The sequence below is a fragment of the Thalassotalea nanhaiensis genome (genome assembly GCF_031583575.1).
Classification (GTDB): Bacteria; Pseudomonadota; Gammaproteobacteria; order Enterobacterales; family Alteromonadaceae; genus Thalassotalea_A; species Thalassotalea_A nanhaiensis.
In genome coordinates, this window is sequence record NZ_CP134146.1 from 2,768,228 (window position 1) to 2,883,570 (window position 115,343).

Below are 115,343 nucleotides of genomic sequence, written 5' to 3' on the forward strand. Positions count from 1 at the left end.
TCAAAGAACCCATGACCTTCACCTTCAATTGGATACCAGATGTATTCTTTATTTGACTCATCAAGCGCGTCAATTAAACGCTCTGAATGTTCAAACGGCACTTGTTTATCCAGTTCACCATGAGCGATTAACAACGGTATGTTTATTTTATCCACGCCATGAACTGGTGACATTGCTTTTAATACGGTTTCATCTGTACCTAAAGTTTTTTCAAGGTAACTTTTGCCCGAGTAAAGTCGTTTTATATTACCTTCGTCATACATGAACTCTAAATCATATACGCCAGCATAAGCAACGGCGCACTTATATGTATCAGGGTAATTAATAGCGCTTTGAACTGCCGAATAACCACCAAAACTTGCGCCCATTACACAGGCTTTACCTTTCTCAGCTTTGCCGGTGTTAATTGCCCAGTTATAAGCTTCTAAAATATCTTGTTGAATAGCCGAGCCCCAGTTTCTGTAGCCAGCCTCTTCAAACGTAGAACCGTAACCTGATGAGCCTCTAAAGTTTATTTGCAAAACTGAATAGCCATTTAAAGCCAAGTACTGGTTTGTGGCATCAAATCCCCAGTAATCCCTTGCGTGAGGGCCACCGTGAACATAAACGATCAATGGCGCTATTTCGCCTTTTTTAGCTACTTTTCCCTGGGTAAATAAACCGCTGATCTCAAGATTGTCTGAAGTAGTAAATTTAATAGGATCGGTATACACCAACTTGTTGGAGTCAAGGTTAGGGTAGTATTTAAACATTAAGCTTAACGAGTTTTTTTCATTATCGAATAGGTAAAACGTACCTGCTTCAATATCTGATGACGTTCTAACTATCGAAAGCTTACCATCTTCAGTTTGACTGGTAATGTCGATAACATGTCCTGGAAATGATGCCACAAGCTTTTTAAAAACCTTTGCTTCCGGTAACGATTTATTCAACATGTAATAAGCGGGAAATTCATCATCTACTCGCAGCGCATAAACGTTACGTTTATCAACCGTTTTATTAACCGCGCTAATATCAACTTTTTTATCGGTTAATATGTGTTTATAGCTGCCATCAGTTAAGTTTAATTTGAACAAACCAGCAATATCTTGTTCAAAATTATCTATAACATAAAGATGTTCACCTGATTGGTTAACTGTTAATGGTGTAAAGTATTGACCAAAATTTGCCTCAGGAATTTGATGCCATTCATCCCCCTTCTTTAAATAAGCTTGTCGGTTGTAATTTTTATCAATCGCGGTGGCAACTTTTAAATTACCGTCAACATCGGTAATAAAGCGTGCTTTTGGCGCAGGACCTTTACCAAGTTTTTGCTTGATTTTTCCGGTGTAAACATCAATTTTAAAAATAGATGCAATTACATCACTGTGCCTACTTTGAGGAGTAGAGCTTATCAGAATGTGCTTGTCATCCTCAGGTAGAAAATCAATAACTTGAGCCCAACCGATGATTTGTTGGTTCTTTTTAATGTTACTGCCCACCTGCTTACTGCCAGCTCGGTAACCATAAATGAGTTTAGCCTTAGAGCTATCCTTATTTATTGCGTACAACTCACCATAAAAATAGGACTCTTTACTCCAAGGTTCACGCTGGTTTATTTGTATTACCACACGTTCGTTATTTACCCACTCGTAATAGCCTACTTCATTATTCCCTGGCAAAATGGCACTACCAGTAACTTTCATTGTTGCTCTTTCTATAAACGCTAATGCGGGTTTATCATCTTTCAGTATCTTGACAGCAAGATGGTTGCCATCAGGGGATATTTTAACCCCTAAATATTCTGGTCGATCAAACAGGTGGGACCAATTGTTGGCATTGGCACTGAAACAGATACTAAATAGCATCAACAGCAGAAACAGCGGAGATTTTTTGAACACTTTCAACTTCCTTATCATTATTGTTTTTATTAGTTTATTTTATTTTTAATGCTTAAATACCCGAAGGGACATCATATTTGCACATAAAGACAATAAAACTATCATTTCAATACTGTTAATTCAATCTATTTTGTGTTCTAACTATCGCGACATCACACTATTCAGGTGCAGGTTTTAACCACCTTGACCTAACACTTGTGCGGGGTCTATTTTTGTTGCTCGCCAAGCGGGATACAAGGTAGCAATTAAACTTAATATTAGCGCAGCAACAACCGTAAAAATAACATCTCGTATATCTAACTCGGTTGGCAAGAAGTCGATAAAATAAACATCACCAGATAAAAACTTGGTATTTAACATTGACTCAATACTGCGAATAATTTCGGTTAAGTTTTTTGATAAATACACGCCACAAAGCGCGCCTATAAGGGCACCAAGTACGCCATTTACCAAGCCTTGGTAAACAAAACTAAGCATTATAGTTTTAGGTTTAGCCCCCATAGTTTTTAAAATGGCGATATCACCTTTTTTATCATTTACCGCCATAAACAGGCTTGAGACGATATTAAAACTAGCAACGGCAATAACCATAAGCATCACCACAAACATAACCGTGCGCAGTAATTGAATATCGTTAAATACATGCCCTTGGGTTCGAGTCCAATCATTCATATACACATATATATCAAGCTGTTGACCAATGTCTCTAACAATTACAGGCGCTTGAAATACATCATCAACGGCTATTCTAATGCCATGTACATCAGTCCCAATATCTGCAATTTCACTACCAACACTTAATGGCATGTAAGCCAGTGTTTCGTCAATTGCGCCGCCAAAATCGAAAATAGCAGCTATGGTCATATTACGTTTTTTCGGTGCAGCAAACTGACTATTACTATTATTACCATTGAGTCGTGGCAAGATAAGTTGCACGGTATCCCCAACTTTAACGTTCAGCTTTTTAGCAATTCCTTTACCAATAACGAGAGATTGCCCAGTTAAATCGGTCCATTTACCGGCACTAATAAAGTCGGTTATTTTTGACACTTTTGCTTCAAGTGCAATATCTACGGCTCTAACTTCTAATCCTTTAAGTTGCTCGCCCTTTTGCAATAAACCGCCAAGTTTGATCACTGGTGCGGCAGCAAGTACATGCTCAAATGTCTCTAAATGCTCTACCTGTTGTTGCCAGTTTTCTATAGGCTTAGTTACTGCAATATATTCACCATGAGGGACAATTGAAAGTAAGCGTTTGGCTAATTCTCGCTCAAAACCATTCATTGCAGACAGCACGATAATAAGCACCATGACACCTAAACCAATACCTATGGTCGAAGATGCTGATATAAACGAAGCAAACCCTTTGCTTCGATTAGACGATACGTAGCGTAAGCCGATGAAAATACTTAACGGTTTAAACATCAAGTAATTTCCCATGGTCCAGCTTTAATTGCCTGTCCATACGGCCGGCTAGCGTTAAATCGTGGGTAACAACAACAAAGCTGGTGTTTTCGGAGCGATTTAACTCCTGAATTAATTGAAATATTTGCTCTGCAGTATCAAAGTCTAAATTACCGGTTGGTTCATCCGCTAATACTAAAGACGGCTTGGTAACCAAAGCTCTGGCAATCGCTACACGTTGGCGTTCACCACCAGACAGCTCTGATGGGCGATGATGGGTACGGTGACTAAGACCGACTTTAGCGAGCATATTTTGTGCTTCTGCTAACGCTTTTTTTGGTTTGTCACCGCGGATAAGCAGTGGCATAGCTACATTTTCTTCGGCGCTAAACTCCATCATTAAATGATGAAATTGATAAATAAACCCTAAATGTTTATTTCGAAATTCTGCTCTTTTCGATGCAGATAAACCATAAATATCGACATTATCAATTTCAACACTGCCTGATGTAGGTGTATCCAGTGCTCCTGCCAAATGCAAAAAGGTACTTTTACCACAGCCTGAGCTACCAACGATTGCCAGTAACTCCCCTGCTTTAACCGTTAAGTCTAAGCCAGTTAATACTGCAGTTGTTTGTGGCCCTTGCTGATATTCTTTAACCAGTTGCTGGCACACTAACACATTATTCATTTCGTAAAACCTCTGCGGGTTGTGTTTTAGATGCTCTATAAGCTGGGTATAAGGTTGCTGTGAAACTCATCACCAATGCCGATAGAATAATAATTAATACTTGTTGATATTGTAAGTCGATGGGTAAGGTTTGCATGACAAAACCTGAGCCTAATACGTTAACCCCAAACAATGATAGAACGCTATTTATGTTTAAAGTAAAAATCACGCCAATAATAGATCCAAGCGTAACGCCCCATAAGCCGTTCACCATGCCCTGAGTGATAAATATTTGTAAAACCTGCTTGGGCTTTAAACCCAACGTTTGCAAAATACCGATTTCACCTTGTTTGTCGATAACAACCATAACCAGTGCCGATACAATATTAAATGCTGCTACGGCGACAATTAAACTTAACATTAACCACATCATGTTTTTTTCTATGCGCACTGCCGCAAATAGATTTCCCTGAGTTTTATCCCAAGTGGTAAAATTTAACTGGTTAAACTCAGGATTTAAGCTGAGTTGCTCTGCTAAAGGTTGCGCATCAAAGGCATCGTTAAGATATAAACGAATATTCTCAACGCTGTCTTTATCTTTTCGTAATAAACGTGCGGCATCCTGGCCGTGAATAATGACCATATGATCATCTACTTGCGAGCCAACATGAAAAACGCCAACCAAGGTAAACTTGCGTTGTACAGGTACCCTGCCCATTGGAGTGAAAATAGTTTTATTTGGTAAAGCCAATCTGATTTTGTCGCCAATACGAATACCTAGTTTACGCGCTAAAGAAACGCCCATTACCATTTGGTATTTTCCAGGGACTAAGTCTGTTAACTGCCCTACTTGCATTTTTTCGGCTAATAATGAGTACTTTTGTTCATATTCAGGGTAAATCCCCTGCATTAAAACGCCTTCCAATTTACTTGGCGACTGAATAAATGATTCACTTTCTAAATAGGGCGTTGCCCCTTTAATTGATGGGTCAGCTTCAAACTTTGCAATGAGTTCGCGCCAATCATTAATGCTTTGCTGTTCGCTCTGTACCACAACATGAGGAACCAGGCCTAAAATTCGTTGCTTTAACTGACCTTCGAAGCCGTTCATAACGGAGGCCACAGAGATCAATGCAGCCACGCCTAATAAGATACCGGCGATTGAAAAAAAGGTGATAAAAGATACAAAACCAGAGCGGCTTTGACTGCGACTGTAGCGGTATCCGATAAAAAGACTAACCGGTTGAAACATTTATATTTATAATTTTTTTTGAAGATGTCGTTAAATGATAAAAGCTTGCACTGTTTAGTACAAGTAGAACAAGATAATAATATGTAATTTAGTATGACAATGACTGTGTTAACGGCTAAAATCAAACGCTAAATGTAGTCTTTCACTCTAGTAAACTAAACAATGAGCCAAACCAGTAGTATATTTTCGCCTTTATTAGCGTTAAGTAAAGTTGATGCCACTTTAAAAGATAAAAAACAATGGGCTAACTTGCACGGTTCCAGTGCCAGTGTTGCTATTTATTTTGCCGCGGCTAACTCTAACAGTCTTACTTTATTAATTACCGAAGATACAGCAACCGCGCTTAAGCTTGAACATGAATTACTTAGCATTAATGATCAAGACTTGGATATCTGCTTATTTCCCGATTGGGAAACTCTACCGTACGATAGCTTTTCGCCTCATCAAGATATTATTTCACAACGACTACAAACGCTTTATCGCTTATCACGAATGCGTAAAGGCATTGTCATTGTTCCGGCCCATACCTTAGTACATCGCATAGCGCCAAAACAGTATATTGAAGCAAACAGTTTACTGATAAAAACAGGCGATAAAAAAGATTTACATCAAATGCGTACAGAATTAGAGGCCAGTGGTTATAGAGCTGTTGACCAAGTTCTTGAACATGGTGAATTTAGTGCTCGCGGCGCTATTCTAGATCTTTACCCTATGGGTAATAATACGCCCTATCGTTTAGACTTTTTTGATGATGAAATAGACAGCATTCGAACCTTTGATGTTGAAGATCAACGTTCAAAAGATACCATCGCCAACATTGAATTATTGCCAGCTCATGAATTTCCAACTGATAAGGCGGCAATAGAATTATTTAGAAGCCAATATCGTGAAATATTAAAAGCGAATAACGATAAAGATTCGGTATATCATCATGTCAGTAAAAATATTTTACCGGCAGGTATCGAATATTATTTACCGCTATTTTTTGAACAAACAGCAACCTTATTTGAATACTTGCCAATCAATACACAAGTATTAATTCACGGTGATATTGATAAAAACCTTGAACAATTCAACCTGGACGCTCAGTACCGCTATGAAGATAGACGTTACGATCCGTTAAGGCCGTTACTGCCACCAGATAAGTTGTTTTTAACTCGAGAACAATTGTTTGCGACATTAAAGCAACATGATCGAGTGAATATAAAGGTAGCCGATAAAGAAAGCCAAGCAATTAAGCTCAATGATAAAGCTGGGAATGTAAACTATGCCACTGCAGCGTTACCCAGCGTTGCGGTTAACCATCAACTTAAACAGCCTTTACAAAATGTTTGTCAGTTTCTAGAAAGTGCAGCACAAAACAACCAGCAAGTGTTATTTGTCGCTGAAAGCCAAGGCCGAAGAGAGACTCTTTTAGAGTTACTTTCCCGAGAACAAATAACGCCAAAAAATGTTGATGATCTAAGCAGCTTCATTTCATCAGAGTTGCCAATTGCAATTACGGTTAATGCACTTAACCACGGTTTTATTGTTTCTCAAACAGACATCAAAACCGATCTTAATTTTGCCGTAATCACTGAAGATGATTTATTCACTGACCGAGTAAAGCAAGCCAGACGCAGAACTAAACAACAAGAAACCAACAGTGAAGCAATATTTAAAAACCTGACTGAGCTGTCGTTAAATCAACCGGTTGTACATATCGAGCATGGTATTGGCCGCTATCAAGGCTTACAGACCTTTGAAAACCAAGGGATCAGCACTGAATTTTTAATGTTAAGTTATGCTAATGACGCCAAGCTTTATGTGCCAGTTGCCTCATTACATTTAATTTCTCGCTATTCAGGCTCAAACAGCGATACAACACCAATTCATAAATTAGGCACCGACTCTTGGTCAAAAGCGAAGAAAAAAGCCGCAGAGAAAATTAAAGATGTAGCCGCTGACCTACTCGATATTTATGCAAAACGAGCACAAAGTCATGGCTATGCATTTAAACGAAATAAAGAAGAGTACATAAGTTTTTCAGAAAGCTTTGGCTTTGAAGAAACTCTTGATCAACAAAATGCCATTACCAATGTTATAGCTGACATGCTGGATCACAAAACCATGGACCGTCTGGTTTGTGGTGATGTTGGCTTTGGTAAAACTGAAGTTGCCATGCGAGCAGCCTTTGTTGCCGCCAATGACTCAAAACAAGTTGTGGTGTTAGTCCCAACTACCCTGCTGGCACAACAACATTATGAGAATTTTCGTGATCGGTTTGCAAATTGGCCAATAAATATTGAAGTACTGTCACGTTTTAAAACATCTAAGCAGCAAAAGGAAGTGATTAGTGAAATCGCTACCGGTAACATTGATATTCTTATAGGCACTCATAAATTATTGTCTGATGACATTAAATTTAAAGACTTAGGATTACTTATTGTTGATGAAGAGCATCGCTTTGGCGTAAAACAAAAAGAGAAAATCAAAAAACTGCGTGCCAATGTTGATATCTTGACCCTTACCGCAACACCTATTCCTAGAACACTAAATATGGCTATGGGAGGAATGCGAGATTTATCAATAATTGCAACACCTCCGGCAAAGCGATTAGCCGTAAAAACCTTTGTACGTGAACGTGAAAACGGCTTGATCAGAGAGTCTGTATTACGTGAAGTGTTGCGTGGTGGTCAAGTATACTTCCTGCATAACAATGTTCAAACCATTGAAAAAACAGCTCAAGAACTTCAAGACTTGCTGCCAGAAGCAAAAATTATTGTTGCTCACGGTCAAATGCGTGAACGCGAACTAGAACGTATTATGAGTGATTTTTATCATCAACGTTATAATGTATTAGTGTGTACCACTATTATTGAAACGGGCATCGATATTCCTACTGCAAACACCATTATTATGGACAGAGCCGATCATTTAGGTTTAGCACAGTTACACCAATTGCGTGGTCGTGTTGGGCGTTCGCATCATCAAGCGTATGCTTATTTATTAACGCCCCACCCTAAGCGTATGACCAAAGATGCAATTAAGCGCCTAGATGCGATATCACAACTAGAAGATTTAGGTGCAGGTTTTGCGTTGGCGACACATGACTTGGAAATTCGTGGTGCGGGTGAGTTGTTAGGCGAAGACCAGTCAGGGCAAATGGCCAGTATTGGTTTCAGCTTATACATGGAAATGCTTGATCAGGCAGTGGCGGCATTAAAAGAAGGTAAACAACCTTCGCTAGAAGATTTAACCGCTAAGCAAACTGAAATTGAATTGCGTGTACCCGCGTTAATACCTGATGATTACATTTATGATGTCAGCATGCGTTTATCATTTTATAAACGTATCGCCAGCTGTAAAGACAACCAGGAGCTGGATGAAATTCAAATTGAATTAATTGACCGTTTTGGTTTATTACCGCAAGCAACTAAACACATATTTTTTATCGCCAAATTACGCTTAACCGCTGAAGACATCGGAATATCAAGAATTGATGCAGGTATAAATGGTGGTTCAATCGAATTTAATAGCAGCACTAAAATTGATCCTATGCTTATAATAGGCTTAATCCAGCAACAACCATCAATTTATAAAATGGATGGTGCGAATAAACTAAAATTTGCAATTAAAACTGAAGATAATCAAGCCCGCTTTACCTTAATCAACAAGATGCTAGACAGTTTAAACAAAAGTATTGCCTAAGGAATAATGATTAATATGCAAGTAAACAATGCAATGACAACTTTAACATCAATGTGTAATAAACAGATTAAACCTGCGCTTGCGAAACTGGCGCATGTAGGTTTTATGTTTTTGTGCTTGTTTGTTGCTAACGCAAGTGCACAAGATGAACTTCCGGAGGAGGAGCCTGCTGAGCGTTGGTTTGAAATCGAAGTGATATTGCTCGAGCAATTGATCGATAAATCTCGTTACAACGAAGACTTTAACCAACAAGTTGCCTTGAACAATGGTAAAGCTGTAAACAACGTTTCTTTGCTCAACGGTTATTTGCAAAACATTGTAAATTTTAAACAACAATTAGACACGTGTCCCCCAGTTAACACTAGGAATGAGATAAATTCTGCTGACAATATTGATAAAGTAAAGGGTTCTACGAAGAGTAAAGTAAGCCTTGCAGAAGTTGAACAAGAATTAGAAAACCTGTCATTAGCTTGTAAGCAAAATGAGGTAAATATTTTTGAAAATGCAATTGATAAAGAGTTTTATCAAATTCCAAGAGTCATCTCTGCTAATGAAGACTTATATGCCAATGTTCCTTATTTACTTAATAAAGATAGCTTAGAACTAACACATATTAGACAATCTCTAAGCCGGTCAAAACACTTTAAACCTCTATTGCACGTAGCCTGGCGTCAAGCTGTTGTAGATAGACGCGCAGCCAAACCAGTTCGACTTATGGCTGGAGAGAATCAATCTTTAACTAAAGTTACCAACGATGATGTGATTGAACTTGATAAAGATTTGCAAATAACTGAAGAAGAAAAACAAGAAATTATCACAAATCATTTAGGCCAAATCATCGAAGATATTGAACAAAATAATATCCAGTTAGATGTATTGACGAAACAAATTAAAAATCAGCAGATTCAACCATTATTCGATGAACAAACCACAGCGGCAACTGAAAACATTGATAAACAACACAAACAAAATTGGCATATAGACGGCTTGTTTAATGTGCACTTAGACCATTACCTTTATATCAACAGTCAGTTTAATGTCATTACCGAAACAACAAGTAATAACAATGACAAGCCCAGTGATAACTTAGTCCCATTCAAACAGAACCGTAGGGTGATCAGCGGTGAGGTTCATTATTTCGATCACCCATACATGGGCATGATCGTACAAATTCGTCGCCATGAGAAACCCGAAGTGATTGATGAAGAAACCCCAAATGAAACACAAGATAACGAAGAAATAGACGCTAACAGCGATTATTTCTAACAGCCAACTGTAGTCGTCCCGTATTCGTTACGGGACCTAAGCAAACCTTTTAATTAATAGTAGTAAAAATTATGTCAGTAGATAAACAAACACAAATTGAAGCCGCGGTATTTCGCCGTTTATTAGCCCATTTAGATTCTCGTAAAGACGTACAGAATATTGAACTGATGAATCTTGCCGGATTTTGTCGCAATTGTTTTTCAAAATGGACAGTTAGTGAAGCTGAAAAACTAGGTGAAACAATCGATATAGATACGGCGCGAGAGCAAGTTTACGGTATGCCTTACAGCGAATGGAAAGAAAAACACCAACTTCCTGCAACACCTGAACAGTTAGCAAAATTTGAACAATCGTCAAAAAAGTAATAGATTAACCAATCCAATAAAATAATAAGAACGATTTTTGTATGCTAAATAAAGAAGATACAGTATTTGTATTAGTTGATGTGCAAGGTAATCTTGCAGGGTTAATGCAAGACAAACAAACCTTATTTAGCAATTTGCAAAAGCTTATAAAAAGTTTGCAAATCCTTAATATTCCTATTATTTGGGTAGAGCAAACACCTGGTGCCATTGGCGACACTATTGTTCAAATATCAAGTTTACTTCCTAACCAATCACCTATTAGCAAAACTACGTTCAGTGCCGTTAAAAATACTGAGTTTATGACTGCTCTGAAAAACGTCGGTAGAAAGCAAGTGTTAGTTGCAGGTATAGAGTCACATGTTTGTGTGTATCAAACAGCAATGGATTTGCATAAACAGGATTTTTACGTAGAGATAGTTTCCGATGCGGTTTCATCCAGAACCGCAACGAACAAGCAAATAGCCTTATTAAAAATGCAAAATAAAGGCCTAACCCTAACTAATACTGAAATGGCCTTATTTGAACTGTTAGGCGATGCTCAATGCGAAGAGTTTAAGCAGATCATAAAAATAATTAAGTAACGCTCCTAAAGTGCCAATCAGAGTCGTTTAACTTCTAAGTATCTATACGATAATCAGAAACAATTAACCACGTCATCCTGTGCGAGCCTAAGCGAGACATGGGGCCTCCTTCAGTGACGCTGTGGGTCTGCAAAGTGCCAGAAACAGAAGTAGAGAAAATACGCCGTCATCCTCGAGGACTAGTGCATGGATGCACGTAGTTAGAACAATGCAGGAGCAATTGTCGAGCCAAAGCGACATCGGGGACCTCATTAAGCGTATTGTGGATATAAAAAATTCAACCTCCTTAACTTGTTTCAGGATCTATTGAACGTCTCAAAAGTGCCAGGAGCGGTAGTAGAGAAAATACGCCGTCATCCTCGAGGAGCTCAAGCGACATCGGGGACCTCATTAAGCGTATCGTGGCTATAAAAGTTCCTACTTCCTGAACTTGTTTCAGGATCTATTGAACGTCTCAAAAGTGCCAGTAGCTGCCACTCACTTATTTATGTCCCCCTATTATGGGTAATAACTTTTATTTTATAAAATCAGAATAAAGATTAATGGCCAGGACATAAGAAGACCTAAGAAAAACGTCCATCTAGATTGTAAGTTATTTACTCCAGAAAAGTCATGACTTTGGATTGAGCCATCTTTTAGACTGCTTAGTAATGAGCTTTCAGATATTGTGTATTCAACACCATTGCTATCAACAAAAACAGGCCATAATGAAACTCCCATGCTAGGGTGGGATGCACTTACTTTAGTCATACGCAAAGTTAATGGTGCTGTAAATCTACCTTTAATATCAGCGCGTGAATCACTCTCAATAAACTCTCTTTTCCATAGTGATAAATATTCAGAATCATGATATTTAGCGTACCCCCAGGCGGCATCTATTTGGATTTCTGCTCCTATATTCGGGTAATACAAGGTGTTCATTTCTTTAGGGAGTAGAGGGATGCAGACTAGCGCGGTAACAATCAAAATCGCATTCCTAGTTTCTTTTTTATAACTAAGCAAACGAATACAAAATAAAACAACAAAAGGCAATGCGAAAAAGAAACTAGTGAAGCCATTATTTGCAGCACCACTTAATATAAAAATGAAGCAAATTGGCAATAGGAACCTATCTATAAATTTAAGTTCCAAGTACAAATTTTTCCACTTTAATGAATTCATGTCTGCTTAAGAAGCCCTTTTGTGAAGTTCAATAAATGCAATTGTTGCGTTTTTTTCAACGGCTGCTGCTCGCTCTTTATAATCTTTTAGTCCTGAATTAAACCATACTTATTTAGTTCAGGTCATGTGCCTGCTTCATACGAATAACTCGCTCAGAACAACTTGTATGTTTACTCTTTTAGCTTCGATGTTGCAGGTACTACCAAGCTCTATAACGAATACTCAGGGCTCGCTTCAAACAGCTCATTATATTGATTTCGAAGAGCCTTGGTTCTCCTGACTTTACTATGAGGAGATAGCACATGACTACGAAACAAAAACCAATATTACACATTGGTATTGATTGGGCAACCAAGAAACACGATGTGTGTATTCAGCTACCCGATGGAAGTCGTTCATTCGTTGTTGTTGATAGTTCACCAGAATCTGTCGATGAATGGATTTTAAAGCTACATAAGCAATACAAAGGTAATATTCATGCGGCCGTAGAGCTATGTCGAGGACCGATTGTTTATGCATTACAGAAGTATGATTTCATCACCATATTTCCAATCAATCCTGCCATGCTTGCCAAGTACCGTTCAGCATTTTCGCCAAGTGGTGCTAAAGATGATCCCACGGATGCTGAAATTGCATTGGGTTTAATGATCAATTATCCAAAACTGATCACGCCGTTGAAATTGGAAAGTGAGGATATGCGTAAACTCGCATTCTTAGTCGAACAACGTCGTCGGTTTGTTGAAGATAGGCGGCGGTTTGCTAATCGATTAAATAACACGTTAAAACAGTATTACCCTCAACCACTTAGCTGGTTCAGTCATCGTGATACAAAATTATTTGCTGACTTCATATTACGATGGCCAAGTCTTCAAAAATTACGTCGAGCTCACGAATCAACTGTCCGACAGTTCTTCTTGGAGCACGGTGGTAACGCAGTAACATTGCTAGAAAAACGCATAGCCTCAATCAAAGAGTCAACTCAACTGACAGACGATAAAGCCGTCATTGATACTCATGAACTGCTTAGTTCGACGCTAGTTAAACAGCTTCATACCGTCATTAAATCTATTAAAGAATATGATGTTGAGATAGCACTTATTTTCAAAGAGATGCCCGATGCTGATTTGTTTAAATCGTTACCAGGAACAGGCATATGTTTAGCGCCCAGATTACTGGTCGCTATGGGAGAAAATCGATCTCGTTTTGACACAGCATCAGAGATTCAAATGTACGCAGGTATAGCCCCTGTAACAGAACGAAGTGGCAAAAAATGTTGGGTTCACTGGCGTTGGCAATGTTCAAAATTTCTCAGACAATCATTCATTGAATGGGCGGATAGATCTATATATCAGTCATTCTGGGCGAAACTGTATTACGACCAACAAAGAGCCAAAGGAGGCTCTCATCAAGCCGCTGTTCGGAGTTTAGCTTTCAAATGGGTACGTATATTATTTCGCTGTTGGAAGTCGAAAACGCCTTACTCAGAGAGTAGATATTTGCAGGCTTTGAAAGATAGAAACTCACCATTGATTGCGAATATTTAGTTGACTGAAGGACTCAGGGCGTGAAAGAGACCTTAACCTTTTCAATAAGTTGAGGTCAAATTAAAACAAATGCTAACTATTAATAATATTTAAACTTCTACCATTTCCACTAAATACTTAAATTTTTCAAGTGAAGTTGAACCATTATTACTAGGATACTTCTCTCTTGAGACTTCGATATCTTTAATAACACGTTTAATATACTTTTTATGATTTTTAAGTTCTTTGTTAATTATTCCTGATTGTATGGATAAAATTATCAAATTAATCTCACTATCAATTGTAAGGTCAATATTCTCAATCAAAAGAAGTTGAGTTTCATCATTAACGTTGAGTGAGTCTCTTATAACACTTAGAAAATCCATTTCTTCCAGAGATTTTTCAAAAGTGAATTTAGGTTTAAGCAATAAATCTAGTTGACCGCTGTTTAATAAAGTATTTAATTTTTCTTCGGTTACGCACTCTTCTTTGGTTAAAGCTGAGAAACTCAAAAGTATAGCTAGAAAAGTAAATATTTTAATCATTTGTTATCTATTCTTAATCATTAAATTAGTCTGGTTATCGCTCTTTTCAGCCGTTAGGCTTTTGAATACACTACGTTATATTACTCATGGTCTCAAGTATGCAGTCAGTCGTTTTTGTCAATCATTTACTAATGGGTTCTATGTAGCTGCTTTACAAAAAACTCATTTTCAATTTGGTGTAGCGTCAGTCGCCATCGATTATCTCCAATTTTAATTGCTACACTTGCTACGTTCTTATCGGGGTAGTTCATATTTATCGAGCGAATAATAATTGAGTCACTTTTATTGAGTGCGGCAAAGAATTCATCGCACTCATCACAAAACCAAAACTTATAAAAAGGGATATCAATTCTGTCTCTGGCAAAAGCACCACTTTTCTCTAAATCAGATTTAAGTTCTAGTATTTGATTAAAAACGAAATCGTCATCAAAGATTTCTGAGCCATATATCATTGGAACATATAACCCACTTCTATGATTTGGGCAAATACCGTTTACCGCTGGTGCATATGAAGTGTATTTTGATAATGGCTCTATCCTTTCCTCAATTAATGAGCAATTTTTCAAAGGCGTTAACGTTGGAGTTGTCAATTTAAAAGAGATTTTATGTTGCGCTAATTTGCATGTCATTAAAGAGGTATACGGGGGCGATTCAGTTGAGTTTCGGATATGTTTATACGTACAAGGTTCAACATTCATTATAGATGTAGCAACAGCATTATAAGAAAGTAATAACAACAAACCAATGCTTATCCCTTTTGCTACAATCTTCATCTAAACCCTTTTTCATTACTTAAGCATGTCCGTTCATCGCTCTTAGGAGACCATAACCTTTTCAGTAGCTTAAGGTCAAATCAGTGCCAAAAGCAGTTGGTCGATAATGCTGCGTTAACTAGCGGCAAAGCGGTGTCTAATACTGCGCATAAAAAGCATGTTAATTAAGAGTTAAACATCATCTCAGCTCTTTTTTAATATTGGACTAATCGCACATCGGAATATGGCCGCTCCCGAAAGGATATAGAAGGTCAAAAACAAATAAACAAAAGGTGGCAGGTATACTTCTTGTGAATCTTCAGATTTTATTAAAGCTTTGCGTGTCAAAACAAACAACAAAGCAGTCTCACCTAAGTAAGGAGCATCAGACAGATTTGAAAGTAATCTTGGAATCATAAGAGTGCCATTTGGTAAAGGCCATGAAGCAACCAATGCCTCAGTGGAAAGTGCGTATGATTGCTGTATTCTATTATTGACCCTTGCTGCACCAATTCCGAAAGCGCTTGCCGCCACACCATATCCGCCAATGACTGGTCCAGAATCTACATCGGAGAAGGCCATGTTATTGCTATTAATCGCAAACTCATGGAAGCCTGATATGAGTAGGCTTTCTTTCCAGAAGTATTTTTCATACTGCTCATACCAACGACTTGCTGTGTCTGGCCAGAGTTCAGGCGCCCAAATTAGCATATATGAAATTCCGACACCGCGAGCAGGACCATAGCCAACACCAGTTTTTGAATTCGCTACATAAGCAGGCAAGTTAGTTTCGGAATCTAATGCATTGCCTTGGAAGGCTCGTAAAGAGCGTTTTACAAACTCCGAATCATCAACACCAATCAATTCATTTGCTCTTTTTATCGCAGCTATCGCTGGGAGTATATCGACTGGGTAGCACTCGCCTGGATAATCGTCCAGTAGACCGAATGGCGAATGGTCTAATTCATTTGTTAATGAATTCACTTGATCGACTAGTATTTCCTTATATTGATCGTCCCCTGTTAATTTCTGATAACTCGATAGTCCTGAAATTAAAAGCATTCTATAAAAGGCATTCTCTTTGTGTAGGTAATTATCTCCCCAGTGTTGTTTTACCCATGATGCATTATCTGGATCAACTATTAATTGTGCAGCCGCCTCAATGGCATCTTTAGAATATTCTACTGGTGCTTGTTGAGATGCATCGGGATTGAGAGCCCAATTATCCTGGAGTGCTTCAGTCGACCATAGGAAAAACACAGCGCTAAACATAGGCCATTCTGTTCCCGAAATATCATTAATGCTTAGATTGGAACCCATTTCTGCATCAACACGCTCCGCCGACCAGGCTACAATATCTTTTGAAATCCGAGAATGCCAACGATAGGTAAAACTTGGGATATCATTATTTTTCAAGCCTGCATCCTGCAAATCGATCACCAAGATACCTGCGGGAATAAGAAAAATGTAGAATGAAATAAATAATAATACAATTGATTCTGCCCAAGAGCTTAGTTTATTACCCTTTGAATCCATGCTCTAGCTCTTCCATTCTAAGTATCGTTGTTTTCAATTAGCGACTGACAGCAATTCGCTCATTGCTGCCTGTTTGAATAAGGGAATGCAGAAATGGTAAATACAATCGATAAAGATGCCTGAATAACTAACATTTCTATATCGGCCATAAAGTTATTATGCAATACACTCAAAATAGAAAAAGTACCCATTGCACATAGAAAAACTAACGCACTACCCGCAAATTTATTTTCTTTCCAGAAGGTCATAAAATCTTTATTGATGAAGTTAGACATATTATTAAATCCTTTACTATTCAGTCCGCTAATCGCTCTTAGGAGACCTTAACCTTTTCAGTATGTTAAGGTCAAATTTGTGCCATAGATATGCGGTAATAGAAAGTCCATTTCCCTTCGTATCCTATTTTCTCGACACTCACGTAATGTGTCATTCCTTTTATAGACCATTGTTTATTAAAAATGAAAGGCTTAGTTAATTCAGAAGGTATATTTTTAGATAATTGGCTCCCATCAAATGAAGGAGAACCAAACCTTTTAGTTAGCTTTTTAACTGCACGTTCATATTGGCTAACTGCAATATTCTTTTCGATATACCTCTGAAACATAGAAATTTCATTTACAATATTTTCTTCGTTACAAAAGTAGAAATAAATAGAATACTCACCAAAAGCCTCAAGTTCATACATATTGTCATCAAGAAAGTTATGACTAGTCAGAGAAACAATTTCTTTTTGATGAGTGCAACTATTCCCTAGTGACATAAGGTTGCCAGATAAAGCTTGGGCACTTTGGGAAATTAACAAAGATAAAAATAAAAATATGTACTTCATGAGATGAATTTATTTCTCTTATTTTGTCTGCTGCTCGCTCATTCCTGCCCATGACTAGTACAGTCTGCTAAAGCGTGTTCCCAAACTTTAGTTATTGTTTGTTTAGATTTGTACACCAATTTTCCAGCGGAAAACTCATAAACATCAGCACTATATTTATAGCCGATAGGTCTTTCACCACCTATATCATCTAGGCATGTTTGATAATCATTACTGGAAAGACGAAGCTTTATGTCTCCGTTATACCATACGACCTTAACAGGGTATTCTTCTTCACCAAAAAATAACACGGGATCAACTAGTGCAGGCTCTTTTTCACAAGCCCCCTTTACCATGGAGTTAATCCACAATTCATTATCTTTAAGCTCCCATGTAGCTTTGTAATCCCTCCAATTAGCGGTACAGACTCCTTGTGTGCCCAACATGGAATGAATATCTTCAAATTTGTACAAATTTTCTAATGGATACTGAAACTGTCCTAGCTCATATGCTTTACCATCTACAATAAAATCATCTTCTATTTGCTGGGTGGCAAAACAATTAATAGAAAAAAGGATTAAGAAAATTGTTACTAGATTACGCACACATTCTTCCTTGCTGTTATCATAATGCTGACCGTCCGAGAATCGCTCGCAGCGGCCTGTGAGCTTTTGATTACATTACGTTAAATTACTAAACGGTACAAGAGTGCCACTTGTAGTCATAGGCAAAGTTAATTTATACCTGTTTCTAAGTTTAAGATTTTTATTTTTTGTTTTTCAATTTTATACTCTATGAAAAACAAAAAATTAGATTGTTTGAAAGTAGCTTTCTCGACTGAATCATCTGGGGAATCAAGCGGTTTAGAAAAAGATAACAGGCGAAAATCCACATTATTAATGTGCTTGGGAAAGGTTACCCCTATTTCTTTAGCTAACTTCAAAGCTTCATCTAATATTACTTGCTGCTTATTGTATCGGTCTAAAAAAGATTGTTCGGTCATTGGGTATTCGATTTGTACATAATTGCCAGAACGGTAGTCACATTCACCGATTTTATTTTTAAAGTACACTAACGCGGTATAATTAGGCTTCTCATTAATTACCCAGTTATTAGATGTTTTATCAGCAAAGAAATGGATTCTTTCATCTCTACATGTACTGTCATTAATATCAGAGCCTTCAAAATCAAAATGACCGTTAAGCCACCACCTTTTCTCATCTGAAAAATAGCTTTTTCTTCCCCCGACCAATTGGAACTTTCCTATTATAGGAAGTTGCCACTCGCTATTATAAACAACAAATAAATCTGTTAATTGTTGTTTATCCATTTCGGTTAAAAACTCTTCTGCTCTAATAGAGGTCAATGCAGTAAAGTATAGAAAGATGCAGAAAATTTTATTCAAATTATGCTCATGTTTATTATAGAAACTATTAAATGCTTTAGATGTGTCTGTCTCTTAATCGCTCATTACTGCCGTTATAATACCGATATAGCTCCAGCAATAGAAAATATGAAATCGCCGTCATCGTTACTATTATCACTGGATGCTACGGCACCACCAGCCGCAAAACCAGCAGGCCCACCGAAAGCAGTAGCTATCGCAACTCCAAGTCCCATTTTATCAACATTTGAATCGGAAGCTGATTCACCAAATTCCATTCCTGTAAATTGAGGCTTAGTATGAATAATTAAGTATGCAGTGTTTTCAGGTAATTTAAATTCATTTCTTAAAGTGTTTTTTTGAAAATTAAACTCAAATTTAGGAAGCTCTTCAGAAATAATATTTCCATCTTTATCTATTGCAGTTAATACAGGATAAAAAAGATAAAGAGGCTTCTCTTTAGCTTTAACGACATAGCTAGCTACGGTTATATGTTCAGACTTATTCGAGTCATAAGGAAATATAATAGCTGGTGAAACATACTCACCAAAATTTATCAAATGGGATGTCGAAGAATTGATTGCGAATTTGCTGTTTTGTAAAGATTGCACAGTAATTCTTTTAAATGCGGCTTTATCTAATTGGGAGAGCTTTGTAGGCTTTACTTTTGAAAATTCGTACACCAATGTAGACAGTGATTTCTCTTGGTATACTCTAGTTGGTTCAGTTGAAGCACATCCACACAAACAGATTAAAACTAAACTCGAAATTAATATTTTTATTCGGTTAAACACAATGCTTCCTTTACAACTAATGATGTTTCTTATTCGCTCTAAGCGATCAGTCATAATCGCTAAAAACTTGTGTTTAAACAATAACATCATGTATTGTACATTAATACAACTTACTAACATTTTCCTCAGTGAATTTTGAGGAACTGAGGAAATTATAACCCCTCAAAATTACGTAGTTTAAACTTGAATATACAAGGAAAGAAGTTAAATGAAATGTCCAAGAACAGGTACTCAACTTAAAACTATCAAAGTCGGCGGTATGGAAATTGAAATATCTGAAAGCTGCGGAGGTGCATTCTTTGATAACTCTGAATTGGATAAATTTAAAGACCCTAAAAGTGTTCGTGGTTCAGCATTAGTAAAACATTTACGACAATTCAAAAATACTTCTTTGAACGAAAAGGAGAGAATTAAATGCCCTAAGTGTGAAAATACTGTAATGATGAGGCGATATTTTAGTCCATTAAAGGTTTTAGAAATAGATGAATGCCCTGGTTGTGCTGGTATTTGGTTAGATACTGCTGAATTAGATAAACTTCATGAAAATCATTTAACTGAACGTGAACGAGCTTTACTTCGAATTGAAATGATGAACGATATCTATATCCCAAATATTGACGCGCCTTTACATAGAATTATGCGAAATGGTGAGAACCGATTAGCATCAGTATTTGAGATGGCTACTTATATTATTGAATAGCCGCCTTTGAGCGATTAAGAAAAGCTCAGTTAGGGAAGTTTGCAAAGGATTACATTAAATGTCAGGTTATTATATTTTAGGTTGTGCGTTATTTTTTATTTATTTAGGCGTTAAAGAGAAAAGAAAAGCTCTTTCTTCTGAAACATTACAGGCAGATGAAAACAAAGCTCAGCTTACTAAACAATTAACCCGAAGCAAGCTCCTAATTTTTTCTGGCAGTCTTATGCTTTCAGCTCAACTTTTATTCTTATTTACTGAAGTTTAGAGCGATAAACATTCCAACCTTAGCTTATTGAATTAACCTCTGCCTCGGTTAAATAACGCCATTCACCTAAAGAAAGATCTGGGTCTAGTTCGATATCACCTATCTGCTCTCGGTGTAAGCCAATCACTCGGTTACCAATTGCAGCAAACATTCTTTTTACTTGGTGGTATTTTCCTTCAGAAATCGTTAATAACGCTTCTTTTTCGCCTAATACCTCAAGTAAAGCTGGTTTTGTCAGCTTAGGTTCATTTTGTAATTGCACCCCTTCTGCAAAACGCTCTGCTGCATTTTCAGGAATAGGCTTTGATAGTTGCACTCTATAGCGTTTATTACATTCTTTTTTTGGGGACGTAATTTTATGAGACCATTGACCGTCATCGGTAATTAAAACCAAACCTGTTGTATCCGCATCTAATCGGCCGGCAATATGTAAATCAAAAGCACGGTCGACTTCAACTAAATGCAAAACAGACGGGTAAAGCTCATCAACATTCGAGCAAATGCAGTCTGCGGGTTTATACAACATGATATAACGGGCAGCGGCAAACGTTAGTCTATTGCAGTTAAAGGTAACGACAGACTCTTCATACACTTGAAAACCAGGATCTTTAATAACCTCATCAGCCACTTTAACTGCGCCACGTTTCAAATATTTTTTTGCATCACTGCGCGATAATTCAGTACAACGACAAATATACTTATCTAATCTCATGTTTAACTTTTTATTAATGATATTGGAAAAGGAGAAATAACAGAGTAAATACTTTCTATGGTAATTCTAAGTTAACTTATCCCTAAATTAATAAAGGCAAGTTTATCACATACTTTATTAAGTATGGATAAACTTGCCTTTCATAAAGAAATAAATATTTAGACTTAGCTTTACCTTAAACTACTTCACTTTCGACAAAAGTAGTTTGTTAGGGTTGTCTTGAAAATAAAAGTTGTTCACTAAAATTCGCAATAACCGAGACTTTGGAATATTTGTTTTTATCGCTAACTCATTAAGCTGCTCAATAATATCTTCACTTAACGTGAACGTCGCATGTTTAAAGGGTTTATCTGATTGTGGCTCTGCTGCTGGTTCAATTGAATTAGCAATTTTTTGGCTAAGTAATTGCGTTTGCGCCTGAATATCTGCACTAACAATTTGCGGATCGCCAATTGAGTAGTTAGTCGAATCATCAATAAATTCATCAACAGTAAAACTACGTTTGATTTTAGTTGATGATTGCTTTTTCAGATCAGCTAAACTCATAGCTAAGCTCCTGCTTAATTGACATCATTTCAGTTGCTATACTTCTCACCTCATCAGCAGCCTTGCCGTTAGGCTCGGTTTCAAATACTGAGGTGCCTTTTTCTTCACTATCATCGTAAATGTTACGTGCATAGGTGATTGAATCCAGTACATTGATACCATAAGATGCACAAACTTCTTTAGCTTCCATGATTCGAGGAGCTTGATTTGGCAACGATGGACACTGAGTAATTACAAAAGAGGCTATCATTTTAGGGTTAACCATTTTACAAGTACTGAGCATATCTTCCATATGTGGTGCTGTTTTAATATCGCGACGCTTAGGACGCATTGGAATAAGCACATGGTCAGCAACTGACATGGCAGCCCTAAGAGCTAGATTGTCCTGACCACCACAATCGACAATAACATAGTCGTAATGTTCATTTAAGCTGAGTAAGTCATTACGAATTTTACCGTATAATTGAATACAGTTTATTGTCGCTAGTTTGGGGTCGTTATTTCGAGCTTGGATCCAATCAGATGTTGTTCGCTGAGGATCGCAGTCGGCAATTAATACACTGGCATTTTTTTCTTTGGCAAAAAATACGCCTATATTTTGAGCTAAACAGCTTTTACCGCTACCGCCCTTTTCTCCACCTACCAATAATATCATTATTTATTTCCTTGGTTATTATTCTTATGTAAACGTAACAGTATTTCAGCACATGCTACATTTCATGCCATTTGAAAACCTAAACTAAACTTACCGTTTTGCAACTCAATACACCTAACTACCTTAGCGGGTAAAAATCGGCTTTCGGGATGGTCAGCTTGAAATTTAAATTCGACTACAGTATCAATTGCAATAGCAAAATCATGTTCGATACGTAATCCACCTTTAGAGAAGTCTTCACAAGAGCATTGTAATTTATGAGCTTGGCCATCACTGTCATGCCAAGAAATATCGACTAATTCACGCTCCATGTCTATGCGGAAATTTTGACGACGTTCAATGTTGTCTAGTTCATCTAAGTTAGTTTCATTCATTATTATTTTGTTCCCTTGAAATAAGGCAAGCCCCTCTATGCCAAAGACGGAATTTAGCGGGCTTACTTTCAACTTGATATATCCAATATAACAACAAATATCAAAAAAATACAAATTTAGTGCAATTATAATGTTAAATTAAAAAACAAAATAAAGTAAAAGGAAGCAGATATGCTTTACCAAATTTCAAATAAAAAGCCTACTATCAAAGGCGATCACTTTATCGCGCCAACAGCTGTTTTAATTGGTGACGTGGTGTTAGAAAACAATGCCAGCATTTGGTTTAATGTCATTATACGAGCTGATAACGACACCATAACTATTGGGGAAAACTCAAATATCCAAGATGGTAGCATTTTGCATGTCGATACTGATGTCCCGCTTACTGTTGGTCGAAATGTAACTGTTGGTCATAAAGTTATGTTACATGGTTGCACAATTGGCGATGGCAGTTTAATTGGCATGAACGCAGTAGTACTAAATGGCGCTAACATTGGTAAAGAGTGCCTCATAGGGGCAAACACGTTAGTACCCGAAAATATGCAAGTACCAGATGGTTCAATGGTGCTAGGTAGCCCTGGAAAAATAGTAAAGCAGCTTTCTGATGAGCACCGCCAAATGATAGCCTATGGGGCTGAACATTATGTTGAAAACGGCAAACGTTACAACGAAACAGGGAAAGTAATCACTAACAGTGATTAACTCCCTGTGCTCTGGTTACTTTGTGGCGCAAACAAAGGCTAAATAGACCGAATTTTCAGACATCACCATTCGAGTGATGTCGCCTTTACAATTGCTTGAGAAATCCAAAAACGGTTGCCACTTACCTTCTTCATCGAGTTCATTTTTCATTACGATTGCTTTATCAGCCGATAATAACGCGCCACTTTGATGCCAAGCATAATACATATTATTAGCCGGTAAAGTAACAGATGTCTCTACAGTTTTATCTGCAGGATTATAAAGCTTCAGTTGCCACTGTTTGCCATCGGCTTTGGTGTAGCTATAAAGATTTTCATTAGGCACTTTACGTAAAGTTCGACCAATATTAATATCTACCGGCTGAGTTTTTCCTGTACTTAACTGCACTCTCTGTAACGTCATAGGGTCACCGAGTACAAATAATAAAAGCTCATCAGAATTTAGCCAAACATGATAACCAACATCAAATACCGATGGGATCAACGACTCCCCGACAAGTTCATTTTTAGTTTCTTGAGGACTGTAAGGGTATTGCCATAATAATTGCTTGCCATCGTCACCTACCCTTATTACCGAAAAATGTTTACCGTCGGGCGTAATTGTTGGTGAATATTCACTGGCAGCAGAAGAAGTTAAGTTTGATGTTTTTTTGGTTGTTAAATCAAAATGTAAACTGTCAGTTTGTTGAGTTGCTTTACCATCAGCTCCTTTAACTTCATACATAGCAGTAAATAATAAAGAATTGCTGTCAGCCGTAAAATGAGGCTGATTGTCATACCCCTGACGCTGGCTAATATTTTCGATTGAAACTAATTTATTATCTTTAATTTCAGCAACATAGACTTCATCTTCAGCAAATGCAGCGCTACTGAATAGATTAATACTCAGAATAGTGAACAGGCTCTTTAAAAAATGGGATTTTGTATAAGGGGAATTTAATATCATCTAAAACTCGTTATAAATATTGTTTATTAAACGTTATCTCAAAGACGATATTAGTCAAGCTATTTTAATAAACTCGTGGTATCGGTTTAGTGATTCAGGATCAGCCAAACTCCTTTGCTTTACTGAGCGCTGATATTGATAAGTAAATACATCAAACCACAAATCTAAATGCAGAGCATTTTTGTCATCGCCCATAAGCGCTAATACTTTAGCCGCAACTTCTGCCGTAGCTAATTCTCCAGCTTTTGCCGCTTTTCTCACTTGATAACGAGAATCAAAATTACCTGGTATTTTATTATTCTCTTGCTGTTCTTCTTGGCTTGGTTGTGGAATAGATATTATTGGTAATTGACTTAAATAAGGGCTCTTACGAAAGATTTTTTTGGCTTGTCGCCAAGTAGCATCGATTAGAATGAATAACGGTTTTTTATTATTGCTGAAGTCAGTAGTCACTTGCTCCGGCTTACACTCATAAACATCTTGACCTTCATTTGCATAGTCTTTTGGAAACACTAAATAAGGCTGATATTTGTCATTATTAAGTAACGCTAATAACTCTGGATTTGGCTCAGTTCTGCGCCAAAGAAACGCATAAGTATCTTTAACAACATCTGCTATTAGCCGCCCTGTATTGCTAGGTTTAAGCACTTCATTATCATACATTAATAATAAAAAGGCATACTCACTATCGCCCTGTTTAACCAAGTTGCATATACAAAACTCTTTGTCTAAACGGCACACATCACATCGCTTAACCTTCCAACCTCGAGCTTTGAATTCGGTTGTACTTAAGCTTTTACGATATAAATATAGTTTTTGAACGGCGTGCATAATTGACTTAATAGAGTTCCAGTTTACTAATCAATGTCTGCTAACGGCCAAGTTACGATATGTTCTTCGTAATCTTGCATGTCAACTTCATTGTCTTTTATTACCTTGCCACGAACAGACATCCCAGCTTTGTGCATTGCTGATTTTTTTCCTTTATGGAGTAACGGATGCCAGGCTGGTAATCCTCGCCCTTCTTGCAAACGGCGATATGTACAGCTGTCAGGCATAAAGAAAATATCTTCCAGATTATCCTGAGTAAGTTTTACACAATCAGGAACAAGACGAGTTCGCTCTGAATACTTGCTACATTGGCAGGTTTTATCATTTAACAGATAACACACAACATTGGTGTATAGCATCTCTTCGCCTTCACGGATAAAGTCCGTAGGCTGCTGCATACCTTCATCAGCAAGTTCAACATCATCATCGTGCTCTTCTTCAATGATTTTATGTAAGCAACATTTACCACAACCATCACACAAAGACTCCCATTCTGATTCAGTCATTTCACTGAGACTTTTGGTTTGCCAAAATAGCTCTAACGGCTTTTTAGTTGGTGTTTTTGTTTTTTTACTTTTCTTACTCACATAAACCTCAAAGAGGATATTTCAAAATATCCTCTGTTATATCAATTCCACTATTGATCGAACTTAATTCTGTCAGCTAAATGACCAACACTGGTGACAAAATAATAAGATAAGTTCCAGTGCATCAACGATTTGTAATTGTCATACGCTAGATAAGCACGCCCTTCTTCGCCATCAGGAAAAACAAGCGCAGCGGTTATATCTACATGAGGTAAATCATTGCCATTAAATTTGCGTACGCCAGCGGCTTGCCAATCACTTAACTTCATTTCAGTTAAAGACCATTGTTTCAACCACGGCTTACGTCCGCCGGTGTTTTGCGGAATAGCTAATTTATAATCAAAGTTCTCAGGTAATTTTACTTGTCTTGCCCAAGTGATTTCGTTATCCCAACCTACTTTTTTTAGGTAGTTGGCAATAGAGGCAAAAACGTCAGAGGTATTATTCCAAATATCTTTTTTACCATCACCGTCACCATCAGCGGCATAAGCTAAAAATGAACTCGGCATAAACTGATTATGACCCATAGCGCCAGCCCAAGAGCCTTTCATATCAGAAATTTTAATATGCCCTTGTTCTAAAATAGTTAGAGCATCAAATAACTGGCTTTTAAAGAAACTTTCTCTACGGCCATCATAAGCCATAGTAGCTAACGCTGAAACGACGTTAAAATTTCCTGTAATTCTGCCAAAATTAGACTCTAAAGCCCATAAAGACACAATAAACCTAGGTTGCACGCCAAACTGTTTGCCTATTTTAGTAAGCTCGGCTTTATGTTTGCTTAACATATCTTTAGCTTTATTAACTTTCCAATCAGGAACTCGTTTAGGTAAATATGTTTCTAGCGTTTCAACACTCTCAGGTTGGTTTCTATCGGCTTTAACAGCACGCTTATGATAAACAACATCAGCAAAACTCTGTTCTACGAGGGCTTCTGAGAAGCCTTTTTCAAGTGCCTGTTGTTTTAATTGTTCTACGTAATTTTCAAAGCTAATTTTTGGCTCTGGATGAGGCGCAGCTGCAACTTGAGCAGCTGAAGATAAAGAAAGTAACGTTGAGCTGGCAAGGATGAAGGCGGCCAAGCTGTGTTTAATTTTCATGTAATGCTCCGGTAATTATACGTCTTCAACACCGGCATCAATGCGGTGTTGTTTTAATAGATCTTCTGTAGGCGGTGGCAGTTGTAAATAAAAGCCATGCTGGCTTAAATTTGTTTTTAATTTGTCTATATCTGCTATTCCTAATTTGTCACGATTGGCGAGGTTAATCAAGGTTACCAATTGAGGTGTTCCAAAGGTTTTCATTAACGCCTCTGGTACCGATGAAAAATCATCGCGTTTTAACACATATAAGTAAGTTTCAAGTTTTCTCGAGCTTTTATAAACCGCGCACAACATAGCAATTTCACTGTAATTTAATATTATGCAAAATATACCATTAAGGCTGATGAGCTGAAAGTGAAATTACTGTCTGAATAAGGTTTTGACAAGGATTAATGTTATAGGTTTCGAAAATGGGCAAAAACATCACAAAAAGTTTACATTGTTGCCCTTATTTCTCGGTTCTGGTTATTTAGATTTAAAAACCTGAATCGGCAAATTCGTTGAGTTCCTTCGCAAATAAATCCCCACGCCAACCTTTCAGTAATTCAACTTTATCGAGTTGCTGTTCGTTTAACTGCCAATACCAAGATAAAAATTGATTGATTTGCTTTTTACCCGCAACAACTTGTGCATCAAGGTTTTGCTCTTGGGCCAGCTGAGCGATTTTGTTTTTAACTGATTTGAATACTTGTTTATAGCTAGGGTAAGCATCTAAGCGAGTGAGTGCTTTCGGATATACTTCTTCAGGCTCTTTATTAGCTGCGCGTAATACATTAAGCATCGCCTTACCTTTATGACGAACGTCTAAAATCTCAATACCATCATAATTTGCCATGGCTCCGACACTTTGCGGATTTCGTTGTGCGAGCATCATCAAGGTATGATCTTTAGCAACAAAACTTAACGGTAAGTTGCGCTTTACCGCCTGATCATATCGCCACGAAAGTAAATGCTGTAATAACAGTAATTGTTGCGGTGCTAATTTCCAAGCCTGCTTGTTTTCAAGGTAAAGTTTATCGGCATCAATTGCGGTGAACTTTTTCTCAATTTGTTGCTGTGATTCTTGTCTTGCCGCTTGTAAAAAACCAGATTGTTCAATATCGGCAAATAATTTACTACTAATTTGATGAAGATATAATACATCTGCAGCTGCGTAATCTAATTGCTTATCACTTAACGGACGCTTCATCCAATCAGTACGTGATTCACTTTTGTCCACATCCAAATCTAAATAGTGTTTAATCATCGCCGCATACCCCATAGATAGGCCATGCCCTAAAAAGGACATCATTACTTGCGAGTCAATCATATTGGCTGGTTTGCAGTTACCAGAATGCAAAAACACTTCTAAATCTTCTGAGCAAGAATGAATAATCTTTAACAAGGATTCATCTTTAAGTAATTGCCAAAAAGGTTCTAAATCATCTAAGGCAACAGGATCAATTAACGCTAATTCATTGCCGTCATAAGCTTGAATTAAGCCTAAATTAGGGTAAAGGGTACGAGTACGTACAAATTCTGTATCAACGGCAAGTAAATCTGCATCTTTAACCGCAGAGCAATAGTCTAATAAGCTCTGTTGATCTTGAATATAAGTAAATTGCACGCAGACTCCGAAAAAATAGGAAATAGATAAAAATAAAATGAACAGGCAGTGTCAGCGTAAACCATTACGCTGTCAAGCCCTTGATAATGGAATTAGTACTATAAGCTATGCTCTCTTTGCATACGCTCAGCAAACAGTCTTGCAAACAATGGCGCCGAATTTTCATCCATATTAAAGTACAGTGATGGTTCAATTAGCTCAGCTTCCATCATTGCAAACTCATTGCCATGTCGAACAAAATCAACTCTGGCATACATTGGCGTAGTTGATAATTGCGCAACAGCATGCTCCGCTTGCTCTTTCAGTTTTTGCTCTGGCTCTACTAACTTAAGTCTACCACCGTGCTCTTCTTGTACTCTAAAGTCATTATCTTTTGGTGTTTTAAGTATGCTATGGCTGTACTTTCCATCAAAGTAAAAGCATGAATACTCACCTTCTTCAATTACACTTTTCATAAATGGCTGTGCCATAAAGTCGCCATTAGCAAACGCGAGTTCTAATTGCTCTTTATGTGAAGCGACATTGGCTTTAGTTAGCCAAAAGGTGTTGTCAGCATTTGCACTTACACAAGGCTTTATAACGATTTGATCGGTATTAAATGTTGAAAAAAAGCCAGCAACGTCATCATAGTTAAAATGTTCTTGCCAAATAGTTGGTACAATAGTTACTTGCTTATGCTGTAACTCTTGCAGGTATTTTTTGTTAATGTTCCAACGAACAATATCAATATTATTCTCAAGAATTGCAGAAGAAGACTCTATATCAGATAACACTTGTAAAAACCTAGGCGCATCTTCTTGATAATCCCATGGCGTTCTGATCAAAACTACATCGAACTCGTTCCAATTAACGTTCGCCTGTTTCCAGGATACTAATTGCGTTTTCCAGCCCAAATCAAGCAACGGTTGATCAAATAAATGATCATAAGCTTCAAAGTCGTCTAAACAATCCATAGTTAAAATAGCGCAATGTTTCAAAATAAGCTCCAAATACAAGTGATACTGATTAAAGTAAGTTATCTGCCGAAGAGTTTACAAGAGTTTTAAGTTAAGTTCTCCCATAAACTTGACGTAACACTATAAAAAACCTTAAATTAAAATGAATTGAAATAAATTAATTATTTAAATAGCAGATAAAGACATGACTATAAAAAAATCGCTTCTTGCACTTAGCTTAAGTTTAGGATTAATCACAACAGGTGTTATAGCAGAAGAAGGTATGGAAACTGAAACGATTAGTATCGAGATCCCTATGGTGACAGATGCACAAGTATTTTCTAAATTTGACGATAAATACCCTGCTATGGTGAATTATTTTACTAAAAATTCATTTAGTGAAATCACCAGTTTTTACAGTGAACAGTTTGGTTCGCCAATTTCAGAACAAACGGTATATGGCCGTTTAGAACTTAAATTTGATTACATGCAACAAAACATTAGAGTTATCGTTGCTAAACAAAAAGAACATCGCGAAGTTGATGTGCTTGTCGAAGAGCAAAAATAACTTTAATTTATACCTCAAAACTAATGATGGCATGAGACAGGTTATTTACCTTCCTTAGCCAAAAAAGCCAGCTGAATCGCTGGCTTTTTTAATGTTTAGGTAATAACTACTTAGTTAATACGCCATCTACTGTACCTTGTGCTAAAGGATGATAGCCAGGACGTGCCTTCACATATACCGCTTTCACCCAGGTTAACCCGGCTTCAGTTTCAGCCAGCTTTTTATAAAGTGGCACTATCAACTTTCTGCGACCAATATTTATTAAATATTGTTCTAATTGTGGCTTCACTACGTCATAGCCAGAATGTAATGCTAATAAATACCAAGCATGAGCTATTTCAGCATTTGAGCTTTTAGTTAAGTTAAATTCATTATCAAGCTCAACCATTTTATCAGTAGCTAAATCACGAGGTAAGCCATTGATGAAATATAACCACTCGTGCACAGTCCAAGATGCTGTTGGTAAATCAGTTAATGCTTTATCCCCTGCAAGCCATGCTGCAGCTAACGAGCTTACATTGGTGAATGCATCTGACTTAGGCGTTGGAACTGTTTCAGGTAAGCCTTTACCAAATACCCACTCTTGCACTTCAGCATCACTCACAATACCAGGATACTTACTAATTAAATGAGTATCTAAATATTCTAAGAAGTCTTTAGTGCCGATACTTTGGAAGCTGAAACTATTAAAGTAAGACAACACAAATGGGTCAAAACGTTCACGGCCAAAGCGCTGCTCTAGAAACATTAAAAATAACTGACCTTTTACGTATGGTACATCACTAAACGCTGCGTCAGGATCTCTACCTTGAAGATCAAGGTATAAAATTGAATCATTTTCAGGCAAGTCAGCAATATCAGTATGCAAATCAGCGACTCCTAATGCTTGCTCCATAACGGCACGGTCTTTACCAAATACAACTTCCATAATGCGATTTTCAACATAAGACGTGAAGCCTTCGTTCAGCCATAAATCGCGCCAGCTTTCATTAGTCACCAAGTTACCTGACCAAGAATGTGCTAACTCGTGAGCAATAAGGCTGACTAAACTTTTATCACCAGCAACTACAGTTGGCGTAATAAATGATAAACGCGGGTTTTCCATGCCCCCAAAAGGGAAACTTGGCGGTAACATTAATAAATCGTAACGACCCCAACGGTAAGACCCGTATAACGCTTCTGATGCCGTGATCATAGCTTGTGTATCGTTAAACTCCTGTGCTGATGCTTCTAAAATATAGCGTTCGGCATAAACACCTGTTTGTTCGCTCATTGCTTGAAATTCTAAGTCACCAACACCAATGGCAATTAGATAAGGCGGAATAGCTTGTGGCATTTCAAAAAAGTAATCGCCGTCTTTTTGGGTTGTTGGTTCATTATTCGCACTCATCACAGCTAACAAATCTGAACTTGTACGAATTCGCGCGGTATACGTTAAACGTACCGCGGGAGTATCTTGAATTGGGATCCAACTACGGGCATGAATCGCCTGATTTTGACTAAACATGAATGGGTGTTTTTTACCTGCAGTTTGCTCAGGGGTAAGCCATTGTAGTCCTGACGCTACTCTCGTCGATTGATAATAAACTCGAATTTTATCGGTCTGAAAGCTTGGCGTAATGCTTAGCTTAGAGCCCATAACATCATCACGTGGTGCTAGGCTAAAATCACTGGTTAGCCAATTATTATCGGCAGTTTTTGCTAAAACTTTAAATACTTTTAAGTCTCGAGTATCTAAATAAATTGCGGTTGCATTTTTGTCTGACCAATTAAGCTCAATATCAACAAAGCCCTTTAACGCTTTTTCTTCAAAATCAACGGTTAAATCAAGGTATACGTGGTTGATTCTAACTTGATCATAGTTGGCATAGGTTAAGTCATCATTTACTGCCGCGTTTGCGGTAAAGCTAAATAACAGTAATGAGGCGATTAGTTGGCCCATTTTTTTAAACATAGAATTCTCTTATTTGTAATCTACTGCTGGAGTGTAAAAATTTTATTCGCCCACTTTCTAGTAGGCTTTGAGCGCTTAGTGTACCGAGCAATAAATATTTAACAAGGATAGGCGTAAATTTTTAATTAATAGAATTGGTATCGGGCTAAATATCTGCGATAATCGCGCTATTAACAATTGTATTTATAGACTGACATGGCTGAAGAAAAAAAATCCTTATTTGCTCAACGTTTCCGTGGTTACTTTCCGGTGGTTATCGATGTAGAAACTGCTGGTTTTAATGCTAAAACAGATGCGTTACTAGAGCTTGCCGCCAGTATATTACATATGGATGAAGTCACTGGCTTAATATCCATTAAAGAAACGTTTTGTTTTAATATTGAGCCTTTTGAAGGTGCGAACCTTGAACCAGCGGCTTTGGAATTTACCGGTATCGACCCTACAAATCCATTACGTGGTGCAGTAAGCGAAGATGAAGCTATGAAGGATATGTTCAAAAAGATCCGTAAAGCAATGAAAGCCTACGGATGCCAACGAGCTATAATGGTTGCTCATAATGCAGCATTTGATTTAGGCTTTATTAATGCCGCAACAGAGCGCTGCAATATTAAACGAAGCCCGTTTCATCCTTTTGTTAGTTTCGATACCGCCACCCTATCAGGCCTAGCGTTGGGCCAAACCGTACTCGCGAAAGCTTGTGCCAGCGCCAAAATAGATTTTAACAACAGTGAAGCACATTCGGCATTATACGATACCGAAAAAACCGCAGAGCTCTTTTGTTTTATTGTGAATAAGTGGCAGCAACTGGGCGGTTGGCCGTTAGCCATTGAAGATGAAGAGTCTAATGAAGCTGACGAACCTAATGATGCAGTTGAAAAAAAGGTATCTGACTAGATACCTTAACCTTTAAATTAGCGCAGTTTTTGTTTCGCGCCAAACTTAAGCGGGTTTGCTCGTCTTGATTGTCGACGTAAAATAATATTTTTTAACGCAACTAAGCTCATTAATAATGCTGCCGCTAATGCGATTGGTTGTGGGAAATATTTTAAAATAATTAATGATATTGCCAAAAATACAAACGGGTAATATTCATAAACCACTTGTGGTAATCGAATACCGTTTACAGTTTTGCTAATACGAGTTTGACGACGATAGTCAGAGCGTTTAACCCAAACCAGTGCAGATACAACATACAGTAATGCTGCAGACACAATTGTTGCGGTCATGTCATAAGTAAAGAATAAATACAGTGCTGCTATAAAGTATATGAAAGGAAGTTTTTCATATAGCGGTTTGCTAAGTCTCATAAATCTCAATCCGTGATTCGTTGTTATTAGTCCCATTCTCCCGATAAACACTGAAAGAATATTAACGGATTCATTATCTTCTTATTTTCAGTGTAGTGCAAATATTTAAAACTTCTTCTAAAAAGATAACTTTTCAGAGTTATTTATTTTCTTTAATGTAACAGCATTTTTCCATGTTCTCTGCTTAGTGTTGACTTGCCATCCATAGCAATTCTAAGTTAATTCATTCCTGTTCCTATTCGCCATCCATGACCTGTGAGGTTAAGCACATCTGTGGGCATAAAAAAAGCTGCATATAGCAGCTTTTTTGGTAATAAGTTTTTAATGCTTATTATAAGTTATCAGCGTTATCCGCTAAGTAAGATGCAACACCTTCAGTAGACGCTGTCATACCTTTGTCGCCTTTATTCCAACCTGCAGGACAAACTTCACCGTGATCCTGGTGGAATTGTAGTGCATCGATCATACGTAACATTTCATCAACGTTACGACCTAAAGGTAGATCGTTAACTACTTGGTGACGTACATTACCTTCTTCATCAATTAAGAATGAACCACGGAATGCAACACCAGCACCTGGATGCTCTACGTCGTATGCTTTACAAATTTCATGTTTAACGTCAGCAACTAATGCGTATTGAACTTGACCAATACCACCATCATTTACTGGCGTGTTACGCCATGCATTGTGAGTAAATTGAGAATCGATTGAAACACCAATAACTTCAACGCCACGGCTTTTAAAATCATCCATACGGTGATCAAAAGCAATAAGCTCTGAAGGACATACAAAAGTAAAATCTAATGGATAGAAAAATACTACCGCTTTTTTACCTTTAATTGCTTCGCTAAGGTTAAAGTTATCAACAATTTCGCCGCTGCCTAACACTGCTGCTGCGGTAAAGTCTGGTGCTGGGCGACCAACTAATACACTCATGGTTTTCTCCAATTATTTTTTTGTAGTAAATATTCACTTAAGATTGAAATAAATATGGTTCTATTTTATATAATTACAAGTGAAATAATAAAATTTTTTATTCTGCTGCAGGATGTTTTTCTGCAGTTTCTTTTATTAGGCTTTGTAATTCGCCTTGTTGGAACATTTCAATAATAATGTCACAACCGCCAACTAATTCACCTTCAACCCAAAGTTGAGGGAATGTAGGCCAATTTGCAAACTTAGGTAATTCTGCACGAATATCAGGGTTTTGTAGAATATCAACAAATGCAAATTTTTCACCACAAGACATTAACGCCTGTGATGCTTGAGACGAAAAACCACAACTAGGTAACTTAGGAGAACCTTTCATAAATAAAAGGATTGGGTTTTCTGAAATTTGTTGTTTGATTTTGTCAATAGTTTCCATAGGTACCTCTACATGCAATTACTTGCAAAAAATAGTTAAAATAATTCTCTAAATAATATCCGAGTAGTTTACTTGGTTTTTATGGGGAAGAACAATAGATTTGAACTAAAAAAAGCACGAATTTTATCTTCGTGCTTTTTTTAGTTTATTTACAAACCATTTTTATGGTTATTGTACTAATTCTTTTAAAACATCTTCTTTTAATTCAGCCCAAACTTTCGCCGAAGCAATACCATATTCACGAACAGCTAAAATCCCTTCATCAAACTTCCCTTGCTGAGCTAAGGTTATTAACGTGTGATAGAAGTTTATCGTTAACGCTCTGGCTTCATCATTAGCAAAATAAACTCCACCAAGTCGCGAGTATAGATTTTTAAATCCATTTAACACTAACACGTAGATAGGGTTACTAGAGGCAAGCGCTAAGTCATGATGTAATTGATAGTCATTTTGTGCAAATTCTTCAACATCGTCGCTCTTTGCGATGCAGTTGGTAAGTAATTCGATTACTTTTTCAGGGTTTGATTTCAATGCACCACGCACATAAATAGCACTAATGTTAGTACGAGCTGATAATAGGTTTTCAACTAAATCAGGAACACCTGCTTGATCAAGCTCAGCAAGTTTACTAAGAATATTTAAACCACAGGTTTCCCAGAAATTATTTACTTTGGTAGGTTTACCATGCTGAATTGTTAACCAACCATCACGGGCTAAACGCTGTAGAACTTCACGTAAGGTTGTTCGGGTTACCCCAATTAACTCTGAAAGTTCTCTTTCTGCAGGTAAAATTGAACCGGGAGGGAATCCACCATTCCAGATAGATTCTACTATGTATTGTTCAGCAAACCCTGCTGGACTTTGAGCTTTTATTATCATTGTTATCCTAAAAATATGACCACAGAGTCATAAATGCGAGCTATCTGTTAATATAAACTGATTGTACCAGATTCTGTCAAGCTTATTTATCGCTTTATTATTGATATTGGACAATATCATTTTTAATATTCGACAAAATCACTATTTACCCCGTTATCGTAAAAGATTAGTATAAGGTCATTCAAAAAATCATAATAAAATATTTATATTTCTGAGGTCATTCCATGGAGCAAACATATTTGCAGGCAATTTACCGAAATTTTTTAGGTCAAGCGCCACAATGGTATAAGTTAACAATAATCAGTTTCCTTATATTAAACCCAATTATTTTCTTCTTTATTTCGCCTTACGTTGCAGGTTGGGCACTTGTATTAGAATTTATTTTCACTTTGGCAATGGCGTTAAAATGCTATCCACTTCAACCTGGTGGTTTACTCGCAATACAAGCAATTGCAATGGGAATGAGTACGCCAGATCAAGTGCTGCATGAGATAACCATCAATTTAGAAGTAGTGTTACTATTAATCTTCATGGTTGCCGGTATTTACTTCATGAAAAACTTATTATTATTTTTATTTACTAAAATAATAACTAAAGTGAAATCTAAAATAGTCGTTTCATTGTTATTCTGTTTTTCAAGTGCCTTTTTATCAGCGTTTCTAGATGCACTTACGGTAATCGCCGTGATCATCAGTGTCGCAGTTGGTTTCTATTCTGTTTATCACAAGGTTGCTTCAGGTAAACAAACAAGCAATGCTCATGACCATACTTCAGATAATGATTTACCTGATTACTCCCGTGATGACTTACAACAGTTTCGCGCCTATTTACGTAACCTATTAATGCATGCCGGTGTTGGTACAGCTCTAGGTGGTGTAATGACTATCGTTGGCGAACCGCAAAACTTAATCATTGGTGAGCAAGCAGGTTGGAGCTTTATTGAATTTGCTATTCGTATGTCACCGGTTACTTTACCTGTATTATTGTTTGGTCTAATAACGTGTTTCCTTGTTGAGAAATTCAAAGTCTTTTCTTACGGTGTAAAAATGCCAGCTAACGTGCGCAAAATCTTAGTAGATTTTGATCTAGAAGAATCAAGCCAACGCACTAAGTCAGATAAAGCAAAACTATTAGCCCAAGGCTTAATTGCTGTATGGTTAATTGTTGGTTTAGCATTGCATTTAGCGTCTGTTGGATTGATTGGTTTAACCGTAATAATCTTAGCTACGTCATTTACCGGCATTATTGAAGAGCACCAAATTGGCCACGCATTTGAAGAAGCACTACCATTTACCGCATTACTTGCTGTGTTCTTTGCGGTAGTGGCAGTTATTATCGACCAACAACTATTTACGCCAGTAATTACTTGGGTACTCACCTATGAAGGTGATATGCAATTGGTGATGTTCTACCTTGCCAATGGCGTATTATCTATGGTTAGTGATAATGTGTTTGTTGGTACTGTTTACATAACCGAAGTGAAAAAAGCATTGCTTGCCGGGCAGATCACCCGTGATCAGTTTGATATGTTAGCTGTAGCAATTAATACAGGTACAAACTTACCTTCGGTAGCAACGCCTAACGGACAAGCAGCGTTCTTATTCTTGCTTACCTCAGCGCTTGCTCCGCTAATTCGTTTGTCTTATGGACGCATGGTGTATATGGCAATACCTTATACCATTGTATTAACCATTGTTGGCTTAATAATGATTTACTCAGGTACATTAGTAGAATACACCAACATATTTTACGATATGGGCATAATTGAACATCATAATACGTTAGATGGTGGAAGCTCATCGAGCCACTAAAGTAATGTGTTATAAAGCATAAAAAAGCGTCCTTGGACGCTTTTTTTACTTCATGGACGAGGGAATGCAAACTGCCATGGATGGCATTAAGTTTGTCCTTTTGCGTCTACATAAGTTCAGACCAACCATTCATAGAAATATACGCATAAAATAGTTATCATACTTTCGCTGTAGAAACAGCGATTTATAGCAATTTAGGAATATTAATAATGCTAAAAACCTTAAATAATTTTGTTTTAAACCCACTTTCTTGGTGGCTATTAGCCATTTCAGCTTTGGGTTTAGAGTTCAGTGCTCTTTATTTTCAATATGGCTTAGGTCTTGAGCCGTGCATCATGTGTATTTATCAACGGGTTGCAATTTTAGCGATTATGGCTGGCGGTATCATTGGCGCTGTTGGCAATAATCTACTTACCAGTAGGTTAATAGGATTCGTTTTATGGGCTGTTGGTGCAATTTGGGGACTGTTAATTGCTATAGAGCATGTTGATATTCAATCAAATGCTGGTTCATTATTTTATACCTGCGACCTTATCCCTAACTTTCCTAGTTGGATGCCATTGCATGAATGGTTTCCGGCAATATTTGAAGCCACAGGTGATTGTGGTGAAATTTCTTGGTCATTTTTAGGCTACTCTATGCCGCAATGGATGATTGTTGTTTATGGTATGTATACCGCATTATTTGCAATATTTTTTAGCTCTCGTATAGTTAACTTAATGAAAAATAAAGGCTAAAGCTAAAATAACGAGAGGTCATTATGACAAATACAAGTACAAACATACCTAAGTGGTTTACAGTTGTCGCTGTGCTGGCACTGCTCTGGAACTTGATGGGTGTAATGGCATTTCTTCAGGATCCTGGCGCGACTCCAGCGACACCAATCTGGGTAACAATGGCCTTCGCCTTTGCAGTTTTTGGTGGTGCATTAGGATGTTTATTGTTGTTATTAAAACAAGCATTAGCAAAAATTATTCTGATAATTTCACTTGCCTCTGTATTGGTGCAAATGTTTCATGCTTACTTTATTAGTAATGCCTGGGAGGTATTTGGTCCTGGAGGGGCAATAATGCCGGTTATGGTAATTGTAATTGCCATTTATTTAGTCTGGTTAAGCCAAATGGCTATGCAAAAGTCGTGGCTGAAGTAAGTCAGTGACCTCCTGACGTATGATATTGCTTTAAAAGTTAGCATTACCATCAATCAATGTGCTGTTTACTTAATAGACTATCTTTTAAGTCACAGCACGATTCAGGAGGTTCCCCATCTCGCTTTGGCTCGTGGGGAATGACGATGTTACTTTTATAATTAGTAGATAAAAGACTTAACAAATACCTCTAACCAAGCAATAAATAGCACATCATCGCCACTACTGTGGCAATCAACACACTTAAAATTGCTCCTTCGGTTACCATCTGCTTGATCTCAATTTCACCTGTACCATAGGCTATTGCATTTGGCGCAGTTGCTACTGGCAGCATAAATGCACAACTAGCGCACATGGCCGCGGGGATCATAAACATTTTCGCATCATAACCCGAAGATATCGCAGCAACGGCAAGTATTGGCATTAGCAGTGTTGCTGTTGCTGTATTGCTGGTAATTTCAGTCAAATAAGTCACAACTAAACATATGGTTAGTAACATTAAAAATAGTGGTAAATTGGCAAGAGAGGTTAACCATTGGCCGAGCATGTCAGATAAGCCAGAAGCAACGAAGCCTTTGGCCAGCGCGATACCACCGGCAAACAGTAGTAACATTCCCCAAGGAATAGTTTTAGCGCTATCCCAGTCGAGTAACCTTGACCCCTTGCCATTAGGAATAGCAAACATTAATACAACAGCGGCAAGCGCTACAGTGCTGTCACCAACCATAGGGATTTCAAACAAGGAGCTCCAGCCACCAAACGGCTCCTTTCTGGTGATCCATGCAAGCGCGGTAAAAGCAAACACAAACAATGTTCTACGTTCTTCACTGCGCCAAGGCCCAAGCTCGGGCAAAACAATTTTTTCCTGTAAATGTACATTGCGCGTTAACCAAAGAGCCATAATTGGAATGGCAACAAGTACAACCGGCACACCTATTTTCATCCATTGTACAAAGCCAAATTCTGTACCCGTTTGCTCTTCATAGATGCCCATAAAAATAACATTCGGAGGTGTACCAATTAACGTCCCTATTCCTCCCACACTTGATGCATAAGCAATGCCTAATATCAGCGCAACTTTTAATTTTGGGTTATCAACATGACTTAAAATAGCTAACGCCATGGGAAGCATTATCAATACCGTTGCGGTATTGGAGATCCACATACTTAACATGGCAGCGGCAAACATAAAACCAAACACCAAACGTCTTCCACTGGAAACGCCAACCAGCTTTACCATATAAACAGCTAAGCGCTCATGAGCATTACTTTTCTCTAATGCTTTAGATAACATAAAAGCGCCCATTAAAAGTAAAATAACATGGGAACCTAATGCGGAAGCAACCGTTTTATGATCAACAATGTTGAACATAGGTAACAATGCAAATGGGATGATGGATGTTGCCGGAATGGGGATTGCTTCAGTTACCCAAAACATGACCGTAAGTAGTGTTATACCACCCGTTATCGCTGCTTTTGACTCAAAGCCTAAATTGAGCAATAAAAAATAGAAAAGCAAAGCCGCAATGGGTGAAAGATAAATAAAGTGATGTCTTCTCATTAACTATTGCTCTCTTATTATTTTTATGGCATTTAGGATTAAAATTAGCTGAACAAGTGCTGCTGACTTTTTTGCCAAGTTGCTTGGCTCTTGAGTTGCTTAAAATTGTAATTGGATTTATTTAGCATGGATTGCACTCGAGCGATACTAGCGGCACGGTTTGGCAAGTTAGCTTTATCAATTGCTTCAATGGCACCAACTCTGTCGTTGCAAACAAGCAGCATATCACAGCCTGCTTCATACGCAGCTTCACAGCGCTCAGCATACCCTCCGGCGCTAGTTGCGCCTTGCATTGATAAGTCATCACTAAATATAACGCCCTGAAAGCCTAACTCTTTTCTTAAAATAGTTTGCAACCAATAAGGTGAAAAACCAACCGGCAAGGCATCCACTTCAGGATAAATGACATGAGCAGGCATTAACGCATCAATCTGATTTTGTTGAATTAATTTTTTAAATACGCACATATCATGGGAAAATATATCTTGTTTGCTGCGGTTATCAACAGGCATTGCTATATGAGAATCTTCCTTAACACTACCGTGCCCAGGAAAATGCTTACCAGTAGTTTTCATACCGGCCAATTTCATTCCTTGAATAAAGGCATTTGCAAGTTCAGTAACTACGGTAGGGTCTTTGTGAAAGCCTCTGTCGCCAATTACATCACTGATATCATCTATATCCAGAACAGGAGCAAAACTTATATCAATACCAACACTCTGCACTTCAACAGCCATTAAATAGCCCATATGTGAAGCAATGTTCGATGCAATAGCCATGATATTTTCAGCAGATGCAATTGTACTTGCATGCTGGTAGATTTTCCCCATGGCAGGAATTTTAGTAAAGCCGTCTCTGAAGCGTTGTACTCGCCCGCCCTCGTGGTCAACAGCGATCAACAGATTTGGGTTAAGCGCTTTTATGCTTTTATTGAGGGCTATTAGTTGTTCAATAGATTCAAAGTTACGGCTAAATAAAATTAAGCCACCCACTTTAGGATGAGCAATAATTTCTTTATCTTCACCCGTTAACGATGTGCCATGCACATCGATCATTAAAGCTGACATAAATTATACTTTACTTATTGGAGCGCCAACACCTGCGGCAACATAAGGGATAATACGGCGAATAACACCGGCCACATCTACTTTTTCATCAAAATCGTTCTGTGCAATATCAATTAGTGCACCTGTTGATGACATTGTAAATACTGCGGTACCCATAGTGAAATGCAAGCGCCAAAAGATGTCTTCAGACGACAATTCCGGATAAGCCCTATGCACTGCAGCAACAAAATTATCTAGAATATCCGGGTACGTTGTAGTGATAAACCAACGTAAAAAACCTTGGCTGTCAGTATAACTGCGGCCTAATAACTGTAAAAATGTACTAGTGCCATTTTCTCTAAAGTCATTAAGGGTAAGTAAAGGCTCTATAAACGCGGTAAACACTTGTTCTAAAGTAGGTTTTTCTGCTTGTTCATTGACCTCGGTTAAGGCGCTAACCAATACAGGTGACAGTTGGTCAAGGTAGCGCTTCATCAGCGCCTTAATTAACTCTTTTTTTGAACCGAAGTGATAATTAACCGCCGCTAAATTCACTTCCGCATCACTGGTAATTTCTCTTAAAGAAGTAGTAGCAAAGCCTTTTTCAGCAAAGAGAAGCTCCGCTGCATTTAAAATTTTTGTTTTTGTGTTCATAAAATGGCCCGTTTTGAATATTTTTTATAGTTTTTATTAGGGTTTTAAACGTTCGTTTAAAATGACAGGAAGCAATAAAAGTGTCAAGTAACAAGTCACTTTTAAGTAAATTAAACAGCATTAAATTTCTTAATTTATAAATGAAGAATTAACACAAAAATATCGTTCAAAAAACGGGCTATTTTTCCATTTTATACCATAATTAATTTATACAACCCTTCTCCCTGGACCCATTAGCTCGATCTGTCAATTGGCTATGGGTCTCTTTTTTTGTTCTTCGCTTTAGTTTCGAATATACTCCCCTACCTAAATCCAAAATAATTAAAAATAACAGAACTTCTATGAAAACATTTAAACTTACCAGTGCAGCACTATTAGTCGCTGCAGCAATCACGACAACAGGTTGCGTAGAAAAATCAAATACACCCGCAGCTGAGCCAGTTAAGACTGTATATACCGTTGCTGACGTAGATAAATTTATAGCCGATACCGCCAAGGAACTAGAACAACTAAATAACCACGGCTCAAAGGTTGAGTGGATTTACCAAAACTTTATTACCGATGATACAGCTGCACTATCAGCTGCCGCCGCGCAAGAGTATTCAGAAGCCGGTGTTCGTTTTGCCCTACAAGCAGCGAAGTTTGATGACGTTGAAGTTGGATCTGAGCAACGTCGTAAACTAAATATTTTAAAACAAGCACTGGTTTTGCCCGCCCCTCAGGATTCAGCAAAAAGTGCTGAGCTTGCCAAAATTGCAGCCGATTTAGGTGGCATGTACGGTAAAGGTACTTACACAAATGCAAGCGGTGAAAAACAAAGTTTAGGTCAATTAACCTCTGTAATGGCTAAGTCTCGTGACTACAACGAATTATTAGATGCATGGCAAGGTTGGCGTACAATCAGCCCAGAAATGAAACCGTTATTTGTTCGAGAAGTAGAGCTTGCCAACGAAGGTGCTCAAGGATTAGGTTACCCTGATTTAGGCGCTATGTGGCGCTCGAACTACGATATGCCCGCAGATGAGTTTGCTAATGAACTAGACCGTCTATGGGAGCAAGTAAAGCCTTTATATGATGCGTTACATTGTCATGTTCGAGCAGAACTGGGTGAACATTACGGTGAAGATAAAGTGCCTCAAGATGAAGCTATTCCTGCGCATCTTCTCGGTAATATGTGGGCACAAAGTTGGGGCAACGTATACGACTTAGTAGCCCCTGAAGATGCCGATCCAGGTTACTCTGTTACAGACCAGTTAATTAAGCATGAATACAGTGAAATCGACATGGTTAAAGGGGCTGAAAACTTCTTCACCTCATTAGGTTTTGAAAAGCTACCTGAAACATTTTGGGAACGTTCGTTATTCACCAAGCCCGAAGACCGTGACGTTGTTTGTCATGCCTCAGCATGGAACCTTGATTCACAAGACGATATACGTATAAAAATGTGTATTCAAAAAACCGGCGAAGAGTTTTCTACAATTCATCATGAGTTAGGGCATAACTTTTATCAACGTGCCTACAAAGATCAGTCAGTGTTTTTCCAAAACAGTGCTAACGATGGCTTCCATGAAGCAATTGGCGATACTATTGCCCTATCAGTTACCCCAGCTTACCTTAAGGAAATCGGCCTAATTGATACCATTCCTGATGAATCAAAAGACATTGGTTTATTAATGAAAATGGCTTTAGAAAAAATTGCCTTTATTCCATTTGGTTTATTAGTTGATCAATGGCGATGGAAAGTTTTCAATGGTGAAATTACGCCTGAAAATTACAATACCGCATGGTGGGAGTTAAGAGAAAAATATCAAGGTGTTAAAGCTCCTATTGCTCGTGCAGCAACGGACTTTGATCCTGGTGCAAAATATCATGTGCCTGGCAATGTGCCTTATTCTCGTTACTTTTTAGCTCATATATTACAGTTTGAATTCCACAAATCATTATGTGAAATTGCTGGCAACGAAGGGTCTATTAACCGTTGTTCTATTTACAACAATAAAGAGGCCGGTGCTAAGTTAAACCAAGTATTAGAAATGGGTTCAAGTCAAACATGGCAAGAAGCTCATAAAGTACTTACCGGCACTGAGCAAATGGATGCAAGTGCAGTGTTAGATTACTTCGCTCCACTTAAGGTATGGTTAGATGAGAAAAACCAAGGCCGTCAATGTGGCTTTTAATAGGTAATAATATTTAGTAAAAATATTTACTGTTATTCATAAAGCGCAGACCGTCAGGTTTGCGCTTTTTTTTATTTTAACGTCCGAATAAATTCGGACCAACTAAAGTAAAGCCATCCTCCCTGAATTTATTACAGGGTCTAGCACCTATTTGAATAGAAGTGATAGATGCTGAAACAAGTTTAGCAAATGGTGTTGATAAGTTCAGCGTAACTCCCCTACCACTCCCTGAATTTATTTCAGGGTCTAGCTCTCAATCCTTGTACTATAATTAAAATAACCCTGTTTCTCATTTAATGGTGACTTATGGAAGTAAGTAATTTATTAACCATGGAAAGCGCGATTGTACTTGGAATTATTAATGAACGCTTGCGCATAGAGTGCGACAGTTATGAGAATTTGCTTTCCCGCTATGAACTTGAAGAAGGCGCTCTGAATCATAAAATGGCACTACTTGGCTATCAGTACGACCCAACAACAAACCAATTTAAAGGTAAATAACCGCGGAAAGTGCAATGGCTATATCACTCACTCACATCGCCCTTCACGTAAAAGACTTAGAGGCCTGTGTCAGTTTTTATCAAAAATATGCTGACTTAAAAATTATCAGAGATCGTCGACCAAACGGCCCCGATGGTAAACGTATTGTCTGGTTAGCTGAAGAAGGTAGAGAAGAAGATTTCATTCTAATTATACTGCCAGGAGGTCCAGGCAGATGCCAACAAGAACATGATTTTTCCCATTTAGGTTTTGCCTTAGAAACCAAAGGAGACGTTGACGATATTGCTTTAAGAGCAATAAATGAAGGCATTTTAGCCTGGCCATGCAAGCAAGAACCCTATCCTGTTGGATATTATTGTGGAATAAAAGATCCTGACGGCAATTTTGTCGAATTTAGCTACGGACAACCTTTAGGACCAGGAGCAGAAAAGAGTAATCCTGACACCCTGCCCGTAAATACTTTATGGGATCACATATATAAATGAGAGTAACTGTATAAAAAAAACACGACAGACTTTATTCATACAGGCGGTTAACGATCGATTACAAAATAATATGATTCACTAAAAGCTTGATTATTAACAATAAATAAAATTTGTTTAAATTTTTATTATTTTTTTTTGTAATTGCACTTGTAAGAATTCATTATTAGCCCCATGCTTATATTAGGGCGCGATTCTAGTGCCCTTTCAATTGAAAATTTGGAGACATATATATGAAAATAAATATTTCAGGTCATCACGTAGAAGTTACTGAAGCTATTACTGACGTTATCAATAGTAAATATGAAAAAATCGCAAACCATTTCCCAAGCTTAATGTCCCTTAACGCAATATTAACCGTAGACAAAAACGTTCACAAAATTGAAATTAATACTAACTATGAAAATCAGCAAGTTGCAGTGTCTGCAACAGATGATGACATGTATGTAGCCATTGGCAGCTCTGTTAAAAAAATGGAAGCAGCTCTGCAACATAGAAAAGGTGTTTTAAAAGCAAACAAACACAACAAATTCCACGTGGGTCAATCTGAACTTGTAGCAGATGCACATCCATAATTAACAGTTTTCAACTAAGAATTTACTCTCCCCTAAATTTTTAGTTTCAACCAAAGAAAGAGCTCAATTGAGCTCTTTTTTATTTTTAGGGATGAAGGAATGCAAACTGCCATGTTGTAAACTGCTTCATTCAGATAAGGACTATCTAGCTTTTACTCATCGTCAGACTCAACATAGCTTCCTGCTTTTTTACGTAGCATTGGCATATCAGCAAACCCTTCATCAGTTAAAATAACTTTCTTTTTAACCTTAGGCTGAGATCTTTTCTTCTTACTTTGAGCAGATTTGGCTTTACTGCCTTTGCTTTTATCTTTCTTTTCAACTTTAGGTTTTAAACCTTTAAATTTAGCCGCTAAACCTTCAACAACAGAAAACTCAATATCTTGTTGTAATAATGCTTTAATATTTAAATAACTTTGCCAATCTTTCGGGCCAATAAACGACATTGCATCACCTTTAGAGCCAGCTCTACCAGTACGGCCAACACGATGTATGTACTCTTCTGCATGTTTTGGTAGATCAAAATTAATCACGTGAGAGACATTAACTAAATCTAATCCACGAGAGGCTAAATCGGTAGTAACCAATATTTTGTTTTGACCTTTTGAGAAAGCTTCCATTACACGGTTACGTTCGCTTTGCGCTAAATCGCCACTTAAAGCTACTGCACTTAACTCTTTGTCATTTAGCTCTTTTGCTAATCGCTCAGTATCGGCTCTAGTTGCGGTAAAGATGATCATTTGTTGATAATCTTCGTTGGCAATAAAACTTTCAAGTAACGCTTGTTTATGGTCTAAATGATCTGATAAATAAAAGCGCTGAGTAATGTCTTTATGCTCACTAGAGATGGCTCCAATAGCAATTCGTTTAGGTTTTTTCAATAAGTCCTTGGCAAACTCTTCTACTTGGCCATGCTCTAATGTTGCCGAAAACATTAATGTTTGACGTTTGCGATGATCGGCAGCTTCATTAATTTGTTTTAATTGCTTTGCAAAACCTAAATCAAGCATTCTATCGGCTTCATCTAAAATCAGTAACTCTAGACCATTTAGGTAAAATAATCCTTTAGATAAATGATCAGCTAAGCGCCCAGGTGTGGCAACAATAAAATCAGGATTTTTATCTAATACTTTAACTTGGTCATTAAAGTTTTCACCACCTAAAATAAGTGCCGACTTATATTGTGTGCCTGCTGAAACAGCTTTTAAATGAGAAAACACTTGTTTGGCTAATTCACGCGTTGGGGTAAGAATTAAAACTCTAGGGTCTTTTTTAGATAAAGCACGGTTCTTTATTAAACGCTGCATAGCTGGCAATAAAAACGCTAAGGTTTTACCAGAGCCAGTTTTTGACGATGCAATAACATCTTGCCCTGTCATTGCTGCAGGGATCGCTTGAAGTTGAATATCGGTTGGCTGTTCAAAGCCCATATGTTCAACGGCTCTCAATAAACGACTGTCTAGATTAAATGCTGTAAATGCCAAAAAAATTTCTCCCAAAAATAGTAAGTGCTTATTATAGCCTTATTTAAGTTGTGAGTGGTTAAAATTTGCAACTTTAGTAGCAACAAAAAATAAAGTAAAAGGTTAATTGAGCGATAATTGATTTGATAAATTTCTTGAAAATATCGAAGAAAAAATAAGAGCCTAGTGATTGTACGACTCTTATTTTATCTTTGTTGTAACTTATAATAAATTAATCGAATTAATTTTGTTGGTAAGACGTTAATTCGAGTTGATAACTCGCTTCCATGTCCGTAGTGTGCCCATCAACCATAGTCACTTCTGCTGAATATGTTTGTTTCGTAAGCACACCTGTTAATGTCATTAACTCTTTAAACATAACATTGATGCCCGATTTAAAGTTCACATAAATTACTTGATTAGGGTTTGGCGAGGAATGATCATGTCCTGCATGACCAAACGGATTTTCCTCGATAAGAAAGAATTCGACTAATTTATTGTTTTCACGTTTGATTGGAATAACATAACCAGAAATTGTACCCAATTGATTTATTATAGAGCTATTAACATTGATGGCATTATGTGTCCGAGCTTCAATAACCCTATCGCGTTGCGACAATAAATAATCGATATCGATGCCCTGTGCTGTTAAATATTTACCTAATTTTTCCAATTCAGTTTTTCGTAAGGGCAGTTTTTCATATTTTGGACTTTGTTTTTCAACCGCTTCAATATCTTGCTTCATCCCAACATAATAACCTAGGTCATCTAATTGAGTTTTAGTTAGTTTGGCAAATGGGTTATTTACTTGCTTCTGCTCAGGAAGGATCTTCTCCCAGTTCCAATTTACTTTATTTGAACCAGAATTTTCTACAGAGTTTTTCGTGTGTTTTTCTGTGGCAGCAATCACATTGGCTGTTGCAATGATATTAACAAGAGCCGCTAATAGAATTATTTTTTTCAACATTAGGCATACTTCTTTTTAATGTTATGGAGTTTAGAAATAGGTATATAAAAATAGTTATTCAAAAAAAAGGCTAGTTACCTAGCCTTTTATAAATATATCAAAAAATAGAATTAAAGGGTGTTTTTATACACTTTACCTTCTTTCATGATCAACTGAATCGTTTCAATCGGATTTTCCGAAGGTGCTGGTTGAGAATACCACTCTTTATAGCCACCATTTATTACATGAATATCTTCTAATGGGTTACCATCAACTAACAAGATATCTGCGGTTGCACCAACTTCAATAACACCTATTGGGCCAGGTGCAGGATTACGAGGACCTGATAATGCAAGCATTTCACCGGCAATAGACGTTAATTGCTTTAATACTTCAAAGTTACCGTCGTAGTTATTTTTTCCGCCACCAAACATTACAGTGCGCCAGTATATTTCATAACGACGAGATCTGTTGGAATTTTCAATTTCACCAACCCAGTCAGACATAAAAGAAACTTTCACACCGGCATCTAACATAGTACGGCCAACATCTTTATACATTTCTGCAAGCTGCGCTATTAATGGTAGCTTATCTTTTGGCATTAACGGGTTATTCATTAGTTCAGGCGATAATCCCCACATTTGCGGTACAACAAAACCACCTTCCTTTGCTAAACGCTGATAGGTTTCAAATGAGGCAAAAAAACCATGTTCCATGGTTTTTACACCACAATCTAGTGCTCTGTTTATAGCTCTATCAGTAAAAATATGAGCAGCAACATAGGTGCCCCAATCTTTCGCGGCTTCTACAATTGCACAAGTTTCTTCAACCGAATACTGAGTAGTATCAATTGGGTCATACTTTGATGAGCCACCGCCACCGGCCATAATTTTAATTTGCGTTGCGCCATGGCGTAAATTTATTCTAGTTTGCTCAAGCACTTCAGGCACACCATCAGCGATAGAACCAAAGCCCAACTTTTCCCAAACACCTAAATCTTGCTGACCACGAACTGACCAACCTAAGTCAAAACGACCACGAAAATCACCATGGCCTGAAGTTTGTGAAATAAATGAGCCAGATGGGTAAATACGTGGCCCAATAATAGTGCCATTTTTAATTTGGCGAGCAACCGCAAAAGCAGGGCCGCCCATATCACGAATAGAAGTAAAACCATCCATCAAAAAGTCTTTAGCAACAATTGCTGATTTAATGCCTAAGTCGTAAGGGTCTTCATATGGAATAATGTCATCGTAGTTTGAGTTGATCATAATATGCACATGGCCATCGATGAGTCCTGGCATTAATGTTTTACCCGCGCCATCAATTACCGTTGCATCGTCTTCAGTCGCAGGTTTAGCTGATGAAATACTCTTAATAAGTTTATCTTCAACCAGTACATTCAAATTATTGTATAGCTTATTTTCGGTGCCGTTAAACACATTCACATTGGTAAAAAGTGTTTGTTCTGCAAAGGCAGAAAACGACGTAGATATTGAAACAACACTAGCAATTGCTAACGCTGACAACTTTATTTTCAAATTAGATCTTTTCATAAAAATGTTCCTGATTACTTATGTAGATATTTTCTATTTTAATTTATGGCAAACCATTGATTAGCTATATATTTTTAATTATTTAACTGCAGATTAACCATCTACTACAAATAGTAGACTAAAAAAAAAATGTCGCCGCCAACAAATTGTCATTTGACGACAGGTAATTGTTAATTTATTTTAAATATCAATAAAGTTCACTTACATTTGGTTAAGTATTGAATGCATTACAATTTTTATGTCGTAAGAACAAGCTATTTAGAAACGATAATTATCGCATTAGATAACTTAAATGCGGATACCGATAAATTACTAACAAATGTTGGTTTGTCGCGTCGCCACATTGCTAATCCAAATAACCTGATGCTAGAACTTCCAGCATGGGTATTATTAGAGAATGCAGCTGCAGAGTTAGCTATTTCTAATCTAGGTGCAATAATTGGAATGCAGTTCTGTGAAGCCTTTTTTAAATCAACAGACAATGTTAAAAAACAGTTTCCTTTAATAGAAGACGCTTTAAAGTATTTTATAGACCAAGAAAACGAAATAACTAATGGACCTTCATTTTGGCTAAAAGAAGATACAGATCATATTTGGTTATGTCGAACAGGAACACCAGGCATAAACATTGGTGTTTGGCAAATGGAGCAGTATGTAGTTTCGTTTTTAATTGGGTTATTAAAACATTATTTGGGAGCTAATTGGCAGCCCAAACAGATAAAGTTAAAGTTAGCTGACAAAAACCTTTTAAATAATGCTTTTGGTGAAAACAATTGTAAATTTGAATTTGCGAACAGATATACCGCAATAGCTATTGAAAAACGATTTATTAATAAGGTCTCAACCCATACATTAAGTAAAATTGAAGGTAATTCGAAACAACGGATCCCTAAAAAGCCAAACCTGTTGATTTCGAAATTATTAGAGCAAAATTATTTTGGTGCTAATCCAAACGCTGAATCAATTTCCGATTGCTGCCTAATAAATTTAAGAAAGTTACAACGTATATTACATAGATGTGATAGTGACTTAACCACATTGTTAGAACAGGACAAAAAAAACAAAGCTCAGCAATTAGTACTAGAAACCGCTAAGCCTATCGCCGAAATATCAGCTATTTTAGGCTATAATGATAAAGCTAATTTTACTCGGGCATTTAAACGTTGGTTTAAAGTCCCTCCTACAACCTATAGAAAAACACATTAAAAATTTAATGATTAATTTATAGTATGACACCTTAGTAAGCAGATAGATAAAACAATGAAATTAAGTTTTTTAAATTACCAATACCACTATTGCTGGTCAACACAAACACAAAACTAACTGGCATAAATGCAGAAATATCATGACCTGTTGAAGGCAATAGTCTTGTTCGCTTTGCCATAACAAGTGATTTAAGTGGAGGCAGCGCCCAGGTATATGTAATGTAGAGACAAAAATGGCGCTTTAGAGCGCCATTTTTATTTGTTTTAAAAGATATTAAGCGTTTGCTTCACGCTCAGTAATGTAGGCTAGCGCTTTGTCAATTCGAACCACTATTTGATCTTGTTCTAACAATGCTAACGTTTCATCTAAAGATGGTGAGTTACCAGCACCAGTTACAGCAACACGAAGTGGCATGCCAACTTTACCCATACCAACTTCTAATTCTTCGGCTGTTGAGTTAATCGCATTATGAATATTTTCTACAGTCCAGTCTGTAAGCGCAGCAAGTTTGCTTTGTACTAATTCTAATGGCATACGCGCAACACCACGTAAATGCTTCTTCGCAGCTTTAGCATCAAATTCTTGATATTCTTCATAGAAATAACGAGAAATTTGAGCCATTTCTTTTAACGTTTTAACTCTGTCAGCTTGTACTTTAACAATCTCACTTAATGCAGGACCATTGTCAGTACTAATGCCTTGGTCAGCCATGTGCCAAGCTAAGTGCTCTGCAACATATTCAGCATCTAATGACTTCATGTAATGTTGGTTTACCCAAATTAACTTGTCGGTGTTGAACGCCGACGGTGCTCGGTTACAACCAGTTAAGTCAAATAACTCGATCATTTCGTCACGAGAGAAGATTTCTTGATCGCCATGTGACCAACCTAAACGAACTAAATAGTTCAATAAAGCTTCAGGTAAGTAACCATCATCGCGATACTGCATTACACCAACGGCGCCATGACGCTTTGATAAACGTTTACCATCATCACCTAAAATCATTGGTATATGAGCATACTCAGGTAACGGAGCACCCAAGGCAGTTAAAATATTAATTTGACGTGGAGTATTGTTAACATGGTCATCACCACGTACAACATGAGTTATTTTCATATCCCAGTCATCTACTACAACCGTTAAGTTATACGTTGGTGTACCGTCTGAGCGAGCAATGATTAAATCATCTAATTCACTGTTAGATATTTCAATATCACCTTTCACTAAATCTTTAATGATCACTGAACCTTCAAGCGGATTTTTAAAGCGAATAACGTATGGCTTATCTGCTGGGTAATCAGTACGATCACGCCATAAACCATTGTAACGTGGCTTTTCACCAGCAGCTTTTAGCTCTTCACGCATTGCATCTACTTCTTCAGGAGTACAGTAACAACGATAAGCATGGCCAGTATCAAGTAATTGCTGAATAACTTCTTTATAGCGATCAAAACAATGAGTTTGGAAAAACGGACCACGGTTCCAATCTAGATTTAACCAATTCATACCGTCCATAATTGCATCTACCGACTCTTGCGTTGAACGCTCTAAATCAGTGTCTTCTATACGAAGTACAAAGTCGCCGCCATTTTTCTTGGCGTATAACCAGCTATAAAGGGCTGTACGGGCACCACCTACATGAAGGTAGCCTGTTGGACTCGGCGCAAAACGGGTCGTTAAAGTCATAGTATTCTCGCTAAAAAGTGTTTGATTGCATTGCCAAAATGGAAAATAAAATCAAACAAATAAGTACATAAAAAATTGTCGCGTATTTTAACAGCTTAAGCGGTTAAAAACACCACATATTTAAATGCTAAAAACGATCATCTTTATCGGGTATTAAATGAAGAAAATTGTTCTGCAGGTATTAACCAGTAATGACTATTTTAATTACTTATAATGCCTCGAATATATAAAACGGGAGATTTTTATGGGCCAAGTAACATTTATAGAAACCTGTGGCACAGTGCACGAAGTTGAAATTGCCAAAGGCAGCACTTTATTAGATGCGGCAATACAAAATAGCATTCCAGGAATGCCTGGTGCATGTGGCGGCGATGCTGTGTGCGCCACGTGTCATTGTACCGTTGAAGATGAATGGCTAAACAAACTCCCTGAAATGAGTGAAGATGAGTTCTTTATGTTGCAATCAATGGATGATCACCAACCAAACTCACGTTTAGGTTGTCAAATTAGAATGAAAGATGATTTGGATGGCATGATAGTTATCGTACAGGATAATTAAAATTAATTAGAGTCTGTGATATTTCAACAGACCTAATGAAAGAATAATTATAATAATAAAAGCAGCGCAAATTTTCTGGCATCTTGGGGTGCCTTTTTTGTGTCTGGAATAACTATATGCAGAAATTCCATGGATGGCGTATTTCTGCTTTGTGTCTGAATATTAGTGGACGATGCTCTCCCAACTGATAAAGTTAAATTCCAGACACGCAAAAAATTCGAATAATATCGAAAAACTTGAAAAATACGATGATGGTATAACTAAGAGATGGTGGACGATACTGGGCTCGAACCAGTGACCCTCGCCTTGTAAGGGCGATGCTCTCCCAACTGAGCTAATCGTCCGGGGTCTTACTAGATAATCATTTCACTCGCTTCCACATCAAAAAGAATGATGGTGGACGATACTGGGCTCGAACCAGTGACCCTCGCCTTGTAAGGGCGATGCTCTCCCAACTGAGCTAATCGTCCAGTGAGTGAAACGTGCTTTAACGAAATTTGAATGGTGGACGATACTGGGCTCGAACCAGTGACCCTCGCCTTGTAAGGGCGATGCTCTCCCAACTGAGCTAATCGTCCAAACAAATTTCAAATCAAAGCTACAAAGAATGGTGGACGATACTGGGCTCGAACCAGTGACCCTCGCCTTGTAAGGGCGATGCTCTCCCAACTGAGCTAATCGTCCAGTCTTTGTGGTTGCGTATTATAGGGATAGCTAAAAAACTGTCAACACTAAGTTGCCATTATTTTGTGATTAATTGTTTAAATGCTGTTTTTTAGTACAAATTGATTATCTGCTCAGCAAAACAACCTTAGATTATTTACTTATTTAAAGGAAAGGTTCAAAAAATAATACTGAAAAATAAAAAATATTGCCGACGAATGTAAATGTTTATTTTTTGTTAACAGAAAGCGTTCTACAAAAAAAAGCCTCTAATCCCCTTTAATTCAACCATTAACAGTTTTTTATTGGTTAATTATTTCACTTGGTGCTGAAATATTTGGTTACACCCTATCAATAAAGTAATGCAACCAAAAGTGGCTATTCCCCCGTCTACTTATTTAGAACACTAATAAAGCCAGAAAATTTTAATTAATAACAATGTCCGAATGGATTAGTCCTTCGGAGATAACCAGAATTTTAAATAGCAGACAGGAAGAAAATCATGAAAACATTAACTACAGTAACCACTACTCTTTTATTAGCCGGCGCAAGCCTTGTAAGTTTCAATAGTTCAGCAGCTCCTATGAGTCCATATATGGAAGATGCTTTAGTTGAAACATGTAAAGCAGCAGCCAGCAATAAAACTCTTCGTTTATCTAAAACACTAAAAGCACATCGTTTAAGTGAAAGAACTGTTGCTCTTGGCGTTGTATGTAATGGTGAAGACATTATCACCTTTGCACAAAACCATGGTGCAAACAAAACTGCAGACCATATGGCGCAAAGTATTGGTTCAGCAAGCATTACTGATTTAGCTGCAATCGAGCTTGTTACTTATGAAGTTAGCTTTGTTACAAGCCCAAAGTAATTATTGCTTTAGATAGCAAAGCCTGATCTGTCACTTTCAGCTTGCTATACCAGTACTATTTATAAAACGCCCAATTTCGGGCGTTTTTTTTATGCCGAAGAAAATCAAATAATGATAAACTTAGAAAGTATGTTTAACTTATTAGACTTGTTATTAGTAGGAAACCATTTTGGAAATTGAAGTTTTAGCTATTGAATTACATGAAGAGCCTATAGAGCTTTGTAAACTACTTAAAATTGCTAATCTTGTCGGCGGCGGCGGCGAAGCTAAAATGGTTATCACAGAGGGCTACGTTTATCTTAATGGCGAAGTTGAGTATCAGAAGCGTAAAAAAGTATATTTTGAAGACATTGTTCAATTTAACGATGAAGCGATAATGCCTATTTTAAGTGATGAGCCAAAACCAGTAGCCGAACCAAAACCAAACTCTGTGACCAACAAAGCTAAAAAACCGTCTAAAAACTCTTCATCAAAAAAATCTAAAGCGAAAAACAGCCCTAAGAACAAAAGTCAAAAGGCTGAGAAGAAACCAAGCTCAAATAACTCACGAACCGGGCGTAAATCTATTTCATTTTAAATATATTGAGAGTTACTAATTAAAGTACTTTTTCCCAAAACATCGCTTTGCCCATTTCAGGGTCAAGTTCATAGCCTTCAAAGCCAAATTTAATATAACTATTTTTGGCTACTTGATTACCTTCAAGAACTTCTAAAGTGATCTTGCAACAGCCCATTTCGACAGCTATCGTTTCAACTTCATCCATCAATTTATGGCTTAAGCCCAAACCTCTATACTCTGACACAACGCCCATATCATGAATATTTAATAAAGGTTTTGCCTTAAACGTAGAAAAGCCCTCTACACAATTACAAATTGCCGCTGGTTTATCATCAACGTAACAAAGCAAACTAAAGACATTGTCACGCTTTCTTAGTTCATTACATAAGTTCTGTACTGTGTAGTCAGATAAAGGTGCCCCGCCGCCCATAGGGTCTTCAGCATAGGCATTAAGTAAAAACATTAAGTCTTTACAGTGTGATTCGTTATTGTAATCGGCTTTTATTATTGCAATTGTCATTTTAATCTATTGATAAGGAATTGATGATTGTTTTTAGCATACAAACCTAAGACCGTCCATGGCCAGGGAGGATAAGCACTTCCATGAAGTTACAAATCTATTGCCATCCCTGGCGATTTGCATTCCTTCTTCCATGAAGTAAAAAAAAGCCTATCGGATGATAGGCTTTTCGTTATTTATTTTGGTAAAAATTACTCACCAAAATGGTATGTACCTTGAATAGTTACGGTACGTGGTGCTGCTACGTAACCAATGTAGTTACCTAATGCAAATTGGTTCACATTAAGCGTTGTTTCATCAGTAATGTTACGTCCAATTACTGCAACACTCCACTTTTGATCTGCAGCTTCGAAACCTAGGCGCGCATTTACTTTCGTGTATGCATCTTGTACACCAAGTTCATCATTTACACTATCAGTGAAGTGATCACCTGTATATGAAGCCGTTACGCCTGCAACAAAGTTAATTTCACTAAACATTGGATAGTTGAAATCTAATGTTACCGTTCCTGAAGTTTCAGGAGCGTAAGCTAAATCTTGATCAGATTGGTCACATACTGCTTGACCTGCACCAGCTTCTGGAGAGCTAGGGGCACAAACACCTTCTTCAAAGCTGTCATAAGTAGCATCTAAAAACGCTACGCTAGCTGATAAGTCGAAATACTCACCAAGTGCCCAACGAGTTTCAATTTCGATACCTTGGTTTGTTGCTTCTGCAGCATTTCTAATGGCACTTTGTGGTAAACCATCAGGGCCATCAATAAAGCTGTTTACTTGTAAGTCATCATATTTAGTTGAGAATGCGGTAACGAATAATTGACCACGGTCATCAGCTAAAGATGTACGTAAACCAAATTCAACGGTAGTTGCAGTTTCATCATCGTATTCTAACGCTTCAGGAAGAACTGATGTAGAAGATGCAAAGCCACCAGACTTAATGCTCTGTGAACCTTTACCGTAAATCATCATGTCATCAGTTAAGTCATATTGAACAACAAGCTCAGGCATGAAGTTATCAGATGTTCTATCGCGATTTATATCACCTTGACCATAAAATGTTGCACAAAGTGCTGCACCTGGACCTAAATCAACGGCACCGTCAACTAGGAACATAAAACAATCATCATCGTTACGAGTTAATTCTTTATCTTCAGTAACGTAACGACCACCACCAATAACACGTAAGTTGTCATTTACATTCCAAGTTGCTGAAGCAAACACAGATGTAGTTTCAGCATCTACAGTAAACTTAGAGTCAGATGCATCAGCTAAACCGGCAAAACCATAAATGCCTAAGTTTAAAATAGTTGGTTGACGGTTAAACAATTCACTGTCTTGGTAATACATACCAACAATGTAGTTGAATGTGTCAGACATTGGTGAAGTTAAACGAAGTTCAAAACTTGTCTGTTCGTACTCTTCTGTTACAGCAGCATCAGCAATAGCAAAACCTGTTGTATCAAAATCGATTACAAAGTCGTAGTTCATATCGGTATAACCAGCTGTACCAGTTAACGTATGACCACCAAAGTCATAATCAAAGCCAAGAACAACACTGTCTGACTCTTGGAATAAACCCGGCTTGTCGTAATCTAAAAGTCTATGTGCACCTAATAAACTTGCATCATAACTGTTTGTGTAATCTAAAGAGCCGTCAGAGATAGGAGAATCATCAGTGTTGAATATTTGTGCTGACATTCCTTCAGCGTCAAATTCAATTGATTCTACTTTAGCATTAAAAGATAGGTTATCAGTTGCCTCCCATACCAAAGACAAACGTACCAATGTGTCGTCATTTTCAGTTGTGGTTACACCACCGCCCATACCAGTCATGTCATTTTCAATAAAACTATCTGAAGAAGACTGTTTAGCCGCTAAACGAACACCTACTGAATCACCAATAGAGCCACCTGTTACTAGTGACGTCATTTGACCTTCATATTCTGTTTCATATTCAGCAGTGATGTCTGCAAAGAACTCATCACCTGGGTTAGTTTTTGCAGTAACTACGCTTACAGCACCGGCAGTAGAGTTCAAACCAAATAATACGGCTTGTGGACCACGCATAATTTCAACACGTTGAGCATCAAAAAATGGAGAACGGTATTGACGAGAACGAGGTTGATAAACGTTATCTATAAACATACCTACTGATTGTTCAAAAGAGCGATCACCACCAGAACCCATACCACGCATATTTACGTTTGTAGAAACAATACCATCACCAATAAAGAAGTTAGGAATTGTTTCGGCTAAATCGCCCATATCGTTAACAGCCATGTTATCAAGCTGTTCACCAGACATAGCAGAAACAGCCATAGGTATTTCTTGAATTGTTTGTGTACGTTTAGTAGACGTTACCGTTATTTTTTCAATTTTGTCTGTTGCTACTGCTTCTTCAGCAATTGCAGACGGCATATATGCACAGCTAATACCACAAGCTAGGAACAAGCCCTTTGTAACTTTATTAAATGATGGGTTCATAGTTTTTATCTCTTTAGAATACTTATGTAAATTTATTTTATTATTTTTATAATTCACTACGTTTTAGTAGTTGGTCTCTTGGATGGAGAAACCGTTTTTACTTCTTGGATAGAGAAGTAATTAAAAGTTAACTGGATAGGAAAACTCTTAAATCTGTATTTAAAATATGCAACCAAAGTGTAAATGTCAACACTTAATGAGTCCAATTCATTAACTTTTTTAAACCACTACCTACATTTCAAAACAATTCCATTACAAAACAACAACTAACAAAGTTAAATAGCCCTACAAAGTTTCGTTAATAAATTAACACCAGACTAACAATCAAACGCTTACAATCAACAAATCGATAACAATCACCTCAATAATGAGGTTGACTCACATTGACATTACTACGTAAACACTCTATAAAAAATAAATCACTTTTAGAAATGAAAACAAATTGTGATATTTCACTTGTTCAGTTAACAATTGATGACATGTCTTTTTAACTTATGTACCCTAGGGTCTGTTGACCGTAGAAATAACAACAACAATAAGAGAATGTACTAATGCCACAAACAGCTAAGAAAAAAAGAGTAAGACAAAAACCTGAAGAACGCTTAGCTGAGATAATTAAAATCTCACATCAAATGTTTGTAGAAAAGGGTTATGAAGCGACATCAATGGCTGAAGTAGCCAAAGAGATTGGCATAGTAGAAGGTACTATTTATCGTTACTTCAAGACCAAAAAAGATGTGTTACTGGTCGTATTAGAAAAGTGGTACGAAAAGGCCCTAGCCGACTATGAACAAAACTTAGCTGGTATTACTGGCGTTAAAAATAGAATGCACTTTATGATCTGGCATCACTTAAAGGTGTTGCAAGGCGATCCGGTGTTATGTGACCTTATTGTTCAGCATGTTCGTGCCAGCGACGACTACGAAACAACAAAAATTTTCCAACTCAACAAATCATACTCAAGTGCCGTTGATAAAATAATTAAAGAAGGTATTGCTGAAGGTATCTTTGTTGAAGATGCCCCTATCGCGCTTGTACGTGACATGGTTTATGGCGGTGTTGAATACCACTCTTGGCGTTATGTGTCAGGGCGAAGTAAACGCTTGGATGTTGATAACATTGCCGACAAGATATCCCACTTTGTATATAAGTCGTTGTTAAAAACTGGCGTTGAAGAAGTTGCAACTAACCAAAGTGATAATACGTTAATACTGAGCAAGTTAGCTAACTTAGAATCTAAAATTGATAAATTAAGCTGTAAAGATTAATACTTAAGCCTATACCATATAAATAGATAAGGGCTAACCATTTGGTTAGCCCTTATCTATTTACTTAACTTAAAAGCTAAAGATTAAATTATTTCCAAGATTTTTTGTATACGCGAACTAAGTTTTCACCCATTATTTTACGAATATCTTCGTTTGAGTAACCCATCTTCCATAGCTCGTCTATTACTGGTGCTAAATGCTTAGACATTTCAGCACAACCGGTTGCACCGCGTTTAAATGCATCAACCATGTAGCCGTTATCTGTGTACATATGTGAGTTTTCGATAGCAAAATCAGCAACTCGAGATACAGTCATCATATCGTCAGTACCAATACCTACGTGATCAACACCTAACACTTTTACTGCACCATCAACCATTTGTGCAAACTGTTTAGGAGTAATGTCGTCAGGCCATACGCCATCCATCATCCACTCAGTTGCAGTGATAGAAACCATACCACCCATTTCTTTCACCGTAAGTGCTTGCTCATCAGAGATCAAACGGTAACATGCAGCTAAACGGTGGAACGGGTCGCCTTTTTTATAGCCTTTTTCAGCCATACGCTTTTCCGTTTCAGTTAACGTTTCGTGTGGCTCACAACCGTAAGTTGACGCTAATGGCGAGTGAGAATAAACCGCAGGTACACCTGGGTGCTTCTCTTTCATGTAATCGGTAATGTCTTTAGTTGTTTGGTAGCCGTGATGTGACATATCTACAGTGATACCGTATTTAACCATCTCGTCGATAACTTCTTTACCATATTCAGTCAAACCTGAGTTGTCACCTGCAAGAGCAGATAAACCACCAACACCTGTTTCTTCAACGCCGTTGTATACAAGTTGCATTACACGGATACCGTCTTCGTGAAGCTCTTTTACACGACTTGCGTCACCTTCAAGCATCAAGGTTGTTTGAGCGTTCCACATTACAGCGTACTCGCCATTTTTGTGTGCTAATTCGAAGTCTTCAGGTTTGTCAACAAAACGAATTTTTGCATTTGACTCTTGTACAGCTTCGGTCCATTTGGCAAGTTCAGTTTTGTACTTAGCCCAAGTAGGTGTTGCTGGTGAAGTAAGTGTAATAGTTGCACCAGAAATACCACGAGCATGAGCTAAATCAATGTAATTAGTAACTTCACGGTTATCAGACCAACCAGTACCAAATGGCGATGCATAAAAATCAATTGCCATATTATCTTTTAAAAACTGCTGTGCTTTTGGTGATGCAGTGTTGTGCCAGTCTTTGGTTTCAATCGATGCTGAGGCTGTACCAATGAATGATGCAGTAACAGCAACGGCGATTAAAGATTTTAAAGAGTTACGTAATTTCATATCAAGCTCCTATAGCGTTTACGCAAAGTGATAATTAATGTTAATTCGGTTGATTTGTTAACTTGGAGCTATTATGACAAGGATAAATCATACTATGTGTTACCCACGCAACAGATAGAGGTAAAAGACTGTAAAGTTAGCTTAACTTACTCGTTCCAAGCAAGTTAACTTCATTTAGAAAGGATTTTAATTGTCTTAAATCATTAACATATAAACCGCCACGGTAAGGTTCAACAATACCTTGTAGGGAGAATTCATTAATTATGGTACTGGTATTGGAGCGATTTATACCGGCAAGATTGGCAATTTGTTGTTGGGTGATTTTAATTTTAATTGGCGAGGCATCATTTGGCGATTCGATAAATAAGTGATAATGACTGTTTTGCACTCGACAGATATCTAATAAGGTATAGGCAACTTTGACTATTGATGGTGTTGCTAAACTCACCAAGCATTTCTCAAACATGGTGTCTGAGCGTACTGATTTTATGAAGAACAATAATTTAAACAACTCATCCGACTGGCTCATTAAATAATTAAGATGTGAAATTGGGATTTTTAAGTATTCAATATTTTGTAGAAACTCTCCTGTCATACCGCTTGGAAACTTAAAGTTCATAATGGGTGCGTAGCACATCCAATCAGATGGACCATAGAGTTTACTTAAACTAAAGCCATCGGTAAGCAATGGTGCCGTTACCATTAAACTTCCCTTGAGCAAATAATAAATACCGTATTGTTCTTGATTATGTAAGTTAAACTCACTACCACTTATATGAGTTTTCTTAATAGCACCAGATAAAAAACTCTCTGTAAAGCTATCACTAAGATCACATGGCCAGTCAATTTGCGTTTGATATTGTTCTATTTTTTGCTGATTAAGGGGCAAGGTTTTAATCCTGATGCTTAGTTATTATATATATTTAACTTTATTCGCTATTTAACCTAAGAACAATAAAAAAGCCTCATCATTTGACGAGGGTTTTAGTTCAGCTTAATTGTAATCTACTTATTCTCGTTCAGAGTTTCGGCTCTTAATGGCGTAGTTTCAATCAAGTTCTGCGCTTTCCATGCTTCTTCTGTGATCTCTTCATAACGCCCTTTCTCTTCTACAGGGAATCGGATCGGCTGACCTGCATGGACATCTTTTTGCACTTTAGAGTCTTTAACGACAATAGATCCGTTAACAAGTACATAAGGAATACCTGTCGATGGCAGTCCGTTGCTACCGGATTTAAACGTTGCATGTTCAGTCACATTTTCAGCATCAATTAACACAATATCAGCCACCATGCCCTCTTGCATTCTGCCACGCTCTTGCATTGCCTTTAAGCCGGTGTCACCCATAAACTTTGCAGGCCAGTAGCTTAATTGACTTAACGTATGCATTAAGGGTACTCCTTCTTCACGAGCAATCCTTAGAGTTACGGCATGCGTGCCTGCTGCTCTTGGATGACCCGCGTAGTCCTCATAGGAATCATCCCAGTCAAGAAATTCGCCTTTGCTATTCAATCCCGGCATGCCATCACCAGCAACAATAAAGCCTTCAACTTTTGTCCATTCTGGTAGCCATTTTTTACGAGGCGGGCTGTAAGCAACTAACGTTCTGCCAGGTTCATCTTTAACAAATTTTAAGAACTCTTCTTTAGTCACAAATTTATCTAATTGCGGATCATAAATAGTTTCTTCATACTTAAAATTCATAAGGTCTTGCCAAATAGGTGGCTGCACAATGGCCGCGCCATAATTACCAGATCCAGCTATCCAAGGGTAATAGGTTGCCCAAACATTATAACCTTGCTCGCGGGCTTGGCTTAACAATTCTTGAGTTTCCCACCAACCAAAGTCATTATCGTGATGGATCTCAAGTGGAGCATTTAGTGCCATCGCATTGGCAATTATTTCTTTTGCTCCAATAGGACCTTCCGTTGGCGGTGTCGCACTTGGATGAAAGCGGTGATGTACAGCCGTTACACGGCCATATTGGCCAGCTAATTTTTGCGTAGTGTACATTTCATAACTTACAATTGCTTTACCAGCATAACCAATAAGGGAGCCTATACCTAAAGCACCCTGACGCAATTCCTCATCAAGAATGGCATGTACCTGATTTATTTGTTCATAGCTTGACTTATCATTAGCCCAGCCTTCATGACCATCTTTGCCCGACTCGCCTCTATGCTTGCTTAGGGTATATGGCATTGAAACATCTGGGCCAGTTAGATCCATCTCAGGATCATGAATACGCATACGTGCATATTCTTGCCCAGCTACTGCGCCAAAGTTCGCTTGAGTGTTACCTTCACGTTTAGCATACCACTCGGGGATATTTAACACGCCAACTTCAAAATCCATTTGCGTGGTAACACCGTCACGTAAGTTAACTTTTATTCCCCAAGGATCTAAGCCATGTTGCTCGTAATCAATAAAACCAGCAGTAACGACATGTCCGCTGGCATCAATAACCTCATCACCTGAAATGTCTTGTTCAGTAATCGCCATTATACGACCATCTTTTATGCCTACGTTACGCACCCCATCAAAGTTAGTTTCAGGGTCCATAACGCGGCCATTGTTAATCACCACGTCATAACTTACATTAGCTAGATTTACAGTTGATACATCACTTTCTGTTTGACTGCAGGCAGTAATAGTAGCTAAAAAACTTAGCGTGATTAATTTATTTTTCATTTATTTCCCTCACAATCAATACGTTATAGATGACATAAGCATTTGTCGTCATTTTAAATATAGTTGATGAATAACGAAGTGATACTTAAAATTATCACTTTAATGCCATGTAATATTTTATACTGTTTAAAACCGACAAATGGAAAACGGTGATATATCAAAGCGTGTGGATTTTTTAAAAATAGTATCAGCTAATAAACGTCCGCAGGCTGCAGATGTTGTCCACCCTTGCGCCCCTTGACCAGTATTAATGAATAAGCCGTCGACTTTTGTTTTTCCTAAAATAGCTATACCATCACAGCTCATAGGCCTAAAACCGGCCCAAGGATTTAATTGGTCGCGATCCATGTTTTGAGCAAAATCGGGAAAAACAGATTCAACCAAGCCAATTAAATTATCAATACGGTCTTGCGATATTTCAGGGTCAAAACCAGCAAACTCGGCTGTACCAGCAACTCTAAGTGTATTACCTAGCGGGTTAATACCCGCGTGTAAATTCATATCGGCAATGAGATGTTTAGGTTTGTTATCCCAACCATTCATAGGTATAGACAAAGAATAGCCTTTCGCCGGCTTTACTGGAACTTTAATGCCTAACGGCGCGAATAAGCTTGAGGCTTTTGCCCCGGTTGCGACAACAACCTTATCAGCTTGCATGCTTTGTCTATTTTTATTCATTTCTACATTAAACAACGTTGCCTGTTTGGTGATACTTGATACTGGCGAATTAAATAAAAACCTAACACCTCGTTGTTTTAATACGTTCGTCATTTGCTGACAAAAAATATGTGAATTACCCGCTTCATCGCCACTAAAAAGTAACGAACCAGATAATTTATCTTTAATGGGATTCAATGAAGGTTCGACATTAATTGTTGCTTGAGCATCAAGCATTTTAAAATCAGCATTCCCCATTTCTTTGAATATTTCAGATAAGTGTAAATGTTCATCCAGTGAACGCTGGTCGCGGAAAATCTTTAACGTACCATTTGATGAATGCCTATAATCAATTTTTGTATCTTGGCGAATTTGCTCAAGTAGCTCTACTGAGTAATTAGCCAATTTACCCGTTTGTCTATTAGCGTTTAAATAGTCAATCATATTGGCGTACTTTAAAAACTGCAATCCCCAAACAGTTAAATCTGGTATTGCTTTTAAACGAAATAACAATGGAGAATCTTTGCGGCCAAGGTATTTCAACATGACTTTTGCAATACCGGGAGCATTCCATGGATCAACAGCCGACGGGGTAATACCGCCACCGTTACCAAAGCTACACTCCATAGCAGCCCCTGAAGCGGCATCAATAACACTAACCTCAGCACCAAATTTATTTAAATAATAAGCAGTGGTGATTCCTTGCACCCCTGCGCCAATAACTACTATGTGCATAAAATACTCTTGTATGAACTTATACTTAACGATAAAGATGCTCTCAAATAAAATTAAAAAGGCAGGAACCTCCTACCTTCTTAACGAGTTCTTTATATTATAGAGAACACTTACTCTCTTACCTTGACTACCCCTCAAAGTTATAGGTGAATTGAACATTAACAGTACGTCCTGGTTTAAACGTTGCAATATTGGTTCCTAAGAATGGTTGGTAACTGCCTAAGGTAATTTCATCATTTAAGTTTTTACCCAGTACGTTAACAGACCAAATGTTATCTACTGATTTTATACCAATTCTTGCATTTACTTTTTCAAACGATTCTTGCAAGCCAACTTCATCGAGTGATGATTCAGTATAAAATTCATCGCTAAACTGCACTGATGCGCCAGCTGTCAGAACTAAGCTGTCCGTAATTGGTGCTTCAATATCAGCATAAACCTTACCTGAATACTCTGGAGAAAAAGGCATAGGTTGGTCAGATTTATCCGATGAATTACATTCGCCGCCGGCATAAATTGCATCAAGCGTTTCACGTTGATTACAACTACCGTTTTTATAATCTGTGTATTCTGCATCAAGGTAAGCTAATGAACCGCCTAGCATTAACCAATCATTAAGCATCCAGCGAGCTTCTACTTCAATACCTTGCGATAAAGACTCACCAGCATTAGTTATTGTTGATGCCGCAGTTATTGGATCAAAGGTATTCACTTGTAAGTCATCATACTCCGTTCTAAATAGTGCAATATTCAAATCTGCGTCTCCTTCAAGTAATGACATCTTAGTACCGAACTCAAAGCCCAACGCTTGCTCATCATCATACTCAAACTGTTCAGGTGTAATATTTACAGAAGCTGCAAAGCCACCAGATTTTGCACTTGTACCAGCTTTGGCATACATCATGACGTCATCATTAAAATCAAACTGATACATAACTTCTGGCATGAAATTTTCTGATGTTCTATCATCTTTTACAGGATTAGTTGCGGTGAATGCAACGCCTCCTCCAAGTGGCATATCAGTCCACACCATTTCACCATTACCGCTGTCGAAACCAAACTGATTATTTACAGTGCGATTATGTTCTTTATCTTCGGTGATGTAGCGAGCACCAAAAATTAAACGAGAGCTGTCGGTAATGTTCCATGTAGCATTTGCAAATACAGAGAAAGCATCTGTTTCTTGTTCAAAGGACGCTTCTACCCAGTCATATCCAGGAGGAATAATTGTAGGGTCGCCTAAGTATATTGCGCTTAGTACAGGATAGACTTCGGTTAAATTAACGATGTTAGAATTTTGGTTTTCTAAATCTGATGATTGAAAATATGCGCCAACAATATAACTAAAGTTGTCATTTACTGGAGATGCTAAGCGTAGCTCGAACGAGTTTTGTTCATAAGCTTCATGTAAAATATTATCAATACCACCAGTATTTGGTGTCGGCGCCATACCTAGCAAAGCAGGAATGATGTTAAATGAATTACTATCAAGATCTAACGCATGAATAAAATCAAAATCTGAGTAACCAATATTTGCGGTTAAGGTGTAATCGTTAATATCGTAAGCAATTTCTACCGCTACATTTCTTGACTCTTGCTCTAAACCAGCAGATGAACGTGTATCAGACAATGTCGAAGTATTGCCAGTAGCACTTGGGTCAAAAAGATCTAACATTGACGCATCATAATTTTCATCAAAATTAAATTCGCCACGACCTATTACATAACCTAAATCGTCTTTAATCGTGGTGAAGGTATTTTGTAAGTTACCATCAACCTCATATTGGGCATTTTCTATTTTAGCCGTGACGGTTAAATCTTCGCTTGCATTCCAAACCCCAGTAAGGCGAATCAATGTTTCATCTTTTTCACCAATAGTTGAACCGTCATAGGTATTTTGACCAAAGCCATCTGATGTTTTTTGTTGTACAGCTAAACGTAAACCTAATGTATCGGTCACGCCACCACCGGCAGCAACGCTCACAACAGTTTCTTCATACTCGGCTTCATGATCAACAGAAACACTCGCATTAAAGTCATCGTCTGCAGTATTTTTCTTAGATACAACACTAATTGCACCAGCAGTTGAGTTCAAACCAAACAACACAGCTTGAGTACCGCGAAGTACCTCGACACGCTCTGTATCTAGAAATGGCGCACGATATTGACGTGAACGAGGCATATAAATACCATCGATAAACATACTTACCGATTGCTCTAATGAACGGTCAGTACCTGCTCCCATACCACGAATTGACACTTGCGTAGTGCCTAAGGTTTCAGAGATCATTAAATTTGGAATAGAGCCAGAAAGTTCGCCTAAATCTTCAATAGATTCGGCTTGTAATTGGTCTCCAGAAATAGCCTGGATAGACATTGGAATATCATTTATCGATTGTGTACGTTTTGTTGAAGTAACGGTAATATGTTCTAACTTACCCTCATCAATTTGTGCAGTTGTTTCAGCTGCATTAGCCGAATAACTTAAAGCGACAGTGAATGACACAGCCCCTAAACAACGTGTTATTGTATTTAACTTAAGTTTCATTTCTCACCCTTGTGTATGGTTTAGTTATTATTATTTTTGTTTTTAATTGGACGATCTAAAACTAAATCATTAATACACAATTCATAGTAGCATATTTAGCAGATACAACATTTTTAACTGCCACAATTGCAAAGTCATGAGCCAAACTCACCAAGTAAACACACAAAAAACAAAGAGACAAACCAAAGCCAACAAAAACAATCAATACTTAATGAGTCGAACTTATTAAAGTATAAGTAACTAAAGATGGTTATCAATTAAATTGCTATTGCTTTAGCTTTTTATATTTATTTTCTTCCTAATTTGTTAGGATTTAAATAATAAAAAACATCCTTTATATATTTTGAATAGATAACTATTTACCAATGCTAAATAAAAACTTCACTACATATCATGGCAATATTATTTCTCTATTTGAGATATTGAAATCCTATAATGTTGATGTTGAAGAACTTGCAAATGAATTGAATATAGATATTTCAAAGCTACGCAGTAAAAATATCCGCATGCAAGCGGAGCAATTTGATCAGCTTATTTCCTTAGCACTAGAAAAAACTGACGATGCAATGTTTCCTATTAACTTTGCTAATTATGTACACCCTACTACCTATCACGCATTGGGTATGTCGCTATTAAGTAGCAGTACTTTGCGATCGTTTTGGCTCCGTCTTACACGATTCTTTTCGCTAATGACCACAATTAAAACTGTTGAACTGCACCTTGATGCTAAGCCGTCATTCATAAAGTTTAAACCTTTAGTTGTTCATCCTTCGACAACATTACATTTTCACTCAGCCGTTACGGTTGCAGTGTTAATCAAAATGATCAGACAAATGTATCAGCCTAACTATTCACCAGTTAAAATTTCTTTAGTTGGTTCAGTTGCACCTGAGACTCTGGCACTTTATGAAAATCACTTTGGGTGTGAAGTAACTGCCGATGCACAAAGCACAATGATTTTTGTAGATAATGAAGAATTGGACTTTAATTTACCTGCTGCAAATACAGATCTTACCCGCCAGTTAGATTTACTGGTGGTAAAGTATTTAGAAACCATTGAAAAAAACAGTTTAGCCACTAAAGTCGAAGAACTGCTGATCGCCTTATTACCTTCGGGGGAGTTTGATCGTGAAAAAATAGCCCAAGAACTGCACATGAGTCCGAGAACATTTCACGATAAGTTAAAAAAAGAACAGACCTCTTACCAACAAATTTTAGATGAGACTCGCCAGCAACTGGCCGATAAATACCTAAAAGAAATGGATATTCCTTTTAGTGAATTAACTTATTTACTTGGGTTTGCAGATTCCAGCAGTTTCTCTAGAGCGTTTAAGCGCTGGCATGGTGTTCCACCTAGTCAGTATGAGGTTTAAAGAAGTAATAACACTTACCTACCATCACTTGCTGACTACACTACCATTTGCTGAACTCGTTTCAGCATCTCAATGGTCCACTATAGATCCTGAAATAAATTCAGGAAAAAGGAGTTAGCTCCTAAACAAAGGGTTGTGAATTAATACCGTAATGAGGCTGAAGATTTGAAGTGGGCCAACTTTATAAACATCCCTGTTTAGTTGGCATTCCTTCATCCCTGAAGTAAAAAAAGCCCCCAAATCCAATAAGGGGGCCCTTCAATTACATAAGTATTTCCAAATCGAAACAGCGAACACTATTTGACATGAAAGCCTGGTTCCCACCAGTTATTGAGAATACTACTGGAAAGTCTGACTTATGTAATTAGCAAAAATGGCATTAATTAAATCAAATATTGCAATTTTTACAAAGTTTGTAAAAAACTACACTGTTAAATACTACTTACTTAACCGTTCCTTTTACAAACATATCGGACACTTCAGCTGCAGATAAACCTAACTCAACTAAAATCTCTTTACTGTTAGCTCCACGACCAACAATATCGCCTTTATCATTGGTAGGGGTATCTGAAAACCTAGGTGCAGCAGAGGCTTGTAACATGCCATCTTTTTCAAAATAGTAACCACGAGCTTCATTATGCGCATGCTTTGCTGCATCTTCAGGCGATAATACTGGTGCATAACAGGCATCTAAACCATCAAACACTTGATTCCAATGCTCTTGGGTATTGCCGGCAATAATTGCTGCTAGCTTTTCTTTTTGCATTGGCCAAAGTTTTGGTTTGTACTGCTCTTTAAAGTCTTCATCATCTTGCAATCCAAGTGCTTCAAGCATGATTTTATAAAACTTAACTTCAAGTGGGCCAAAGGTAATCGCTTTATCATCACTGGTTTTATAACTGTCAAACCAATGCGGGCCATCAAGTAGACTTTGACCTCGTGTATAAGAAGCAGACTTTGTTGCTACCATAGTTAAAATAAGGTTCATCATATTAGCAGAGCCATCGACAATGTTGGCATCAACCACTTGCCCCACTCCGGTATTTTTAGCATTTAATACACCAGCTAATAAGCCAATCACTAAATATGTGGCGCCGCCACCGATGTCACCTGCTAATGTAGGAGGAGCAACCGGAGCGTCACCTGGACGCCCTGCATACCAAAGCGCACCAGACAAACCAATATAGTTAAGATCATGACCTGCAGCTTGGCTCATAGGGCCTGTTTGTCCCCAACCTGTCATGCGACCATAAATTAGTGCTGGGTTGGCTTTTAAACATTCATCAGGGCCTAAGCCTAGGCGTTCCATTACACCAGGGCGCATACCTTCAATTAAGCCATCAGCTTTAGCAACAAGCTTTAACACTAATTCCTTGCCTTCGTTGGACTTTAAATCAACCGCGATTGAACGTTTGCCACGCTTTAAAATATCAGTCGAGCCAAAATCCGTTGACGCATCGGCTTTGCCCATGGCTCGTTCAACGACAATAACTTCAGCGCCCATATCCGATAACATCATTCCGGCAAATGGACCTGGGCCAATGCCTTCAATTTCAATGAAAGTAAAACCAGTTAAAGGACCAGACTTTTGATTGTTATTTTTCATGAATATCTTCCTCTAATTAATACCAAGTCTACTAAGTTTTTTCCCACTCAGTGAGAATTAAAAGTCTTATAGACAAGGCACTGATTGCAGAGAATGGTTGTTCCCTTGTCAAAATTAGTAACGAAGGCTATACGCCTTTTAAACTCACCCTTCGGGAGCTTGTCAGTGGTCCACTAACTTCACAAAACTTCATTAATATAGAATCACTATATCAATAAAATTTAGTTTGTTATTGAACCGCTGACATAGCTCTGAGCTGTGAATAAACTTAATAGAATTGGTATATAAGCCCAGAACTAATCTGGGCTTTTAATTTTAATAAGCTTAGCTTATCGAATTGTTATAAATTCACAACTTTAATTTCAGCTTCAGCAGCTAAATCGCCATGTTTGAAAATGTTGGTTAATTTTTGCTTTTGTGCTTCAAACGTTTCAACATTATCTTCTTTTACATGACCAAAGCCTCGAATTAAATCAGGTAACTCAGCAATCTCAACCGCTAGCGCATAATTACTCGCTTCAAGGCTACCAATTACTTCTTCAATCATTGCAAAGTAATCTTCAATTAACTGACGTTCCATTTTTCGCTCGGCGGTTTTGCCAAATACGTCAAATGCAGTGCCACGTAAGCCTTTAAATTTAGCTAAAATACCAAACGCTTTCAGCATCCAGCCACCAAGGCGAATTTTCTTAGGCTTGCCGGTAACTTTATCTTTAGGAGCAATGCCAGGAGGAGCTAAATTAAATTCTAATTTAAAGTTACCTTCAAATTGAGCATTTAGTTTTTCAACAAACTCACCATTTGCATAAAGCCTTGCTACTTCGTATTCATCTTTATACGCCATTAATTTGTAAGCATATAATGCGACTGCTTGGGTCAATGAATTGTCAGTAATATCCAGCGTTTTTTCCGCTTGCGAAACTTTATCTACTAACGTTTTATAACGATTAGCATAGGCACTATTTTGATAATCGGTTAAGTCATTAATACGCATTTCGATGCGTTCACTTAATGATTTAATATCATCTTGGCTATCATTTTCACCTGCGATTAAACGTAATACGGATTGTTGATCATTGGCAAATATTCGGCCCCACATAAACGCTTGTTGATTAAATTCAACGGCGACACCATTTAATTCAATTGCTTTTAATAAACTATGTTCAGTTAAAGGAATTTTGCCATTTTGCCACGCATAGCCGACAACAAAAAAGTTAGCAGCAATAGAGTCGCCCATTAATTGTGTTGCCACTTTATTGGCTTCAATAAACTCTAAATTGTCACCTAAACTACCTTCAAGTCGTTCTTTAACTGCGTCAATTGGATATTGCAAATCGCCATTACGGGTAAACTCCCCTGTAATTGCTTGATGATTATTTACGACTGCAAAGGTTTTACCCTCTTTAACCATAGAAAGGGATTCATTATCACTACCTGCCAACATGTCACAACCAAGCAATAAGTCACACTGCCCAGAAGTAATACGTACTCCTTTTATAGCGTCTGCATTATTGCCAATTTTTACATGCGATTTAACCGGCCCACCTTTTTGAGCAAAGCCAAGTTGCTCAACAACTGAAACTCCTTTGCCATCAACATGAGCAGCCATACCAAGTATTTGACCAACTGTGATTACACCAGTACCACCTACGCCAGTAATTAATACATTATAGGTTGTATCACCTTGCAACTGATACGGGGTCACTTCTGGTACATGAGGTAAATCAGCAATACCTGCGGCTGCGCCTTTACCCTTGCGAACTTTGCCGCCTAATACAGTTACAAAGCTTGGACAGAAACCATCGTTACAACGATAATCTTTATTACAAGTAGACTGGTTTACCATACGTTTGCGACCAAACTCTGTAGATTTTGGCTCGACTGATAAACAGTTAGATTTTTCTCCACAATCACCACAACCTTCACAAACTCGGTCATTGATAAACATGCGTTTAGCTGGATCTGGGAACTTGCCGCGTTTACGACGACGACGTTTTTCCGAAGCACAGGTTTGGTCATAAATTAAGATGGTTACACCTGGAATTTCTCGCAACTCTCGTTGTACTAAATCAAGCTCATCTCGATGGTTAATCGTTGTGCCTTTAGGGAATGCACGATAGGTTTTATACTTTTCTGGTTCATCAGTCACTACCGCAATGCGCTCTATACCTTCAGCGCGCATTTGGTCTGCAATACTATTAACTGAAATAGGACCATCAACCGGTTGGCCACCTGTCATAGCAACAGCATCGTTATATAATATTTTATAAGTGATATTTACCTTGGCAGCAATAGCCGCACGAACAGCAACAGAGCCTGAATGATAATAAGTACCATCGCCTAAGTTTTGGAACATGTGCTTGGTTTTTACAAAGTTTGATAAACCAATCCAAGTACCACCTTCACCGCCCATGTGAGTGTATAAATCTACGTCTCGATCCATCCAGTTAGCCATATAATGACAACCTACTCCACCAAAACTACGACTGCCATCAGGCGTAACTGTCGACGTATTATGTGGACAACCTGAACAGAAATAAGGCAAACGCGCCATATCTAATGAAGGTAACTGCCCTAATTTACAACCTGAGTTTTGTAACTCATCTAAGTTGGTAGCAATTAAATCATTTGGATTGATATCTAATAAACGTTTCGCCAATACTTTGGTGATATCGTCTGTATTAATGTTGCCTGAGTTGCGTAGCAAAATATTACCACTTTGATCGTGTCGGCCAAGAATTGTTGGACGCTCATTCTCAGGTAAATCGTAACAAGCCTGTATAATACCTTTTTCTAAAATTTCACGCTTATCTTCGATAACGATTACTTGTTCAAGACCTTGGGAAAATTCACGATAAGTTTGCAGGTCTACAGGATATGGCATCGATACTTTTAATACCTTTATGCCTAAGCTATTTAGCGCAGATTCATCTAAACCTAAATCTTTAAGCGATTGCATGGTGTCGCGCCAAATTTTGCCCATTGCGACAATACCAACTTTCGGTTTGTCAGAGCAGAATGTCACCTTGTTTAAGTTATTAGCTCGAGCAAATGCTAATGCCGCAGGTAATTTATGTTCTTTAATGCGTTGTTCTTGAGCATATGGTGAATCGACTTTACGCGAATTAACACCGCCTTCAGGAAAATCAAAATCAGGGTATTTAATTTCAAAACGATTTTCAGCAATGTTCACTCGTGCTGAGGTTTCAATAGTTTCAGGTAAAAGTTTATAACCAACCCAAGCACCACTAAATCGTGAAAGTGCCACACCCATTAATGCCAGATCTAATACTTCTTGAATATCAGCAGGGAATAAAACCGGCATTAATAAATCTTCAAACAATACTTCAGAATGATAATTATTAATGGTTGAAGCCATGTTTGGATCGTCACCGGCAAGAATTAAGGCTCCGCCATGTGTCGAGCTACCATGCCAGTTACCTTGACGAAGACCATCTAGAGTTTGATCAAGGCCGGGACCTTTTCCATACCACATAGAGAATACACCGTCATAATTTGCATCACCAAAGTAATCAATTTGTTGTGTTCCCCAAACAGAAGTCATCGCTAAGTTTTCGTTGATTCCTGGAATAAACTTAATATGATTGTCTGTTAGGCGTTTTTCTTCGCGCCATAACTGTACATCCATTGCCGTCATTGGTGAACCACGGTAACCTGAAATATATCCAGCTGTGTTTAAACCGTTCTTTTCATCTAACCAACGCTGCTCTAATAACGCACGTACAAGTGCTTGCGAGCCAGTCATGTAGGCGTTATCGTTATTGCGTTCGTACTTATCTTGTAATTTTATTTCTGAGTTTGACATGTGTAAGCTACCTAGCAATTAATGAAGTTCTAATTCAGCTTCAACTTCAACGCTAAGGTTCATTGGCAATGCAGCCATACCTACTGCGCTACGACATGCCATGCCACATTCTTTACCAAAAATTTCAATAATTGTTCGAGAGAAACCATCAATAACAGGTGTTTGTCCATTAAAACCTGGTGCAGTATTTACCATGCCCAATACTTTTACCCATGACTTAATGCTAGATAGTTCGCCTAATTCACGTTTAAGCGTACCAACCATCGCTAACGCTGTTAATTTCGCAGCTTCTTGTGCTTGCTCCAAAGAAATGCTGTCGCCAACTTGGCCCATTAAATGAGTAGCGATGGTGCCATCAGGGTTAAGTGCACCATGTCCAGAAACAATGACTCTCTTATCAATCACTTTCACCATTGAAAGTAACACTTCAAAGCCAGGAGGAAGTTGCAGCTCACCGGTAATGGTATAGCCAAGCTCTTGCATACGTTGTTCTGGAGTTTTGTTGTCTGACATAATGTTCTCTCTTTTGCAGTAACAGCGAACGTGCTGTTAATACTATATTTATTGTAGTTATAGTTTTTATTACTAGGATGATTTTAAAGTAGCACGCAGCTTAGTAAAAAAATTGTCAGAATCGGCAAAGGCATTGCCCGAAGGTTTTAACAGCGACTAAAACTGTTCTTATTAAGCAGAAGTGTTTATCTATGAGGGAGTGGTAAAATTTATCTTAAACCTTACCACTATTGTCTATTTTTATATTTTTATATTTTTACTATTTGAAGCGCAGAATATCACTGCTAATACTGGTTATATCTTTTGCGCCAGAAACAATCATTGCTCGCTCTATTTCCGTTTTGAGCATATTAATCACAAACTCTATTCCTGGGCTGCCAGCCGCTGATAAACCATATACAAATGGTCTTGCTGTAGAACAAGCTGTCGCCCCCATCGCTAATGCTTTAACAACATCGGTGCCACGGCGAATACCACCATCGAGGATAATTTCAGCTTTACCAGATATTGCATCAACAACTTCAGGTAATGCCGAAAACGTTGATGGGATTGCGTCATAGTTTCGTGCCCCCTGGTTTGAAACAAACACACCATCAGCGCCTATTTCAACAGCTTTTTTAGCATTATCTGCCGACATAATGCCTTTTATTGCCATTGGTCCGTCCCAGTTATCACGGATCCATGCCAGAGTGTCCCATGTTACCGGGCAAACCAAGTTATGAAACAGCCAGTTTTGATCTTTGCCTTGGTCAAAAAAGTTCTGAAAATTGGCAAAATCTGGTTTACTTTTCATATAGCCTAACACCCACTTAGGATGGGCTAACAGCGACAGTATGCTTCTTAATGGAAATGTTGGCGGAATACCAAAGCCGGTTCTGGCATCACGTTCGCGATTACCATGGACCGGATTGTCGATTGTCACAATAATCGCTTTATAGCCGCTGGCTTTAGCTCGCTCAAGCATATTTTTCATGATCGCTTTATCACGAGCAGGTTGTAACTGAAAGAACTTCGGCGCATCAGTTGTCACTGCTACATCTTCCATAGAGGTAGTAGCAAAGTTCGACATCGAATAAATACAACCAGTGTTAGCAGCAGCTCGAGCTGTGCCTTTTTCACCATCAGTATGCATCACCTTATGCGCGCCCCAAGGCGATAACAAAACAGGCGATGCAGATGTTTGCCCTAAAATAGTAGTGGTGAAATCTGCCGATTCTAAGCCAGTGCCATAGTTTGGCATCAAGGTTACATCATCAAAGGTACGGGTGTTTTCTTTTAGCGTTTTTTCATCATCGCCACCACCATCTATGTATTCTCTAATGGCTAATGGTAATGCTTTATGAGCAGCACTGCGTACATCGTTTATATTTAAACAATGTTGTAACCCGTTAGGAACCTTATGCTCGGAATGGCTCATTTATTTACACCTAGTTTATTATATTTATACTGAGTCTTACTTTACACATTTGTTTATAACCGCACTTATCTGTTTAGGAATTGCAATTGAAAAACTGCCAAAAAAGATAAATTTTACGCAAAAATTAGCATGGGACTTGCTCAATCAACTAAAAATGATAAATAAGTCAAAACAAGCAAATAGCTTAATATCAGTTCAGATCCTCTTTGCTTACAACAGTATAGTGCTAATATGAGAAGAGTATTTTTACCAAGTCTATAATTTAGCGACGGAGTTGATTGATGAGCATTGAAGATTATAAAAAAGATGATGAGCACGGAAATTCTTGTCAAATAAATGACCATGATTCAATTTTAAATTATCCTTTTTCGATCCCTGAGCAATATCAAAAGCAATTAATTTGTGACGATATTTATTGGTTTAGAGTACCTCTGCCGTTCAAGCTTGATCACATTAACTTGTATTTAATTAAAGATGGTGATGGTTGGTGTTTAGTTGATACGGGCATGGGCACAAACTACTCTAAACAGTTTTGGCAAACTTTATTTGAAAGCGCGCTTGAAGACAAACCGGTCAATAAAATAATTATCACTCATAATCATCCAGATCACGTTGGCCTGGCGAGTTGGTTACAACAAAAGTATGACTGCCCGGTGTTAATCACTCAGCGTGAGTACGACATGATGGCCTATTTATTCAGTATCAGCGGCAGTACACCACCTAAATACTATCTCGACTTTTTACTGCGCGCAGGTATGTCGCCTGAGTTTACCGAAAAAGTTGAGCAAGAACGTGACGATGGCTTTGACAAAGCCGTTGATGGTTTACCGCGCAAATGTCAGTTTATTCGCCATGGTGATGTCATAGATATTGGCAAGCACCAATTTGAGATCATTGTTGGTAGCGGCCACTCACCTGCTCATGCAAGTTTATACTCTAAACAGCTGAATTTATTATTCTCTGGTGATCAAGTGATACCAGAAATCCCATCTATGGTGACCTTGTATCCGAAGAATCCTAAATTTAAAGATCATCGTAAGCAAAATCCATTAGGACGCTGGCTGAATGCCTTAAATGGTTTAAAGCAATTGCCCAGTGATACCTTAGTTTTACCATCACATTCAAAACCATTTATTGGGTTACATAAACGCATCGACGAAATTATAGAAAATCATTGTAAGTTATTAAATAAGCTCATCGATTGTTTAGGTGATGAAAAAACAGTGAGCCAGGCAATAAAACCTATCTATAAACGTGAAGTTAAAGATAACATTTATGTAATGTTTGTCAGCGAGCTACTCGCTCACATTCAATTTTTGGAACAACTCGGCATAGTCGAACGTGAAGCAACTGACACTGTCGATCTGTTTAAAACCGTTAAGCAAGTTGACTTGTGTAAAGAGATTGGCCGCTTTTTAGAAGCACCTTGTTGCCAATAAACAATCGCCAAAGTTCAACTTATCAATCAAACAAGTTGAACTTACAGCATCTTATTATTAGCTTTTAAAACATTAAGCTGTATAGGTAACCCGCAGAAACTGCCATAGTAATAATCACCACTAAAAATGCTGCTATCATTTGATTTTTAAAGATAGATTTTAATAAAATCACCTCAGTCAAGCTTGCGCCTGCACTACCAATGATTAATGCCATTACTGCGCCAAGGCTCATACCTTTTGCCGCTAACGCTGCACTTAATGGAATTACCGCTTCTGCCCGAATATATAATGGAATACCAATTACAGCTGCAATTGGCACAGCAAACGGATTGGACTCACTGGCAACACTGGCGACAAATTCAGCAGGCATAAAACCATAGATCATAGAACCAAGCGCGATACCGCCAATCAAATACGGTAAAACCTTTTTAAAATCTTTCCAAGTACTGTTCCAAATACGCAGCCATTTATTGTGCTGTTTGACGGTGCTGTTACAACTACTTGCACAGCCTTTGCTTTCGGGAGCTGCATACGCTTGAGGTTTTATGTATTTTTCAAAACCTAGCTTTTCCAAAGTATAGCCAGCAACAACAGACACCCCCATTGCGATTATAAAATAGAACACAGTTACTTTTAAACCAAAGGTTACGGCAAATAACCCGATAATAATCGGGTTCAATAACGGGCTGGCAAATAAAAATACCATCATAGTACCAAACCCGGCTTTTGCCCGTAGCAACCCTTTTAGAAAAGGAATGGTTGAGCAAGAGCAAAATGGAGTGATCGCGCCAAGAAATCCGGCAATAATGTAACCTTTGCCATTTTTGCTGGATAAGATACTTTGGATTTTACTTGCGGGAATATATTCCTGTAACACGCCAACAAAATAGCTGATCAGCAAAAATAATAAAGTAAGTTCTACAGCAAGAAACGCAAACATATTAAGCGAGTCCATGAGCATTTGGGTAGTAATAGTCATTAAAATAACCTTCGACATTTCTAGATTGGTCGAAATATATAAAAACAACTTGCTCAAGTCAATATATTTCTAGTAATATCGAAATATATATAAATAAAAAGGTTATCTATGAACATTGAAGTTATTGCCAAAGCACTCAAAGAACTTGGTCATCCGACAAGGCTCACTATATTCAAAAGGCTGGTAAAATCTGGGTATCAAGGCGTTGCGGTTGGTGTTGTTCAAGAGGAATTGAACATTCCCGGATCAACGTTATCTCATCATATTTCGAGTTTAGCGTCTGCTGGGTTAATTACCCAGCGCCGCGAAGGAAGAGTGCTGTATTGTGTCGTTGAGTATGCTCAGTTTTTACAGGTCATCGACTTTTTGCAAGATGAATGCTGTTTAGACGATATGAAATGCGACTAATACCATTTAGCCTATTTTAAGTTAACCGCTTCAACGTTAAATGTTCACATCTATTGAACTATTTAGGCTGTTTAAAAACTATCACCTCGGGCAATTCACCTTGATATTTTTCAACCTCAACTAAACAGCTGTGCGCGCTACACCCCTGCGCCAGTGTTGATGTACCTGTATCTTTGGTCAACACATTAGGGTTGCCATGAGCTTCAAGCTTTTTACCATTTACCGTTTGTGGATCGTACCACGCGCCGGTTGGTAACTCGATTACCCCATCACGAATATCATTTGATATTTCAATACCCGCTAAACATGCGCCTCGGTCGTTAAACAAGCGAATAATATCGCCATCTTGAATATTTCGTTTATTGGCTTCTGCGTTATTCATACGTGCACGTTCACGGTTTTTTATCTTATTTTCACGACTTGTTCGTGCGTGATCAAATTGACTGTGCAAACGAGTTTTCGGTTGATTCGATACAAGATGCAATGGGTATTTAGCCGCGCGTTCGCCGCCTAACCATTCAACATGTTGATACCATTTGGCATGACCATGGCAATCATCATAATTAAAGCTGGCAATTTTTTCTGAAAACAATTCAATTTTGCCCGATGGGGTTCTGAGTTTATATTTATCAGGATCACGTCTAAATCGCTCAAGGGTGAATTCAATATCATCGAGTTGATCGCCCACATAAAACTGTTCACCTTGCCAAAAGTCATTAAACTCAGGCAATTTCACATCAATTTTCGCAGCGTTTGTACGGGTAGTATTATACAGTTGCTCAACCCACTGCATTTCAGTTTTACCACCGGTAAACTCATCTTTAAAGCCCAAACGCTGTGCTAAACCTGAAAAGATATCAAAGTCTGAACGTGACTGCTGATAGGGTTTTACTGCTTGACGCATAGGGGAAATAAACGCATCGTAACTGCTGCCGCCGAGATCATTTCGCTCTAACATTGTGGTGCACGGAAATACGATATCTGCATGTCTGGCTGTTGCTGTCCAAAATGCTTCATTAACAATAATCGTATCGGGTTTTGACCAGGCTTTAGCAAGTTCATCAAGGTCTTGGTGGTGGTGAAACGGGTTACCGCCCGCCCAATATATCAATTTAATATCAGGGTAAGTTAAATCCATACCATTGTATTGGTATTTTCCACCAGGGTTATTCAGCATATCGGTATGACGAGCAACAGGAATAAACTTTTTATCACCTAACGCTGGTCGCTCCCCTATTTCCATGCCAAATGCGCCCATTTTATAGGTTGGTACTTTACGACCACCAAAGCCCATATTATGGATACAACCATATCCATAGCCTACACCCGCGCCAACCTTTCCAATATGGCCAAGCATGGCCGCAAGGGTGGTAAACATCCAATAGGTTTGCTCACCAAACTCTTGTCGCTGCAGTGACCAACTTATGCTTAACACGCTAGGTGCATTACCAAGCTCTATAGCTAAATCAATAATGTATTGTTCGCTTACATCACAAATATTTGCTGCCCAAGCAGCGTCTTTAACTTGGCCATCACTGTCACCAAGTAAATACGGCAAAAACTGTTCAAAACCTACCGTATATATATCTAGAAACTCAGTATCATGTAAGTTATTAATCACTAGGGTATGAGCAAGACCAAGCATTAGCGCAACATCGGTGTTTGGTCGTAATGCCAACCATTTAGCCCCAACCTCATCAATAACATCGTCACGAATTGGGCTAATATTCACCACGTTTACGTCAGCGTCTTTGAGCTGTTTTAACTGTTCAACGGCGCTGTGCGCACCAATACCGCCGGCATTAACTTGTGAATTTTTAATTGCGGCGCCGCCAAATAATACGAAGTTCTTAGAGTGCTTGGCAATTTCTTCAGGGCTTGGCGCTTCACGCACCAATAATAAAAATGGGATACCAGTAATGTGATTCATGATCACTTCAGCTGCTGCAGATGAGTAAGTATTTAATGAATCTACGTAACCTCCGCACTTTGCTAAAAAGCGGTGAATTTGACTTTGTGCATGATGGAATCGCCCTGCACTCGCCCAGCCATAAGAACTGCCATAAATTGCATCTTTACCATAATTTGTTTTGGTGTCATCAATGGCTTTTGCCGCTAAATCTAACGCAACCTCCCAACTAACAGGTACAAATTTTTCTTTACCCCTGCCTTCACCATTACTGTTAATACCATGGGTTAAATACCCTTCACGAACCATAGGTTGTGGTATTCTCGCGCCATTATCTAAGGCATCATTTAGTGATTGACCTATTGGCGTAGGCTCTTTATCTACAGCATAATTATTTATTGAAAGGATTTGTTCGCCATCAGACTCAACTAAGTAGTTGCCCCAGTGCGAACAGGTAGGTGTTAACGATGTTGGTGTTGAACTATTGCTCTTTTTGGCTGACATGATGAGCCTATGACATTAAATTATTGTAAATACCATACTACGTCCATTAACAGTTAAATAACTTATCTTAAGGTGATAAATAGTTGAAGGATTATATTGGACCTTTGGCAGCCAAAATAGAAACAGGCATCAATAGATGCCTGTTTTTATTTGATAATATGAATAGCGATTTATCTTATAAAGGCCAATAGCGAACAATGAAGTTACCAAGTGTCACTGGTTGATCGTCACCCTCTACGGTCCAGGTAAAGTCATAATGTACAGCAATGCCTTCTTTACGCTGTTCAATTTTATCGACATTGAATTTAAGCACGATTGAATCACCAGCTTTTACCGGTTTTAAAATGCGAAACCTATCGGTGCCTAAAAACAGCGCCTTCATGTTATGCAGCTCTACATGGTCAAAGTAAACCGAATGCAGCAATGACATAGTGTACATCCCCGGCGCAACAACGGCCCCGAACGGTGACGCCTTACAACGCTCTTCATCAAAATGAAACCAATCCATTTGATTCACACTACGACAAAAATCTTGGATCATAGTGGCGGTTACATGCAGTGGCCTTGAGGTAAATAGCTCTTTACCTTCATAAGGCGTTAACGCATCTATACCATTTAATTGAATTTTATTACTCACATTAATTCCTTTTAATTACCCAGCATCACTTACGGGTAGACCAGCATTATTTTTTTTCTGTTTAATTAATTTATACACACCAACAGTAAATAACGGGATGAAGAACACCGCAATAAAGGTTAAAAATAAAAATTTATAACCAGCCAATATTAACCCTACTATTCCCATTGTCGATAGTAATAAACTTAACAATACCATGCTACCTGCCACCCCAGCGTGTTGTGTGGCAGTTAATGATTTGCCACTTCGCTCAGACATATAATTATCTATACGCTCAACAAAGCCCTGCATCATACCTACACCCGTTTGCAAAATTAAAACAAACAAAATCACCACATAAATATCAATTAACCAGCTAGAACCTAATTTTTCTAAAAGCCAATATACAGGTACTTCTGCGCCAGAGTTAAGCACCTCTGGGTAGTGTGAAACTAAAGCATAATGTAAAGCAATTAAAGGCAGTACACCAACTAGAGCAGCGCTAATGCCGGCAACAAATGACTCATTGGTTTTCTTTATATGGCGTCCTGCAAACAATAACAAAGGAAAGAAAGCAACATTGACCATAGCATACTGAGCTCCTACAGCTAACGGCGCTGTTGATACAACATCATTAGCAATTTCAGTACTTACAACATCACCCAGATTCAAAAATACATAGCCGACAATGATGGCCAAAATGATCAATAAAGATACGGACGCAACTGCCATCGATTTTTCAATAAACTCTCGGCCTTTATAGGTGAAAAAAATCACCACTGATAATAAAGCAAGTTGCCCAATATAAGGACTGATAGATAAGTATTCACCAATAACAGTACCTGCTGCAGTAGACGAGATCGCGACAACAATGATCATTGACAGTAAGATAGCTATTTCATAAAGCCACCATAACTTGCCTAAAATAATTTTACTAAACTGGCGATAGTCATACGCTTGATATGCTCTGGATAACTCAAAACATAAAAATATAACGGCCATAATAACGGTTGCGATGCTTGCGATTGCTATAAAGCCACCTAATGGCCCGTTAATCGTTACGTATTGCACCAACTCAACACCGGATCCCATTGAGCCACCAAAGAATACGGAGAGCCAAACGGCCGCTGGTATTAAAATCACACGAGAAAAATAAGAATTTGCCACAACAACCTCATTAAATATTTATTTTTTATGCTCTGTAACCATTGTCTATTAATTTTATTTTAATATAGATACAGCAAAAGTAAACTGAGCCTAACTCATTATTAACATGCAATCAATAAAAAATATGCTTACCTCCTCCGGCAACCATTGAACTCAATGAAAGCAATAACAGTTCATTTAACCTATCCGAATGTTAATTTGTTGATAACTACTTGCATAGTTTACAAAACAAGATACTATTGAGTTAAGCTCATTAATGCGCTTTTATAGCAAAGGATCAAAGAGTTCAGTAAATTATGACTACCAAAACTTATATTGGCGATACTATTATCAAGCAGTTACGTCTAACGATAGAGGATATTGCCAATGGTGCAAGTGCGCTGGGTGATACTAACCCAATTCACTTTAACCATGATGAAGCAATTAAAGCAGGTTACTCTGGAATTATAGCCAGTGGCGCTCATACATCTGGTTTATGTGGTGGTGCCCTAACCCAAAAATTTCAACATTCGGGCCCATTTATGGGGCTGGATTGTAGTTATCGATTCCATAAAGCTGTACTACCTAATGAACAGTTAACAATCACTTGGACAACAACTCTCATCGAGCATAAAACTAAATTAAAAGGTCATCTGGCATATTTTGAAGGCCAAATGACTGACAGTTCTGACAAAATATTAATTTCAGCAACCATGAAAGTATTGTTGTTAGATTAAAATGTTTCAAAATTAATACGTAAACATCACTTCATTTATAAAAACAAGAGTATTGTTTTATGTTTAACTTTTCTTTTTTTACCCATTGGCAACAGCGTTACAATATTACAATTTTGTGTACGGTTGCGTTATTTATTTGCTTTATCGACAGGGTTAATATTTCTGTCGCTATACTGCCGATGCAAGCTGAATTTGGTTGGAATGATACGGTAAAAGGCATGGTTTTAGCCTCATTCTTTATTGGCTATATGCTGATGCAAATTGTTGGCGGAGTGTTAGCAAGTAAGTTTGGTGGCAAAGTAGTTCTTGGCAGCGCCGTGATCTTTTGGTCGATCTTCACAATATTAACGCCGATCTTAGCAATGGCGTCATTACCTATGCTAATACTAGGGCGAATATTGCTTGGGCTAGGAGAAGGCGCCAGCGTACCGTCAGCATATTCTTTATTTAAACATTGGGTACCAAAATCTGAGCAAGCAAGAACAATAACTATCTTTTCCAGTGGTGCGCCGTTAGGCACTATTGTAGGTCTTGTCGCCTCCGGCTGGATTATTAACCATTATGATTGGGCCATGGTATTTTATATTTTTGGTTCGTTAGGCTTTATCTGGATTATATTTTGGCTATTATTCGCCTATTCAAAACCCAAAGATAATCCTAATATCTGCCAACAAGAACTCGCGTTAATTTATTCAGAAAAAGAAGAAATTAAACAGCATGAGCCTGTGCCATGGAAACAGTTTTTCAACAAAGCTCCAGTACTAGCATTATTTTATACCGCATTTACCACACAATGGACGCTGTATTTATTTCTTGCTTGGTTACCAAGCTATTTTGCCGATGTTCATGGTTTTAGCATTACCCAAGCCGGCCTTTCGTCAGCGGCGCCTTGGTTAACCATGATAATTATGATGAATGTTGCAGGTATCGTTTCTGACAAACTTATTAAATCAGGAAAGTCAGCCGGTTTTACGCGCAAGCTAGTTCAAAGTATCGGCTTATTTGGCTCGGCTTTATTTTTATTTTTGTCGCTGTATGTTACTGAGCCAATGATGGCCGTTATTTGTACCTGTGGCGCTCTTGGAGCATTATCCTTTTGTTATTCAGGATACACGGTTAATCCCATGGACATTGCTCCAAAACACTCAGAATCATTGTTTGGTGTGGTAAATACTGCAGCGACCTTACCAGGTATATTGGCAGTTGCAGTTACGGGCTGGCTAGTTGATGTAACCAATAGTTATAATTCGGCGTTTATTCTAGCCGCGGTGATCAGTATTAGTGGTGCCTTAGTGTTTATTAAGTACGGTACGGGTAAAAAGATAATCGATTAAGTGTATTGTTAGAAAATAGACTTTATTCAAAACAAAAAAATGCCGGTATAAAAACCGGCATTTAATTTCGTCTCATACCCAGTTAGGCTAAAGCGTGATACGAAACCTTACACTTGCGACAAACGCACTGTCATCTTCAGCGTTAGTGTGTGGATCAATAATGTATTGAAAGTTTGGTGTTATTTGTACGGTTTCAGCCAACTGAAAACGGTAAAATGTTTCAAAGGTGGTGGTATATTCATTAGCGGCAAAACCGACATCGTATAACGGCTCGATGATTTTACCGTGATTTATCGCCATACCAAATAAATCAGAACGATCTTCAAAATACTTAATAAAACCAATATTTACTTCCTGCTCATACAATTGCACATCATTTGCTGAGTCTGCATCAGAGAAACCTAACTGGCTAAATATCATCCATTCCATGTTCCAGGTCCAGTTAAAGCCAAATACTACACCGTACGAGTCAGAGTCTGCCCCCTTTACTTTACGTTCATCGACTTGCCATAAAGTTACATGAAAGTTTTTAAAATATCGGTCATTTCGTGTTGGTGACCAACCAAATTCAGCATATTTATAAAGCTCGTCAGTGCCCTCTTCAAAAAACTCTAAATCATCAGTCGCGACACCATTGGCATCATTAACACCACCTAACACATAATAAGAGTCATTTAACCAGCCACCAATACCAACGCCCCAACTCCAGTCTGGCGCTGCAATACTCATATTAATCAGGTTATCCAGGTTAGAAAATCCGGTCCAAGGAGATGCGTAGCCTAAAACATTATGATAATCATTCGGGTCATAACGACCAATAACCATACCACCATTTCCATCAAATAACGCTTGTGTCCACTTCACATCACCAATGATGTCTTTACTGTCGTTAAATAACATCGCTGTTTGGCTTAAATAACCAAAACCACCGCCTAATGACGCGGGAGCTGTATCTCCATAGTCATGCCTGTGATCAAGACTAAATACAAAAGCCCCAGGGTTTTTACCGCCTCGATCGACAAGCTCCCATTTACCAGTAAACCTTAAAATACCAGAGCCCGCAGTATTGGCATTAATATCTGGCTCAACGACTTCTTGCATCATACTGGTATAAGCAATACCAAACTGCAAACCGGTATCTTTGTACAACTGAGATTTCCATGCGCGTAGATCTTCTGTTGCTTGATCTAAAATAGGCATACGAATAAGTGGGTATTTATCTTTATTATCTTCTTCTAATTGGGCAGAAGACTCCCCTGGTGCACCATAGCCTTCATCATCGTCATATGGTTTTTCTTTGGTTGACGCATCTTTAGCGTAAACACCAGGTGACAATGTTAAAGCCAAAGCCAGAACAATTAAGTTAAATAATATAGAGATGTGTTTCATTGGATTCCCTTGAACAGCAGCGATTAATATTTTTTTGCCGAGCTAAGGAAAGAGGTAAATTAACGTTTATTTTTTACTTATAACTCCTTCCTTAACTATAAGCCTAGGAAGAAGTTTAGATTTTTCAAATAAATAACAAAGTTTTTGTTTTATATAATTATTTTGTCAGCCTAAATTTGGCTTTTAAGATCTGCTCTAAATTCTCGTGGGGTTTGGCCGCTATGAGCCTTGAAAGAGCGAGTAAAGTTGCTGTTTTCAGAAAAACAAAGTTTTTCAGCGACTTCAACCAGCTTCAGGTCTAAGTTTGATAAATACTCTTTTGCTAATGTCATGCGAGCATTTTCAGAAATATCGCGATAGTTCAAACCAAACTGTTTAATTTTTTGACTTAAACTACGGGTACTCATGCCAAGCTCTCTGGCAATGGCCTCTTTTGAAAATACCCCTTTTTTCATTAATTCTAATATATTGGAATATATACGCGTAGGTAATTCAAAGTACTCAAAGCGCTGTTCGTATTCATCAACTAACTGTTGGTTTAATCGATAAAGCTGCGGATCATAGCCCACTTGTTCAATGTCTAATTGACCGGTGGTTAGATAAAAGCCGCTGTCTTCACAATCAAACTCAACTTCAGTGTTAAACACTCGGTTTATTTCTTCTACATACTTTTGCTCTGGTTTTGCAATACTTAAACACACCTTGTGAAAAATAAATTCATTACTGACACTGAATTTTAAATGCGCATACATATTGCACACCCAGGCAAGCTGCATTTTAGCTTCATCCAGTTTATGGTGACGAGATCTCGCGCCAACAAACCAACAGTCATCCGACTTTTTTAAATACACTTCAGCACCGGTACTAATCATTGAATAGTGCTTGATCAGTAATTCGATATTTTCTCGGACGGTTTCACAGGAGTAACATAACGGGCCCAATGCATTAAACGTGACTGGGCGGTAGTTATTAACTAGATTTAATACTAAAAAAGGCTTTTTATTATTATTTAACAATAACGCTAAAATAGGAAGAAATGAGCTACCTTTTACTCGACCACATTGGGCGAGTAGGTCTTGGCTGTCGATAATTTCCATGTACTGTCGTAAAGACTCAACACTTTCTCCAGAGTCTTCTAACGTTTGAATCAGCATATGTAACAGTGAACGGATCACTGAATGTTGATAGTCGAGTATTTCCACCTTGCCTTCCTTATAAGAGTCAGCATAAAATATTGAATCTGCTAATATTTACTTAGCTAAAACTTAATTATCAATCAAAACCATTTAATTGCAAAGCTATAATATATGAAACTTGAAGTTGCTGGCCATACAAAACGTTATCTTTTTATTTTAGAAGCATTTAAAAAGATATATTCTGAACAAGTAAACTTAAACGATGACATTTCTTCTTTGTTAGACAGTTATATACATGCTGACGATTTAAGTGTTAGTGGCCGCAAATACATCAAAAGCATTATTCAAAAATGGGGGGAAACTAATCTTCAATTTCCGATCCAATTAAATTTTGCCAAACCTATTAACCCAGCTTTATTTGGTATTTTTGGTTTAACGGTAAGCTCAGCAACTACGCTGCGCTGCTTTTTTGAATTTTGGGCTGAGTTTTCTCGTATTTTATTTATTTTTAACACCGCATCATTTGAAGAAACAGATGAATATGGCGTGTTAACTTTTATCCCTGATAAAGACGTAATTGAAGATAATATTCATTATCAAACGATTCAAGGCGGCATTTCGGCAAGCTTGTCAAATTTACGCACTGTGGCCCATAAGGACTTTAGTCCTGACAAAATTATAGTGCCGGAAGGAATTGAAAAAAGAACTCAGGAAAAACTTGCCAAGCTTGCTGGTTGTGTTGTAGAAACAACCATAGAGAACAAAGGCCAAATACTGATCAACAAACAACGCTTAACGATGCTTTTACCTGCAGGTGATAGTCATTGTAATTTGGCTTATTATCAATTGGCTTCGAAACGACTCATTGAAATAGCTCCAGACAATATGATGTTAAAAGTTAGGTCTTGGTTTATAGATACCGTATTAAGTAACAACATCGACAATAGCGATATCAGTAAAGATTTAGGTTTGAGTCTAGACTTTATTAATTTGAAGTTAAATGAACAGAACACAGATCTAAACGCTATTAAAAATAAAGTCTTACCCGTATTAGCAAGACACTTACTACAACAACCAGGAGTGCAAATTAAGCAGATAGCATTTAAACTTGGCTATACCAGCTCAAGCTCATTTAATAAGGCCTACAATCGTTGGACAGGTAACTCACCAGCAGATTATCGAAAGTCGTATTTAGAGCGGATTAATAATTTAAAGTTTTAATACTACACAGCTACTTCTTAGATCAAAAAAACCGCTATGTTTAGCGGTTTTTATTTTCAGCGGAGATTATTTAATTAGTTATTTAAACCAGTTTGCCATAACGTTTTCGACCACTGGCGACACATTAAAGCTGATCATCCATTCAGGTCCAAAGTCATCTGGCTTTTCAACATAATAGTTAATTTCCATACCAAGTTTCCACGGCCTAGTACCAAACATAACGGTCTTACCAAATGAGAAGTTAAGCGGAATTGTCCACTCCTCTGCTTTATGATCATAACTTATAGTTGGTGAAGTACCGTAATTCCAACCTCCACCAGGAAGCATAACATAAAAGAATTGCGATGAAGTAATGCTGATATCAATATCACCGGCCACATCCCATTGGTGGTTTGGAAACATACCTATAATGCCATCTTTAGATATTTGTCCCCATAAAAATTCAGGTCCTAATGTTGTTGCTTCGCCGCCACCGACTTTGTCATCACCAGTTGGTAAAGAGGTAAATATCCCAACCGCCATTAACTCTCCGGGGTTATCTTTAGGTGGCGCAAAGGCATAAGCAACATCCATTGAAATATCCCCTAACCCAGACTCATCGTTCCAAGGTGTAGAGATATGCATTGGAATGGCTGGTCGCCAAATAATTTTAGTACCGTCATCACGCGGAAAAGGTAATGAGGGTTGAAACAGTATCATTTGCCCATCTTGGTCGTCAGCGCCAGGAATATCACCTTCATAAGTGCGATGTTGAAATTTAAAATTTAACGAAGCATAGGCAGTATTAGGGTTTGCTAATTCTTTTGCGGCTTTATCTGCGGCATTTTCTTCAGCAGACAGCGCAGAAAATGACATTGAAGCAAGTAAAGCGAGCGCAAGTTTAGTCATACTTTTGCGTTGAAAAGATTGAGGCATATAATTTTCTCCTGGAACTATAATTCTTATTAGTAATTTTTATACCAACTGAAATGAATATGTTATCTACTTTTGGCTGAGGGAAAATGAATAAATACAAGGCATAAAATTAAATATCTAGTTTTTCTACATATTAATTTTATAACACAGTAGTTATTTATTTTAACCAACCAAAATGATTAGATATTCATTTCATTTGGTATCATTACTTTATGTATAGCAGAGATAATTAAAATGGGTAGTTTGAAGTGGTGTTTTTTTTTTGTAAGTATTTAATAAATAAATCAATGAGATAAATAACTCCTTGTATCTTAATTAGATACAAGGTGGACTAGATATTGCTAAACATTGGTAACGATTACGACTCTAAACTGTGTTACCGTACATTTTCTGGAAACCAGGAATTCGAGTTTCCCAAATAGGTGTTTTATCACCAATTACTTCTTTTAGTGTTTTGATAAATAGTCTTGTTTTCAGTGGTGAATCCCTGTGAGGATATACCGCATAAAATGTCCCGTAATCAGTCAAGTTTATATGCGTCATAATAGGTACAAGCTTGCCTTCTAAAACCTCATTTTCAATCATCTGGGCCGTGGTTACAGCAAACATTCTTCCTGCTAAAGCAGTATTGATTAGCATTTCCACTTCATTTACTTTGTAAGTCGGGTTTAACTGTATAAATGCTTCGTTTCCTGAACTTTCACGGTACTTGATTTTATCAATCAATAACCCCTTAGATGAATAAACAACCGCAGGCAGGCTCTCAAGTTTTGGTATCGTGTTGGGTTTCCCATATTTATCAATAAAAGCCGGTGCAGCAACGACCAAGAGTCGGTTTCTGGCTATTTGTTTGGCAATTAGGTTGGACTCTTTCGGTTCACCAATACGAAAACCTATATCAAAGCCTTCACCAACTAAATCGACAACTCTGTCTTCCAAAAGTAGCTCAACACGAATATCAGGATACCGTTCCTGAAACTTTAAAATAGCATACTGTACATACTGACGACCAAACAATGTAGAGCTGGCAATTTTTAGCTCCCCTCTAGGTTCATTATGATAATTTTCAGCCAATCGTTTTGAATTATTGAGTAAATCTCGTAATTGTTTTGCTTGATTTACCATTTCAACGCCAGCTGCAGTTAAAGATAGTGATCGTGTAGTTCGATTCAATAAATGAACGCTAAGCTCTTGTTCAAGCTTACCTATTTGTTTTGAAATAGCAGATCTATTGACATTTCTATGCTCTGACACCTTTGTAAAACTACCTAACTCAGCGACTTCAAGTAAAAGTAGTAATCGACTTGCAAGATCCATAAACACCTCATTGTTTCCCTTATGGAAACAGTATAGTTCATTTTAGCTTGTTTTTAGACACCATATTTAAGATTAATATTGTTTCATAAATTCGAATCGAGACAAATATTGTCTCTGTACAGACAACCTTAAAAGGAACATTATGATGAAAAAATTAACGATAACCCAAGACGCTGGCGTGGCTACGGTTTTAATTAAAAATCCTCCAGTGAATATTTTGACTATTGACTTAATTAATGAGCTGAATGCATTTATTCTTTCATTAAAGGATAACCGAGAAACAAAAGCTGTTGTTTTTAAATCGTTCCATGAAGCTTTTTTTATAGCTCACTTAGATCTTAATGTTATTAACGGCACTCAAGGCGGACAAGCAGCTTCAATTGAGTTCAACCATATGATAGCCAACATTAAAGCAATGAAACAGCTCTCTATTGCTGTCGTTGATGGTGTGGCGCGTGGTGGTGGTAATGAATTTGTTATGGCATGTGATTTAGCATACGGGACAGAAAATTCAGCTTTCGCCCAGCCAGAGTTATACATCAACATTCCAACAGGTGGACAAGGGGCGGTTCAGTTTGCTCGACGTTTAGGAAAAGGTAAAACACTTCAGGCATTACTATCTGGTGCTGACTTTAGCGCACAACAGGCCGAAAAATTAAATATCATTACTCAGTTTATTCCTAAAGCAGAGCTTGATGCATTTTTAGCGCAATTTCTTTCAATTGTCGCTGGTTGGGAAGTTCGTGACATTGTGATGTACAAAGAAATTATAACGGCTTCAATAATAGACGAGGATGTGGGTTCTGAACTTGAGCTACGTTACTTTCTAGAGCGAGCAAAAGAAGAGAAAACTCAAACAATTATTGCTGCATTTCTTAAATATGGAGGGCAAACAGAAAGGGAAGCCGATGACATTCAAGGGATATTTATCGACACTGCAGCAGAGCTTTCAAGTTAATATTAAACTAAAAAAGCACTTGATTAATTGCATAATCAAGTGCTTTTAATAATTAAGACATTTTATTAATATGACTTAGGCAATCCCAACACATGTTCACCCAAATAGTTTAATGTCATTTGTTGAGTTACCGGCGCTAAACGGAATAACTGACATTCTCTAAACCAACGCTCTACATGATATTCACGAGCAAAACCACAACCACCCAGCGTTTGCATGGCATGGTGTGTAGCTTCTAGTGCCGATTCTGCGGCAAGCCATTTCGCCATGTTGGCAACATCGCCCACTTCTTTATCTGACTTACCTTCATCATATAATGTAGCCGCTTTTAACACTTGCCCCCAGGCAGCCTCTACTTTTGCGTAAGCAGCAGCTAATGGGTGTTGTACCGCTTGGTGAGCACCAATTGGTTGACCAAATACATTACGCTCTTTGGCATACTCAATAGCGTGTTCAAGAGCAAGTTTTGCCGTGCCACAGGCGCCAGAGGCGATTAAAATACGTTCAGGGTTAAGCGTACCTAATAATTGATAAAAACCTTTGCCTTCTTCACCAAGCAAACAATCTTTTGATACACGGACATTATCAAAGAATACCTGGAACGACTTATAATAATGATAACCGTGCTTATCAATTGGTGTGTAGCTAATGCCTTCTGCTGGCAGGTCTACTAAGAATAATGAAATACCGGCAGCTTTATTTTTCACGTCTTCTTTCTTGGTTGTGCGAGCAACAATAAGAACAGCATCGGTATTGTCAATATTGGTAATAAACCATTTACCGCCGTTAATGATGTAATCGTCACCATCTTTTTTGGCAAATGTTTCAATGTTTAATGAGTTAGTACCTGCATTTGGCTCAGAAAGGGCAAATGCACAGGTTTTCTCGCCAGCGGCAAATGCTGGTAAGTATTTTTCTTTTTGACTGTCATTAGCATGATGGGCAACAGATAAGTTACCTAGCAAGCCAAACAAATAGCCTAGAGCCGGTCCGCCACCACCGCCGCCACGACATAATGCTTCCATCGCTAAAGCAACATCGGTTAAACCAGCATCGGCACCGCCCCACTTTTCAGCGAGTGGCAAACCAAAGAAACCTAGTGAACCGATTTCGTCCATAAATTCTTGTGGATATTGTTTATTTTCATCCATTTCGCGCCAGTATTCTGGGTCATACTTTTTAGCAAGATCAGCGGCCATATCGGCGATCATTTGCTGTTCCATGGTTAAATCAAAATTCATAATATTATTCCTATCAACTTAACCTAAAAGGCATTTAAACCAGTGATGGCACGGCCAATCATTAGCTTTTGAATTTCGTTAGTTCCTTCAGTGACTCGGAACACTTTTGCTGCACGTGCCATATATTCAACCGGGAATTCGCGCGTAACACCATTACCACCATGGATCTTTGTGGCTTCATCAACAACTTCACAGGCTAGGTCAGTACAGAACCATTTCGCCATAGCAGCATCAATATCTGAGCGTTTCTTCTGATCGATTGAACTTAACGCTTTAAATGCCATAAGTTTACCCGCTTCTATTTGGGTAGCCATGGTTGCTAATTTTTCTTGGACAATTTGTTTTGCCGCAATTGGCTTGCCAAATTGCACACGATCAAGAGAATACTGTACGGCTTCATCAAACGCTGCTTGCGCAATACCCATGGCCATTAAGCCAACGATTGGACGAGACGATTGCAAAAGTGTTAACAACATCTTCATGCCTTGGCCTGGCGCTGCCACCATATTCTCTTTTGGCACACGACAATTATCAAAAAATACTTGTGCAGTTGATTGGCTGTTTAACGCAGTTTTATCAATGTTAGTAGTTTCATAGCCGTGCTCTTCACGATCAACTAAAAATACTGCAAGACCTGTTTCATCACCTTCAGTAACGTTTACCAATACATACATAAAGTCTGAGTAATCACCCGATGATATCCACATTTTTTCGCCGTTGATAATAAAGTGATCATCACCGTCTGGTTTAGCACGACATGTAGCCGAAGAAATATCAGAGCCAGTGCCAGGTTCAGAGATAGCAACCGAAGCAATCAGTTCACAATTAATGAACCCTTCAAGGTATTTGCTGCGAAGTGGTTCTGGTGTACCTGAAACCATTTTTCCTGAGGCAAAGTAAATTAATGTAGTTATCGCAATGTCTGGAGATACTTTGGCTAATTCATGCATCATTAAACCAAGGGTAACAGCGTCCATATCAAAGCCGCCAAGCTCTTCTGGTAAGAAACCGTTCACTACGCCAAATGGAGCAAGCTTTGCTTGAATTTCTTTAGCTAATGGTGTTGGAATATATTTGTCGCGATATTCATCGGCGATAGGCTTTATTTCTGCCTGTAAAAATTTCTTAAAACTATCTACGGCGATAGTTTGCATTTCGTCTAAAGAAAAATCCATAGTTGCCTCTAACTTGGGGGGCTGATTATTTTTAGGAATAATTAATCAGGTGTAAATTTATGACCTTGATAATACCTCGTTAACATTGAATAGGCTTATCAATACGAGCATAGCAATTGCGTGCTATTTATAGATAAGCCTATTTTCCCTATTAGCTAAACGATAGCTTTATAAAGTATTTTTATGAAATTTACCGTCTTTCATAATCACCAGTATAGTCTTAATATCTTCGGTACTTGCATCCCACCAACCTGCGTCGGCGCCCACTAATGAGATATCTTCTAATGGATTACCATCAATAAGTAAGATGTCGGCTAATGCACCTTCTTCAATAACACCAAGTTTGCCATAAGGATTACGCTTACCAGAGAGGGCAACAAATTCTGCAGAAACTGAGGTTGCGCGTTTTAGCGTGTCAAAGTTGCCGAATAACTCAGCGCCCCAATAAAGTTCATAGCGGCGTTGTTTGATATGACTCGACGGTGGACCAAATGCATCTACGGCAAATGGGATTTTAGGCTGATACTTTTTAATTAACGGTACTAAATTTGCCATGTCCTTTTGTGCATTAACAATTTTATCAATGTTCACTTGTTGCAGACCTGGCAATTCAGTTAATCTAGGCGATGTAGCATTAAACTGTGTTGCTAGAAATGCGCCCTTTTCAACCAATTTTTTCATGCCTCTTTCTTTGATCATCAAGCCATGTTCTACTCCCATTACGCCAGAATCCAGCGCACGTGAAATGGCAGCATCGGTAAGTAAGTGAGCGGTTACATAAGTACCCCAATCTTTGGCAGCATTTACTGCAGCCAATTGCTCTTCTGGTTGAAATTGTAATGAATCAAGCGGATCAAAATCAGAGCCTGCACCACCGCTTGCCATGATTTTTATTTGCGTAGCACCTTGGCGTAAGTTTTCACGAACCGCACGATAAATTTCAGCTTTACCATCAACCACTTTGCCCATCTTTAATCGATGCCCTGCATCTACATGGCCGGTACTCGCATGCGGTTCAGCAGGAGTTCTAAAATCGCCATGACCAGAAGTTTGCGATATAAATGCGCCAGATGGATAAATGCGCGGCCCTGGAACAAGCCCTTGATCAATAAGCCTTTTTAATGCAAATGTATGGCCACCTGCATCGCGAACAGTAGTAAAGCCATCGTCTATAAAAGTCTTTGCGGTTAATGTTGAGCGAATTGCGTTTTCTTCGGGGCTTACATAGCCGTGAATTTTACTTAGGGCAGTCGTTATGGCCAAATGAGCATGTACATCAATCATGCCTGGCATTAGCGTTTTATTACTGCCATCGATGATCACCGCATCTTGTGCAACAACTATCTTATCTTTGCTTATTTTGGTTATTTCATTATCAACTACTAATACGTGATGGTTTTGTTTTAGCTGCTCATTTTTTCCATCAAAAATATTTACGTTTTTAAACAGTACTTGGCTGGCAAAAGCATTGGTCGTGAAAGCGACAGCTGCTATTGCGAGTGATTTAATTAAGTGGTTTTTCATTATTATTCTTCTTATTTTGTTGTGTTCTATTAATTAAAAAATAAAATTATGCTGCTAAAAGCAGAAAAACCTTAGGGCAAAGCACTAAGGTTTTTTTTACTGCTAATCGATTAATCGTAATCGAATGCGATGGTTTCTGGTTTGTCCCATAAATCGATTTCATCTTGAACCGAAATTGATAATGGACGACGTGCTAGAATTGCACCTTCATTAGTTGGTACTACGTACTCCCATAATGCTGCAGGCATTTCTGAACCTTCAACACGACGACGGCGATTGTTACGCTCGCTTGGGTTTACGCTATCAACTAGTGCTTCAATTTTTTGCTCAGTAATATCCAGTACTTTAGCAAGTTTAGCGCTCGCTTCTTTGATAAACATTTCACGAGCATCACTTACTGACTGGCTACGAACACCAGATTCAAGTAAAGGACATTCGCTTGAAGCTTTATCTGTACCAAACCAAGCAATTGCAGCGCCTAAACGAGCTGGAAGCGCATTAATCGCTTCGTTTTTCTCTTCTTCAGTGAACAGAGTGAACCAACCATCTGAGTTTAAACGATGAAAGTAACACTCTTTACCAAATGCAGTCATCATTGAAGCAATATCTGCATGGTTGCCATCTTTAAACGTCGCCATTAAGCGCCATACAGCAAGTTCAGCTAGGTACGTTGTTAAAATATAATCACCGTAGCTTTGTGGTGGGTTATCTAACATGTCCATGTTGTGAACATCTACTGCTTTACGACCAAATTCAATTTGAAAATCAGGTAAGTTATTTTCTTCTTCTAAATAACGGAAGATTGCACGGGTATGCCCCCATGTATCTTGTGACATAGCACCAAGTGCGGTTGCATCTTGTAAGTTGCGGCTATTCATCAAGCTTCTTGTGTACCAGTGACCTAGTACCCACTCCGTATCGGCGATACAAAGTAATTCTGCCATTAAGTTATTATCTATTTTCATTTCTTTCACCTTTCTATCTGCTCTGCTGTTAGCTCTATTTATGCTTTCGCAGAGCCTATATAAATTGTTTATTAGTTATTAATGCAACAGCCTTATTCAGGCATTTTGTGTTGCCATTTCATCCAACCAAATGTTTGCTTACAACCGTTACACTTAAATAGAATTTCTGACACTGTGCCACCAAACGGACTGGCAACTTGAGTATCGGTAGACTTACACCATGGACACTCAACAGTTTGATCGTATTCATCTTTAAATACTTTCTGCTCTCTATCAGTTTTAGGGTTATGTTTATTCGTCATTATGCAAAACCGATTGGTGTATCTTCTTTACCAATAATGCCCAAGATGTGATCTTGGCGAACACAGCATAGTTCTACCCATGGCTTCTCTGAGTAAGTCATGTACGCTTGCGCTCTAGCTAAATCTTCGTTCAGCGCGTAAATACAACCTAAATGGCTTAATTCTTTGTCTATTTTTTCGCGACCAAATACTTCGTAAACTTTGGCATCCGCTTTATGATCAAGCTTGCTCATATTTTATATCTTCTCTCTTTTAGCCATTGCTGACTGTAATTCATTTAAATAACGTAACCGTGACGGGCTGCTCTTTCGCGAGCTTCCTCGGTGATGTGTGTACGGTCCCATTGATGGCCCCATTCAACTTTCACTTTCACTTTTTCAACGCCGTCTAAAGCGCCGACACGTTTTCTAATATCAGCCATCATTAGCTCTAATGCTGGACAGCCTATACAAGGTAAAACCAATCCAACATAAATGCCGTTATCAACCGTTGCCTCTACACGCTTGACCATCCCCATATCGAGGATATTCACGCCCATGTGAGGATCAATGACTTCTTTTAACGTGGCATTAATTTGTTGTAATTGCTCGTTTACCAAAATGATGCACCCCATTCTTCACGTTGTAGACGCTCATAAATAGCTGGACGCATGCGGCCACCTTTTTTCATGTTGCCAACAACATCAGACCATTCACACTTTTCCCAAATCCAATCGCCAGTTTCACGATCCCAAGTCATTGGGTATGGAAGGTCTAATACGTATTTACCTTCATCTTCATCAAAGTGCGCAGGTACTTCACAGCCAATTCGCTTAGCTAAGTTACATGCAGACTGTAACCATTTATCACGCATTTCATCGTTTGACCATTTACGTACGCCGTAAATCAATTGGTCCATTTTGCCTTTCATGGCATCAGGACGGCCGTACCAGAACACACCATGTGGGAATACCCAATCAACAGCTTCTTGCACCATGGCGCGAGTTTCTTCGTTGTAGTTCCAGTAGAACTCCATCCAGTAAGAACCGTGACGCATGTGGAATGCTTCTTCAAAGTTTACTTTTTTCAATGCACGACGGTATGGGGCAAATGAACAGTGTAATTCGATATCCCATGTAGTGTAACGACCAGCTCTGTCTAGGAATGCTTGTGCTACGACAAAGTAAATATAATTTTTAATTTCAAACTCAAGAACCGGCATTGACCAGAACTTTTCAGGTGGACGCTCAAATGCTTCTTTGTGCATATCTACACCGAAGCGTTCCCACAACATGCCTTGCTGATGGGCATGACCAACTTCATCTTGAATAGAGCCAGAAATTGCCATTTTAGCGCCTAAATCAGGAGCATTTACATAACCCGTTTGTGCCCAGGTAAGTACAGTTACTTCGCCTGCTGCAGCTATCTCTAGGGTATTTTCTAATACTTTACGGTAACGAGGGGTTAACTCGTCAACGTTTTCAATTAATTCACCTGACTTGATTCGGTCAAGTAATGCTTGTTCAGCAGGATCATCGGCAACCATTTCTGGTTTAGCCATTGGTCGGATAACTGTTGATTCCATCTGTTGCTCCAATTTATAAGGATATTTATTATCTTGGTTTTCGTTTAATTATTTCTAATCAAACTTCATGGCTATAAAATTAGCAGCCATTCCCCTTGATTTCGAATAATTTCAGCGTTGTTATCAGCAGTAAATACAGACTCAAGAATTACAGGTAACACATTGTTTTTAAATGATATAATTCAAGAAAAATCTTGGAGAACTGAAATTATCAGAAGAATTTAACTTGTCATTTTGAGCGTAAGAGATTTCATAAATACGAATGAAACCTTATTTTTATTGTGGAATTGAATTAATTTTAAATAATGTCTCTTTATTAAGTTTAGCCTTTTGCTGAAGAAATACACCATATCTAGGCTTATCTGAATGCATTATTCACCTAAACCTTTACAAATCTATTGCCATCCTTGGCGATTTGCATTGATTAGTCCCTGAATCAAAAAAAGCCTGAATATTCGCGTATATTCAGGCTTAGTAAGTGGGGGTGGTAGTTTTAAATTATGCGAATAAGTAGATGCCCACTAATATTAATACCGCAAATAAAATCGTTTCAGCAGTTATCAACACAACGGGTTTCCAACCTACAGATACTATCTGCTTTAATGACGTTTTCACACCAATGGCGGCAATAGATACTACCAAACACCAGCTAGACAGCGTTTTTATGACAGATGCCACTTCTACCGGAATAAAGCCAATATTATTTAATAACGCCAGCACGAAAAAGCCAATTAAGAATGTTGGAATAAATGTAGATACCCCACCTTCCATCTTGCTGTCTCGTTCTTTAAAGGCAAAGAAGATGATCATTACAATTGGCAGTAACAGCGCAACTCGTAATAGTTTTATGTAAGTGGCAATATCTCCGGCCTCTGGTGATATTGAATAACCTGCTCCCACAACTTGTGCTACATCATGAATAGAGCCGCCAATAAATACACCGGCTAAATCATCGGGTAAACCCAAGTAAGAAACAATAAGTGGGTACACCACCATAGCGATGGTGCTTAGGGTCGTAACGCCAATAACCGTTAAGGCAAAGAATTTTTCTTCATATTCTTTTTTCGGTAATACCGTAGAAATAGCAGCGGCGGCTGAAACGCCACATACCGCAACAGAGCCAGCTGACAACACTCCAAATACTTTCGATAATCCAAGTACTCTAGAAAACATAACGCCAAACGCGATCATAATTGCCATGGACACAATGACGATCATCGGGGGGGTGATACCTAGCGACACGATATCAGAAAAAGCAATACGTACACCTAATAGAGCAACGGCAAAGCGAAGTACTGCACGGGATGAAAAGTTAACCCCGGCTTGATGTTTTGGTGACTCATATAAAAAATGTAATGCCAACCCCAGCAATAAAGCAAACAGCATCACTGGTGCATCATAGCGAGTGGCAAGAGCACCTGAAGCAATCGCAATGATCACACTGATAGCAACACCGGAGTAATGCGTTTTGCATGTAGTTAAAAAATTGCTGAGCATGCCTGTTGGCTGCGCCTTAGTTTCGGCTGTCATTCTTTTTCCCTTGAAATACTGTCTATAAATACCAAATTGATAACATTGGTAAAAGACATTCTATTTATCATTATGCGTGAAACAGTACTTAATTTCTTGTGGTTTTATATTATCGATAACTGCAAATCTGTTTCTTAAAACAATAAAGGGGTCAGCGATATTTAACTTTTAATAAATTAAATATCGCTGACCCCCTTTAAATAAAAGAGATTGCTAAGCTAGCTTAAAAGGTCTCTGGCAATGATAACTTTTTGAATTTCGCTGGTACCTTCATATATTGAAGTAATACGAACATCACGAGCCATACGCTCTAATGGGTACTCTTTAATGTAACCAGCGCCACCCATTAATTGCAGTGCGTCATAACAAGCTTTGTTGGCTTTTTCTGCAGCAAACAGTTTCGCCATAGAAGCTGCTGTACCAAATGCACCACCTTGCTCTTTAATGTGTGCAGCTTGCATAAGTAACAAACGGGCCGCTTCCATATTGGTATAGTTTTCTGCAAGCATCCATTGTAAACCTTGGAAGTTACTAATTGGTTGATCAAACTGCTTACGCTCTTTGGTGTATTCTTTAGCGTAATCTAGTGCAGCTAAACCAATACCTAAGGCTAATGAGCCAATACCAATACGACCGCCAGCTAATTCACCAACAGCAACACCAAAACCTTTATTTTCAGTGCCCATTAATGCACTTGCCGGTACTCGACAATTATCAAAATGCACTTCGTTAGTAGGAGATGCTTTTTGCCCCATTTTATCTTCACATTTACCAATGGTCATGCCAGGCGTGCCTGCTTCTACGATAAAGCATGAGATGCCCTTACCTTTTCGAGCTTCACTATCAGTAACGGCCCAAACTACAAATACACCAGCAAATTCACCGCTGGTAATAAACAGTTTAGAACCATTTAAAATGTAGTCATCACCATCTTTAACTGCTGTGGTTTTCATACCAGCAGGATCAGAGCCAGCACTTGTTTCAGTTAAACAAAAACCACCAGCTAAGTATTCACCAGAACAAATTTTAGGAAGATATTTTTGCTTTTGCTCTTCGTTACCAACCGCTTGAATAACCTCGGCAACCATATTGGTTACTGAAGTTGTCACGGCAGTTGACGCACACGCTCTGGCAATTTCAGTAATCGCTAAAGAAAAGGCAACAACACCTGCTTCAACGCCGCCATACTCGGCTTTAATATTTAATCCCATTAAACCAAGCTCAGCTAACTGGCTGATATTGTTCTTAAAGGATTCTTGGTCGCCTGTTTCATCCAAGTGGGCAGCATTAGGCGCTAATTCAGATTCAGCAAATTTCTTTACCATATCCTGAATCATCATTTGTTCTTCAGTTAAAGAGATGTTCATAATAATTCCACATTTATTGTTTATGACGCAAAGATACACCGATTAGTTAAGATAAACTAGATGCAGATCCTCCTAGCGTATTCATTATAATTTGTATTGTTGAGCAAAGTGTATTGTATTTTAGACAAAAAAAAAGGTCATAACGGGTAAAGTTATGACCTTAATCTATTTATTGATTAACATTATATTGATAATCAGCTAAGCAAAACTATAAAATTATGCGAGCTCGTAGACCAATTATCACTTGATCTTCTTCATTACTAATAGCGCCATTACGCACGTACTGTACATCAGGGATCAACTGTAAGTAATCGGTTACCGGTATTTTGTAGTAGACCTGACCAATGTATTGATTTTGATCGGTACCAAACGCTTCTTTATTAACTTTACCCCAGTTGGCAGCAACACCTAACGTGTCACCCTCTTTAAGTAAACCATAATAACCAGTACCAATAACTAAAGATTGCTCTAGCATTGGCGCGCTACCTTCGGATACACCACCACGAATAAATGGCATCCATTTACCCATCATGAAACTTGCTGAAAAGTTAACACCTTCACTATCATCACCAGAGGCATTGTTATCATGACGTGTACCGCCATCTTGATGCCAATAAGTAACGTGCACATTATCTAGGTAAATACGACTTTTTCCTGCGCCGGTATAACCAAGTTCAATTGACTTATGATGCTTTTCATCGTTTAAAAACTTATCAACATTTTCGCTCATCTCGTCCATATCAGACATACCTGACGCGTCTGCTATACCACCAAGTACGTAAACGTTATCAGTGATCATATGCGCAGCTGCCATACCAAATGCAGCATCATCTGGTAGTGCCATTGTGCCGCTACCTGTTGAGAACACTAAGTTAGAAAAATCTGTCCATGGAGACGCTTGAGCGTAGGCATCAAGGTAATCAGTAATATCCATAAAACCAGCCCAAACTACGGTATTGCCGTCATTAAAGTTTTGACGCCAGTAAAGGTTAGTTACACGAGCACCTTGATCGTTAAATGCCGCGCCAGACAAGCTCGACATACCGATATTATTAATACCGTACATTTTAGGAGCTTCGTCGGTGTAAGCGTGACGATGTTCAATTTTAAAGTTTAATGAACCGTTTTCTGTAGCAGCCCATGACCCCATAAGACGAAAAACGCCTGATGCAGCTGAATCATCAGTACCTTCCATAGTATCACCTGATGTAATACCAAAGGCGTTATAGTCGGCTGATAAGCTTAAACCATAGTCTTTTTCAAGACGCTCTTTTACCGATATGCGTGGAGCATGTTTGTTATCTTCAATAACATGCTCGGTAGAGTCTGGTGAACCAACTTTTTGGCCATCTTCTGCAAATGCTAACGGGCTAATTGCTAATGATATTGCTAGTGCAACTGCACTTTTCATTTTTACTGACATAAATATTACCTGCATATAATGACGCAATGCTCTTTTAATAAGAGTTTGCTAATTGCGCGCTATATTAAGTAGATATGTAAATATCAGATTGTCATTTTGAGCAGGGATATTCACTGAAAACAATATGTTACATGGCAGTACAGATTCACCTAACTTATTGCAAATAATGTAGTAATAAGTAGCCAAAAAACAGTGTTGATTGCTAGCACCTCTAACTTGTAATCAAAAAATCCCCCTGAGAGTCAAGTAACTTGCTTAAATTGAACGGTAGAAAAACATAAATAAAATCAGAATCATTTATATTTTAACGATAATACATAGACTTACAGCTACGTTGAGATAAAATTCGATTTAACTATTATTCACAAACTTCATAAGTCGTATTTTATATAATCGCGTGAGTTGAGTTTTATTGCCGGGCTATGCCCTACCTATTGTGAGGTTGTTTTGAAAAATACATTTAATTATGCCGTGTTCGCCAGTCTATTAGCAGTGTTTTTGCCCTGTTCTTCAGCAGTTGCGCTAACAATTAAAAACCAAAATGTTCATGCAACAAATAGCGAAGATGTAAAACACATAGAATCAAAAACATCACACCAAAATAAAAAGCGCAATGTTGAAGATCTTTATGCGGTTATTTTAAAAGCACCTTCATTGGCTGCTTACCATGCTAAATCTGTAAGTACGCAAACAACTCAAGCAAAAGCGACTCAAACTCAAGCTGTAAGAAAAACATTAAATGTAAAATCACAAGCAAGTAAAAATTACATTGCCAACCTTAAACAAAAACAACATGAAGTTTTAGCCCAAATAAGTACTAAAAGTCGCCGAACAATAACACCTGAACTAAGCATGCAAGTTTCGGTTAATGCCGTGACGGCACGTTTAACTGCTGCTGACGTGACGGCCTTAAGAGCGCTTGCAGATGTAAAAACGGTACAAAAAATAAAACCTCATAAACTATCGACCAACGCCGGCCCTCAACATATTAATGCACCGCAAGTGTGGCAAGGGACAGCTAGTCATGGCGCCTTTAAAGGTGAAGGCGTTATCGTTGGTATTATTGATACAGGTGTATCCGCGAGTCACCCTTCTTTTTCGGCTGTAGGAGACGATGAATACCAACACATAAACCCGCTTGGTAAAGACGTGTACCTTGGTGATTGTGCTTTATCTGAGTACCAACATTATTGTAACGACAAACTTATAGGTATCTGGAGTCACCCTGAAATTACTAATTACGCTACGTATGCTGGCGATGATCCTATTGGTCTGGATGTTCAAGGTCATGGTAGCCACGTTGCCAGTACTGTTGGCGGCAATATAGTAAAAGATGTTCCAGTTTATAATGTGATTGGTGATATAAGTGAACAACAATTTAGCCAAATCAGCGGTGTCGCACCACACGCCAATATAGTGTCTTATCAAGTATGTGATTTAGATGGTTGTTGGCCTGACATAACCGCATTAGCCGTAGAGCATGCTATAGCCAATGGAATTGACGTTATTAATTACTCTATTGGCGGTGAAGCAATAAGCCCTTGGTACAGCCTGGATGCTTTAGCTATGTTAAGTGCCAGAGAAGCAGGCATTCATGTTGCAACATCAGCCGGTAATATGGGCCCTGAAGAAAGCACCCTTGTTTCTCCTGGAAATGCGCCATGGTTAACTTCAGTTGCGGCCATAACTCATGGCAGAACATTTACACAAAAAACGTTAACCGTATCAGGCAGTGATGCAAGTTTTGAAACGATTTATGGTTTCTCTGCAAGCAGCGCCGTTTCTGGTCAATTAGTTGATGGTAATGAATTTAATAATGGTGATTGTTTACGTCCATTTGATGAGAACGTATTAACCGACAAAATCGTTATCTGTCGCAGAGGTGACATTCCAAGAGTTGAAAAAGGCAATTACGCACTTACAGGCAATGCTAAAGGCATGATACTGGTAAACTCTATCAACGAAGGCGATCAATTAAATATTGATTTTCATGTTTTACCTAGTATCCATGTCAGTTATACCGATGGCCAAGCATTGATTAACTTGTTAGCTGCGCATAGCAATATTGACGTTAATATTAGTGACAGTTCAATGTACTTAGATCCTCAACAAGAAAACATAATTGCACCGTTTAGCTCGCGCGGCCCCGAACCTGTGTTCAACCAATACTTGGCCCCTCATGTTTCTGCTCCGGGAGTGAGTATTTATGCGGCGAATGCAACCTATAAGCCACATTTTTACGGCTCGGTGCAACAACCTGAATATATTTTCATGGATGGTACATCAATGGCAAGCCCTCACGTTGCAGGCGCTTTAGCTCTAATTGCTGGTTTAAAACCTGAATGGTCACCAAGTGAAGCTCAGTCGGCACTGATGTTAACGGCTAATAGTGTTACTCGTGATAATGAAGGAAATATCAACTCTTACTTTGACGCAGGTGCCGGCTCGATAAAAATAGACCAAGCACTTAACTCGAGTTTAGTAATGGATGAAAGCGTTGAAAACTTTGTCAATGCAGACCCGAATACAGGAGGCGATCCTCAACGGCTTAATTTACCTGCTTTACTGGGAAATGACTGCATGATTCAATGTAGCTGGCAGCGCACTTTTAAAGCCACAACTACCGGCTCTTGGAGTATACAAACCAATGCTGAAACAGCAATGGATATCACCGTTACGCCTAGCCAGTTTAGCTTGGCAGAAGGTGATGAAATTACCTTAACCATAGAAACAAAAATAAATGAACATTATACTGGTGGTTACATTTCATCAGCCATTGAATTTGCCAATAATGATGTTAATTACTCTGCCCCTACACTACCTATTATTGCGTCTTTTAAACGTGGTAAATTCCCAAAAGACATAGAGATCACTGCTAACTCGAATAAGGGCTCCGCATCAATTAAAGGCGTAGTCACTGTCGCCACAAATAACGTGGTAGCAACAGCCTACGACCTTACAAAAGTTGAATCCCTAGAATTTAACCTACTAAGAGACGATAGCGATAACACTAATTACCCATACAATATTTTCAATGATGATGAGTCATATTTTGCCCAAGCGTTCAAGGTAGACCTTGATACCCGCTATATTGAGGTCAGGATTTTAAATACCACATCGCCGGATCTTGATTTATATATTGGTAGTGATTGGAATTACAATGGTCGCCCTGATAATAGTTATGAAATGTCTAGCCTGATCTGTGAATCGGCAACGGCGACCGCTTTTGAGAAATGTGTTATTGAGTTCCCTAAAATTGGTAATTATTTTATCGCAGTACATAACTATGGCGATTACCAGTCGCCTTCAAATACCGTTGATCTTGTAGAACTTGAAATCATTAAAGTTGGTGCTGCAGATGGCGATGTTTCAGCCCAATTTAACAGTGCTCCTAAACATCAGGAAGACATTAATTTCTCAATAGCATGGGATAGCGACTTACAACATAATCAGCAATATATAACCGCTATTGATTTAGGTACCAGTGCTGAAAACCCAAGTGATATAGGTTTTATGCCAATTAGAATTAATCGTTCTGATAAATCACTTTCTCTTGCCAGCACTAAAAGCCAGTTATTGATTGGCGATATAATCGAACTGGAGATTTATATTGATGCTAATAACAGCGAACATGATAAAAGCTATGAAATTACGCTACCGTTAGAGCAACAGTTAGCGATAAATAACAGCAGTGAGGAATACACCGTAACCGATACTGGCGCTAAATTCACAGTTGCTATGCCAGTGAATGCCGAAGCGAAGCAGTTAACAGTGGCGTTGGATAGTTCAGGTTTAGCGCAAGCGACATCTCTTATGCTAGGTATAGATTACACCTTATCGACAAATGGCCTAGAATTTGAAGTCTCTGAGTCATTTAATTCAATTGATTTAATAGGAATACCCACAGCCCTAATCAATGACAAAGCAGCGTTAACAATCAACGTTAATGAAGGTGAAACTGTTAGTATTTCTGGGGAAAACAGCATTAATCCGAATGTGGACGATGCTTTAGCTTACATGTGGAGACAGTTGTCAGGGGTTGATTTATCTCTTTCAGCAACACAAGGTTCAGAACTTACCTTTACCGCGCCACAAGTGGCAGAGGACGTTACTGTTACAGTAGAGCTGCAAGTGACAAGTGCAGGTCAATCTTCCACAGCAAATGCCACCTTCAATATCATTAACGTGAAGGAAAATAGTGGCAGCGGAGGTGGCTCGACAAACTACACAATCATGCTTTTACTACTTCTAACGGTTGTTTGTAGAGTAAAGAAGGTAACTATATAGAGTAGAACGATCACTGTTATCCCCTTTTAAAGCCACTGTAACCGATCAAAGATTCTGACTTTGGTCGGCTTTGTGCTAACAGCGAGAGCAGAGAAAATACGCCGTCATCCTCGTGGACTCGTGCATGGATGCACGTAGTTAGAACAATGCAGGAGCAATTGTCGAGCCAAAGCGACATCGGGGACCTCATTAAGCGTATCGTGGCTATAAAAGTTTCGACTTCCTGAACTTGTTTCAGGATCTATTGAACGTCTCAAAAGTGCTATAAGCGGAAGTAGAGCATTTGAAAAATCAATTCAGTTTATGTCATATGTCAGAAATAAAACAATTTCAATTTCAATTTCAATTTCAATTTCAATTTCAAAAATAACACCAATATATCTGTACTAAAAGCTTCTTGATATTGCCTATCCATAAAACTGTTCGTTCAGTATTTGCTGAATTTTTAATACTAAATTACTAATGCTCGGCAACTTAATATACACAAACAACTAGTATCAACCTAACAGTAGTGTTAAGTTAATACTACTGACGAGTAATTATCAATTGTATAAGGCGTTTAACTTGTGATAAAAGCTAGTGAAGAAACACTGCAACATGTTAAGAAATTTCAGAAGGAACTTAACACAGGCACTGTAGCTCTGGTGTTATTGAGCATACTCAAACGTGCAAAGAAGCCACTCTATGGCTATGAGATCAGCAAATTATTAGATAACACACATGGTGAAAAACAAAGCGCCATTTATCCTGTGTTGCGTAGCCTCTCAGAAAAAGGCTTGCTTAATAGTAAAGTAAAACCCTCAGATAGTGGTCCTCCTAGAAAATATTTTACTATTTCGACGTTGGGTAAAGCAGTATTGAAAGAATGGGTTGCGATATGGAAAGAAAAACAAAGTCTTGTTGATCAGATTTTAGGAGAACCTCATGAATAAAGAACAAATAGAAGTTCAAATTAGAGTATATTTACAACAGTTAGCTACACTGCTGAAAGGACAAAGTAAGGCCCTCGTTCAGGATGCTTTATTTGATGCAGAAGATCATATTCGTTCAGCTTTAACTGAAAAAGGAAATTTTGCATTTGATAAAATCGTCGATGATTGGGGGACGCCACAAGAGGTAGCAAGCCAATATATTGATATGGAGTCGACAGTACAGTTTGCACTCTATGGTGAATCATCCACTGCGCAAAAAAAATCAGTATTACAATGGCTGCTGTCAGCATTTTCAGACGTGGCATCTTACCGTTCTCTTATATACATTTCGCTTGCAATGCCGCTATCGCTATTTTATGCCTTTTGGTTAGTGTTAGGAATAAGCAGTGCAATTGCTACAGTGGTATTAATTGGTTTCCCAGTCTTTTTGATATTTATGCGTTCTGTGCCCTATCTTGCATTGTTTGAAGGACGTTTAATAGAATTTTTCCTTAAAGAGCGAATGCCAAGAAGACCGTCGAGATTGTCGATGAAAAAACATCAGTCAAAGGTAAGTGTCATTACCTTAATAAAAATGCAGGTCGTCGACCTCAATATCTTACGTACAATTTTGTACCTATTTGCGCTTTTACCGCTTTCAGTTGTGTACCTCACTAGTGCTTTAATTCCTATCATTTTTTCAATAAGTTTAATTTTGTCACCGATCATCGATCCTTTACTGAGTATGGCTTACCCACAATTCAGCATCGACATAAATTGGTACTGGCTTCCTTTGTCCCTGCCTGTTGGTCTAAGTGTGTTAGCTTTGTCATTTCATTGGATCAAATGGGTGACCCAAAAACATGCGAATTTGGCAAAACATCTATTAATAGCAAGCCAAGAGTAAGACGATTTGAAAAACCTACTAGAACATATTAGCCGTTACCCATTAGTTTGGTTTTTATTGATTAACTTTGTAATTACATGGTGTGTGTGGCTTTTAGTGCCAACTTTCATGGGTAGTGACTGGACGCAGCAAAAGTTGATGGTTGCAGCTGGATTCGGTCCAGCTCCAGCCGCACTTATTATTACTTATGCGCAAGGCCATACTATTACAATAAACTCTAACCGATGGCGAGGATGGTTTTTTGCTGTGTTTGTTTTATTGTTCGGATTGAATGCTAGCTCAGTCCTTTATGGTGACGGTATCACTGCTGACATATTTGCTAAGGCTCATCCTTCTGATATTAGTTTGACTACATTGATAGTTTTGTTTTTATCTAGCGGAATTTGTGCTTTTGTCACAGCGTCGTTGGTATGTAATTCATCAAAAAATCTTAACTCTTTGGTGACTTGGCCAGCCAATAAATATTATTTACTAGTTGCCCTCTTATTACCTACACTTTGGTGTGCCCTTGGCCTTGCAACTAACATTGTGACCGACACACCAGTTGTATGGTTCAGCAATGATGATTTAGAGACATTAGTTTGGCTGGGTTACATTGTTCGTTCGTTCCTATTCACACTGTTAGTTGTCGCTATAGGTGAAGAAGCGGGCTGGCGTGGTTGGATGCTTCCTCATTTACAGCAACGATTTAGTCCATTAATGAGTACCGTCATTATAGGAGTCTGCTGGGGACTTTGGCATTGGCCACTTTATATGATTGGACAGTATCCCGATGAGCCAGTAATGGTTTTTGCTAAAGTTGGCGTGTGCATTATGCTTGGCGTGTTCTTTACCTGGTTGTACAACAGAAGTGGTGGAAATTTGTTACTGATGGTATTGCTTCATACCGCTCTAAATAATACAAATAGAATTATTCCAATGACCGAAAACGCTGGCTTATATTTATTATTAATATTTGTTGCCATGATTTACTTAGATAAAATGTGGAAAAAACGACCGGATTAAGGTTACATTTCAAGGAACCTTGCTCATTTAGGCAAACTTCATATGGCTGTGAAATTTACCTAAACGCCACCGGAAGACTCCGAATCTTTCAGTTCGCTATGTTATGTCTTAGATTCACTCGACAGCTGAATTTAAACGAGCGGCTCTTTTAAGAGCCTTTGAAGATGGTGTTACATATATTAGTAGATGACTCTAAAATGTATAGTGTACTTCTAATTCAACCGATTGCATTTTAACATAATCCAAGTCAAATTCTTCGGCTCCTATTCTAAAGCCTAAGCTTTTAGTTACAATTACTTCTAAAGCAATCCCCGCGTACATCTTTTGGCCACTTCCTCCTTGAAGATCACTAAATTTAGTTAAGCCTGAATGGTTACTATTCCACCAAAAGCTACCGATTTTACCAACTAAATTTAGTTGTGAGGTTGAAATGAATGTTGGTACCCACGTTAAAGTAACAGAGGAAAGCTCATCATTAAAATTGTGATCATGCTTTGATACATCCCAACTCCCATGATATTTTAATCCGCCCTCAAAACGCATCCATTCTGGGTAAGATTTATTATGGTAGCCAACAAAAAGACTTCCTGAGAGTTTATTGTCATCGTAATTAAAAGTTTGAGTTGCAGTCTCCCCTTCTCTCTCAAACTCTGTCCGCCCTAACCCTGCTCCGATATAGAAGTCAGCATTAACAGTAGACGAAAACAATGAAAGTAAAATAAAAGTAGGTAGGTATTTTGATATCATTTTCAATCCTTGAAGTTATTTATGTTTCCGATTATAAATACGTAGATACATTAACCTTTTCAGCAACTTACATCAAGATTAAAATAAACTAAACCGTTTGTACAAATAAAAAACCGCCTTACGGCGGTTTCTAACAGGGTTATAAAAACGTAAAGATTAACGGTACTTACGTCTATAACCAGTATATGCCATTAGCAATAGGGCTAAAAACCCTAATGAACCACCAGTCGATTCTTCTTCACGCTCAACAGCAGGTAATAAATTCACCGACACAACTTTGGCACCACTTAATTTATTACTGCTTAGTTCAACTGTAAAATTCAGCGCTTCGCTTGCATCAGCTACTCTGATTTTCTTAACTGTGATAGTTTTTTCAGTTTCCCCGGCCGCAAACATTACGCTGGCATTCGTTGCTACATAATGTGTTCCAGCAATTGCAGTGCCGTCAACGGTTTTGTAATTTACCAGAATTTCACCTTTGCTAGCGTCATCTCGAGTAAGCTTAATTGAAATATTTGATGCGTTATGATCAACATCCAGGCTCTCTGTAGCTACAGCTACAACACCTGTTGCCTGATCATCATCGCCAATGGTCACTTGCACGGTTTGAACATCGCCACTAACCTCTGTATCTAACTGGATAGAAAAGGTGCGGTCAGTCAGATTAGGATAGTTGTCACTGATCAATGTTACAGAAATAACTTTTTCAGTTTCACCTTCAGCAAATACAACATGGCCATCAGTGCCTTCGAAATCACTTTCGGACTTAGCACTACCGTCAATCAATGAATACTTGATCATTTGGCTGCCTTCAAAATCACCACTACGCAGTAATTTTATTTCAGCAACTCCTGCAGATTCATCAACGATAACGGCACTTTGAGCGAAATTGAATGTACCAGGTTTAGCAGAATCATTGTCTTGAATGATCAATTGAGCCGTAGTGGTTCCAACAACATTTAAACGCTTAGGAAAATTAAGTGATAAGTCAATAATTGCACTTTCACGGTATACGTCATTATCTTTAATTCGAATTTCGACTATCGCTTCACTTTCACCGGGAGCAAACTCTGCGCGTTTAAATTCAGGAATAAAATCGACCTTCTCAACCGCTGAATTGACATCACCTTTAGTGATGATCGCAACTTCAACACTAGCTTGTTCTGTCAAATCACCTTCTCGTATTAAAGTTACAATACCGTTATTAGCTTCACTAGTAATATAAACAACAGATTTAAATTTCACATCAGCTGTCGCTACCGGTGCATTTGCGTTATCAGCAATAGATGGCAACATTTCCAGTAATGCTCGACGGTTATTATTTTTCTCATCACCACATACATCACCTTTATAGCTTATGTCAGGTGATGACACTAAAGGTAAAGGCAGTGTTTCAACATCATTTGCGTCATAACGCACATTAAATAACGTTGCGTGACCGCCACACTTGCTGGCGTAGGCATAATCGGTTACGCCACCGTAATCTGTGCGTCTGTTTGCAGGCAACATAAGATTATTTTCATAATTTGAACGTGTTGGACGTACAAAGTTGTGGGCAAAAAACCAGCGAGAAATCGAAAGGTTTCGACACTGATGTCTTACCCCACTTACCAAAGAACCATAAACCACATCATCACGGTCTTCTTCATCAATAAAGTGAACTTTTTCACCGATATCATCGATGGTAAATTCATTACGTGCGGTACCACATAACCAGCTAACACTGCTATTGACTAACATAGAGGTATAATCGGCACCAAAATCTTTAATGTACTCACGCATGGTTTCAGCACCATCTAAATCGCCATACATCCAGCTAAAGCCATTAGCAAGGTAAGTATCTTTTACTTTGCTTTCATCTTCAAAAAAACGCCCGTCTTGACGTTCAATAAATAACGGATTTAAGTAATATCCTGAGCCACTGTTGTCTAAGATATCTTGCATTTGATAATGAAAGTATAAAATCGATGCGCGAGTTCCCAAGCGCTTGTATCGACCTTCTAGCGTGATGGTATGCGCATAACCTACATCGAGCACTGTACTATTGTCTTTCGTGGCGATAGTTGGCAGTTCGCCCTCAATTAATATTTCGCCTTTTTTCGGATGTAAGAACGCCGAGTTAAACCACGCAGAACCCCCGAGCTCTGCAGTAGCCATAACGGTAAAAGACTCATGACCATTGGTGACATCACCAAACCAGCTATTAGCCGAGCCTTTAATCAAGCGTAACCAATCACCGTTACTGTTTTCACCATAAAGGTGTAATAAACCGTAGTGATATTCAATACGAGTATTAAATTCAAAGGCTACATCATCAACGCTGAAGGTTAAACTACCCGCACCTTGGGCCACATGGTCAGTGAAAAATTGCCCGGTAAGATCAAGCAGTTCAAACGCTGCAGTAGTGTTTTCCGTTTGTTCACCCTCTGCTTGCTCCAAAGGTGATTGCATATCACCTTGAAAAGATGAAAAATTATCAACTTCAGAATGACCTAAATCAGAATATTCAAAAGCAGGACTAATAATGTCATCGCTCTGTTCAGTTTCTGCCAATACAATATTTGGTTGATAGGCCAGCAATACTGATAAAGCAACGGCAGTTAAATTTGTGTATTTCATATTATTCTCCTAGATGGGCAACCTGTTAAGGTTGCCCAATAGCTTTAGCCGTTAACTTTGCGAAATTTGAAGCCTGAAAAACAAGCCAACATTAATAAGAACAATCCAAAGCTACCACCAGAAGAACCATCATCACTTTCTGCTTCAACAACTTCTTCAGCATTTGCTTCTTCATCAGTATCGTTAACAGTGCTACATGCAGAACCACTGAAGCCTGCTGATGCTAGCACCTGTACTTCAATGTTTTTTCTAGCAACATCAGTTTCATTGTTGTTATCGCTAACTTCAATTGTCACAGTTGTATCACCAGTAAAGCTACAATTTGCATCGATGGTTAACTGTGCGCCAGGCTCATTACCATTCACAAACACATTTAAATTATCGCTATAAGCATTCACTGTATTGGCTGTTAAGTTAGAGTCAGCATAATAAACAGGTACAGTTACTGATTTACCCTGCTCAACAATCACCTTGCTAAAATTGCCAATAGTAATTTGGCTCGGTACCGATATTGTATGAGTAGCTTCTTGTACATCGGCATCAACACTCTTAATGATTTCAATGTCTAGCTCTTGGCCTGAACTTTGATCGTCAACTCTAAGCCAGAATGAGAAATTTGAAGCACTATAGTCTGGGCCGTAATAGTCATAACAAACCACTAAATCGTCATGCAATACTTCTTCAATATTGTTGTGAGCAAAAAACTCGCGGCGAGGAGGCTTAATTAAACCAAAGAACCATCTGTCAGACTCAAGGCCTTGGAAACCAACAGTATCTTGTCTTCCCCAGCCTTCATCAGGTGCCATCATGTCAAGATTGTCATAGGCATAGATAATTTCGAAAGCGCCAGGGTAGTTAACATTTTTAAGGTCAAACCAAGCTTGGAAGTCCATGCTATCATCAAGACGCTCACCAGCATTTACAGAATGAACATTGTCCCACTCAACTAATGTTTTCCACTCAACGCCGTCAGCAAACAATGACATAGTCATACCTTCAACATTGTTAACACTCTCGCCAATAGTTAAATCACGTGAGCCCTTTAACGTTACTGTTTGGTCGTACTTAACGCCTTTACGCATTAATGGTGCAATTAAGATCTCATTTTGTGGCCAAATATTAGGTCCAAAGAACTTAGTCTCTTGACGGTGCCCCATACCTGCAGAAATATAACCACGTGGCGACACTTTAAACTCGGTATGACTACGTGGACCGCCATATAAGTTCATGTCAAAACCGTAGCTACCAAACGAGTACAAGCGCTCTAAATCAAAGTAGGTATCTTCATCAGTCATAGTTCTAGCGTAAGCTGGGTTTAGTTTTACTAAATCTACATAACCACCATTTGAGCTCGAACCATCATAATAATTACCTACCGCAGGAGTACGACACATAGGGTTGTAGTTATGCGTATTATCAAGCACATATGGATGACTGGCATTTTTAGGATCTTCTGGGTCTATATTAGTACTCATAATGTAACCTTTACCCAAACGATGCGTATTAGGTTGGTACATACTTAACTTAACGCCAGATGCATTTTCCAGTTCTTCGTAGCCGGTAACAAAACGAGGGTCACCACTGATTGCGCCACGAACATAACTTACCCCTTCAGGTAAATTAACAGTGAATTCAACCGGACGGTTATAGCCTGAATGGTTAGCAGCAACATCAACGTCTACTCTTACATAA

102 protein-coding genes and 4 tRNA genes (2 of these 106 running past the window's edge) are annotated in these 115,343 nt (G+C 38.2%); 33 read left to right on the forward strand and 73 right to left on the reverse strand.

The features are described from left to right. The 4 genes from RI845_RS12040 to RI845_RS12055 form a co-directional block, all read right to left on the reverse strand. Nucleotides 1-1,880: the 5' portion of an alpha/beta hydrolase family protein gene (locus RI845_RS12040; RefSeq protein ID WP_348386412.1), read on the reverse strand. The gene continues 64 nt to the left of window position 1, outside the view; 1,880 of the gene's 1,944 nt are visible here — the first part of the coding sequence; it begins with the start codon at nucleotides 1,878-1,880; its stop codon lies off the left edge, out of view. Nucleotides 1,881-2,054: 174 nt separating this feature from the next. After that, the gene (lolE, locus tag RI845_RS12045; RefSeq protein WP_348386413.1) at nucleotides 2,055-3,305 is read right to left on the reverse strand and encodes a lipoprotein-releasing ABC transporter permease subunit LolE; all 1,251 of its coding nucleotides are present in this window, start codon (nucleotides 3,303-3,305) and stop codon (nucleotides 2,055-2,057) included. Continuing rightward, nucleotides 3,298-3,975, reverse strand: a complete 678-nt coding sequence (gene lolD / locus RI845_RS12050) for a lipoprotein-releasing ABC transporter ATP-binding protein LolD (protein ID WP_348386414.1) — start codon at nucleotides 3,973-3,975, stop codon at nucleotides 3,298-3,300. Before lolD ends, lolE begins: the two co-directional genes overlap by 8 nt. Next, nucleotides 3,968-5,206: a lipoprotein-releasing ABC transporter permease subunit gene (locus RI845_RS12055; protein ID WP_348386415.1), complete on the reverse strand. Its 1,239-nt coding sequence runs from the start codon at nucleotides 5,204-5,206 to the stop codon at nucleotides 3,968-3,970. The genes lolD and RI845_RS12055 overlap by 8 nt, the downstream gene beginning before the upstream one ends. A gap of 162 nt (nucleotides 5,207-5,368) precedes the next feature. Here RI845_RS12055 and mfd point away from each other — a divergent pair, with 162 nt between their 5' ends. The 4 genes from mfd to RI845_RS12075 all read left to right on the forward strand — a co-directional run bounded on the left by mfd (nucleotide 5,369) and on the right by RI845_RS12075 (nucleotide 11,108). Beyond that, nucleotides 5,369-8,896: a transcription-repair coupling factor gene (mfd, locus tag RI845_RS12060; protein ID WP_348386416.1), complete on the forward strand. Its 3,528-nt coding sequence runs from the start codon at nucleotides 5,369-5,371 to the stop codon at nucleotides 8,894-8,896. A gap of 15 nt (nucleotides 8,897-8,911) precedes the next feature. Then, complete coding sequence (locus RI845_RS12065) at nucleotides 8,912-10,162, forward strand: CsiV family protein (RefSeq protein WP_348386417.1); 1,251 nt, start codon at nucleotides 8,912-8,914, stop codon at nucleotides 10,160-10,162. A 71-nt stretch (nucleotides 10,163-10,233) separates the two neighbouring features. Then, entirely contained in the window at nucleotides 10,234-10,527 is a 294-nt protein-coding gene (locus RI845_RS12070) for a DUF1244 domain-containing protein (RefSeq protein ID WP_348386418.1), read from the forward strand. A gap of 41 nt (nucleotides 10,528-10,568) precedes the next feature. Then, nucleotides 10,569-11,108 (forward strand): isochorismatase family protein, encoded by a 540-nt coding sequence (locus tag RI845_RS12075; protein ID WP_348386419.1) that lies wholly within the window; start codon nucleotides 10,569-10,571, stop codon nucleotides 11,106-11,108. Between the two features lie 519 nt (nucleotides 11,109-11,627). On the opposite strand, the gene RI845_RS12080 is transcribed toward RI845_RS12075, so the two are convergent. Further along, entirely contained in the window at nucleotides 11,628-12,269 is a 642-nt protein-coding gene (locus RI845_RS12080; protein ID WP_348386420.1) for a hypothetical protein, read from the reverse strand. Between the two features lie 302 nt (nucleotides 12,270-12,571). On the opposite strand from RI845_RS12080, the gene RI845_RS12085 reads away from it, so the two are divergent. Beyond that, complete coding sequence (locus RI845_RS12085) at nucleotides 12,572-13,813, forward strand: IS110 family RNA-guided transposase (RefSeq protein WP_348386421.1); 1,242 nt, start codon at nucleotides 12,572-12,574, stop codon at nucleotides 13,811-13,813. An 89-nt stretch (nucleotides 13,814-13,902) separates the two neighbouring features. Here the strand turns inward: RI845_RS12085 and RI845_RS12090 are convergent, their stop codons facing one another. From RI845_RS12090 to RI845_RS12125, 8 genes are all read right to left on the reverse strand, one after another. Further along, complete coding sequence (locus RI845_RS12090; protein WP_348386422.1) at nucleotides 13,903-14,337, reverse strand: hypothetical protein; 435 nt, start codon at nucleotides 14,335-14,337, stop codon at nucleotides 13,903-13,905. 128 nt (nucleotides 14,338-14,465) lie between these two features. Continuing rightward, nucleotides 14,466-15,110, reverse strand: a complete 645-nt coding sequence (locus tag RI845_RS12095) for a hypothetical protein (protein WP_348386423.1) — start codon at nucleotides 15,108-15,110, stop codon at nucleotides 14,466-14,468. A gap of 183 nt (nucleotides 15,111-15,293) precedes the next feature. Further along, the gene (locus RI845_RS12100; RefSeq protein WP_348386424.1) at nucleotides 15,294-16,625 is read right to left on the reverse strand and encodes a hypothetical protein; all 1,332 of its coding nucleotides are present in this window, start codon (nucleotides 16,623-16,625) and stop codon (nucleotides 15,294-15,296) included. Between the two features lie 59 nt (nucleotides 16,626-16,684). Continuing rightward, entirely contained in the window at nucleotides 16,685-16,900 is a 216-nt protein-coding gene (locus tag RI845_RS12105) for a hypothetical protein (protein WP_348386425.1), read from the reverse strand. Between the two features lie 71 nt (nucleotides 16,901-16,971). Continuing rightward, nucleotides 16,972-17,454: a hypothetical protein gene (locus RI845_RS12110; protein ID WP_348386426.1), complete on the reverse strand. Its 483-nt coding sequence runs from the start codon at nucleotides 17,452-17,454 to the stop codon at nucleotides 16,972-16,974. A gap of 38 nt (nucleotides 17,455-17,492) precedes the next feature. Then, nucleotides 17,493-18,038: a hypothetical protein gene (locus tag RI845_RS12115; RefSeq protein ID WP_348386427.1), complete on the reverse strand. Its 546-nt coding sequence runs from the start codon at nucleotides 18,036-18,038 to the stop codon at nucleotides 17,493-17,495. A gap of 128 nt (nucleotides 18,039-18,166) precedes the next feature. Then, entirely contained in the window at nucleotides 18,167-18,763 is a 597-nt protein-coding gene (locus RI845_RS12120; RefSeq protein WP_348386428.1) for a hypothetical protein, read from the reverse strand. A 149-nt stretch (nucleotides 18,764-18,912) separates the two neighbouring features. Next, the gene (locus RI845_RS12125; RefSeq protein ID WP_348386429.1) at nucleotides 18,913-19,665 is read right to left on the reverse strand and encodes a hypothetical protein; all 753 of its coding nucleotides are present in this window, start codon (nucleotides 19,663-19,665) and stop codon (nucleotides 18,913-18,915) included. A gap of 154 nt (nucleotides 19,666-19,819) precedes the next feature. On the opposite strand from RI845_RS12125, the gene RI845_RS12130 reads away from it, so the two are divergent. Both RI845_RS12130 and RI845_RS12135 read left to right on the forward strand, forming a co-directional pair. Next, on the forward strand, nucleotides 19,820-20,311 hold the full coding sequence (locus tag RI845_RS12130; protein WP_348386430.1) for a TFIIB-type zinc ribbon-containing protein: 492 nt from the start codon (nucleotides 19,820-19,822) through the stop codon (nucleotides 20,309-20,311). A gap of 58 nt (nucleotides 20,312-20,369) precedes the next feature. Continuing rightward, nucleotides 20,370-20,576 (forward strand): hypothetical protein, encoded by a 207-nt coding sequence (locus tag RI845_RS12135; RefSeq protein ID WP_348386431.1) that lies wholly within the window; start codon nucleotides 20,370-20,372, stop codon nucleotides 20,574-20,576. 19 nt (nucleotides 20,577-20,595) lie between these two features. Here RI845_RS12135 and rsuA read toward each other — a convergent pair whose 3' ends face one another. The 4 genes from rsuA to RI845_RS12155 form a co-directional block, all read right to left on the reverse strand. Beyond that, nucleotides 20,596-21,288 carry a 16S rRNA pseudouridine(516) synthase RsuA gene (gene rsuA, locus RI845_RS12140; RefSeq protein WP_348386432.1) on the reverse strand — a complete coding sequence of 231 codons (693 nt, stop codon included), beginning with the start codon at nucleotides 21,286-21,288 and terminating at the stop codon, nucleotides 20,596-20,598. Between the two features lie 180 nt (nucleotides 21,289-21,468). Further along, nucleotides 21,469-21,834 carry a ribbon-helix-helix domain-containing protein gene (locus tag RI845_RS12145; protein WP_348386433.1) on the reverse strand — a complete coding sequence of 122 codons (366 nt, stop codon included), beginning with the start codon at nucleotides 21,832-21,834 and terminating at the stop codon, nucleotides 21,469-21,471. Beyond that, on the reverse strand, nucleotides 21,821-22,489 hold the full coding sequence (locus RI845_RS12150; RefSeq protein WP_348386434.1) for an AAA family ATPase: 669 nt from the start codon (nucleotides 22,487-22,489) through the stop codon (nucleotides 21,821-21,823). Before RI845_RS12150 ends, RI845_RS12145 begins: the two co-directional genes overlap by 14 nt. A gap of 62 nt (nucleotides 22,490-22,551) precedes the next feature. Then, nucleotides 22,552-22,863, reverse strand: coding sequence for a PilZ domain-containing protein (locus RI845_RS12155; protein WP_348386435.1), 312 nt, complete (start codon nucleotides 22,861-22,863; stop codon nucleotides 22,552-22,554). 171 nt (nucleotides 22,864-23,034) lie between these two features. Between RI845_RS12155 and RI845_RS12160 the strand changes: the two genes are divergently transcribed. Further along, a complete protein-coding gene (locus tag RI845_RS12160) occupies nucleotides 23,035-23,565 on the forward strand; it encodes a gamma carbonic anhydrase family protein (protein ID WP_348386436.1) in 531 nt (176 codons plus the stop codon). 15 nt (nucleotides 23,566-23,580) lie between these two features. Here RI845_RS12160 and RI845_RS12165 read toward each other — a convergent pair whose 3' ends face one another. From RI845_RS12165 to RI845_RS12195, 7 genes are all read right to left on the reverse strand, one after another. Continuing rightward, entirely contained in the window at nucleotides 23,581-24,510 is a 930-nt protein-coding gene (locus tag RI845_RS12165; protein ID WP_348386437.1) for a TolB family protein, read from the reverse strand. Between the two features lie 54 nt (nucleotides 24,511-24,564). Further along, the gene (locus RI845_RS12170; RefSeq protein WP_348386438.1) at nucleotides 24,565-25,341 is read right to left on the reverse strand and encodes a tRNA-uridine aminocarboxypropyltransferase; all 777 of its coding nucleotides are present in this window, start codon (nucleotides 25,339-25,341) and stop codon (nucleotides 24,565-24,567) included. 26 nt (nucleotides 25,342-25,367) lie between these two features. Next, nucleotides 25,368-25,928, reverse strand: a complete 561-nt coding sequence (locus RI845_RS12175; RefSeq protein WP_348386439.1) for a YcgN family cysteine cluster protein — start codon at nucleotides 25,926-25,928, stop codon at nucleotides 25,368-25,370. Nucleotides 25,929-25,978: 50 nt separating this feature from the next. Further along, the gene (locus RI845_RS12180) at nucleotides 25,979-27,028 is read right to left on the reverse strand and encodes a lytic murein transglycosylase (RefSeq protein WP_348386440.1); all 1,050 of its coding nucleotides are present in this window, start codon (nucleotides 27,026-27,028) and stop codon (nucleotides 25,979-25,981) included. Between the two features lie 15 nt (nucleotides 27,029-27,043). Then, entirely contained in the window at nucleotides 27,044-27,325 is a 282-nt protein-coding gene (locus tag RI845_RS12185; RefSeq protein ID WP_348386441.1) for a YcgL domain-containing protein, read from the reverse strand. A 181-nt stretch (nucleotides 27,326-27,506) separates the two neighbouring features. Continuing rightward, nucleotides 27,507-28,637: a ribonuclease D gene (gene rnd / locus RI845_RS12190; RefSeq protein ID WP_348386442.1), complete on the reverse strand. Its 1,131-nt coding sequence runs from the start codon at nucleotides 28,635-28,637 to the stop codon at nucleotides 27,507-27,509. A 98-nt stretch (nucleotides 28,638-28,735) separates the two neighbouring features. Beyond that, a complete protein-coding gene (locus tag RI845_RS12195; protein WP_348386443.1) occupies nucleotides 28,736-29,614 on the reverse strand; it encodes an ATP-grasp domain-containing protein in 879 nt (292 codons plus the stop codon). Nucleotides 29,615-29,777: 163 nt separating this feature from the next. Here RI845_RS12195 and RI845_RS12200 point away from each other — a divergent pair, with 163 nt between their 5' ends. Beyond that, nucleotides 29,778-30,140 carry a hypothetical protein gene (locus RI845_RS12200; RefSeq protein WP_348386444.1) on the forward strand — a complete coding sequence of 121 codons (363 nt, stop codon included), beginning with the start codon at nucleotides 29,778-29,780 and terminating at the stop codon, nucleotides 30,138-30,140. A 106-nt stretch (nucleotides 30,141-30,246) separates the two neighbouring features. Here the strand turns inward: RI845_RS12200 and RI845_RS12205 are convergent, their stop codons facing one another. Next, nucleotides 30,247-32,094 (reverse strand): M1 family metallopeptidase, encoded by a 1,848-nt coding sequence (locus tag RI845_RS12205; RefSeq protein WP_348386445.1) that lies wholly within the window; start codon nucleotides 32,092-32,094, stop codon nucleotides 30,247-30,249. A gap of 195 nt (nucleotides 32,095-32,289) precedes the next feature. On the opposite strand from RI845_RS12205, the gene rnt reads away from it, so the two are divergent. Continuing rightward, nucleotides 32,290-32,988, forward strand: a complete 699-nt coding sequence (rnt, locus tag RI845_RS12210) for a ribonuclease T (protein ID WP_348386446.1) — start codon at nucleotides 32,290-32,292, stop codon at nucleotides 32,986-32,988. Between the two features lie 17 nt (nucleotides 32,989-33,005). Here the strand turns inward: rnt and RI845_RS12215 are convergent, their stop codons facing one another. From RI845_RS12215 to fadR, 4 genes are all read right to left on the reverse strand, one after another. Next, entirely contained in the window at nucleotides 33,006-33,401 is a 396-nt protein-coding gene (locus tag RI845_RS12215) for a hypothetical protein (RefSeq protein WP_348386447.1), read from the reverse strand. Nucleotides 33,402-33,732: 331 nt separating this feature from the next. Beyond that, nucleotides 33,733-34,338 (reverse strand): peroxiredoxin, encoded by a 606-nt coding sequence (locus tag RI845_RS12220; protein ID WP_348386448.1) that lies wholly within the window; start codon nucleotides 34,336-34,338, stop codon nucleotides 33,733-33,735. A gap of 97 nt (nucleotides 34,339-34,435) precedes the next feature. Beyond that, on the reverse strand, nucleotides 34,436-34,768 hold the full coding sequence (locus RI845_RS12225; protein WP_348386449.1) for a Grx4 family monothiol glutaredoxin: 333 nt from the start codon (nucleotides 34,766-34,768) through the stop codon (nucleotides 34,436-34,438). A 168-nt stretch (nucleotides 34,769-34,936) separates the two neighbouring features. After that, nucleotides 34,937-35,647: a fatty acid metabolism transcriptional regulator FadR gene (fadR, locus tag RI845_RS12230; RefSeq protein WP_348386450.1), complete on the reverse strand. Its 711-nt coding sequence runs from the start codon at nucleotides 35,645-35,647 to the stop codon at nucleotides 34,937-34,939. A gap of 224 nt (nucleotides 35,648-35,871) precedes the next feature. Here fadR and nhaB point away from each other — a divergent pair, with 224 nt between their 5' ends. The 3 genes from nhaB (at nucleotide 35,872) to RI845_RS12245 (ending at nucleotide 38,608) form a co-directional block, all read left to right on the forward strand. After that, entirely contained in the window at nucleotides 35,872-37,458 is a 1,587-nt protein-coding gene (gene nhaB, locus RI845_RS12235) for a sodium/proton antiporter NhaB (protein ID WP_348386451.1), read from the forward strand. Nucleotides 37,459-37,667: 209 nt separating this feature from the next. Then, nucleotides 37,668-38,195 (forward strand): disulfide bond formation protein DsbB, encoded by a 528-nt coding sequence (gene dsbB, locus RI845_RS12240; RefSeq protein WP_348386452.1) that lies wholly within the window; start codon nucleotides 37,668-37,670, stop codon nucleotides 38,193-38,195. Between the two features lie 23 nt (nucleotides 38,196-38,218). Further along, on the forward strand, nucleotides 38,219-38,608 hold the full coding sequence (locus tag RI845_RS12245; protein ID WP_348386453.1) for a hypothetical protein: 390 nt from the start codon (nucleotides 38,219-38,221) through the stop codon (nucleotides 38,606-38,608). Nucleotides 38,609-38,795: 187 nt separating this feature from the next. Here the strand turns inward: RI845_RS12245 and RI845_RS12250 are convergent, their stop codons facing one another. Genes RI845_RS12250 through RI845_RS12260 form a run of 3 tightly spaced genes read right to left on the reverse strand, consistent with a single transcriptional unit; the run spans nucleotide 38,796 to nucleotide 41,866 of the window. After that, nucleotides 38,796-40,166, reverse strand: coding sequence for an SLC13 family permease (locus RI845_RS12250; RefSeq protein ID WP_348386454.1), 1,371 nt, complete (start codon nucleotides 40,164-40,166; stop codon nucleotides 38,796-38,798). Between the two features lie 44 nt (nucleotides 40,167-40,210). Then, on the reverse strand, nucleotides 40,211-41,233 hold the full coding sequence (gene nagZ / locus RI845_RS12255) for a beta-N-acetylhexosaminidase (RefSeq protein WP_348386455.1): 1,023 nt from the start codon (nucleotides 41,231-41,233) through the stop codon (nucleotides 40,211-40,213). A gap of 3 nt (nucleotides 41,234-41,236) precedes the next feature. Further along, nucleotides 41,237-41,866, reverse strand: coding sequence for a TetR/AcrR family transcriptional regulator (locus RI845_RS12260; protein ID WP_348386456.1), 630 nt, complete (start codon nucleotides 41,864-41,866; stop codon nucleotides 41,237-41,239). A gap of 341 nt (nucleotides 41,867-42,207) precedes the next feature. Between RI845_RS12260 and RI845_RS12265 the strand changes: the two genes are divergently transcribed. The 4 genes from RI845_RS12265 to hpf all read left to right on the forward strand — a co-directional run bounded on the left by RI845_RS12265 (nucleotide 42,208) and on the right by hpf (nucleotide 45,601). After that, nucleotides 42,208-44,043 (forward strand): M2 family metallopeptidase, encoded by a 1,836-nt coding sequence (locus tag RI845_RS12265; RefSeq protein ID WP_348386457.1) that lies wholly within the window; start codon nucleotides 42,208-42,210, stop codon nucleotides 44,041-44,043. A gap of 306 nt (nucleotides 44,044-44,349) precedes the next feature. Further along, nucleotides 44,350-44,544: a DUF4250 domain-containing protein gene (locus tag RI845_RS12270; RefSeq protein WP_348386458.1), complete on the forward strand. Its 195-nt coding sequence runs from the start codon at nucleotides 44,350-44,352 to the stop codon at nucleotides 44,542-44,544. Between the two features lie 14 nt (nucleotides 44,545-44,558). Next, the gene (locus RI845_RS12275; RefSeq protein WP_348386459.1) at nucleotides 44,559-45,029 is read left to right on the forward strand and encodes a VOC family protein; all 471 of its coding nucleotides are present in this window, start codon (nucleotides 44,559-44,561) and stop codon (nucleotides 45,027-45,029) included. Between the two features lie 230 nt (nucleotides 45,030-45,259). Then, a complete protein-coding gene (hpf, locus tag RI845_RS12280; protein WP_348386460.1) occupies nucleotides 45,260-45,601 on the forward strand; it encodes a ribosome hibernation-promoting factor, HPF/YfiA family in 342 nt (113 codons plus the stop codon). A gap of 152 nt (nucleotides 45,602-45,753) precedes the next feature. Here hpf and RI845_RS12285 read toward each other — a convergent pair whose 3' ends face one another. The 3 genes from RI845_RS12285 to RI845_RS12295 form a co-directional block, all read right to left on the reverse strand. Further along, nucleotides 45,754-47,085: a DEAD/DEAH box helicase gene (locus RI845_RS12285; protein WP_348386461.1), complete on the reverse strand. Its 1,332-nt coding sequence runs from the start codon at nucleotides 47,083-47,085 to the stop codon at nucleotides 45,754-45,756. Between the two features lie 220 nt (nucleotides 47,086-47,305). Beyond that, nucleotides 47,306-48,031 (reverse strand): DUF3299 domain-containing protein, encoded by a 726-nt coding sequence (locus RI845_RS12290; RefSeq protein ID WP_348386462.1) that lies wholly within the window; start codon nucleotides 48,029-48,031, stop codon nucleotides 47,306-47,308. A 110-nt stretch (nucleotides 48,032-48,141) separates the two neighbouring features. Further along, complete coding sequence (locus RI845_RS12295) at nucleotides 48,142-49,566, reverse strand: metal-dependent hydrolase family protein (protein WP_348386463.1); 1,425 nt, start codon at nucleotides 49,564-49,566, stop codon at nucleotides 48,142-48,144. A 222-nt stretch (nucleotides 49,567-49,788) separates the two neighbouring features. On the opposite strand from RI845_RS12295, the gene RI845_RS12300 reads away from it, so the two are divergent. Continuing rightward, nucleotides 49,789-50,772 (forward strand): helix-turn-helix domain-containing protein, encoded by a 984-nt coding sequence (locus RI845_RS12300; protein WP_348386464.1) that lies wholly within the window; start codon nucleotides 49,789-49,791, stop codon nucleotides 50,770-50,772. 273 nt (nucleotides 50,773-51,045) lie between these two features. On the opposite strand, the gene gltX is transcribed toward RI845_RS12300, so the two are convergent. Beyond that, nucleotides 51,046-52,458, reverse strand: coding sequence for a glutamate--tRNA ligase (gltX, locus tag RI845_RS12305; RefSeq protein ID WP_348386465.1), 1,413 nt, complete (start codon nucleotides 52,456-52,458; stop codon nucleotides 51,046-51,048). Nucleotides 52,459-52,702: 244 nt separating this feature from the next. On the opposite strand from gltX, the gene RI845_RS12310 reads away from it, so the two are divergent. Next, nucleotides 52,703-53,017, forward strand: coding sequence for a 2Fe-2S iron-sulfur cluster-binding protein (locus tag RI845_RS12310; RefSeq protein WP_348386466.1), 315 nt, complete (start codon nucleotides 52,703-52,705; stop codon nucleotides 53,015-53,017). A gap of 268 nt (nucleotides 53,018-53,285) precedes the next feature. On the opposite strand, the gene RI845_RS12315 is transcribed toward RI845_RS12310, so the two are convergent. The 4 genes from RI845_RS12315 to RI845_RS12330 all read right to left on the reverse strand — a co-directional run bounded on the left by RI845_RS12315 (nucleotide 53,286) and on the right by RI845_RS12330 (nucleotide 53,701). Further along, nucleotides 53,286-53,361: transfer RNA gene (locus tag RI845_RS12315), tRNA-Val, on the reverse strand. 50 nt (nucleotides 53,362-53,411) lie between these two features. Continuing rightward, a tRNA-Val gene (locus RI845_RS12320) sits at nucleotides 53,412-53,487 on the reverse strand. Nucleotides 53,488-53,519: 32 nt separating this feature from the next. Continuing rightward, nucleotides 53,520-53,595, reverse strand: a tRNA-Val gene (locus tag RI845_RS12325). Nucleotides 53,596-53,625: 30 nt separating this feature from the next. Next, nucleotides 53,626-53,701, reverse strand: a tRNA-Val gene (locus RI845_RS12330). Nucleotides 53,702-54,182: 481 nt separating this feature from the next. Between RI845_RS12330 and RI845_RS12335 the strand changes: the two genes are divergently transcribed. Together RI845_RS12335 and RI845_RS12340 are read left to right on the forward strand one after the other, a co-directional pair. Further along, complete coding sequence (locus tag RI845_RS12335; RefSeq protein ID WP_348386467.1) at nucleotides 54,183-54,548, forward strand: DUF3718 domain-containing protein; 366 nt, start codon at nucleotides 54,183-54,185, stop codon at nucleotides 54,546-54,548. Between the two features lie 169 nt (nucleotides 54,549-54,717). Beyond that, nucleotides 54,718-55,125: an RNA-binding S4 domain-containing protein gene (locus tag RI845_RS12340; RefSeq protein WP_348386468.1), complete on the forward strand. Its 408-nt coding sequence runs from the start codon at nucleotides 54,718-54,720 to the stop codon at nucleotides 55,123-55,125. Between the two features lie 19 nt (nucleotides 55,126-55,144). Here RI845_RS12340 and RI845_RS12345 read toward each other — a convergent pair whose 3' ends face one another. Together RI845_RS12345 and RI845_RS12350 are read right to left on the reverse strand one after the other, a co-directional pair. Continuing rightward, on the reverse strand, nucleotides 55,145-55,627 hold the full coding sequence (locus tag RI845_RS12345) for a GNAT family N-acetyltransferase (protein ID WP_348386469.1): 483 nt from the start codon (nucleotides 55,625-55,627) through the stop codon (nucleotides 55,145-55,147). 191 nt (nucleotides 55,628-55,818) lie between these two features. Beyond that, entirely contained in the window at nucleotides 55,819-58,110 is a 2,292-nt protein-coding gene (locus RI845_RS12350) for a TonB-dependent receptor (RefSeq protein ID WP_348386470.1), read from the reverse strand. Nucleotides 58,111-58,661: 551 nt separating this feature from the next. On the opposite strand from RI845_RS12350, the gene RI845_RS12355 reads away from it, so the two are divergent. Next, nucleotides 58,662-59,378, forward strand: coding sequence for a TetR/AcrR family transcriptional regulator (locus RI845_RS12355; RefSeq protein WP_348386471.1), 717 nt, complete (start codon nucleotides 58,662-58,664; stop codon nucleotides 59,376-59,378). Between the two features lie 88 nt (nucleotides 59,379-59,466). On the opposite strand, the gene RI845_RS12360 is transcribed toward RI845_RS12355, so the two are convergent. From RI845_RS12360 to RI845_RS12380, 5 genes are all read right to left on the reverse strand, one after another. Then, nucleotides 59,467-60,711 carry a dipeptidase gene (locus tag RI845_RS12360; RefSeq protein WP_348386472.1) on the reverse strand — a complete coding sequence of 415 codons (1,245 nt, stop codon included), beginning with the start codon at nucleotides 60,709-60,711 and terminating at the stop codon, nucleotides 59,467-59,469. Nucleotides 60,712-60,847: 136 nt separating this feature from the next. Further along, nucleotides 60,848-61,600, reverse strand: a complete 753-nt coding sequence (locus RI845_RS12365) for a Crp/Fnr family transcriptional regulator (RefSeq protein WP_348386473.1) — start codon at nucleotides 61,598-61,600, stop codon at nucleotides 60,848-60,850. 116 nt (nucleotides 61,601-61,716) lie between these two features. Continuing rightward, the gene (locus RI845_RS12370) at nucleotides 61,717-63,402 is read right to left on the reverse strand and encodes an amidohydrolase family protein (RefSeq protein WP_348386474.1); all 1,686 of its coding nucleotides are present in this window, start codon (nucleotides 63,400-63,402) and stop codon (nucleotides 61,717-61,719) included. A gap of 126 nt (nucleotides 63,403-63,528) precedes the next feature. Then, nucleotides 63,529-64,794 carry an FAD-dependent oxidoreductase gene (locus RI845_RS12375; RefSeq protein WP_348386475.1) on the reverse strand — a complete coding sequence of 422 codons (1,266 nt, stop codon included), beginning with the start codon at nucleotides 64,792-64,794 and terminating at the stop codon, nucleotides 63,529-63,531. 127 nt (nucleotides 64,795-64,921) lie between these two features. Next, nucleotides 64,922-67,342 (reverse strand): TonB-dependent receptor, encoded by a 2,421-nt coding sequence (locus tag RI845_RS12380; RefSeq protein ID WP_348386476.1) that lies wholly within the window; start codon nucleotides 67,340-67,342, stop codon nucleotides 64,922-64,924. A gap of 365 nt (nucleotides 67,343-67,707) precedes the next feature. Here RI845_RS12380 and RI845_RS12385 point away from each other — a divergent pair, with 365 nt between their 5' ends. Continuing rightward, nucleotides 67,708-68,715 carry a helix-turn-helix transcriptional regulator gene (locus RI845_RS12385; RefSeq protein WP_348386477.1) on the forward strand — a complete coding sequence of 336 codons (1,008 nt, stop codon included), beginning with the start codon at nucleotides 67,708-67,710 and terminating at the stop codon, nucleotides 68,713-68,715. Nucleotides 68,716-69,157: 442 nt separating this feature from the next. Here RI845_RS12385 and RI845_RS12390 read toward each other — a convergent pair whose 3' ends face one another. The 4 genes from RI845_RS12390 to RI845_RS12405 all read right to left on the reverse strand — a co-directional run bounded on the left by RI845_RS12390 (nucleotide 69,158) and on the right by RI845_RS12405 (nucleotide 76,077). Next, nucleotides 69,158-70,321: a CaiB/BaiF CoA transferase family protein gene (locus RI845_RS12390; RefSeq protein WP_348386478.1), complete on the reverse strand. Its 1,164-nt coding sequence runs from the start codon at nucleotides 70,319-70,321 to the stop codon at nucleotides 69,158-69,160. A 340-nt stretch (nucleotides 70,322-70,661) separates the two neighbouring features. After that, a complete protein-coding gene (locus RI845_RS12395; protein WP_348386479.1) occupies nucleotides 70,662-74,147 on the reverse strand; it encodes an indolepyruvate ferredoxin oxidoreductase family protein in 3,486 nt (1,161 codons plus the stop codon). An 18-nt stretch (nucleotides 74,148-74,165) separates the two neighbouring features. Next, nucleotides 74,166-74,660, reverse strand: a complete 495-nt coding sequence (locus tag RI845_RS12400; RefSeq protein ID WP_348386480.1) for a RidA family protein — start codon at nucleotides 74,658-74,660, stop codon at nucleotides 74,166-74,168. A gap of 259 nt (nucleotides 74,661-74,919) precedes the next feature. Then, a complete protein-coding gene (locus RI845_RS12405) occupies nucleotides 74,920-76,077 on the reverse strand; it encodes an alpha-hydroxy acid oxidase (RefSeq protein ID WP_348386481.1) in 1,158 nt (385 codons plus the stop codon). Nucleotides 76,078-76,358: 281 nt separating this feature from the next. Between RI845_RS12405 and RI845_RS12410 the strand changes: the two genes are divergently transcribed. Further along, nucleotides 76,359-77,516: an MBL fold metallo-hydrolase gene (locus RI845_RS12410; protein WP_348386482.1), complete on the forward strand. Its 1,158-nt coding sequence runs from the start codon at nucleotides 76,359-76,361 to the stop codon at nucleotides 77,514-77,516. Between the two features lie 64 nt (nucleotides 77,517-77,580). On the opposite strand, the gene RI845_RS12415 is transcribed toward RI845_RS12410, so the two are convergent. Next, nucleotides 77,581-78,495 (reverse strand): permease, encoded by a 915-nt coding sequence (locus tag RI845_RS12415; protein ID WP_348386483.1) that lies wholly within the window; start codon nucleotides 78,493-78,495, stop codon nucleotides 77,581-77,583. Between the two features lie 108 nt (nucleotides 78,496-78,603). Between RI845_RS12415 and RI845_RS12420 the strand changes: the two genes are divergently transcribed. Next, complete coding sequence (locus RI845_RS12420; protein ID WP_348386484.1) at nucleotides 78,604-78,903, forward strand: ArsR/SmtB family transcription factor; 300 nt, start codon at nucleotides 78,604-78,606, stop codon at nucleotides 78,901-78,903. A 58-nt stretch (nucleotides 78,904-78,961) separates the two neighbouring features. On the opposite strand, the gene RI845_RS12425 is transcribed toward RI845_RS12420, so the two are convergent. The 3 genes from RI845_RS12425 to RI845_RS12435 form a co-directional block, all read right to left on the reverse strand. Further along, nucleotides 78,962-81,316, reverse strand: a complete 2,355-nt coding sequence (locus RI845_RS12425) for a molybdopterin-dependent oxidoreductase (RefSeq protein WP_348386485.1) — start codon at nucleotides 81,314-81,316, stop codon at nucleotides 78,962-78,964. Between the two features lie 175 nt (nucleotides 81,317-81,491). Next, nucleotides 81,492-81,953: a MaoC family dehydratase gene (locus RI845_RS12430; protein WP_348386486.1), complete on the reverse strand. Its 462-nt coding sequence runs from the start codon at nucleotides 81,951-81,953 to the stop codon at nucleotides 81,492-81,494. A gap of 15 nt (nucleotides 81,954-81,968) precedes the next feature. Next, nucleotides 81,969-83,099: a hypothetical protein gene (locus tag RI845_RS12435; protein WP_348386487.1), complete on the reverse strand. Its 1,131-nt coding sequence runs from the start codon at nucleotides 83,097-83,099 to the stop codon at nucleotides 81,969-81,971. 296 nt (nucleotides 83,100-83,395) lie between these two features. Here RI845_RS12435 and RI845_RS12440 point away from each other — a divergent pair, with 296 nt between their 5' ends. Both RI845_RS12440 and RI845_RS12445 read left to right on the forward strand, forming a co-directional pair. Then, nucleotides 83,396-83,815, forward strand: coding sequence for a MaoC family dehydratase (locus RI845_RS12440; protein WP_348386488.1), 420 nt, complete (start codon nucleotides 83,396-83,398; stop codon nucleotides 83,813-83,815). 59 nt (nucleotides 83,816-83,874) lie between these two features. Then, nucleotides 83,875-85,149, forward strand: a complete 1,275-nt coding sequence (locus tag RI845_RS12445) for an MFS transporter (RefSeq protein WP_348386489.1) — start codon at nucleotides 83,875-83,877, stop codon at nucleotides 85,147-85,149. Nucleotides 85,150-85,236: 87 nt separating this feature from the next. Here RI845_RS12445 and RI845_RS12450 read toward each other — a convergent pair whose 3' ends face one another. Both RI845_RS12450 and RI845_RS12455 read right to left on the reverse strand, forming a co-directional pair. After that, nucleotides 85,237-86,538 carry a carbohydrate porin gene (locus RI845_RS12450; protein ID WP_348386490.1) on the reverse strand — a complete coding sequence of 434 codons (1,302 nt, stop codon included), beginning with the start codon at nucleotides 86,536-86,538 and terminating at the stop codon, nucleotides 85,237-85,239. 170 nt (nucleotides 86,539-86,708) lie between these two features. Then, on the reverse strand, nucleotides 86,709-87,740 hold the full coding sequence (locus tag RI845_RS12455) for a helix-turn-helix domain-containing protein (RefSeq protein ID WP_348386491.1): 1,032 nt from the start codon (nucleotides 87,738-87,740) through the stop codon (nucleotides 86,709-86,711). A gap of 105 nt (nucleotides 87,741-87,845) precedes the next feature. On the opposite strand from RI845_RS12455, the gene RI845_RS12460 reads away from it, so the two are divergent. Beyond that, nucleotides 87,846-88,895, forward strand: coding sequence for a helix-turn-helix domain-containing protein (locus RI845_RS12460; protein WP_348386492.1), 1,050 nt, complete (start codon nucleotides 87,846-87,848; stop codon nucleotides 88,893-88,895). 78 nt (nucleotides 88,896-88,973) lie between these two features. On the opposite strand, the gene RI845_RS12465 is transcribed toward RI845_RS12460, so the two are convergent. Both RI845_RS12465 and RI845_RS12470 read right to left on the reverse strand, forming a co-directional pair. Continuing rightward, complete coding sequence (locus RI845_RS12465) at nucleotides 88,974-89,810, reverse strand: hypothetical protein (protein WP_348386493.1); 837 nt, start codon at nucleotides 89,808-89,810, stop codon at nucleotides 88,974-88,976. Nucleotides 89,811-90,176: 366 nt separating this feature from the next. After that, on the reverse strand, nucleotides 90,177-91,127 hold the full coding sequence (locus RI845_RS12470; RefSeq protein ID WP_348386494.1) for a LysR family transcriptional regulator: 951 nt from the start codon (nucleotides 91,125-91,127) through the stop codon (nucleotides 90,177-90,179). Nucleotides 91,128-91,269: 142 nt separating this feature from the next. On the opposite strand from RI845_RS12470, the gene RI845_RS12475 reads away from it, so the two are divergent. Beyond that, entirely contained in the window at nucleotides 91,270-92,085 is an 816-nt protein-coding gene (locus tag RI845_RS12475; protein ID WP_348386495.1) for an enoyl-CoA hydratase/isomerase family protein, read from the forward strand. 65 nt (nucleotides 92,086-92,150) lie between these two features. Here RI845_RS12475 and RI845_RS12480 read toward each other — a convergent pair whose 3' ends face one another. The 11 genes from RI845_RS12480 to RI845_RS12530 form a co-directional block, all read right to left on the reverse strand. Continuing rightward, nucleotides 92,151-93,326, reverse strand: a complete 1,176-nt coding sequence (locus RI845_RS12480) for an acyl-CoA dehydrogenase family protein (protein WP_348386496.1) — start codon at nucleotides 93,324-93,326, stop codon at nucleotides 92,151-92,153. A 23-nt stretch (nucleotides 93,327-93,349) separates the two neighbouring features. After that, nucleotides 93,350-94,501, reverse strand: coding sequence for an acyl-CoA dehydrogenase family protein (locus RI845_RS12485; protein ID WP_348386497.1), 1,152 nt, complete (start codon nucleotides 94,499-94,501; stop codon nucleotides 93,350-93,352). 168 nt (nucleotides 94,502-94,669) lie between these two features. Next, nucleotides 94,670-96,025: a metal-dependent hydrolase family protein gene (locus tag RI845_RS12490; protein ID WP_348386498.1), complete on the reverse strand. Its 1,356-nt coding sequence runs from the start codon at nucleotides 96,023-96,025 to the stop codon at nucleotides 94,670-94,672. Between the two features lie 110 nt (nucleotides 96,026-96,135). Further along, a complete protein-coding gene (locus RI845_RS12495) occupies nucleotides 96,136-96,990 on the reverse strand; it encodes a Phenylacetic acid catabolic protein (RefSeq protein ID WP_348386499.1) in 855 nt (284 codons plus the stop codon). Nucleotides 96,991-97,082: 92 nt separating this feature from the next. Continuing rightward, a complete protein-coding gene (locus tag RI845_RS12500; protein WP_348386500.1) occupies nucleotides 97,083-97,292 on the reverse strand; it encodes a PaaD-like zinc ribbon domain-containing protein in 210 nt (69 codons plus the stop codon). Beyond that, the gene (locus RI845_RS12505; RefSeq protein ID WP_348386501.1) at nucleotides 97,292-97,525 is read right to left on the reverse strand and encodes a hypothetical protein; all 234 of its coding nucleotides are present in this window, start codon (nucleotides 97,523-97,525) and stop codon (nucleotides 97,292-97,294) included. Before RI845_RS12505 ends, RI845_RS12500 begins: the two co-directional genes overlap by 1 nt. Nucleotides 97,526-97,569: 44 nt before the next feature. Further along, nucleotides 97,570-97,890, reverse strand: coding sequence for a metal-sulfur cluster assembly factor (locus RI845_RS12510; RefSeq protein WP_348386502.1), 321 nt, complete (start codon nucleotides 97,888-97,890; stop codon nucleotides 97,570-97,572). Beyond that, nucleotides 97,884-98,855, reverse strand: a complete 972-nt coding sequence (locus tag RI845_RS12515) for a 1,2-phenylacetyl-CoA epoxidase subunit PaaC (protein ID WP_348386503.1) — start codon at nucleotides 98,853-98,855, stop codon at nucleotides 97,884-97,886. The genes RI845_RS12510 and RI845_RS12515 overlap by 7 nt, the downstream gene beginning before the upstream one ends. 498 nt (nucleotides 98,856-99,353) lie before the next feature. Beyond that, nucleotides 99,354-100,385 (reverse strand): YeiH family protein, encoded by a 1,032-nt coding sequence (locus RI845_RS12520; protein WP_348386504.1) that lies wholly within the window; start codon nucleotides 100,383-100,385, stop codon nucleotides 99,354-99,356. A gap of 218 nt (nucleotides 100,386-100,603) precedes the next feature. Further along, entirely contained in the window at nucleotides 100,604-101,752 is a 1,149-nt protein-coding gene (locus RI845_RS12525) for an acyl-CoA dehydrogenase family protein (protein WP_348386505.1), read from the reverse strand. Between the two features lie 208 nt (nucleotides 101,753-101,960). Next, a complete protein-coding gene (locus tag RI845_RS12530) occupies nucleotides 101,961-103,175 on the reverse strand; it encodes a carbohydrate porin (protein ID WP_348386506.1) in 1,215 nt (404 codons plus the stop codon). Nucleotides 103,176-103,622: 447 nt separating this feature from the next. On the opposite strand from RI845_RS12530, the gene RI845_RS12535 reads away from it, so the two are divergent. The 4 genes from RI845_RS12535 (at nucleotide 103,623) to RI845_RS12550 (ending at nucleotide 110,285) form a co-directional block, all read left to right on the forward strand. After that, the gene (locus RI845_RS12535) at nucleotides 103,623-107,462 is read left to right on the forward strand and encodes a S8 family serine peptidase (RefSeq protein ID WP_348386507.1); all 3,840 of its coding nucleotides are present in this window, start codon (nucleotides 103,623-103,625) and stop codon (nucleotides 107,460-107,462) included. Between the two features lie 566 nt (nucleotides 107,463-108,028). Then, nucleotides 108,029-108,394: a PadR family transcriptional regulator gene (locus RI845_RS12540; RefSeq protein WP_348386508.1), complete on the forward strand. Its 366-nt coding sequence runs from the start codon at nucleotides 108,029-108,031 to the stop codon at nucleotides 108,392-108,394. After that, nucleotides 108,387-109,280: a sensor domain-containing protein gene (locus RI845_RS12545; RefSeq protein WP_348386509.1), complete on the forward strand. Its 894-nt coding sequence runs from the start codon at nucleotides 108,387-108,389 to the stop codon at nucleotides 109,278-109,280. The genes RI845_RS12540 and RI845_RS12545 overlap by 8 nt, the downstream gene beginning before the upstream one ends. Nucleotides 109,281-109,286: 6 nt before the next feature. Beyond that, complete coding sequence (locus RI845_RS12550) at nucleotides 109,287-110,285, forward strand: CPBP family intramembrane glutamic endopeptidase (protein ID WP_348386510.1); 999 nt, start codon at nucleotides 109,287-109,289, stop codon at nucleotides 110,283-110,285. 192 nt (nucleotides 110,286-110,477) lie between these two features. On the opposite strand, the gene RI845_RS12555 is transcribed toward RI845_RS12550, so the two are convergent. The 3 genes from RI845_RS12555 to RI845_RS12565 form a co-directional block, all read right to left on the reverse strand. Then, entirely contained in the window at nucleotides 110,478-111,032 is a 555-nt protein-coding gene (locus RI845_RS12555) for a porin family protein (RefSeq protein WP_348386511.1), read from the reverse strand. A 156-nt stretch (nucleotides 111,033-111,188) separates the two neighbouring features. Next, nucleotides 111,189-113,651, reverse strand: a complete 2,463-nt coding sequence (locus RI845_RS12560) for a Calx-beta domain-containing protein (protein ID WP_348386512.1) — start codon at nucleotides 113,649-113,651, stop codon at nucleotides 111,189-111,191. A gap of 44 nt (nucleotides 113,652-113,695) precedes the next feature. Continuing rightward, nucleotides 113,696-115,343, reverse strand: partial view of a S8 family serine peptidase gene (locus RI845_RS12565; protein WP_348386513.1) — the 3' portion only. Its footprint extends 4,847 nt past the window's final position; the window shows 1,648 of its 6,495 coding nt (coding positions 4,848-6,495); the start codon falls outside the window, past its right edge; its stop codon occupies nucleotides 113,696-113,698.

Bases quoted from the DNA above. Each gene is read 5' to 3' on its own strand.
- RI845_RS12505 (WP_348386501.1), bottom strand. From the start codon at position 97,525: ATGAGCAAGCTTGATCATAAAGCGGATGCCAAAGTTTACGAAGTATTT.
- RI845_RS12465 (WP_348386493.1), bottom strand. From the start codon at position 89,810: ATGCCTCAATCTTTTCAACGCAAAAGTATGACTAAACTTGCGCTCGCT.
- RI845_RS12520 (WP_348386504.1), bottom strand. From the start codon at position 100,385: ATGACAGCCGAAACTAAGGCGCAGCCAACAGGCATGCTCAGCAATTTT.
- RI845_RS12100 (WP_348386424.1), bottom strand. From the start codon at position 16,625: ATGGATTCAAAGGGTAATAAACTAAGCTCTTGGGCAGAATCAATTGTA.
- RI845_RS12135 (WP_348386431.1), top strand. From the start codon at position 20,370: ATGTCAGGTTATTATATTTTAGGTTGTGCGTTATTTTTTATTTATTTA.
- RI845_RS12165 (WP_348386437.1), bottom strand. From the start codon at position 24,510: ATGATATTAAATTCCCCTTATACAAAATCCCATTTTTTAAAGAGCCTG.
- RI845_RS12405 (WP_348386481.1), bottom strand. From the start codon at position 76,077: ATGAGCCATTCCGAGCATAAGGTTCCTAACGGGTTACAACATTGTTTA.
- RI845_RS12375 (WP_348386475.1), bottom strand. From the start codon at position 64,794: ATGCACATAGTAGTTATTGGCGCAGGGGTGCAAGGAATCACCACTGCT.
- RI845_RS12250 (WP_348386454.1), bottom strand. From the start codon at position 40,166: ATGAGAAGACATCACTTTATTTATCTTTCACCCATTGCGGCTTTGCTT.
- RI845_RS12275 (WP_348386459.1), top strand. From the start codon at position 44,559: ATGGCTATATCACTCACTCACATCGCCCTTCACGTAAAAGACTTAGAG.
- mfd (WP_348386416.1), top strand. From the start codon at position 5,369: ATGAGCCAAACCAGTAGTATATTTTCGCCTTTATTAGCGTTAAGTAAA.
- RI845_RS12080 (WP_348386420.1), bottom strand. From the start codon at position 12,269: ATGAATTCATTAAAGTGGAAAAATTTGTACTTGGAACTTAAATTTATA.
- RI845_RS12245 (WP_348386453.1), top strand. From the start codon at position 38,219: ATGACAAATACAAGTACAAACATACCTAAGTGGTTTACAGTTGTCGCT.
- RI845_RS12480 (WP_348386496.1), bottom strand. From the start codon at position 93,326: ATGAATTTTGATTTAACCATGGAACAGCAAATGATCGCCGATATGGCC.
- RI845_RS12345 (WP_348386469.1), bottom strand. From the start codon at position 55,627: ATGACAATTGCAATAATAAAAGCCGATTACAATAACGAATCACACTGT.
- RI845_RS12295 (WP_348386463.1), bottom strand. From the start codon at position 49,566: ATGAAAAGATCTAATTTGAAAATAAAGTTGTCAGCGTTAGCAATTGCT.
- fadR (WP_348386450.1), bottom strand. From the start codon at position 35,647: ATGATAATAAAAGCTCAAAGTCCAGCAGGGTTTGCTGAACAATACATA.
- RI845_RS12170 (WP_348386438.1), bottom strand. From the start codon at position 25,341: ATGCACGCCGTTCAAAAACTATATTTATATCGTAAAAGCTTAAGTACA.
- RI845_RS12515 (WP_348386503.1), bottom strand. From the start codon at position 98,855: ATGGAATCAACAGTTATCCGACCAATGGCTAAACCAGAAATGGTTGCC.
- lolE (WP_348386413.1), bottom strand. From the start codon at position 3,305: ATGTTTAAACCGTTAAGTATTTTCATCGGCTTACGCTACGTATCGTCT.
- RI845_RS12130 (WP_348386430.1), top strand. From the start codon at position 19,820: ATGAAATGTCCAAGAACAGGTACTCAACTTAAAACTATCAAAGTCGGC.
- RI845_RS12495 (WP_348386499.1), bottom strand. From the start codon at position 96,990: ATGAAAATAGATAATAACTTAATGGCAGAATTACTTTGTATCGCCGAT.
- RI845_RS12490 (WP_348386498.1), bottom strand. From the start codon at position 96,025: ATGAAAAACCACTTAATTAAATCACTCGCAATAGCAGCTGTCGCTTTC.
- RI845_RS12525 (WP_348386505.1), bottom strand. From the start codon at position 101,752: ATGAACATCTCTTTAACTGAAGAACAAATGATGATTCAGGATATGGTA.
- RI845_RS12180 (WP_348386440.1), bottom strand. From the start codon at position 27,028: ATGAAAATTAAACACAGCTTGGCCGCCTTCATCCTTGCCAGCTCAACG.
- RI845_RS12470 (WP_348386494.1), bottom strand. From the start codon at position 91,127: ATGGATCTTGCAAGTCGATTACTACTTTTACTTGAAGTCGCTGAGTTA.
- hpf (WP_348386460.1), top strand. From the start codon at position 45,260: ATGAAAATAAATATTTCAGGTCATCACGTAGAAGTTACTGAAGCTATT.
- RI845_RS12225 (WP_348386449.1), bottom strand. From the start codon at position 34,768: ATGGAAACTATTGACAAAATCAAACAACAAATTTCAGAAAACCCAATC.
- RI845_RS12065 (WP_348386417.1), top strand. From the start codon at position 8,912: ATGCAAGTAAACAATGCAATGACAACTTTAACATCAATGTGTAATAAA.
- RI845_RS12310 (WP_348386466.1), top strand. From the start codon at position 52,703: ATGGGCCAAGTAACATTTATAGAAACCTGTGGCACAGTGCACGAAGTT.
- RI845_RS12410 (WP_348386482.1), top strand. From the start codon at position 76,359: ATGAGCATTGAAGATTATAAAAAAGATGATGAGCACGGAAATTCTTGT.
- RI845_RS12555 (WP_348386511.1), bottom strand. From the start codon at position 111,032: ATGATATCAAAATACCTACCTACTTTTATTTTACTTTCATTGTTTTCG.
- RI845_RS12220 (WP_348386448.1), bottom strand. From the start codon at position 34,338: ATGAGTGTATTAGTTGGTCGCCCAGCACCAGACTTTACCGCAGCAGCA.
- RI845_RS12125 (WP_348386429.1), bottom strand. From the start codon at position 19,665: ATGACTGATCGCTTAGAGCGAATAAGAAACATCATTAGTTGTAAAGGA.
- RI845_RS12355 (WP_348386471.1), top strand. From the start codon at position 58,662: ATGCCACAAACAGCTAAGAAAAAAAGAGTAAGACAAAAACCTGAAGAA.
- RI845_RS12075 (WP_348386419.1), top strand. From the start codon at position 10,569: ATGCTAAATAAAGAAGATACAGTATTTGTATTAGTTGATGTGCAAGGT.
- RI845_RS12055 (WP_348386415.1), bottom strand. From the start codon at position 5,206: ATGTTTCAACCGGTTAGTCTTTTTATCGGATACCGCTACAGTCGCAGT.
- RI845_RS12120 (WP_348386428.1), bottom strand. From the start codon at position 18,763: ATGGATAAACAACAATTAACAGATTTATTTGTTGTTTATAATAGCGAG.
- RI845_RS12485 (WP_348386497.1), bottom strand. From the start codon at position 94,501: ATGGATTTTTCTTTAGACGAAATGCAAACTATCGCCGTAGATAGTTTT.
- RI845_RS12265 (WP_348386457.1), top strand. From the start codon at position 42,208: ATGAAAACATTTAAACTTACCAGTGCAGCACTATTAGTCGCTGCAGCA.
- RI845_RS12085 (WP_348386421.1), top strand. From the start codon at position 12,572: ATGACTACGAAACAAAAACCAATATTACACATTGGTATTGATTGGGCA.
- nhaB (WP_348386451.1), top strand. From the start codon at position 35,872: ATGGAGCAAACATATTTGCAGGCAATTTACCGAAATTTTTTAGGTCAA.
- RI845_RS12300 (WP_348386464.1), top strand. From the start codon at position 49,789: ATGCATTACAATTTTTATGTCGTAAGAACAAGCTATTTAGAAACGATA.
- RI845_RS12440 (WP_348386488.1), top strand. From the start codon at position 83,396: ATGACTACCAAAACTTATATTGGCGATACTATTATCAAGCAGTTACGT.
- dsbB (WP_348386452.1), top strand. From the start codon at position 37,668: ATGCTAAAAACCTTAAATAATTTTGTTTTAAACCCACTTTCTTGGTGG.
- RI845_RS12070 (WP_348386418.1), top strand. From the start codon at position 10,234: ATGTCAGTAGATAAACAAACACAAATTGAAGCCGCGGTATTTCGCCGT.
- RI845_RS12205 (WP_348386445.1), bottom strand. From the start codon at position 32,094: ATGTTTAAAAAAATGGGCCAACTAATCGCCTCATTACTGTTATTTAGC.
- RI845_RS12460 (WP_348386492.1), top strand. From the start codon at position 87,846: ATGAAACTTGAAGTTGCTGGCCATACAAAACGTTATCTTTTTATTTTA.
- RI845_RS12260 (WP_348386456.1), bottom strand. From the start codon at position 41,866: ATGAACACAAAAACAAAAATTTTAAATGCAGCGGAGCTTCTCTTTGCT.
- RI845_RS12445 (WP_348386489.1), top strand. From the start codon at position 83,875: ATGTTTAACTTTTCTTTTTTTACCCATTGGCAACAGCGTTACAATATT.
- RI845_RS12215 (WP_348386447.1), bottom strand. From the start codon at position 33,401: ATGAGACTTAGCAAACCGCTATATGAAAAACTTCCTTTCATATACTTT.
- RI845_RS12420 (WP_348386484.1), top strand. From the start codon at position 78,604: ATGAACATTGAAGTTATTGCCAAAGCACTCAAAGAACTTGGTCATCCG.
- lolD (WP_348386414.1), bottom strand. From the start codon at position 3,975: ATGAATAATGTGTTAGTGTGCCAGCAACTGGTTAAAGAATATCAGCAA.
- RI845_RS12380 (WP_348386476.1), bottom strand. From the start codon at position 67,342: ATGAAACTTAAGTTAAATACAATAACACGTTGTTTAGGGGCTGTGTCA.
- RI845_RS12290 (WP_348386462.1), bottom strand. From the start codon at position 48,031: ATGTTGAAAAAAATAATTCTATTAGCGGCTCTTGTTAATATCATTGCA.
- RI845_RS12560 (WP_348386512.1), bottom strand. From the start codon at position 113,651: ATGAAATACACAAATTTAACTGCCGTTGCTTTATCAGTATTGCTGGCC.
- RI845_RS12450 (WP_348386490.1), bottom strand. From the start codon at position 86,538: ATGAAACACATCTCTATATTATTTAACTTAATTGTTCTGGCTTTGGCT.
- nagZ (WP_348386455.1), bottom strand. From the start codon at position 41,233: ATGTCAGCTTTAATGATCGATGTGCATGGCACATCGTTAACGGGTGAA.
- RI845_RS12500 (WP_348386500.1), bottom strand. From the start codon at position 97,292: ATGACGAATAAACATAACCCTAAAACTGATAGAGAGCAGAAAGTATTT.
- RI845_RS12095 (WP_348386423.1), bottom strand. From the start codon at position 15,110: ATGAAGATTGTAGCAAAAGGGATAAGCATTGGTTTGTTGTTATTACTT.
- RI845_RS12105 (WP_348386425.1), bottom strand. From the start codon at position 16,900: ATGTCTAACTTCATCAATAAAGATTTTATGACCTTCTGGAAAGAAAAT.
- RI845_RS12110 (WP_348386426.1), bottom strand. From the start codon at position 17,454: ATGAAGTACATATTTTTATTTTTATCTTTGTTAATTTCCCAAAGTGCC.
- RI845_RS12360 (WP_348386472.1), bottom strand. From the start codon at position 60,711: ATGAAATTACGTAACTCTTTAAAATCTTTAATCGCCGTTGCTGTTACT.
- RI845_RS12350 (WP_348386470.1), bottom strand. From the start codon at position 58,110: ATGAACCCATCATTTAATAAAGTTACAAAGGGCTTGTTCCTAGCTTGT.
- RI845_RS12425 (WP_348386485.1), bottom strand. From the start codon at position 81,316: ATGTCAGCCAAAAAGAGCAATAGTTCAACACCAACATCGTTAACACCT.
- RI845_RS12090 (WP_348386422.1), bottom strand. From the start codon at position 14,337: ATGATTAAAATATTTACTTTTCTAGCTATACTTTTGAGTTTCTCAGCT.
- RI845_RS12335 (WP_348386467.1), top strand. From the start codon at position 54,183: ATGAAAACATTAACTACAGTAACCACTACTCTTTTATTAGCCGGCGCA.
- RI845_RS12370 (WP_348386474.1), bottom strand. From the start codon at position 63,402: ATGAAAAATAAATTAATCACGCTAAGTTTTTTAGCTACTATTACTGCC.
- RI845_RS12395 (WP_348386479.1), bottom strand. From the start codon at position 74,147: ATGTCAAACTCAGAAATAAAATTACAAGATAAGTACGAACGCAATAAC.
- RI845_RS12415 (WP_348386483.1), bottom strand. From the start codon at position 78,495: ATGACTATTACTACCCAAATGCTCATGGACTCGCTTAATATGTTTGCG.
- rsuA (WP_348386432.1), bottom strand. From the start codon at position 21,288: ATGAGATTAGATAAGTATATTTGTCGTTGTACTGAATTATCGCGCAGT.
- gltX (WP_348386465.1), bottom strand. From the start codon at position 52,458: ATGACTTTAACGACCCGTTTTGCGCCGAGTCCAACAGGCTACCTTCAT.
- RI845_RS12160 (WP_348386436.1), top strand. From the start codon at position 23,035: ATGCTTTACCAAATTTCAAATAAAAAGCCTACTATCAAAGGCGATCAC.
- RI845_RS12390 (WP_348386478.1), bottom strand. From the start codon at position 70,321: ATGAAAAATAACAATCAAAAGTCTGGTCCTTTAACTGGTTTTACTTTC.
- RI845_RS12150 (WP_348386434.1), bottom strand. From the start codon at position 22,489: ATGATATTATTGGTAGGTGGAGAAAAGGGCGGTAGCGGTAAAAGCTGT.
- RI845_RS12545 (WP_348386509.1), top strand. From the start codon at position 108,387: ATGAATAAAGAACAAATAGAAGTTCAAATTAGAGTATATTTACAACAG.
- RI845_RS12185 (WP_348386441.1), bottom strand. From the start codon at position 27,325: ATGTTGTGCGCGGTTTATAAAAGCTCGAGAAAACTTGAAACTTACTTA.
- RI845_RS12530 (WP_348386506.1), bottom strand. From the start codon at position 103,175: ATGTCAGTAAAAATGAAAAGTGCAGTTGCACTAGCAATATCATTAGCA.
- RI845_RS12145 (WP_348386433.1), bottom strand. From the start codon at position 21,834: ATGAGTTTAGCTGATCTGAAAAAGCAATCATCAACTAAAATCAAACGT.
- RI845_RS12400 (WP_348386480.1), bottom strand. From the start codon at position 74,660: ATGTCAGACAACAAAACTCCAGAACAACGTATGCAAGAGCTTGGCTAT.
- RI845_RS12200 (WP_348386444.1), top strand. From the start codon at position 29,778: ATGACTATAAAAAAATCGCTTCTTGCACTTAGCTTAAGTTTAGGATTA.
- RI845_RS12270 (WP_348386458.1), top strand. From the start codon at position 44,350: ATGGAAGTAAGTAATTTATTAACCATGGAAAGCGCGATTGTACTTGGA.
- rnt (WP_348386446.1), top strand. From the start codon at position 32,290: ATGGCTGAAGAAAAAAAATCCTTATTTGCTCAACGTTTCCGTGGTTAC.
- RI845_RS12155 (WP_348386435.1), bottom strand. From the start codon at position 22,863: ATGAATGAAACTAACTTAGATGAACTAGACAACATTGAACGTCGTCAA.
- RI845_RS12475 (WP_348386495.1), top strand. From the start codon at position 91,270: ATGATGAAAAAATTAACGATAACCCAAGACGCTGGCGTGGCTACGGTT.
- RI845_RS12385 (WP_348386477.1), top strand. From the start codon at position 67,708: ATGCTAAATAAAAACTTCACTACATATCATGGCAATATTATTTCTCTA.